The organism is Amorphoplanes digitatis (assembly GCF_014205335.1).
Taxonomy (GTDB): Bacteria; Actinomycetota; Actinomycetes; order Mycobacteriales; family Micromonosporaceae; genus Actinoplanes; species Actinoplanes digitatus.
In genome coordinates this window covers 5,875,414-5,989,235 of the sequence record NZ_JACHNH010000001.1, presented here as the reverse complement: position 1 = coordinate 5,989,235, position 113,822 = coordinate 5,875,414, and the positions used below count along the sequence as shown (strand labels likewise).

103 protein-coding genes and 2 pseudogenes (2 of these 105 only partly in view) are annotated in these 113,822 nt (G+C 72.2%); 62 read left to right on the top strand and 43 right to left on the bottom strand.

Features of this window, described 5'->3' with window-relative positions; translation table 11 throughout:
* From BJ971_RS26325 to BJ971_RS26315, 3 genes are all read right to left on the bottom strand, one after another.
* Positions 1-550, bottom strand: the 5' portion of a protein-coding gene (locus BJ971_RS26325; protein WP_184995881.1) for an ABC-2 transporter permease. Its footprint begins 221 nt before the window's first position; only the first 550 of its 771 coding nucleotides appear in the window; its start codon is at positions 548-550; its stop codon lies off the left edge, out of view.
* Complete coding sequence (locus BJ971_RS26320) at positions 547-1,272, bottom strand: ABC transporter ATP-binding protein (RefSeq protein WP_184995880.1); 726 nt, start codon at positions 1,270-1,272, stop codon at positions 547-549. The genes BJ971_RS26325 and BJ971_RS26320 overlap by 4 nt, the downstream gene beginning before the upstream one ends.
* Before the next feature lie 114 nt (positions 1,273-1,386).
* Positions 1,387-2,907, bottom strand: a complete 1,521-nt coding sequence (locus BJ971_RS26315) for an ArnT family glycosyltransferase (protein ID WP_184995879.1) — start codon at positions 2,905-2,907, stop codon at positions 1,387-1,389.
* Positions 2,908-3,133: 226 nt separating this feature from the next.
* Here BJ971_RS26315 and BJ971_RS26310 point away from each other — a divergent pair, with 226 nt between their 5' ends.
* The 4 genes from BJ971_RS26310 (at position 3,134) to BJ971_RS26295 (ending at position 9,662) form a co-directional block, all read left to right on the top strand.
* Positions 3,134-4,225, top strand: a complete 1,092-nt coding sequence (locus BJ971_RS26310) for a sugar phosphate isomerase/epimerase family protein (protein WP_184995878.1) — start codon at positions 3,134-3,136, stop codon at positions 4,223-4,225.
* 16 nt (positions 4,226-4,241) lie between these two features.
* The gene (locus tag BJ971_RS26305) at positions 4,242-7,412 is read left to right on the top strand and encodes a ThuA domain-containing protein (RefSeq protein ID WP_184995877.1); all 3,171 of its coding nucleotides are present in this window, start codon (positions 4,242-4,244) and stop codon (positions 7,410-7,412) included.
* A gap of 151 nt (positions 7,413-7,563) precedes the next feature.
* Entirely contained in the window at positions 7,564-8,811 is a 1,248-nt protein-coding gene (locus tag BJ971_RS26300; protein WP_184995876.1) for a hypothetical protein, read from the top strand.
* Positions 8,700-9,662, top strand: coding sequence for a hypothetical protein (locus BJ971_RS26295; protein WP_184995875.1), 963 nt, complete (start codon positions 8,700-8,702; stop codon positions 9,660-9,662). The genes BJ971_RS26300 and BJ971_RS26295 overlap by 112 nt, the downstream gene beginning before the upstream one ends.
* A 3-nt stretch (positions 9,663-9,665) precedes the next feature.
* On the opposite strand, the gene BJ971_RS26290 is transcribed toward BJ971_RS26295, so the two are convergent.
* Positions 9,666-10,331, bottom strand: coding sequence for a Type 1 glutamine amidotransferase-like domain-containing protein (locus BJ971_RS26290; protein ID WP_184995874.1), 666 nt, complete (start codon positions 10,329-10,331; stop codon positions 9,666-9,668).
* Between the two features lie 91 nt (positions 10,332-10,422).
* Between BJ971_RS26290 and BJ971_RS26285 the strand changes: the two genes are divergently transcribed.
* From BJ971_RS26285 to BJ971_RS26275, 3 genes are read left to right on the top strand one after another with little or no spacing between them, the layout of a single operon-like run.
* Complete coding sequence (locus tag BJ971_RS26285) at positions 10,423-12,765, top strand: SDR family NAD(P)-dependent oxidoreductase (RefSeq protein ID WP_184995873.1); 2,343 nt, start codon at positions 10,423-10,425, stop codon at positions 12,763-12,765.
* Positions 12,766-12,813: 48 nt separating this feature from the next.
* The gene (locus BJ971_RS26280) at positions 12,814-13,623 is read left to right on the top strand and encodes a ThuA domain-containing protein (protein WP_184995872.1); all 810 of its coding nucleotides are present in this window, start codon (positions 12,814-12,816) and stop codon (positions 13,621-13,623) included.
* A 40-nt stretch (positions 13,624-13,663) separates the two neighbouring features.
* On the top strand, positions 13,664-14,227 hold the full coding sequence (locus BJ971_RS26275; protein ID WP_184995871.1) for a hypothetical protein: 564 nt from the start codon (positions 13,664-13,666) through the stop codon (positions 14,225-14,227).
* Here BJ971_RS26275 and BJ971_RS26270 read toward each other — a convergent pair.
* Positions 14,224-14,439, bottom strand: coding sequence for a hypothetical protein (locus tag BJ971_RS26270; protein WP_184995870.1), 216 nt, complete (start codon positions 14,437-14,439; stop codon positions 14,224-14,226). The two genes, BJ971_RS26275 and BJ971_RS26270, sit on opposite strands and share 4 nt — an antisense overlap.
* A 95-nt stretch (positions 14,440-14,534) precedes the next feature.
* On the opposite strand from BJ971_RS26270, the gene BJ971_RS26265 reads away from it, so the two are divergent.
* On the top strand, positions 14,535-14,978 hold the full coding sequence (locus tag BJ971_RS26265; protein WP_184995869.1) for a MarR family winged helix-turn-helix transcriptional regulator: 444 nt from the start codon (positions 14,535-14,537) through the stop codon (positions 14,976-14,978).
* A gap of 10 nt (positions 14,979-14,988) precedes the next feature.
* Here the strand turns inward: BJ971_RS26265 and BJ971_RS26260 are convergent, their stop codons facing one another.
* Both BJ971_RS26260 and BJ971_RS26255 read right to left on the bottom strand, forming a co-directional pair.
* Positions 14,989-15,903: a methyl-accepting chemotaxis protein gene (locus tag BJ971_RS26260; protein WP_184995868.1), complete on the bottom strand. Its 915-nt coding sequence runs from the start codon at positions 15,901-15,903 to the stop codon at positions 14,989-14,991.
* Complete coding sequence (locus BJ971_RS26255) at positions 15,900-16,442, bottom strand: PAS domain-containing protein (RefSeq protein ID WP_184995867.1); 543 nt, start codon at positions 16,440-16,442, stop codon at positions 15,900-15,902. The genes BJ971_RS26260 and BJ971_RS26255 overlap by 4 nt, the downstream gene beginning before the upstream one ends.
* 163 nt (positions 16,443-16,605) lie before the next feature.
* Between BJ971_RS26255 and BJ971_RS26250 the strand changes: the two genes are divergently transcribed.
* From BJ971_RS26250 to BJ971_RS26240, 3 genes are all read left to right on the top strand, one after another.
* Positions 16,606-17,205 carry an RNA polymerase sigma factor gene (locus tag BJ971_RS26250; RefSeq protein WP_184995866.1) on the top strand — a complete coding sequence of 200 codons (600 nt, stop codon included), beginning with the start codon at positions 16,606-16,608 and terminating at the stop codon, positions 17,203-17,205.
* A complete protein-coding gene (locus tag BJ971_RS26245) occupies positions 17,198-18,397 on the top strand; it encodes a CU044_5270 family protein (protein ID WP_184995865.1) in 1,200 nt (399 codons plus the stop codon). The genes BJ971_RS26250 and BJ971_RS26245 overlap by 8 nt, the downstream gene beginning before the upstream one ends.
* A 168-nt stretch (positions 18,398-18,565) precedes the next feature.
* Positions 18,566-20,050 (top strand): histidine kinase N-terminal 7TM domain-containing diguanylate cyclase, encoded by a 1,485-nt coding sequence (locus BJ971_RS26240; protein WP_184995864.1) that lies wholly within the window; start codon positions 18,566-18,568, stop codon positions 20,048-20,050.
* Between the two features lie 123 nt (positions 20,051-20,173).
* Here BJ971_RS26240 and BJ971_RS26235 read toward each other — a convergent pair whose 3' ends face one another.
* The 3 genes from BJ971_RS26235 to BJ971_RS26225 form a co-directional block, all read right to left on the bottom strand.
* On the bottom strand, positions 20,174-20,755 hold the full coding sequence (locus BJ971_RS26235) for a hypothetical protein (RefSeq protein ID WP_184995863.1): 582 nt from the start codon (positions 20,753-20,755) through the stop codon (positions 20,174-20,176).
* A gap of 365 nt (positions 20,756-21,120) precedes the next feature.
* Positions 21,121-22,752, bottom strand: a complete 1,632-nt coding sequence (locus BJ971_RS26230; protein ID WP_184995862.1) for a methyl-accepting chemotaxis protein — start codon at positions 22,750-22,752, stop codon at positions 21,121-21,123.
* 244 nt (positions 22,753-22,996) lie between these two features.
* Positions 22,997-23,848: an oxidoreductase gene (locus BJ971_RS26225; protein ID WP_184995861.1), complete on the bottom strand. Its 852-nt coding sequence runs from the start codon at positions 23,846-23,848 to the stop codon at positions 22,997-22,999.
* A gap of 187 nt (positions 23,849-24,035) precedes the next feature.
* Here BJ971_RS26225 and BJ971_RS26220 point away from each other — a divergent pair, with 187 nt between their 5' ends.
* Positions 24,036-24,782, top strand: a complete 747-nt coding sequence (locus tag BJ971_RS26220; RefSeq protein ID WP_184995860.1) for a GNAT family N-acetyltransferase — start codon at positions 24,036-24,038, stop codon at positions 24,780-24,782.
* Positions 24,783-24,859: 77 nt separating this feature from the next.
* On the opposite strand, the gene BJ971_RS26215 is transcribed toward BJ971_RS26220, so the two are convergent.
* Positions 24,860-25,114 carry a hypothetical protein gene (locus BJ971_RS26215; protein WP_184995859.1) on the bottom strand — a complete coding sequence of 85 codons (255 nt, stop codon included), beginning with the start codon at positions 25,112-25,114 and terminating at the stop codon, positions 24,860-24,862.
* A gap of 223 nt (positions 25,115-25,337) precedes the next feature.
* On the opposite strand from BJ971_RS26215, the gene BJ971_RS26210 reads away from it, so the two are divergent.
* The 5 genes from BJ971_RS26210 (at position 25,338) to BJ971_RS26190 (ending at position 28,688) form a co-directional block, all read left to right on the top strand.
* Positions 25,338-25,853: a hypothetical protein gene (locus tag BJ971_RS26210; RefSeq protein ID WP_184995858.1), complete on the top strand. Its 516-nt coding sequence runs from the start codon at positions 25,338-25,340 to the stop codon at positions 25,851-25,853.
* Between the two features lie 136 nt (positions 25,854-25,989).
* Positions 25,990-26,367 (top strand): hypothetical protein, encoded by a 378-nt coding sequence (locus BJ971_RS26205; RefSeq protein ID WP_184995857.1) that lies wholly within the window; start codon positions 25,990-25,992, stop codon positions 26,365-26,367.
* Positions 26,364-27,323: a hypothetical protein gene (locus BJ971_RS26200; protein ID WP_184995856.1), complete on the top strand. Its 960-nt coding sequence runs from the start codon at positions 26,364-26,366 to the stop codon at positions 27,321-27,323. Before BJ971_RS26205 ends, BJ971_RS26200 begins: the two co-directional genes overlap by 4 nt.
* A gap of 7 nt (positions 27,324-27,330) precedes the next feature.
* The gene (locus BJ971_RS26195; RefSeq protein ID WP_184995855.1) at positions 27,331-27,843 is read left to right on the top strand and encodes a hypothetical protein; all 513 of its coding nucleotides are present in this window, start codon (positions 27,331-27,333) and stop codon (positions 27,841-27,843) included.
* 17 nt (positions 27,844-27,860) lie between these two features.
* Positions 27,861-28,688, top strand: coding sequence for a hypothetical protein (locus tag BJ971_RS26190; protein ID WP_184995854.1), 828 nt, complete (start codon positions 27,861-27,863; stop codon positions 28,686-28,688).
* Here BJ971_RS26190 and BJ971_RS26185 read toward each other — a convergent pair.
* The 3 genes from BJ971_RS26185 to BJ971_RS26175 form a co-directional block, all read right to left on the bottom strand.
* Entirely contained in the window at positions 28,629-29,891 is a 1,263-nt protein-coding gene (locus BJ971_RS26185) for an MAB_1171c family putative transporter (protein WP_184995853.1), read from the bottom strand. The two genes, BJ971_RS26190 and BJ971_RS26185, sit on opposite strands and share 60 nt — an antisense overlap.
* On the bottom strand, positions 29,884-30,450 hold the full coding sequence (locus BJ971_RS26180) for a hypothetical protein (protein WP_184995852.1): 567 nt from the start codon (positions 30,448-30,450) through the stop codon (positions 29,884-29,886). Before BJ971_RS26180 ends, BJ971_RS26185 begins: the two co-directional genes overlap by 8 nt.
* A gap of 83 nt (positions 30,451-30,533) precedes the next feature.
* Complete coding sequence (locus tag BJ971_RS26175) at positions 30,534-30,971, bottom strand: hypothetical protein (RefSeq protein ID WP_184995851.1); 438 nt, start codon at positions 30,969-30,971, stop codon at positions 30,534-30,536.
* A 157-nt stretch (positions 30,972-31,128) separates the two neighbouring features.
* Here BJ971_RS26175 and BJ971_RS26170 point away from each other — a divergent pair, with 157 nt between their 5' ends.
* A complete protein-coding gene (locus BJ971_RS26170; protein ID WP_184995850.1) occupies positions 31,129-33,150 on the top strand; it encodes a hypothetical protein in 2,022 nt (673 codons plus the stop codon).
* 48 nt (positions 33,151-33,198) lie between these two features.
* On the opposite strand, the gene BJ971_RS26165 is transcribed toward BJ971_RS26170, so the two are convergent.
* The 3 genes from BJ971_RS26165 to BJ971_RS26155 are packed head-to-tail and all read right to left on the bottom strand — an operon-like array spanning position 33,199 to position 36,856.
* A complete protein-coding gene (locus tag BJ971_RS26165) occupies positions 33,199-35,433 on the bottom strand; it encodes a lanthionine synthetase LanC family protein (protein ID WP_184995849.1) in 2,235 nt (744 codons plus the stop codon).
* A complete protein-coding gene (locus BJ971_RS26160) occupies positions 35,430-36,434 on the bottom strand; it encodes a hypothetical protein (RefSeq protein WP_184995848.1) in 1,005 nt (334 codons plus the stop codon). Before BJ971_RS26160 ends, BJ971_RS26165 begins: the two co-directional genes overlap by 4 nt.
* On the bottom strand, positions 36,431-36,856 hold the full coding sequence (locus BJ971_RS26155; protein ID WP_184995847.1) for a hypothetical protein: 426 nt from the start codon (positions 36,854-36,856) through the stop codon (positions 36,431-36,433). The genes BJ971_RS26160 and BJ971_RS26155 overlap by 4 nt, the downstream gene beginning before the upstream one ends.
* 141 nt (positions 36,857-36,997) lie before the next feature.
* Between BJ971_RS26155 and BJ971_RS26150 the strand changes: the two genes are divergently transcribed.
* Positions 36,998-38,131 carry an IS701 family transposase gene (locus BJ971_RS26150; protein WP_438839536.1) on the top strand — a complete coding sequence of 378 codons (1,134 nt, stop codon included), beginning with the start codon at positions 36,998-37,000 and terminating at the stop codon, positions 38,129-38,131.
* On the opposite strand, the gene BJ971_RS26145 is transcribed toward BJ971_RS26150, so the two are convergent.
* The gene (locus tag BJ971_RS26145) at positions 38,128-38,265 is read right to left on the bottom strand and encodes a hypothetical protein (protein WP_184995845.1); all 138 of its coding nucleotides are present in this window, start codon (positions 38,263-38,265) and stop codon (positions 38,128-38,130) included. The two genes, BJ971_RS26150 and BJ971_RS26145, sit on opposite strands and share 4 nt — an antisense overlap.
* Before the next feature lie 250 nt (positions 38,266-38,515).
* Here BJ971_RS26145 and BJ971_RS26140 point away from each other — a divergent pair, with 250 nt between their 5' ends.
* Positions 38,516-40,597, top strand: coding sequence for an AfsR/SARP family transcriptional regulator (locus BJ971_RS26140; RefSeq protein WP_184995844.1), 2,082 nt, complete (start codon positions 38,516-38,518; stop codon positions 40,595-40,597).
* 35 nt (positions 40,598-40,632) lie between these two features.
* Positions 40,633-42,069, top strand: a complete 1,437-nt coding sequence (locus tag BJ971_RS26135) for a glycoside hydrolase family 43 protein (protein ID WP_221478842.1) — start codon at positions 40,633-40,635, stop codon at positions 42,067-42,069.
* 9 nt (positions 42,070-42,078) lie between these two features.
* Here the strand turns inward: BJ971_RS26135 and BJ971_RS26130 are convergent, their stop codons facing one another.
* Positions 42,079-45,222: a WD40 repeat domain-containing serine/threonine protein kinase gene (locus BJ971_RS26130; RefSeq protein ID WP_239087150.1), complete on the bottom strand. Its 3,144-nt coding sequence runs from the start codon at positions 45,220-45,222 to the stop codon at positions 42,079-42,081.
* 786 nt (positions 45,223-46,008) lie between these two features.
* A complete protein-coding gene (locus BJ971_RS26125) occupies positions 46,009-46,488 on the bottom strand; it encodes a hypothetical protein (RefSeq protein ID WP_184995841.1) in 480 nt (159 codons plus the stop codon).
* A 151-nt stretch (positions 46,489-46,639) separates the two neighbouring features.
* Here BJ971_RS26125 and BJ971_RS26120 point away from each other — a divergent pair, with 151 nt between their 5' ends.
* From BJ971_RS26120 to BJ971_RS26065, 12 genes are all read left to right on the top strand, one after another.
* Positions 46,640-47,935: a vanadium-dependent haloperoxidase gene (locus tag BJ971_RS26120; RefSeq protein WP_184995840.1), complete on the top strand. Its 1,296-nt coding sequence runs from the start codon at positions 46,640-46,642 to the stop codon at positions 47,933-47,935.
* Positions 47,936-48,002: 67 nt separating this feature from the next.
* Positions 48,003-50,027 (top strand): ATP-binding protein, encoded by a 2,025-nt coding sequence (locus BJ971_RS26115; RefSeq protein ID WP_239087151.1) that lies wholly within the window; start codon positions 48,003-48,005, stop codon positions 50,025-50,027.
* A 63-nt stretch (positions 50,028-50,090) separates the two neighbouring features.
* On the top strand, positions 50,091-51,500 hold the full coding sequence (locus tag BJ971_RS26110) for an FAD-dependent oxidoreductase (protein WP_184995838.1): 1,410 nt from the start codon (positions 50,091-50,093) through the stop codon (positions 51,498-51,500).
* 1 nt (position 51,501) lies between these two features.
* On the top strand, positions 51,502-52,371 hold the full coding sequence (locus tag BJ971_RS26105; protein ID WP_184995837.1) for an alpha/beta fold hydrolase: 870 nt from the start codon (positions 51,502-51,504) through the stop codon (positions 52,369-52,371).
* Positions 52,372-52,374: 3 nt separating this feature from the next.
* The gene (locus tag BJ971_RS26100; protein WP_184995836.1) at positions 52,375-53,490 is read left to right on the top strand and encodes a WD40/YVTN/BNR-like repeat-containing protein; all 1,116 of its coding nucleotides are present in this window, start codon (positions 52,375-52,377) and stop codon (positions 53,488-53,490) included.
* A complete protein-coding gene (locus BJ971_RS26095; protein ID WP_184995835.1) occupies positions 53,487-53,783 on the top strand; it encodes a MoaD/ThiS family protein in 297 nt (98 codons plus the stop codon). Before BJ971_RS26100 ends, BJ971_RS26095 begins: the two co-directional genes overlap by 4 nt.
* A 94-nt stretch (positions 53,784-53,877) precedes the next feature.
* A complete protein-coding gene (locus BJ971_RS26090) occupies positions 53,878-54,300 on the top strand; it encodes an acyl-CoA thioesterase (protein WP_184995834.1) in 423 nt (140 codons plus the stop codon).
* Positions 54,301-54,374: 74 nt separating this feature from the next.
* Positions 54,375-54,716 carry an ArsR/SmtB family transcription factor gene (locus BJ971_RS26085; RefSeq protein WP_184995833.1) on the top strand — a complete coding sequence of 114 codons (342 nt, stop codon included), beginning with the start codon at positions 54,375-54,377 and terminating at the stop codon, positions 54,714-54,716.
* Positions 54,717-54,719: 3 nt separating this feature from the next.
* The gene (locus tag BJ971_RS26080) at positions 54,720-55,211 is read left to right on the top strand and encodes an SRPBCC family protein (RefSeq protein WP_184995832.1); all 492 of its coding nucleotides are present in this window, start codon (positions 54,720-54,722) and stop codon (positions 55,209-55,211) included.
* The gene (locus BJ971_RS26075; RefSeq protein ID WP_184995831.1) at positions 55,211-55,831 is read left to right on the top strand and encodes a dihydrofolate reductase family protein; all 621 of its coding nucleotides are present in this window, start codon (positions 55,211-55,213) and stop codon (positions 55,829-55,831) included. Before BJ971_RS26080 ends, BJ971_RS26075 begins: the two co-directional genes overlap by 1 nt.
* A 73-nt stretch (positions 55,832-55,904) precedes the next feature.
* Positions 55,905-56,492 carry an RNA polymerase sigma factor gene (locus BJ971_RS26070; protein WP_239087152.1) on the top strand — a complete coding sequence of 196 codons (588 nt, stop codon included), beginning with the start codon at positions 55,905-55,907 and terminating at the stop codon, positions 56,490-56,492.
* Entirely contained in the window at positions 56,492-57,505 is a 1,014-nt protein-coding gene (locus BJ971_RS26065; protein ID WP_184995830.1) for a hypothetical protein, read from the top strand. Before BJ971_RS26070 ends, BJ971_RS26065 begins: the two co-directional genes overlap by 1 nt.
* 64 nt (positions 57,506-57,569) lie before the next feature.
* Here BJ971_RS26065 and BJ971_RS26060 read toward each other — a convergent pair whose 3' ends face one another.
* Positions 57,570-58,979, bottom strand: coding sequence for an FAD-dependent oxidoreductase (locus BJ971_RS26060; protein WP_184995829.1), 1,410 nt, complete (start codon positions 58,977-58,979; stop codon positions 57,570-57,572).
* A 257-nt stretch (positions 58,980-59,236) separates the two neighbouring features.
* On the opposite strand from BJ971_RS26060, the gene BJ971_RS26055 reads away from it, so the two are divergent.
* Complete coding sequence (locus BJ971_RS26055) at positions 59,237-59,542, top strand: copper chaperone PCu(A)C (protein WP_184995828.1); 306 nt, start codon at positions 59,237-59,239, stop codon at positions 59,540-59,542.
* Positions 59,543-59,646: 104 nt separating this feature from the next.
* Here BJ971_RS26055 and BJ971_RS26050 read toward each other — a convergent pair whose 3' ends face one another.
* Both BJ971_RS26050 and BJ971_RS26045 read right to left on the bottom strand, forming a co-directional pair.
* The gene (locus BJ971_RS26050) at positions 59,647-60,126 is read right to left on the bottom strand and encodes an RDD family protein (protein ID WP_184995827.1); all 480 of its coding nucleotides are present in this window, start codon (positions 60,124-60,126) and stop codon (positions 59,647-59,649) included.
* Positions 60,123-60,692, bottom strand: coding sequence for a hypothetical protein (locus BJ971_RS26045; protein WP_184995826.1), 570 nt, complete (start codon positions 60,690-60,692; stop codon positions 60,123-60,125). Before BJ971_RS26045 ends, BJ971_RS26050 begins: the two co-directional genes overlap by 4 nt.
* Positions 60,693-60,802: 110 nt before the next feature.
* On the opposite strand from BJ971_RS26045, the gene tsaA reads away from it, so the two are divergent.
* Positions 60,803-61,204: a tRNA (N6-threonylcarbamoyladenosine(37)-N6)-methyltransferase TrmO gene (gene tsaA / locus BJ971_RS26040; protein WP_184995825.1), complete on the top strand. Its 402-nt coding sequence runs from the start codon at positions 60,803-60,805 to the stop codon at positions 61,202-61,204.
* On the opposite strand, the gene BJ971_RS26035 is transcribed toward tsaA, so the two are convergent.
* The 3 genes from BJ971_RS26035 to BJ971_RS26025 all read right to left on the bottom strand — a co-directional run bounded on the left by BJ971_RS26035 (position 61,191) and on the right by BJ971_RS26025 (position 63,797).
* On the bottom strand, positions 61,191-62,204 hold the full coding sequence (locus BJ971_RS26035; protein ID WP_184995824.1) for an LPXTG cell wall anchor domain-containing protein: 1,014 nt from the start codon (positions 62,202-62,204) through the stop codon (positions 61,191-61,193). The genes tsaA and BJ971_RS26035 overlap by 14 nt on opposite strands.
* Positions 62,205-62,269: 65 nt before the next feature.
* Positions 62,270-62,572: a hypothetical protein gene (locus tag BJ971_RS26030; protein WP_184995823.1), complete on the bottom strand. Its 303-nt coding sequence runs from the start codon at positions 62,570-62,572 to the stop codon at positions 62,270-62,272.
* Positions 62,573-62,636: 64 nt separating this feature from the next.
* Positions 62,637-63,797 (bottom strand): alkaline phosphatase PhoX, encoded by a 1,161-nt coding sequence (locus BJ971_RS26025; RefSeq protein ID WP_184995822.1) that lies wholly within the window; start codon positions 63,795-63,797, stop codon positions 62,637-62,639.
* A gap of 203 nt (positions 63,798-64,000) precedes the next feature.
* Between BJ971_RS26025 and BJ971_RS26020 the strand changes: the two are divergent.
* The 3 genes and pseudogenes from BJ971_RS26020 to BJ971_RS26010 all read left to right on the top strand — a co-directional run.
* Positions 64,001-64,927: pseudogene (locus BJ971_RS26020) on the top strand (Ppx/GppA phosphatase family protein); the annotation flags it as partial.
* 182 nt (positions 64,928-65,109) lie between these two features.
* Positions 65,110-65,589 carry a hypothetical protein gene (locus BJ971_RS26015; protein ID WP_184995820.1) on the top strand — a complete coding sequence of 160 codons (480 nt, stop codon included), beginning with the start codon at positions 65,110-65,112 and terminating at the stop codon, positions 65,587-65,589.
* The gene (locus tag BJ971_RS26010; RefSeq protein ID WP_184995819.1) at positions 65,582-68,527 is read left to right on the top strand and encodes a hypothetical protein; all 2,946 of its coding nucleotides are present in this window, start codon (positions 65,582-65,584) and stop codon (positions 68,525-68,527) included. Before BJ971_RS26015 ends, BJ971_RS26010 begins: the two co-directional genes overlap by 8 nt.
* Before the next feature lie 5 nt (positions 68,528-68,532).
* Here the strand turns inward: BJ971_RS26010 and pflA are convergent, their stop codons facing one another.
* The 3 genes from pflA to adhE all read right to left on the bottom strand — a co-directional run bounded on the left by pflA (position 68,533) and on the right by adhE (position 74,360).
* Positions 68,533-69,354, bottom strand: a complete 822-nt coding sequence (gene pflA / locus BJ971_RS26005; protein WP_239087154.1) for a pyruvate formate-lyase-activating protein — start codon at positions 69,352-69,354, stop codon at positions 68,533-68,535.
* Positions 69,351-71,609 (bottom strand): formate C-acetyltransferase, encoded by a 2,259-nt coding sequence (gene pflB, locus BJ971_RS26000; protein ID WP_184995818.1) that lies wholly within the window; start codon positions 71,607-71,609, stop codon positions 69,351-69,353. The genes pflA and pflB overlap by 4 nt, the downstream gene beginning before the upstream one ends.
* An 81-nt stretch (positions 71,610-71,690) precedes the next feature.
* Positions 71,691-74,360, bottom strand: coding sequence for a bifunctional acetaldehyde-CoA/alcohol dehydrogenase (gene adhE, locus BJ971_RS25995; protein ID WP_184995817.1), 2,670 nt, complete (start codon positions 74,358-74,360; stop codon positions 71,691-71,693).
* A gap of 291 nt (positions 74,361-74,651) precedes the next feature.
* Here adhE and BJ971_RS25990 point away from each other — a divergent pair, with 291 nt between their 5' ends.
* From BJ971_RS25990 to BJ971_RS25975, 4 genes are all read left to right on the top strand, one after another.
* Complete coding sequence (locus tag BJ971_RS25990) at positions 74,652-75,959, top strand: choice-of-anchor B family protein (protein ID WP_184995816.1); 1,308 nt, start codon at positions 74,652-74,654, stop codon at positions 75,957-75,959.
* Positions 75,960-75,997: 38 nt separating this feature from the next.
* Complete coding sequence (locus tag BJ971_RS25985) at positions 75,998-76,813, top strand: DUF8832 domain-containing protein (protein ID WP_239087155.1); 816 nt, start codon at positions 75,998-76,000, stop codon at positions 76,811-76,813.
* A gap of 123 nt (positions 76,814-76,936) precedes the next feature.
* Positions 76,937-77,134: a hypothetical protein gene (locus tag BJ971_RS42680; protein WP_221478841.1), complete on the top strand. Its 198-nt coding sequence runs from the start codon at positions 76,937-76,939 to the stop codon at positions 77,132-77,134.
* Between the two features lie 40 nt (positions 77,135-77,174).
* The gene (locus BJ971_RS25975; RefSeq protein WP_184995815.1) at positions 77,175-78,215 is read left to right on the top strand and encodes a serine hydrolase domain-containing protein; all 1,041 of its coding nucleotides are present in this window, start codon (positions 77,175-77,177) and stop codon (positions 78,213-78,215) included.
* Here the strand turns inward: BJ971_RS25975 and BJ971_RS25970 are convergent.
* Together BJ971_RS25970 and BJ971_RS25965 are read right to left on the bottom strand one after the other, a co-directional pair.
* Positions 78,184-78,804, bottom strand: coding sequence for a vitamin K epoxide reductase family protein (locus BJ971_RS25970; protein WP_184995814.1), 621 nt, complete (start codon positions 78,802-78,804; stop codon positions 78,184-78,186). The two genes, BJ971_RS25975 and BJ971_RS25970, sit on opposite strands and share 32 nt — an antisense overlap.
* Positions 78,804-79,541, bottom strand: a complete 738-nt coding sequence (locus tag BJ971_RS25965) for a DsbA family protein (protein WP_184995813.1) — start codon at positions 79,539-79,541, stop codon at positions 78,804-78,806. Before BJ971_RS25965 ends, BJ971_RS25970 begins: the two co-directional genes overlap by 1 nt.
* A gap of 109 nt (positions 79,542-79,650) precedes the next feature.
* Here BJ971_RS25965 and BJ971_RS25960 point away from each other — a divergent pair, with 109 nt between their 5' ends.
* Genes BJ971_RS25960 through BJ971_RS25950 form a run of 3 tightly spaced genes read left to right on the top strand, consistent with a single transcriptional unit; the run spans position 79,651 to position 81,606 of the window.
* Positions 79,651-80,100, top strand: a complete 450-nt coding sequence (locus tag BJ971_RS25960) for a DUF4396 domain-containing protein (RefSeq protein WP_184995812.1) — start codon at positions 79,651-79,653, stop codon at positions 80,098-80,100.
* A gap of 11 nt (positions 80,101-80,111) precedes the next feature.
* Complete coding sequence (locus BJ971_RS25955; protein WP_184995811.1) at positions 80,112-81,224, top strand: winged helix DNA-binding domain-containing protein; 1,113 nt, start codon at positions 80,112-80,114, stop codon at positions 81,222-81,224.
* Positions 81,225-81,228: 4 nt separating this feature from the next.
* Positions 81,229-81,606 carry a hypothetical protein gene (locus BJ971_RS25950; RefSeq protein WP_203709103.1) on the top strand — a complete coding sequence of 126 codons (378 nt, stop codon included), beginning with the start codon at positions 81,229-81,231 and terminating at the stop codon, positions 81,604-81,606.
* Positions 81,607-81,630: 24 nt separating this feature from the next.
* On the opposite strand, the gene BJ971_RS42295 is transcribed toward BJ971_RS25950, so the two are convergent.
* The gene (locus BJ971_RS42295; protein ID WP_184995810.1) at positions 81,631-82,470 is read right to left on the bottom strand and encodes an AfsR/SARP family transcriptional regulator; all 840 of its coding nucleotides are present in this window, start codon (positions 82,468-82,470) and stop codon (positions 81,631-81,633) included.
* A gap of 345 nt (positions 82,471-82,815) precedes the next feature.
* On the opposite strand from BJ971_RS42295, the gene BJ971_RS25940 reads away from it, so the two are divergent.
* The gene (locus BJ971_RS25940; RefSeq protein WP_239087156.1) at positions 82,816-83,361 is read left to right on the top strand and encodes a GNAT family N-acetyltransferase; all 546 of its coding nucleotides are present in this window, start codon (positions 82,816-82,818) and stop codon (positions 83,359-83,361) included.
* Positions 83,362-83,516: 155 nt separating this feature from the next.
* Positions 83,517-84,224, top strand: coding sequence for a transposase family protein (locus tag BJ971_RS25935; RefSeq protein ID WP_239087157.1), 708 nt, complete (start codon positions 83,517-83,519; stop codon positions 84,222-84,224).
* Here BJ971_RS25935 and BJ971_RS25930 read toward each other — a convergent pair.
* From BJ971_RS25930 to BJ971_RS40715, 3 genes are all read right to left on the bottom strand, one after another.
* On the bottom strand, positions 84,217-85,113 hold the full coding sequence (locus BJ971_RS25930; protein ID WP_184995808.1) for a CPBP family intramembrane glutamic endopeptidase: 897 nt from the start codon (positions 85,111-85,113) through the stop codon (positions 84,217-84,219). The two genes, BJ971_RS25935 and BJ971_RS25930, sit on opposite strands and share 8 nt — an antisense overlap.
* A 179-nt stretch (positions 85,114-85,292) precedes the next feature.
* Complete coding sequence (locus BJ971_RS25925; RefSeq protein ID WP_184995807.1) at positions 85,293-86,321, bottom strand: hypothetical protein; 1,029 nt, start codon at positions 86,319-86,321, stop codon at positions 85,293-85,295.
* Entirely contained in the window at positions 86,318-88,558 is a 2,241-nt protein-coding gene (locus BJ971_RS40715; protein ID WP_203709104.1) for an AfsR/SARP family transcriptional regulator, read from the bottom strand. Before BJ971_RS40715 ends, BJ971_RS25925 begins: the two co-directional genes overlap by 4 nt.
* Positions 88,559-88,816: 258 nt before the next feature.
* On the opposite strand from BJ971_RS40715, the gene BJ971_RS40710 reads away from it, so the two are divergent.
* From BJ971_RS40710 to BJ971_RS25905, 4 genes and pseudogenes are all read left to right on the top strand, one after another.
* Positions 88,817-89,827, top strand: a complete 1,011-nt coding sequence (locus BJ971_RS40710; protein WP_221478840.1) for a DUF8189 domain-containing protein — start codon at positions 88,817-88,819, stop codon at positions 89,825-89,827.
* A 55-nt stretch (positions 89,828-89,882) separates the two neighbouring features.
* Positions 89,883-89,981: pseudogene (locus tag BJ971_RS42675) on the top strand (acyl-CoA dehydrogenase family protein); the annotation flags it as partial.
* 118 nt (positions 89,982-90,099) lie between these two features.
* Positions 90,100-90,879 carry an enoyl-CoA hydratase/isomerase family protein gene (locus BJ971_RS25910; RefSeq protein ID WP_184995806.1) on the top strand — a complete coding sequence of 260 codons (780 nt, stop codon included), beginning with the start codon at positions 90,100-90,102 and terminating at the stop codon, positions 90,877-90,879.
* Between the two features lie 2 nt (positions 90,880-90,881).
* Complete coding sequence (locus BJ971_RS25905) at positions 90,882-91,397, top strand: 2-thiouracil desulfurase family protein (protein WP_184995805.1); 516 nt, start codon at positions 90,882-90,884, stop codon at positions 91,395-91,397.
* On the opposite strand, the gene BJ971_RS25900 is transcribed toward BJ971_RS25905, so the two are convergent.
* On the bottom strand, positions 91,328-91,864 hold the full coding sequence (locus BJ971_RS25900) for a DUF4760 domain-containing protein (protein WP_184995804.1): 537 nt from the start codon (positions 91,862-91,864) through the stop codon (positions 91,328-91,330). The genes BJ971_RS25905 and BJ971_RS25900 overlap by 70 nt on opposite strands.
* A 205-nt stretch (positions 91,865-92,069) precedes the next feature.
* On the opposite strand from BJ971_RS25900, the gene nhaA reads away from it, so the two are divergent.
* From nhaA to BJ971_RS25875, 5 genes are all read left to right on the top strand, one after another.
* Positions 92,070-93,413 (top strand): Na+/H+ antiporter NhaA, encoded by a 1,344-nt coding sequence (gene nhaA, locus BJ971_RS25895; RefSeq protein WP_184999100.1) that lies wholly within the window; start codon positions 92,070-92,072, stop codon positions 93,411-93,413.
* 111 nt (positions 93,414-93,524) lie between these two features.
* Complete coding sequence (locus BJ971_RS25890; RefSeq protein ID WP_184995803.1) at positions 93,525-94,418, top strand: ABC transporter ATP-binding protein; 894 nt, start codon at positions 93,525-93,527, stop codon at positions 94,416-94,418.
* Positions 94,415-96,052, top strand: a complete 1,638-nt coding sequence (locus tag BJ971_RS25885) for an efflux permease Rv1217c-related protein (RefSeq protein WP_184995802.1) — start codon at positions 94,415-94,417, stop codon at positions 96,050-96,052. The genes BJ971_RS25890 and BJ971_RS25885 overlap by 4 nt, the downstream gene beginning before the upstream one ends.
* A gap of 193 nt (positions 96,053-96,245) precedes the next feature.
* The gene (locus tag BJ971_RS25880; protein ID WP_239087160.1) at positions 96,246-96,665 is read left to right on the top strand and encodes a hypothetical protein; all 420 of its coding nucleotides are present in this window, start codon (positions 96,246-96,248) and stop codon (positions 96,663-96,665) included.
* 35 nt (positions 96,666-96,700) lie between these two features.
* Positions 96,701-97,474, top strand: a complete 774-nt coding sequence (locus BJ971_RS25875) for an Mrp/NBP35 family ATP-binding protein (protein ID WP_184995801.1) — start codon at positions 96,701-96,703, stop codon at positions 97,472-97,474.
* Positions 97,475-97,490: 16 nt separating this feature from the next.
* Here BJ971_RS25875 and BJ971_RS25870 read toward each other — a convergent pair whose 3' ends face one another.
* On the bottom strand, positions 97,491-98,798 hold the full coding sequence (locus BJ971_RS25870; protein ID WP_184995800.1) for a hypothetical protein: 1,308 nt from the start codon (positions 98,796-98,798) through the stop codon (positions 97,491-97,493).
* Positions 98,799-98,967: 169 nt separating this feature from the next.
* Between BJ971_RS25870 and BJ971_RS42290 the strand changes: the two genes are divergently transcribed.
* Entirely contained in the window at positions 98,968-99,078 is a 111-nt protein-coding gene (locus BJ971_RS42290) for an excalibur calcium-binding domain-containing protein (protein WP_239087161.1), read from the top strand.
* A gap of 30 nt (positions 99,079-99,108) precedes the next feature.
* On the opposite strand, the gene BJ971_RS25860 is transcribed toward BJ971_RS42290, so the two are convergent.
* Both BJ971_RS25860 and BJ971_RS25855 read right to left on the bottom strand, forming a co-directional pair.
* The gene (locus BJ971_RS25860; RefSeq protein WP_184995799.1) at positions 99,109-100,719 is read right to left on the bottom strand and encodes an acyl-CoA synthetase; all 1,611 of its coding nucleotides are present in this window, start codon (positions 100,717-100,719) and stop codon (positions 99,109-99,111) included.
* A 39-nt stretch (positions 100,720-100,758) separates the two neighbouring features.
* Positions 100,759-103,725, bottom strand: coding sequence for a type II toxin-antitoxin system Rv0910 family toxin (locus BJ971_RS25855; protein WP_184995798.1), 2,967 nt, complete (start codon positions 103,723-103,725; stop codon positions 100,759-100,761).
* Between the two features lie 112 nt (positions 103,726-103,837).
* Here BJ971_RS25855 and BJ971_RS25850 point away from each other — a divergent pair, with 112 nt between their 5' ends.
* The 5 genes from BJ971_RS25850 to BJ971_RS25830 all read left to right on the top strand — a co-directional run bounded on the left by BJ971_RS25850 (position 103,838) and on the right by BJ971_RS25830 (position 108,186).
* Complete coding sequence (locus BJ971_RS25850) at positions 103,838-104,500, top strand: TetR/AcrR family transcriptional regulator (protein WP_184995797.1); 663 nt, start codon at positions 103,838-103,840, stop codon at positions 104,498-104,500.
* Positions 104,501-104,502: 2 nt separating this feature from the next.
* Positions 104,503-105,651, top strand: a complete 1,149-nt coding sequence (locus tag BJ971_RS25845) for an acyl-CoA dehydrogenase family protein (protein ID WP_184995796.1) — start codon at positions 104,503-104,505, stop codon at positions 105,649-105,651.
* Positions 105,652-105,704: 53 nt separating this feature from the next.
* Positions 105,705-107,075 (top strand): B12-binding domain-containing radical SAM protein, encoded by a 1,371-nt coding sequence (locus tag BJ971_RS25840; RefSeq protein WP_184995795.1) that lies wholly within the window; start codon positions 105,705-105,707, stop codon positions 107,073-107,075.
* A 40-nt stretch (positions 107,076-107,115) separates the two neighbouring features.
* Positions 107,116-107,580, top strand: a complete 465-nt coding sequence (locus BJ971_RS25835) for a VOC family protein (RefSeq protein WP_184995794.1) — start codon at positions 107,116-107,118, stop codon at positions 107,578-107,580.
* Between the two features lie 90 nt (positions 107,581-107,670).
* Positions 107,671-108,186, top strand: coding sequence for a hypothetical protein (locus BJ971_RS25830; RefSeq protein ID WP_184995793.1), 516 nt, complete (start codon positions 107,671-107,673; stop codon positions 108,184-108,186).
* A 46-nt stretch (positions 108,187-108,232) separates the two neighbouring features.
* On the opposite strand, the gene BJ971_RS25825 is transcribed toward BJ971_RS25830, so the two are convergent.
* The 4 genes from BJ971_RS25825 to BJ971_RS25810 form a co-directional block, all read right to left on the bottom strand.
* Complete coding sequence (locus BJ971_RS25825; protein ID WP_275411345.1) at positions 108,233-108,766, bottom strand: DUF1707 SHOCT-like domain-containing protein; 534 nt, start codon at positions 108,764-108,766, stop codon at positions 108,233-108,235.
* A gap of 69 nt (positions 108,767-108,835) precedes the next feature.
* Positions 108,836-112,129 (bottom strand): eCIS core domain-containing protein, encoded by a 3,294-nt coding sequence (locus BJ971_RS40700; RefSeq protein WP_203709105.1) that lies wholly within the window; start codon positions 112,127-112,129, stop codon positions 108,836-108,838.
* Positions 112,130-112,153: 24 nt separating this feature from the next.
* Positions 112,154-113,335 (bottom strand): acyl-CoA dehydrogenase family protein, encoded by a 1,182-nt coding sequence (locus BJ971_RS25815; protein WP_184995791.1) that lies wholly within the window; start codon positions 113,333-113,335, stop codon positions 112,154-112,156.
* A gap of 9 nt (positions 113,336-113,344) precedes the next feature.
* Positions 113,345-113,822: the 3' portion of a YeiH family protein gene (locus BJ971_RS25810; protein ID WP_184995790.1), read on the bottom strand. The gene runs 551 nt beyond the window's last position; the window shows 478 of its 1,029 coding nt (coding positions 552-1,029); its start codon lies off the right edge, out of view; its stop codon occupies positions 113,345-113,347.

Sequence of the window (113,822 nt, the reverse complement as noted above, 5' to 3'; positions counted from 1 at the left end):
ACAGCGTGCCGATCGCGGCGCCCGAGTGCCGCACGATCGTCCCGATGCCGACCCCGATCAGCGCGGTGGCGCCCAGATATACGCCGGTCAGCACGACCGCGCGCAGGATGGCCGGATCACCGAGGTGCGCGGCCGGGATGGCGGTGCCGCGGATCGCGAGCTGCCCGCCGAGGTAGGCGGCGAGGCTCGCGACCAGGCCGACGGCGAGTGCCGCGCCGCCGCACACGGCGGCCTTCGCCAGCAGGACGGTCCGGCGCCGCGGTACGGCGGCGAACGTCGAGCGGATCATCCCGCTGCCGTATTCGCCGGTCACCGCGAGGACGCCGAGCGCGCCGAGGAGCAGCTGGGCCAGGATGGCGCCGCCGAGGCTGTTGTTCAGGATCTGGGCGGCGGTGGCGACCGGGGTGTGCGACCGGTAGCCGAGCCCGACCCCGGCCCCGGTCGCGGCCATCGCCGCCACCGCCGCGATCGCCAGCCACCAGGTCGACCGGAGGCTGCCCAGCTTGATCCGTTCCATCCGGGCCGCGTGCCGGAATCCGTACCCGTTCATGACGCTCCCATTCCGCGATAGTCGGTCTCCCGCGAGGTGAGCCGGAAGAACGCGTCCTCCAGGCTGTCGTCGCCGGCGGCGAGTTCGGCGACGGTCGTCTCGGCCAGCAGCCGGCCGCGGCCGATGACCACCAGCCGGTCGGCGGTCAGGGCCATCTCGGCGATCAGGTGGCTGGACACGAACACCGTCCGGCCCTCGGCGGCGAGCCCGCGCAGCAGGTCCCGGATCCACCGGATGCCCTCCGGGTCGAGTCCGTTGACCGGCTCGTCGAGCAGCAGGACGCCGGGGTCGCCGAGCAGGGCGACGGCGACGCCGAGCCGCTGGCGCATGCCGAGCGAATACGTGCCGGCGCGCCGCGTCGCCGCCTCGGACAGGCCGACGACGCGCAGCACCTGCTCGACCCGGGAACCGGGGATGTCGTTGCTCGCGGCCAGCGCGGTCAGGTGCGCGCGGGCGCTGCGGCCGGGATGGAACGCCCCGGCGTCGAGAAGCATGCCGACCGTCCTCAACGGCCAGTGCAGATCCGAATACCGGACGCCGTCGATCAGCGCCTCGCCGTGGTCCGGTGCGTCCAGGCCGAGGATCATCCGCATCGTCGTCGACTTGCCGGATCCGTTCGGGCCGAGGAAGCCGGTCACCGCACCCGGCTGCACCCGGACGCTCAGCCCGTCGACGGCGGCCCGGCCGCCGTAGCGTTTGGTCAGCTCACGTAGTTCGATCACACAGACGACGCTAGGCAGCGCCGCCGTCGCCGGTAAGCCGGGAACCATCCGACTCCGCCTGGGGGTTTTCCACCCCCTCGCGGCGCGGATCGACGGGTAAACCCTGAGCCGGGATCAGCCGAATCTGCGTAGCCGCACCCACTGCTGGGACCACGGTCCGCGGAGATCGCGGCAGAGCCAGATCGGCGTACCCTGCTCCTCGTTGTCGACGCCGTAGGCGTTGTCGACGCGGGCGGCGACGCTCGCCGACCCGCAGTACGGCGCCAGCGACTCGGCGGTCCAGCCGCCGACGAAGATCGCCGGCCCGGTGGCGGTGTCCGGCGGCGGTCCCCACCGCCAGAAGTTCAGGTGCCCGCTGTACGGCGCCGGCAGCTCGAACGCCGGCCCGTACCTGTCGATCGCGCCGGCCTCGCCGTAGTTCTGCGTGATGATCACCGTCGTCGCCCGCTCGGAGAGGGGCAGCGACGAGTAGACCCCGGCGACCGTGTCGACCAGCTCCGGCCAGCCGATGGTCTCCCCGGCGTCGTCGTTGATCGCCGCCTGGATGGTGTCCGGGTACCAGCGGACCGGGTAGACGGGCAGCGCGATCGCGACGGTCGTCACGGCGTTGACGGCGACCAAGGCGACAAGCAGCGCCCGGCGCAGCCCGAAGGACGCTCGCCGCGCCCAGCCGACGGCGGCGATCGCCCCGGCCGCCATCAGCGCCGGGAAGGCGCCGGCCGGGTAGTACTCCCGGCCGCCGGTCACCAGCACCAGGCCGAGCACCAGCAGGAACGCCAGACCGAGGAAGCGGTACGGCCGGGCCTGCGGGTTGCGCAGCAGCCGCCACAGGCCGGGTACCCAGATGAGGGCGAGCGGCGGGCTCATGATCAGGAACTGGGCCGGAACGAGCCCGATCCGCCCGCCGAAGTCCGCGTCCTCCCGGATGACGCCGGCCATCGTGAGCTGCGGCCAATCGTGGGTCGCCTGCCACCAGAGGTTCGGCGCCCAGATCGCGGCGGCCACCGCGGCGGCGATCCACAGCGCCGGCCGGCGCAGCAGCTCGCGCGGGCCGCTGATCAGGATCGCGCCGGCCAGGGCCGCGACGAACAGCAGCGGCAGGTTCTTGGCGAGCAGCCCCAGGCCGACCACCGGCCCGAGGGCCGGCAGCAGCCGGTCGTCGCGGGTACGGACCCAGCGGGTCACCAGCAGCGCGATCGCCGCCCAGCACAGGATGTCGAACGGTGTCGTGCTCAGCAGGTGACCGGAGACGAGGACGACGCCCGAGGTGGCCCAGAGGGTGGCGGCGAGCAGCTGCGCCCACCGGTCGCCGCCCAGTTCCCGGGTGAGCAGCCCGACCAGCAGCACGGTGGCCGCCACGGCCAGCGCGGTCGGCGACCGCAGCGCGACGAGCGAGCCGCCCGACAGGACGTCGGTCAGCCGGGCCAGCGCGGGCACCAGCGGCGGCTGGTCGTCGTAGCCCCAGGCGAGGTGGCGGCCGGCCACGACGTAGTAGAGCTCGTCGCGGTGGTAGCCGTACCGGCCGCTGAAGATCACCAGTAGTACCGCGGTGGCCGACGCGACGGCGCCGAGCGGCAGCCAGGCGATCGGCGGGCGGGCAGGGTCGTCGGTCCACTGCGGACTGCCGCTGCTCACGGGGGCACTGTAACAGCGATTCGTGGACTTTTGTCTTTGCTGAGGAAAGTTAATTCTGATGTGGACTATCTTTCGTTCGGTACCAGCGATACGGTGTGTCATCAGTTCGTAACACGCGTGAATCGGCGCCCTCACGCGCCGGCGCCTTCGGCAACGCCGGCACTTTTCCCTATGACGTAACCCGGCAGCGACCCACCGCGGGCCGCCGTTGGAAGGTGGAGAAGTCATGCCCGAGCCGCATCGAACGACCAGGAACGCACTCACCCGCCGCCGCCTGCTCGCCGCGTCGGCCGGCGCCGCCGCGGCGCTGGGCGCCGCCGGCTTCCCGGTCCTCCAGACCGGATCCCCGGCGATCAGCCGCGGCCGGCTGCGCGCCGAGCCGCTCGTACCCGCCCGGAACCGGGGCATCATCCTGTTCAGCGTCCGCGACCGGATCGGCGCGGCGCCCGACGACTCCGGGGTGCCCTACGGCTTCGAGCGGGTACTCGCCCGGCTCGCCGAGATCGGCTACAAGGAGATCGAGTTCGCCGGCTACAACCAGCACGCCTCCATCCTGGGCCGGCAGATCACGCCCGCCGAGATCCGGAAGATCCTTGACGACAACGGGCTGGTCGCCAACGGCACGCACACCCAGATCAACGCGGCGACCTTCGAGCAGCAGCTCGACATCGCCGAGACGCTGGGGATGAGGCATATCGGCACCGGCTCGGACCCGACCGGCAGCGCGTACCGGCCGGACTGGGACGCCGCGGCCGACCTCTGGAACGAGCTGGGCCGCACGGCCCGCAAGCGGGGTCTCAAGCTCTACACCCACAACCACGACGCCGCGTACGGGTTCCTGCTCGACGCCGGCCCGCTGGACGCCGCCGGCCGGCCCACCCGGTCGACCGGCACCCGGAAGCTCGAGTACTTCTTCACCAAGGCCGACCCCCGGTATGTCTTCTTCGAGATGGACATCTACTGGTCCTATGTGGCGCGGTTCAAGCACCAGACCTATGTGGACCAGTGGGGCAACTCCCGGACCGACCTGTTCGACCCGATCCTCACCGTGGTGCCGCGCACCGAACGGTTCCCGCTGTTCCACGCCAAGGACGGCGACCGGGCCGCCGCGCAGGCCAACGGGTACGTGATGACGCCGCTCGGCGAGGGCGACCTCAACTTCCAGCAGTTCTTCGAGGAGATCGGCGCGCAGAACTATCACCACGCGAACTGGGAGCAGGACACCGCCCCGGGCGGCGCGGCGAACCCGGGCCAGTCCCTGAGCTTCGCCGAGCTGAGCTACCGGAACATGTCCGAGCTGACCATCTACCGCCGCTGAGAGAGGCGGGACAACAATGCACCGACGACTGCTGGCCGTCTTCGCGACCGCCATCATCCTGATAAGTACGGAAAATGCGGCATACGCGCACCCGGGTCATGAACACCACGACGTGCTGGTGTTCACCGAGACCGCCGGCGAGCGCCACGACTCCATCGACAAGGGTGTCCGCACCATCCGCGACCTCGGCCGCCGGCACGGCTTCGGCGTGTCGGTCAGCGCCGACTCGGCGGCCTTCACCGCGGCCAACCTGGCCAGGTACGGCGCGGTCGTCTTCCTCAACACCACCGGCGAGGTCCTCGACGACGCCCAGCAGGCCGCGTTCGAGGCGTACGTGCAGGGCGGCGGCGGCTTCGTCGGCGTGCACGCCGCGGCCGAGACCGAGCCGGGCTGGACCTTCTACCGCGGTCTCCTCGGCGCCGCCGCGACCGGCGCGTCCGCGGTCAGCGCCGGCACCGTCACCATGACCGACCGGGTGCACCCCTCGACCGCCTCGGTGCCGCGCACGATCTCCCTCACCGAGCAGTGGTACACGTTCGACGCCGACGTCCGCGGCGTCTCGCACGTGCTGGCCACCACCGATCACCCGCTCTCCTGGTGCAAGGACTTCCAGGGCGGACGGTCCTGGTACACCGGCCTCGGGCACTCGACCGACACGTACGCGAACGGGTCCTTCAAGAAGCACCTGCTCGGCGGCATCCAATGGGCGTCCGGGCAGGTCGCCGGCGACTGCGGCGCCACCGTGCAGACCAACTACGAGAAGGTCACCCTCAACGACGAGCCGGGCGAGCCCATGACCCTCGCCGTGCTGCCCGACGGGCGGGTGCTGCACAACACCCGCGCCGGTGAGGTGCGGCTCTACGACCCCGCGACCGGCCTGAGCCCGGCCATCGCCGAGGTGCCCGTCTACGCACACGACGAGGACGGCCTGCAATCGGTGACCGTCGACCCGAACTTCGCACGCAACCGGTGGGTCTACCTCTATTACGCCCCCAGGCTGAACACGCCGGTCGACGACCCGGCCACGCCGACGGTCAACGAGGGCGACGCGCCGGTGACCAGCACCGACCCCACCGTCTGGGACAAGTTCAAGGGATACAACCAGCTCTCGCGGGTCAAGCTCGTCGAGACACCCGCGCCGCACCTCGACCTGGGCACCGAGCAGCAGATCCTTCGGGTACCCGTGGACCGCGGCAACTGCTGCCACGTCGGCGGCGAGGTCAAGTTCGACGGCAGGGGCCTGCTGTACCTGGTCACCGGCGACGACACCAACGCCGGCGGTTCGGACGGCTACACGCCCATCAACGAGTCGTCGACGCAGGGGCCGGCCTACGACGCGCAGCGCTCCGCGGCCAACACCAACGACCTGCGCGGCAAGGTGCTGCGCATCAAGGTTCGCGGCGACGGGAAGTACAGCATCCCGTCCGGCAACCTCTTCCGGCCCGGTAGACCCCTGACCCGGCCCGAGATCTTCCTGATGGGTGTGCGCAACCCGTTCCGCTTCGACGTGAGCAGGAGCGGTTTCGTGTACGTGGGTGACTACTCGCCCGACTCGCGGGTGCCCAGCGCGACCCGTGGCCCCGAGGGCACCGGCCGGTGGATCGCCACCGACAGGCCCGGCAACTACGGCTGGCCGTACTGCTACTCGCCGGAGCTTCCCTACGTCGACTTCGACTTCGTCACCCGTACATCCGGGGCGCCGTTCAACTGCGCGGCGCCGGTCAACGAGTCGCCGCGCAACACCGGGCTGCGCGAGCTTCCGGCGGTGCGTGACCCGCAGCTCGCGTACACGTTCAACGCCGTAACCCCGTGCCCGTCGGCGTACCTCGTGACCCCGCCGGTGGCGTGCGGCTTCGACTGGCCGGTGCTCGGCACCGGCGGCGTCGGGCCGATGGGCGGCCCGACGTACGACTACGACGCCCGCCTGCGCAACGAGATGAAATTCCCGGAGTACTACGACGACACCGTGGTCTTCGGCGAGTTCACCCGCAACCGGCTGTTCGCCTTCCGCACAGACGGCCGAGACCGGCTGCTCTCCATCGAGCCGCTGCTCACCGGATTCACCTGGGCCAACCCGATGGACATGGAGTTCGGCCCCGACGGCCAGCTCTACGTGCTCGAGTACGGCAACGGGTTCTTCCGCGCCAACCCGGAGGCGCAGCTGTCGACCGTGCGCTACGTCAAGGACGGCCGCTCGCCGGTGGCCCGGGCCTCGGCGACACCGACCTCCGGGCCGGCGCCGCTGACGGTCCAGTTCGCCAGCACCGGCACGGCCGATCCCGACCCCGGCGACACGATCTCGCTGGCCTGGGACTTCACCGGGGACGGCACCGTCGACTCCACGGCGGCCGACCCGTCGTACACCTACACCTCGAACGGCACGTACAGCGCGCGGCTGACGGTCACCGACAGCACCGGGCGTACGGCCGTGGCCACCCGCACCATCACCGTGGGCAACACCGCGCCGGTGGTCGAGGTCGTCACGCCGGCCAACGGGTCGTTCTTCGACTGGGGCGACACCATCGGCTTCACGGTCCGGGTCACCGACCCCGAGGACGGCACGGTCGACTGCTCCCGGGTCCAGGTGTCGCTGGTCATCGGCCATGACGAGCACGGGCACGGCATCAACTCGACGACCGGCTGCACCGGCACGCTGCCCAGCCCGGCGGACGGGGCCGACCACGCCGGCGGGTACCTGTTCCTGGGCGTCAGCGCCACCTACACCGATCTCGGCGGGCTCTCGGCGACCGGGCAGGCCACCGTGCAGACCTGGCGGCAACAGGTGGAGAACGCCCAGGTCAAGCGGGCCGTGGCGGTCGCGACCACGAACGACGCCGACGGCGGCGAGCACCTGACGGCCGTGGACAACGGCGACTACATCGCGCTCCGGCCGATCGACCTGGGCGGGACCGGTTCGCTGACCCTGCGGACCGCGGGCGGCTCGGCGGCCACGGCCGGTCAGCAGCGGGCGAGCGTCGAGGTCCGGCTCGGCTCGCCGACCGGCGAGCTGGTGACCACCCTGCCGGTGCTCGCGACCGCGGGCAACGCGTACTGGTCGAGCCAGACGTTCCCGGTCAGCGCGGCGGCCGGTCAGCAGGAGCTCTACTTCGTCTTCAGGTCCGTCACCGGTGGTCCCGCCAACAACCTGTTCAACCTGAACTGGGTCGAGTTCGGCGCGACACCCTGAAGCGGCGGGCGGGGCCGGCCGCCGAACCGGCCCCGCCCGTACCCGTCGATGGTCACCCGTACCGGGTAGGCCGAACCTCCGCTGTGCTTCCCCTCCGGCGCCAGCGATGCTGGCTGGGGCGGGCCCGGTGCCTGCCGCCGGAGGGGAGACCATGCCCAGCCTGCGCCTGCTCGCCGTCGTGCCGGTCCTGGCCGCCGGGCTGTCCGTTGGCGGCGACGACGCCGGCTACCGGCTCACGGCGGCCGACGATCCGGTCTTCCGGCTCGGCGCCGAGTCCCGCGCCGGGGACCCGGTCTGCGTCCGGTCGGGACCGGCGAGTGAGCCGGCGACCGACCGCTGGACCTACCGGGCGGTCTCCAGCCGGTCGTCCGGGCTGGTACTGACCGACCTCCGGCTCGGCCCGCGGCGGATGGCCGACGCGGCCGGAGTGGCCTATGTCAGGATCCGCACCGCCGACGGGACGCAGCACATCGCCTTCCTGACCCCGACGCCCCGGCCCCAGCCGGACGGCAGCGTGGCCAGCCGGTTGCGCGGCGCCGTCGACTGTTCCCCGGTCGAGGGCGACGAGGCGGTGACCGCCACCTACGCGGTGACGGTCGGCGGGGATGTCACGGTGCTCTTCGAGCAGCAGTACCGCTTCTCCAACGCGCTGGACGACCGGTGCGAGCCCACACTCAAGTCGAGATGCAAGCGCTTCTGGCCGACCACGCGCTGGGCGGCGTCGCCCGCCGACGGCAAGAAGATCCGGTCGGTGTCGGTGGTGCAGCGGTTCGCCTGGGACCCGGACGACGGCATCCTGCAGGGCAGCGGCGGGGGAGCGGAGCTGATCAGGGACGTCGTCAAGTTCCCCTCGGGGATCAAGGTGAAGTCGCTGAGCGACATCGACCTTGAACCGGACACCCTCAGCGGCGCCGGCGGTCATCTGCTTCGCGGCGGGGCGAGGAAGGTCATCGGCGGTGGTGAGGTGCCCGGTGCGGGCTGGGAGAACTACCACCAGAGCAGCCGGCACGGCGTCGGACTGCCGTCGCCGGTGAACGCCGGGTGCTCCGACTGCGTACACGTGCATTGGTCCTGGTTCTCCGATCCGCGACCGGTCGGGATTCCGCTGCCCAAGAATCCCTTGATCACCGGTACGAGCAAGGCGGCCGCTCGGTGGGTGGCGAACCGGGTCGCGTGCCGGTGCCCGTTCGACGACTTCTCGGACGGCAGGCCGCAGATCCCGGAGGGCTCCCGGCAGACCGCCTGCGTCGGCTGGACGACCGACGAACCGGCCGAGCCCGTCGACTGGTGCCGGCCCGTTTCTTCTTCGTACCGGCCCGGCGCCTGGCGACCCCGGACGAGGAGCCGGCCGGTGCGACGACCGCGACCATCGAACCGGTCTGGCCCGCCACGAAGCTGACCGGGGGTTTCCCGGCGGGCCGGTGGGCGCTGCCGATCCGGATCGCCCTGGATCGCGAGGGCGACCAGGGCCCCTACTACCTGCGCGTCAGGTCCCGCGGGCCGCAGCCGGTGAACGTCGAGACGCGCGACCCCGGCGACCCCGCCTGGGTGACGATCCTGAACGACACCATCGACGACAACGGCCGGTTCAGGCAGAGCCCGGACCGCCGGATCGTCGCACGCTACACCCAGCCGATGGCCGCGACCCTCCTGTTCGACCGCGAGCCGAAACCGGACGAGATGTCCTTCCGGTTGGACGCCGCGCCGGACGGGATTCCCGGCTACGTAGCCTCGGACGGCACCTGGACCGACCCGTCGACGGTCGGTGACGCCGCGGAGACGATCGACTGGCTCGCGATCGTCCGGCGCCATCTGACCGACTGCAGTTCGGACCAGGACACCTCCGAGGTGGCGCTGGCCGAGGACTTCCCGCCGCGCAGCCAGGACATCAACGGCGACGGCCAGGACGACGTCTTCGTCGGGGCGAAATGCCGCAGGTCGGCGTCCGCCGCGCTGCTCTACGCGTTCGACGGTGCCTCGGACAGCCGCGACCCCCGCCTGCTCGACGTGGTCGACGGCCGCGACCATCCGGTCTTCGACCTGGACGGCGCGACCCTCGGCACCACCAGCGACAAGGTCAAGGTCTACGCCACCAACCCGCGCGACGCCGACGGGGCGCTGCCGTACCGCGACATCGAGTTCACCCTGGAGTGGCACGACCGCCTGAGCCTGACCCGGATCGACGCCGAGGACTGCGACTGGCCGGTCTACTACTTCGGCCCCGACCACCCGGAGATCCTCTGCCACTGAGGATCACCCGAACTTCGTCCAGTGCCCTTCGGAGATCACCTCGACGGAGCCGCCGACGACCTTGATGGCCGTCTGCTCGTCGATGGCGTAGGCCGGCCCGCCGATGTCGGCGGCCCACCGTTGCACGTCGGCCAGGGTGTTCGTGGGGAAGGCGTCCAGGTGCGGGAAGATCGAGAAGTCGACGACTCCCAGGGTGCGGTCGTCCGGCGCGGACGGCCACTCGACGAAGTAATCCCCGATCCGGGGCGTCATCACCATGCTTCCGGCGCTCACGCCCACCCAGACCTTGTCGGCCAGCGTCGGCAGCAGGTCGGCCAGCCCGGACTCCCGCATCCAGTGGCACAGGTATGTCGCGTCGCCGCCGTCGACCAGCAGCACATCGGCTTCGCTGACCCAGGGAACCCAGCGCCGCGCGCCGATGGTGGGAAGGGCGGTGAGCTCGAGGACACCGAGCGACGCCCAGCCCAGGCCGGACAGGTACCGCCAGTCGGCTTTGGGCTCGGCGGCGATGAAACCCCGCACCGATGCCGGACCGCACATCGGGTGACCCCACTGTGCCGTCGGGACGCAGAGGGCGTGGCACTCGGCGATCGGCTTGCCGAGCAGCTCCACGAGCGCCGAGTGGATGCTCGGGTTGGTGACGCCGCCTGAGGTGAGCAAGAGCTTCACGATGCCCCCGAGTTCTCGCGGACCGGGCCGGGGACCCATCGTAGAGGTCCAGCGGGTCACGCGGCGGGCGGTCGCACCACACAATGGCGCGGTGGATCACAGGTGGAAGTGGGCGCGGATCGCGGCGGGGATCACCGGGCGCGGGCCGCGGGAGCGGCGGCTGCGTGCGGCCGTGGCCGGGAAGACCGTGCTGGTCACCGGCGCCTCCGAGGGGATCGGCGCGGCGACGGCCCGCCGGCTCGGCGCGGCCGGCGCCACCGTGCTGCTGGTGGCGCGCACCGTCGAACGGCTCGAGCGGGTGCGCGAGGAGATCGTGGCGGCGGGCGGGCGCGCGTTCGTGCACCCGGCGGATCTGTCCTCCCCGGACGCGGCCGCCGCGCTGGCCGCGGACCTGGTGGCGCGGTACCGCCGGATCGACGTGGTGGTGAGCAACGCCGGCCGGTCTATCCGGCGCTCGGTCGCCGACACCGCCGACCGGTTCCACGACATCCAGCGCACGATGAGCGTGAACTACGCGGGGCCGGTCCAGTTGCTGCTGGCGCTGCTGCCGGCGATGCGGGCGGCCGGCGGCGGGCACGTCGTCAACGTCTCCACGGCCGGGCTGTCCATGAGGACGCCGAACTGGTCGGCCTACCTCGCCTCCAAGGCGGCGTTCGACGCGTGGCTGCGCTGCGCCGCCGTCGAGCTGCGCCGCGGCCGCGTGACGGTCAGCACGGTGTACCTCAACCTGGTGCGTACCCGGATGAGCGCGCCGACGCCGCACTATCGGCGGGTTCCGGCGATGTCGGCGGCCGAGGCGGCGGAGATCGTGTGCCGCTCGGTGGCACACCGCCGGTCGTGGTGGCCGTGGTGGGCCCGGGCCGGCGCGGTCGTGGCGGCGGCGCTGCCCCGCACCGTGGAGCGGGCGCTCGCCGCGGGCGTGCGGGCGATCGACGCCGTCGAGCCAGTGCGGGTGCTGGCGGCGGCCGGTCTGCTGCGCCCCGGCCGGCTGGCGCGGCTGCTGCGCGCCGGTCGCCGGGGCGGGCGCAGCCTCGACGTGGCGCTCGCCGCAGGGCCGGCCGACGGGCTCGCCCTGGTGGACGCGGACGGGCCGGTCAGCTACCCGGAGCTGGACGCGATGGCCGACGCCTGCGCGGCGGCCGCGGCCGCCGGGCTCGGCGTGCGGGCCGGCGACCGGGTCGGGCTGGCCTGCGCCGGCCACCGGGGCTTCGTGGCGGCGGCGGTCGGACTGGGCCGGCTGGGCGTCGACGTGGTCCTGCTGCCGCCCGGCCTGCCCGGCGACCGCGCCGCCGAGGTGCTCCGCCGGGAACGGGCCGTCGCCCTGGTGCACGAGCCGGGCGGGGCCCGCGCCGGCCTGCCGTCGGTCTCCTGGCCGGAGCTGCTCGCCGGGGGTCCCGCTGTCGAACGGCGCCGGCCGCCGCGCACCGGGAGCATGTCCGTGCTGACCTCCGGCACCACCGGGATACCGCGCGGCGTGTCCCGCCCGCTGCCGGTGCGCATGCTGCTCGGCCCGGCGACCACCCACCTGCGGCTGACACCGGTGCGCCCCGGCGAGCCCATCGTCCTGGCGACCCCGCCGCACCACGGGTACGGCCTGACCTATCTCTGCGCCGGGCTCGTCCTGGGCGCCCCGGTGGTCCTGGTGCCGGGCGGCGACGCCGCCGGGATCCTGGGCGCGGTCGCCGAGCACCGCGCCGGCCTGCTGTTCGCGCTGCCGATCCAGCTGCGCCGGATCTGCGACCTGCCCGCCTCGCGGTGGCCGGCGGTCGACTCGCTGCGCGGCGTGGTCAGCGGCGCCGCGCCGCTGACCGCCGACCTGTGCGAGCGGCTGCGTGAGCGCTTCGGGGACCGGACCTTCAACATGTACGCGACCTCGGAGGCCGGCTGGGCGGCGATGGCGACACCGGCGGACCTGCGGGCGGCTCCCGGCACGGTCGGCCGCGCACCGCGCGGGGTGCGGGTCCGGGTCGCCGAACCGGACGGTACGCCGCTGCCGCCGGGCCGGATCGGGGAGATCCAGGTCCGGGGCTGGCACCCGGACGGGCGGTGGCTCGGTACCGGGGACCTCGGCCACGTCGATCCGGCCGGCCGGCTGTTCGTCGACGGGCGGCTCGACGACATGATCGTCTCGGGCGGCGAGAACGTGTACCCGGGCCCGGTGGAGGCGACCATCACCGGTCACCCCGATGTGGCCGATGCGCTGGTGGAGCCGGTCGCGGACGCGGAGTTCGGACGGCGGCTGCGTGCCACCGTCGAGGTACACCCCGGTCGTTCGCTGACCGCCGGCCAGTTGCGACGGTGGCTGGAGACGCGGCTGTCCCCGGCCGAGCGGCCACGCGACATCACCGTCGTCGCGGCCCTGCGCCGCACGGCGACCGGAAAGCCGGTCCGAAACGGTTCCGAAACGGGTGACGGTTCCGGCACGAAGTCATAGGCTTCGATTGCAGACCCGGTACACGCGCGCAGACGCCGAGGAGGGGTCATGAAGCTCATTGTCAGGTTCGTGGTGGCGGTGCTCGTGGGGGTGGGGCTCGCCGTGCCGGCCGGGTCGGGCGCATCCGCACATCCCCGGTTCAGCGCGCTGGTCTTCTCGAAGACCGCGGCGTTCCGGCACGACTCGATCCCGGCCGGGGTCGCCGCGATCCGGCAGCTCGGCGCCCGCAACCACTTCACGGTCGACGCGACCGAGGACGCCGCGGCGTTCACCTCCGCGAACCTGGCCCGCTACGACGTCGTGATCTGGCTCAGCACCACCGGTGACGTGCTGAACGACGCGCAGCAGGCCGCCTTCGAGCGCTACATCCGCGCCGGCGGCGGCTACGTGGGCATCCACGCCGCCTCCGACACCGAGTACGACTGGGCCTGGTACGGCGGGCTCGTCGGCGCGTACTTCCGCGACCACCCGGGCTCGGTGAACGCCCAGTTCCAGGTCGCCACGGTGAAGGTCCTCGACCGCTCCACCGCCGCCACCCGGCCGCTGCCGCGGCGCTGGCAGCGGGAGGAGGAGTGGTACAACTTCCGCACCAACCCGCGGGACACCGTCCGGGTCCTCGCCGAGGTGGACGAGCGGACCTACGACCCGCGCGGCTACAGCGAGCCCGGCGGCTCGCCCGGGATGGGCCGGCACCACCCGATCTCCTGGTGCCAGCCGTACGACGGTGGCCGCGCCTTCTACACCGCGATGGGGCACAAGGCCGAGTACTACGCCGAGCCGCTGCTGCTCGCCCATCTCCTCGGCGGCATCCGGATGGCGGCCGGCGTGGCACCGTTCCACTGTGGCCGGGAGGACTGACAGGACGGCGTAGGTGGCCGTCGATGGGTACGCTGCGCCCGTGATCGATCTGGACCAGCCGCCTCAGTACCGGACGCCGCGGAGCGGGATCTCGAAAGGTGGACGGCGCCGGGCGCTGGTCCTGGTCGTGGTGGGGGCGTTTCTGGCCGGCGGGCTACTCGGCGGCGTCGCGACGTACGTCTGGTGGTATCAGCCGATGGCGGCGTCGGTGGAGCAGGCGGATCAGGCCGCGAGGTCCGCGGTCTCGGTGCTGCTCTTCGCGGAGCCCGGCGTGATGACGGTGCACACCGAGCCGCGGCAGGTACGCATCGAAGCACAGGTGACGGTCGTCAACGCCGGGCCGGAACCGGTGAACGTCCTTGCCCTCCGCGTCGACCAGCCGGGCGTCACCTTGCGCAGTCCCGAGAAGGAACGCCAGGTCGCGGCGGGTACGGCGTTTCCCGTCGACGTGGTGGTCGAGTGGAACTGCGTCGCGGACGAGACCGAGGCTCTCGTCGCCTCCGTCAGTGTGGAGACGGTGGACGACCAGGCCCGGAAACTCTCCCAGGTGGCCCTCGACGCCGCGCCGTGGATCGAGAGCGCGCGTGCGGGTTGCGCCGGCTAGTTCGTCCGCGGCCTCTGGCGGGCGCGCTCGCGCTGCTCCCGGGTGAAGCGCTTGCGCTCTGCGAGGTCGCGCTTCCACTGCTCGCGGGCGAAGCGGTCGGCGCCGTGAACCGCGTTGCTGGTCTGCGCGGGGCCGATCAAGGAGCGGAAGAACCAGTCGTGGAAGGTGTCATGCCACAAGCGTCCGAAGCGACCGCGCTTGTTCTCTGCCATGACCGGCTACCTCTCTGCCGCATCCCGGCATAGAATCTTGGCGCACCAATGGTTTGTGCCCCAACTATAGTCCGGTTCGCCGAAGGAAGTACGCGATGAGTGACACGGCCGACACCGCGGACCCGCTCGCGCTGGAGCAGCAGGTCTGCTTCGCGCTGTCCGTAGCGGCGCGAAGCGTCGTGGCGGTCTACCGCCCGCTTCTCGAGCCGATGGGGCTGACCCACCCGCAGTACCTGGTGATGCTGGCCCTGTGGCAGCACGCCCCGCTCTCGGTGCGCCGGATCAGCGAGCTGCTCCAGCTCGATCCCGGAACGCTGTCGCCGCTGCTCAAGCGGCTCGAGGCGGCCGGCTATCTGAGGCGGGAACGCGACCCGGGCGACGAACGCAGCCTCGCCGTCACGCTCACCCCCGCCGGGCAGGCGCTGCGCGAGCGGGCCGAGGCGATCCCACCGGCGGTGGTGGAACGCCTGGGGCTACCCCTCGAGGACCTTCGCGATCTCCACGCGGCCTTGACACGGGTGATCGCGAGCGTCCAGTAGTGCGGTGACGTCAGGACTGCCGAACGGTGACGACGAAGCGGTGCACCTCGGTGCGCAGCATCTCGGCGAGCTGGGACAGCCCGGCGCTGTCGCTGCGGCCACCGCCGTCGACGGCGGCGGTGATGCCGCTTACCAGGTTGTGCATCTCCTGGAGGTTGGCGGTGACCGCCTCGAGGACGTTCACCGCGTCGCCGGCGGCGGACTGCACGGCGGTGACCTGCTCGACGATGTCCTCCGACGCGGTGGCGGTCTCGCCGGCCAGGGTCTTGACCTCGTTGGCCACCACGTTGAAGCCGAGCCCGGCCTCGCCGGCGCGGGCGGCCTCGATGGTGGCGTTCAGCGCCAGCAGCTTGGTCTGCGCCGCGACCCGGGTGATCAGCTGCACCGCGCGGCGGATCTGGTCGGAGGCCTGCTGAAGCGAGCCGACGGTGACGCGTCCGCGTTCGGCGTCGTGGACCGCGCCCATGGCGAACTCCGACAGTCCGTGTGCGGAGGCGCCCATCTCGGTGGCGGCGGTGGCGACCTGTTCGCTGACGGTCAGCACGGCCGATTCGAGCTCGTCGGCGAGCGCGAGGCGGGCGGTGGCGGCGTCGCCGAGGCGCCGCGCGCCGGCGTGCATCCCGTCCACCGCGGTGTTGATGGTGGCGACGCTGTTGGCGTACGCGCCGGGCATGCCGCGGGGCAGGAACCGGCGGTGGAACCGTCCCTCGGCGGAGGCGGTCAGCGCCGCGCCGGACTCACGCACGAAGGCGTCGGTCACGTCCATCAGGCGGTTGATCTCCCGGCGGGCGTCGGCCGCCTGCGGGGTGTCGCCGAGGTGCGGTACCCGCGCCTCGAGGTCACCGTCGGCGGCCCGCGCCGCGATCTCGGCCAGTACGGCCAGCGCCTGCTGTTCCCCGGCTACGCCGGACTTGTCGCGGCTCATGAGCTCGTTCCCTCGTTGGTGAGTTCCCATACGAACTCGTCGTAGGTCTGGCCACGCTCGGCGAGCATGTCCTGGAGCATCCGCCAGGAGGCGGTCAGGCCGGCCTGCCCGCCGACGCGCTGCTCCTCGGCGCGCAGCCGCGCGTAGAGCGCCGCGGCGGCCTCGACCGCGCGTGGCTCCGGCAGCCGCCGCGAGGAGTGGTAGCCCACGATCCGGCCGTCGGCGTCGAAGGAGGGCGTGACGTGCGCGAGGACCCAGTAGGCGACGCCGTCGCTGGCGAGGTTCACCACGTACGCGAAGATCTCCTGGCCCGCCGCGAGGGTGTCCCACAGCAGCTTGAAGATCACCTTCGGCATGTCGGGGTGCCGGATCACGTTGTGCGGCTGGCCGATCACCTCGTGCTCCTCGTAGACCGAGATGCGCAGGAACACGTCGTTGGTGTACGTGAGGCGGCCCTTGAGATCGGTCTTCGTCACGATCAGCTCGTGTTCGCCGAAGGTACGTGTTTCACCGGTCAACCGCGTTGCGACCGTTCTCATTTGCAGCTCCCACATAGTGGTTACGACTTGACAACCTCCAGATCGCGCGTGGCGCTCACGGGCTGAGTTGATCCCGGTGGCACGACGGTTGCTAAGTGCCGGCCGTGAAGATCAACATCGGCGTTCGGCAATCAGGAGGGACACCGGGCTACGAGAGGCAACGATGGGTGGACAAACGATCAGCGAGGACGACGTCGCCGTCCTGCTGCGGTCACGGGCGGATCCGGACTGCTTCGCCGAACTGTTCGAACGCTATTTCGCCGGCCTGCACGGGTACGCGTCCCGCCGGCTCGACGGCGCGGGCGGTGACGACGTGGCGGCCGAGACGTTCCTGATCGCGTTCCGGCAGCGTGACCGGTTCGATCCGGCGCGCGGATCGGTCCGCGCGTGGCTGTACGGCATCGCGACGAACCTCATCCGGGCGCGGCGGCGCGAGGAGGCGCGGGGCTACCTGGCGTACGCACGGGCGGCCGCGCACCCGCCCGCCGACCCGATGCACGAGGAGCAGACGACCGACCGGGTCGCGGCCGCCGCCGCCCGTACCCGCATCGTCGCGGCCCTCGCCGGCCTGCCCGCGCGGGACCGGGACGCGCTGCTGCTGGTGGTGTGGGGCGAGCTGTCGCACGAGGAGACCGCCGCCGCCCTCGGCGTACCGGTCGGGACGGTCGGCTCGCGCCTGCACCGGGCCCGCCGCAAGATCCGCGCCGCGCTGGACGGCATCGACCCGACCCGACCGACCGAGAGGACCGCCCGCCATGGATGAGCTCGACCTGCTGGCCACCGCGCGGCCGGCGACGCCGCCGACCGCCGAGACGACGGCGGCCGCCCGTGACCGGCTGTTCGACCTGATGAACGCCGAGCGGCCGGCCGCGGCCGCGCCGCGGCGGCGCAACCGGCTGCTCGGCTGGGGCCTGATCCCGGCGATGGCCGCGGCCGTCGCCCTGCTCATGGTGCTGACGGTGTCGTGGGGCGGCCCGGGCGCGCCGCCCGGCGGCGACGTCGACATCGCCGACGCGGGGCCGCGCCCGCCGCAGCGGCTACGGAACCTCCTGCTCGCCGCCGCGGACCGCACGTCGGGCGACGGCCCGGCCGCCGGCCGCTACTGGGTCTCCCGGGTCGAGTCGGGGACCCTGCTCCAGGTGGGCGGCGCCGGCAACCGGTACGCGATCATGGGCCGCACCGAGGAGACGACCTGGCACGCGGTCCGCCGCGACGACCGTGCCGTGTATCTCCAGCAGTGGGCCGGCGGCGCGCCCGCCTCGGACACCGACCGGGCCGCGTGGCGGCGGGCCGGCTCGCCGTCGAGCTGGCCGATCGACGAGTCGTGCCCGACCACCTCCGGCCGCTACACCGCCGGCGCCGGGGCGACCCGCACGGTGGTGGGCAAGCCGGGTGCGAGCACGTTCCTGATCGGCGGGGGCTACCTCACCGCGGCGCAGGCGCGGGATCTGCCGGCGGACCCCGTCCGGCTCCAGGCGTGGCTTGTCGGCTCGCTGCGCCGTGGCAGCCCGAACCTGACCGCCGCCGAGCTGTCGAAGGGCGTCTTCGACTCCATGATCAACCTGCTGTACCAGGCGCCCGGCACCCCGGCGGTCCGGGCGGCCGCGTACCGGTTGCTGGCCGACCTGCCCGGCCTGCGCGATCTCGGCACGGTGACCGACCCGAAGGGCCGGCCGGGCACCGCCGTGACGCTCGTCACGAACGAGGAGACGCCGGGCGTGCGGCAGGCCGACACCGGCGGGGCGCGGGAGGTCCGCCTGATCTTCGACCCGGAGTCGGGACGGCCGCTGGCGTGGGAGACCCGGGTGCTCCGCCCGGCCGACTACCTGGCGTGGGTGCCGGCCGGCGCGGTGTTCGACTACGAGGCCGTCCTGGCGACCGGGTGGACCGACGACGCGCCGCCGGCGACCACCAGGGCACTTCCGGAGGACGCGCTGGAGCCCGCCACCTGCTGAGCGGGCCGTTCGCCGGGCGCGGGAGCCGTCGCTCCCGCGCCCGGCGGGGGTGATCTCCCAGGCGACTGCTCAGTTTGCCCACGGCCGCACCGATCCGTGCTGGTGCCAACAGTGGGGAAGGGGTGGAAGATGCGGCTTGCAATGGTCGCTGTTTACACCGTCGCGGGCTTGATCGCTGTGTTCTACGCCGCAATGACGTACCGGCGGCGGTTCGAGACGCCCTTGGCCTTTCCGCTCAGCCTCGTCATGGGCGGCGGGGCCGTCTGGGCGCTGGCCGATGCCTGCGCCCTCGCGGCGCCGACCCCCGGGCTGGCGATCGCCGTCAACTATGCGGTCTTTCCCGGCGTGGCGACGGTCATCGTCGGCTTCTTCCTGCACACCTCGATCTCCTCGGGGCACCGGCCGTCGCGGCCCGCGCTCCTGCTGATCCAGCCGTTGCTGCTCGTGGCCGTCGTCGCCACCGATCCGTGGCATCACCTGTTCTACCGGCACGCCGAATTCGGCAACCTGGGGATCACCGGGCAGCCCGGCCCGGCGTACTGGGCGCACGTCCTGTACAGCTACGCCATGATGATGGCCGGCACGGTGCTGGTGATCCGGGCGATGCGCCGGGCGGTCCGCGGCCAGCGGCGGGTGTACCGGTGGTTCCTGGTCGGCGCGATCGCGCCGACGGCGGGCAACCTGGTGACGGTGTTCCTCCACGTGGACATGCGGGGTCTCGACCTGGCCCCGGTGCTGTTCCTGGTCACCGGCGTCGTCTGGTGGTGGACCGAGCGCTCCGGCGTGAACTCCGAACCGGTACCGGTCAAATACGCGCAGGTCATCTCGGCGCTCAGCGACGCCGTGATGGTGCTGGACCCCCACGGCCGGTTCCTCGACGTCAACCCGGCGGCCGCCAAGCTGCTCGCCGCCGTGAACCCGGCGGGCGGCGCCGTGATCGGCAGGCAGTGGCTGGAGGTCGCCGGCACACACTTCCCCGCCGCGGTCGCCGACGCGGGCCAGACCACCATCTACGGCGCCTCGGGCAACGTGTACGACTTCCGGGTCGTCAAGATGGCGGCCGCCGACGGCAGCAGCACCGGCACCGTCGTGGTGGCGCGGGACATCACGGAGCTGGAGCGGCTCCGCGCCGAGCTGACCGAGCAGGCCGTGCGCGACGGCCTTACCGGGGTGTACAACCGGCGGCACCTGACCACGGTGCTGGAGGCGCAGGCCGCTGTCGCCGCCGACGGCCACCCGCTGTCGGTCGTGATGATCGACGTGGACCACTTCAAGGCCGTCAACGACCGGTACGGGCACGCGGTCGGCGACCAGGTGCTCGTCGACCTGGCCCGGCAGCTGGCCGGCTCGGTCCGGGAGTGCGACATGGTGGCCCGCTACGGCGGCGAGGAGTTCGTCGTCATCCTGCCGGGTGTTCCCGCGCACGCCGCCGCCGAGCGCGCCGACCTGTGGCGCCGGCAGTGCGCCGCCCGGGCGGTCGACACGCCGCTCGGCACGCTGCACGTCACGTTCAGCGCCGGCGTCGCGCAGCTGACCGCCGGCGGCAGCCCCGAGGACCTGCTGAGCCTCGCCGACGAGGCGCTGTACCGGGCCAAGCGGGCGGGCCGCGACCGGGTCCTCACCGCCGAGCACACGCTGTCCGTCACGGGCTGACCCCGGCGGTCAATCGCCGTCCCCCGGTTCCTGCCGCACGCCGGAGTTGGCCGCCGAGCCGGGACCGTGCCCCTCGGCGTCACCCGCGCCAGTACGGCTGGAGGAGCGAATCGGCGGCCCTGATCACGCCGTCGATGTCGCCGCCGCCGAGCAGGGCACCGACCCGGAACTCGGTGCCTTCCTCGTCCCCGGCGGTCCCCACGACGGGCGCCATCCGGTCGGCGGCGGCCGGGTCCGCGAGCATTTCTGCCAGTTCTGCCGATCCCGGTCGTCCCTCACGGTCGCGGCGGCCTCCGATGCTGTCGCGAGGAGCCGCCGGGTCTCCTCGTCCTGACCGGCGGCGATGAGGGCGCCCCCGACCAGGACGAACTCAAAAGCGTGTTCGACCGTCGGCGGTGTCGCCCGGGCCGCGGCGGCCGCCTGGTCGATCGCCCGGCTGCTGGCCTCGACGTGGCCCGCACGGGCCAGGGCCGCGGCCACCGCGGTCCAGGCGGACGCCCGCACCTCCGGCCACGCGATGGTCTCCGCTACCCGCTCGGCCATGGCGAACTCGCGACCGTCGGCGAGTGCCTCAGCGAGCATGGCGGCCAGGAGATCGCCGGTGATCGCCGACAGGGGCACCCGGGTGCACGAGACCAGGACCCACTCGGCCCACTTCTTCGCGAAGTGAGGCGGCAGCTCGACGATCTCCCGGACGAGTCGCATCGCCTCGTCCGCCCGCCCGGCCGTCGCCATCGCCGATGTAGGCGGGCCCGGCCTCGCCCGCCGCGCAGAAGGCCGCCAGCTCGGCGAGCTCGGCGTCGCGCCCGACCAGGTCGGGCGGCGCGATCCGGCCGACCTGCTCGCGGTACGCCGACCGCGCGGACGTACCCAGGTGGACGGTCAGCGCCTCGATGACGCCGCTGTTCGCGATCGCGCCACCGGTCGCGGTCGCCGTGCCGGTGTCCCGGGCGACCGCCTCGCGCCACCGGCGGAACCTCATGGAACGAGCATGGCAGAGCACCCGCCCGGGCCGCGTCCACCGGCCGGTGGCCGGTCCATTGCGGACCGGCCACCGGTGGGTGTGACGCCTACGTCCGGTAGGTGGAGACCAGCTGCTGAAGCTCGGTCGCCATCGCCGCCAGGCTGTTCGCCGTCGCCTGCGTCTCCGACGCGCCCGACGCCGCCGAGTCCGCCGCCGACGCGACGCCCGCGATGTTCCCGGCGATCTCTCCGGTGCCCGACGCCGCCTGCGCCACGTTGCGCACCATCTCGCTCGTCGTCGCGGTCTGCTCCTCCACCGCCGCCGCGATCGTCGACGCGTAGTCGTTGATCCGGCCCGTCACCTCCGCGATCTCCCCGATCGCCGTGATGGCCTGCCCCGTCTCCTCCTGGATCGCCGAGATCCGCGACGCGATGTCGCCGGTGGCCCGGGCCGTCTCCTGCGCCAGGTCCTTCACCTCGGTCGCGACCACCGCGAAGCCCTTGCCGTGCTCGCCGGCGCGCGCCGCCTCGATCGTCGCGTTCAGCGCCAGCAGGTTCGTCTGCTCCGCGATCGAGGTGATCAGCTGCACCACGCCGGAGATCTGCGCCGAGGACTGCCCCAGCTGCGCCACGATCCCGTTCGTCCGGGTGGCGGCCTCCGCCGCCTCGGTGGCCACCTTCGCCGCCTCGCCCGCGTTGCCCGCGATCTCGCCGATGGACGCCGACATCTGCTCAGCACCCGCCGCCACGGTCTGCACGTTGCCCGACACCCGGTCAGCCGCCGCCGAGACCGTCCCGGCCTGCGCCGACGTCTCCTCCGACGCCGCCGACAGCTGCGTCGACACCGCGGACAACTCCTCCGCGGCCGCCGCCACCTGCGTGGCGTTCTCGGTCACCTCGCGCACCATCGTCGCCGTCGACCCCGTCGACGCGTCAAGCGCCGTGGCCAGCTGCGCCACCTCGTCGCGGCCGGTGAGCCCGGTCCGCTGGGTGAGATCCCCGCCCTGTACCCGCTTGAGCACGGACACGCACCGCGACAGCGGGCCGGTGATTCCGCGGGCGATCAGCCAGCTGGCGGCGCCGGCCAGCACGATGCCGAGGACGACGAACAGGATCACCATGATCCGGGCGCTGTCGTAGGTGGCGCGCGACTCGTCGTTGCGGCTGCGCGCGGCGGCGGTCTCGGTCGTGATGAGATCCTCCATCCCGCCGTTGAGGGCGGCGAAGACCGGCTCGGCCTCCTTGTCGCGTACGCGGGCGAACTCCTCCCGGTCGTCGCGCTCGGCGGCCGGGGCGAGCTTGGCGTCGCGCAGCTTCCGGATGGCAGCGACGGCCTGCTCGACCTGGGTGACCGACTTCTCCCGGCCGGTCATGTCCGTGCTGGTGTACGCCGCGAACGACTGGTCGAAGACCGCGTCCTGCGCCTTGCTCTCCTGCAGGAACCCGCGCACCTGTGCGAGGTCGGTCGAGGCCGCCGCGTTGAGCAGGTTGCTCTGCATGAAATCGGCCGCGTGCTGCGCGCGGGCCAGGTCGGTGATCGGCACCAGCGTCTGGCCGTACATGTAGTCGGACTGGCTCTGCATCGCGCTCATGTTGGTCAGCGAGGCGGCGGCCACTCCGACGGCCGCCACCGCCATCGCGCCGACGGCCATCCCGATCTTGGTGCCGACCTTGCGATCGGTCACCAGCCGCATCCACTGATGACTGCGGATCCCGCGTGCCTCGTCCGACTTGCTCATGAACACCCCCGCGTTCGTGTGCCGACCACCGGCCGGATGTGGCGTGCGCCACGTTGTGAGACAGATCGGCCGGGCGTCGGGGGCGCTGAGCCGAAATTTCCGACAGCGCCGGACCGCCGGGCGGAACTCCCGCACGACCACCCCGGCCCGGGCTCGGCGCCGCGCTGAATACGGGTCACGGGGCCCTGAACCGGCGGCGGAAGTGAGGTTCTGCACGCGGCGGACCGGATCCCAGGTACCGGGATCACACCCGTCCGGCGCCCCGGGCGCCGGCGCGGGAGATGGCGGTGAACAGGCCCACCAGCACGCGATCGTAGGCGCGGTCGGGCAGCAGCCATCGCGCGAGCAGGGCCGCCCGCGCGCCGCGGCCGACCGCGTAGCGGGCGCGCGGCCGCCGCACCGTCGCGGCCCGGCCGATCGCCCGGGCGACGACGGAAGGGGGCGAGATGCCCCTGGCGTCCGAATTCAGCGACGCCGCGTACCGGCGTGCGTAGCCGGCGTACGCGCCGTCGCCGGAGCTGGCGAGCAGCCGCTCGCCGGCCACCCGGGGGAACTCGGTGTCGATGCCGCCGGGCTGGATCATGACGACGTCGATGCCCAGCGGCCTGAGCTCGACCCGCAGGCAGTCACTGAGGCCCTCCAGCGCGTACTTCGTCGCGTGGTACCACCCGCCCAGCGGCTGGTACATCCGCGCGCCGACCGAGGAGACGTTGATGATGCGCCCGGAGCCCCGCGCCCGCAGATGCGGCAGCACGAGCTGACACAGCCGTGCCGCGCCGAAGACGTTGACCTCGAACTGCCGCCGGGCCTCGTCCAGCGGCACGTCCTCGAGCGCGCCGAAGGATCCGTATCCGGCGTTGTTCACCAGCACGTCGATGCGGCCCGACTCCGTGACCACCCGATCGACGAGCGCCACCAGGTCGGCCTCGTCGGTGACGTCGGCCCGGACGGTGTCGATGCCGAGCGCGGCGAGGCCGGCCATCCGGTCCAGCCGGCGGGCGACCGCGTAGACGCGGAAGCCGCGCTCGCGCAGCAGGCGACTGGTGGCCGCGCCGATCCCCGCGGACGCACCGGTCACGATCGCGACCCTGCCCATAGGTGCCGAGGGTAGCGGTGTCCACAACGGACCGGCGGCCGTCCGCCTGATAGATTCGCGCATCACGGACGTGATCCCGAGTGCCCGAAAGAGTGAAGCCTGTGATCCCCGCGGCCCCCGGCGGCCTCTGCCGCTGACGCTTGCCTCGCTTCGCCTCTCTTCCGAGCCCTCGAAAGGGTCATTCACCATGGATCTGCGCATTCAGCGCGCCGTCGTCGCCAACCTCCGCACCCGCCCGAACGCCGCCGAGTCCGGCCCGTTCGTGCTCGGCCTGGACCACGGGACCGACAGTCCGCACATCAACTACGCGACGCCGGTTCCCGGCGCCGAGATCACCGCGGCCGACGTCGACGCACTGGTCGCGGCGTTCGGCGCCCGGCCCCCGCGGCTGGAGTACGTCACCAGCTGCGCGCCGGGGCTCGAGAAGCTGCTGCTCGGCGCCGGGCTCGCCGTGGAGGCCCGCAACGAGTACCTCATCTGCACGCCGGAGACGCTCGTCGCGACGTCAGTTCCGGCGGGCTTCGAGCTGTTCGCACCGAAGACCGACGACGAGATCGCCGGGGTGATCGCCGTCCAGAACGAGGCGTTCGGCTCGCCCGGCGACGCCGGCCCCGCGGACCTCGACCGGCAGCGCGGCGTCGCCCGGCGCGGCGCGGTGTTCGTGGGCGCCCGCACGGCCGACGGCCGGTACGCCGGCGGCGGCGGCACGGTCGTGCCCAGCGACGGGATCTGCGAGGTCGGCGGCATCGCGGTCGGCGCGGCCCACCGCAACCGGGGCCTGGCCGGGGCGATCACCGCCGAGATCGCCGGCCGGCTGTTCGAGTCCGGCGTCGAGGTGGCCTGGCTGGAGGCCGGCGGCGACGACTCGTGGCGGGTGTACGAGCGGGTCGGCTTCCGCCCGGCCGGGCAGCGCCTCTACATCGCCAGGTACTGAGTGGCGGCCGTCCCCGCCGATGCCCCGGCGGGGACGAGCACCGCTACCGCCCGTCGGTGCGGGAAATCCCGAGATCATCAAGCACGGAAACGTGCGCGCACAGCTCTGCCGTCATCCGCTCGACGGCCTCGATCGCGGTCGATCTCGTCGTGCAGCTGGAACGACACACCCACGGTGGCGAACGGCTCGACGGCCTGCCCGATCCCGCTCAGGTACCGCCACGAGACCGACTGGTGCGCAAGGAACCGCGCGTAGCCGTAATCGCGGAATGCTTTTCCGGCCCGGTGCATCGCGGCGAGTAGATCGGCCGCTCCCCGGGCCCGATCGTCCATGCCGCCCACCCTAGAACCTCGGGTCGAGGCGCTGCATGATCCACATAGGGTGCGCAGGGTGTCGACGGCGTCGTCGGAGTGGCAGATGTGACCGGCCGCGCCTATTGGGGTCACCGGAGAAAAGTCTGTCGAAGCCTTTGCTAAATCATTTTTGCAACCGCCGGACAGCGGCGGTTATCCGTGGTTGCATGGCACGGACTCAACGCTCCAACAAAGGGGTGACATGAACACGGCAGCACGAATTTCGACCATAGGGGTGGGCCTGCTCGCCGGTGCGACGCTCGGGGTGGGACCCGCTCAAGCTGCGCCTCCCACCGGGCAGGCGGCGCCGAGCAGCACGGCCGGCCCGCAGCAGAACCGCGACCACGACGGCGAGATCGTCGGCTACTACCGCAACTACTGGAAGTGCGATCGGGCCGGCCGCTTCGGCGAGCGCCACGGCGCCTGGGACGACTACTTCTGCGCGCGCACGCGGTGGGGATACCACCGCGGCCACTGGGCGCTGGTCGTCGATGATCGCTACTGGAACGACGACTGGGGTTCGGGCAACTGGCCGAACAACTGGCCGAACCGCCCGCACTGGAACGGCGGCGGCTACTGGCACGGTGGCGGCTACGGGGACGGCGATCACGGGAACGGTGGCGGCTATGGGAACGGCGGCGGCCACGGGGACGGCGGCGGCCACGGCAACGGCGGCGGCTATGGGAACGGCGGCGGTGGGGGCGGTGGTTACAAATAGCGAATGATCTGCTGCGGGTCGCATCTCACGATGCGGCCCGCGTCGTGTCCACTTCGCGGACCTCGCATTCCGTGACGCTGCGATATCGTGTCGCGTGCCACGAGGGTCGATGCGTGGCGATCGGGGGGAGGGCACGATGTCGCACAGCGGGGAAGAGCTCGGCGCCGACCTGGTGGACCTGTGGGAGGCCGGACGATACGAGTTGAAGCCGGTGGCGGGCCAGATCCGTTACGCCGCAGCGCAGCTGCTCCAGGCCGACGCCGGCGGTTACAACTGGTACCGCGACGGCAAGCTCAGCGGCCCGTACGGTCCGGCGAAGCCGGCGTGGGAGAGCCTGCGCGACGACTTCTTCGAGATCCTGCGTACCACCGCCGAGAACCTCGACCTGACCGGTGACGCGCTGGTCCTGGCGGCCGAGCAGTACGCGAACACGGACTCCGTGGCGGCGAAGAAGTTCGAGGAGCTCAAGCCGGCCGTGACCGCCGCGCACCAGCCGGACGGCGGCACCCGGTGAGCTACGAGCAGCTGGCGGATCATGCCGCGAAGCTGGAGACGTCCGCCATCGAGATGGATCTCAAGCAGCGGGGCTTCCAGAAGAATCACGGTAAATGGTCCGGCGGCTCCGGCATCACCGACGAGTACATGCAGGACATCTACGACATCACGGCCGGTCGCTTCGGGGGAGTGGCCGAGATGTTCGCCCCGTTCCTTGGCATGCCGGATCCGGGCGGATTCGTGCCGGCCATCGCCGCCCTGACCAACGCGGCGTCCACGCTGAACAGCGGCACGGCACCGGACGTGGTGAACAGCACGTCCGTGTCGGTCAACGTCGATCTCGGCGGCATGGACCGCGTCGGCACCCTGGTCGCGGACTGGCGCGGCCCGGCCGCGACCGGCTTCCGCAACAACTACCTGGACCGGTTCAAGGGCGTCACCGCCAACCAGTACGCCATGGCGCTGACCCTCAAGGGCGCGCTGGAGGCGGAGCGCGGCCTGTGGAAGGCCGCCCGGGAGAGCGTCGATCAGCTGGCACACGCCGCGCAGGTGTCGCTGGACTCCATGCTCGACTGCAATCCCAAGGAGACCGCCTGCCTGCTCACGGTCGTCGGCTCGATCTTCGCGGTCGCCGCCGCGGTGCCGTCGGCCGGCGCGTCGCTTGCGGTCACCCTCACGGTGGTCGGCGAGGTCGCGTCGTCGGCGGCCTCGGTGCCGGTGGAGGACCCCAAGCCGGTGCGGTTCAGCGGCGAGAACGCGAATGCGATCGTCGAGCAGATCCGCAAGGGCCTCGAGGAGCTGGCCAAGGACATCAACGACAAGGAGCGGGTGATCGCCGACGCGCTGGCGTCCTCGCATGCCGTCCTGACCGGCAGCAGGGACAGGTTCATGTCGAACCGACCGGCCCTGGCCGACGCCACCGCCGCGACCGTCACCGGCAACGGCCCCACCGGGCTGGGCACGGCGGAGGGGTGAGCGCCTGATGGGCGAGTTCGCCGACCGGATCGACACCATGCTGGTGCGTGCCTCAACACCCGACGGCGCCATCGCCGGTGAGCTGCGCGACCGCGACCGGCTCACGCTTACCTTCCGGCAGGGCTGGTACGACCTCTGCGACGATCACGACCTGGAACGCCGGCTCGCCGTCCTGGCGAACCTGCTCTGGGTGTCGCGCACCCGCGAGTACTGGCGCGCCTTCAGCGACGTCACGGGTCAGACCGTCACCGGCGAGGACCGGCCGATCAGCGCCCGCGACGTCGACTGGCGCGCCGAACGCGACGAGCTGGTGGCCCGCGGCTACTCCGCCGACGGGCGGATCTCGGTCAAGGCGGTCGGCATGCGTCAGTGGGAGGTCCACATCGCGCCCGGTACGGTACGCGGGTTGAGCGAGCACGAGTTCGCGGCCGCGGCGGCACAGGCCGCCGGCGAGCTGATCAACCATCAGTTCGCGCAGATCGCCGCACTGTCGAACAAGTACTACGGGTACGACCGGTAACAGAGAGGACCTGACCAGTGCGAGGCAGGATATGGCCGGCCGTCGGCGTGGCGGCGCTGATCGCACTGACAGTCTTCGGCGCCGTGAGCTACTACAACAACCACGCCAACAGGCCCGCGCAGGCCGACTGCCGCCTGGCCACCCCGCCGTCGACAGCACCGGTGAACGACACCACGACGGTCCGCATCGCCGAGCAGGGCTACACCCGAGTCGGCTCGGCGGCGGCGTCGACGGTCACGATCGGTGCCGTCCTGGAGAACCCGGGCGACCGGGTCGCCTACCGCACCCGGGTGACCTTCGACGTCCTCGGCCCCGGCGGCGGCAGCGTCGTGGCCGACGAGTTCCGCCGGTTCCAGGTCCTGGAGGTGCCGATCATCCTGCCCGGCGCGAAGGTGCCGGTCGGCGACGCGCTCGCCGTCACCCGCCTGGCGCAGGTCACCGACGTGTCCATCAAGCCCGTCGTCACGCAGTGGCTGCCCGCCGGCGACGGGAACAACGGCCTCGCGCCGGTGACGGCAACCCTCGTCCCGGCCAAGACCACCCGCAACCCCGCCGGCACCGGCGTCATCTCCTACGACGCGCGCTCGGCCAACTGCACCGACCTCGTCTCGCGCGGCTCGTCCTACGTGCTGCGGGACGGCGCCGGAAAGCTCATCGGCGGCGGGCTGTCGAACGGCCCGCAGCCGTCGGGCTGCGACGTCTCCGAGAACCGCTACACCAATTCGTTCACCACGGCGCTGCGCAGCATTCCCGAGCAGGCGGACCTGCCCAGGACCGAGGTGGCGTCACTGTGCGACCTGGGCCCGCGCCCCGCCGCCGCCGGGTCCGGCGCCCCGATCAACTGAGCGGTCGACCGCGGGCAGGTGCGCGGCGACCGCGATCAGCCAGGCCACCTCGGCGCCGGCGTCACCGGCGTCCGCGGCCCTGGCCGACGGCAGGTCGACGACCTCCGTCCGGACCTCGCCGGGCGCGCTCGACCGGACCGCCGCCACGGCCTCGGTCACGACCCGGGCCTCCACCGCCGCCTCCAGGCGTTCCCCGGTGAGACCGCGCCGGCCGGCCGCGGCGCGCGCCTCGTCGGCGATCCGGCGGTTCGTGCGCGGGCGCAGTTCCGCGTACCCGTCGAGGATCTCCGTGGTCATCCTGATCAGCCGCATCCGGGCGCCCGGCAGGGCGACCGGCCGGCCACCGGGCGCCGGCCCGTCGCCGAGGGTGACCTGCGGTGCGGCCTCGGCCACCAGCGCCCAGAGCGGCCGGAGCCGGCGGCATGCCCGCCGTGCCTGCACATGCTCGGCGAGCTGGTCCAACCGCAGCCACCGGCCCCAGGCCAGGATCATCACGCCGACCACCATCACCAGGACGGCGACCGCGTACGTGAGGAAGGTGAGCCGGTAGAGCATCGACGAGACCGCCGGCTGGTCGCGAACGGCCAGGTTGGTGAGCTTGAGGCCGACGTTGGCGAAGTTGAGGAAGCAGCCGGCGGCGATCATCCGCAGGGCGAGCCGCACCGTGTGGCGCCGGGCCACCCGGGCGTACCGCGCGCACAGCCGGCCCACCTGGGGCAGCAGCCACAGCATGTAGCCCAGGTAGACGACCAGGTACGGCGTCGGCGGCGGATGCACCGAGGCGTAGTACTGCCCGCCGCGCACGAACGGGTCGTCGATCCGGTACGGCGACGGCGCCAGCGCGTACGACCCGATCAGCGCCGCCGCGCACGCCGCCATGATCAGGTACTGGGTGCGGACCCGGCGGCGGGTCGCCGGGCCCGGGTGCAGGGTGTGCAGCAGGAAGGCGTGGCCGGTGGCGACGATGGCAACGGCCAGCACGTTGCCGACCAGCCGGCAGACGTCGAGCAGGCCGAGCAGCCGGTCCACGCGGGCGCTGACCGGTTGCAGCGACACCGCGAAGGCGCCCATGGCCAGGGTCAGCCCGAGCAGCCGGCGCAGCCGGTCCTGGCGGTGGTGTACGAGATCCCACAGCTTGCCGGCGGCCAGGCCGAGGCTGATCAGGGCCGTCGCGGCGCCGGCGGCGAGCAGGATGTCATCCACTCTCGTCCGTGCTCTCCAGCAGCCCGGTCAGCCGTCGCAGCGCCGCCTCGTCGCCGTCGGTGGCCCGTGCGGGCGGCCAGGACCAGTCGGTGATGCGCTGGGCGACCAGGGTTCCGAAGATCTCCGCCCGGCGCTCGGGCAGCTCCTCGTAGGAGCTGCGGGCCCGGCGCGCGGCGGCGGACAGGGCCGCCGGGTCCATGCCCACCGGATCGTCCGGGGCGAGCGCCGGGTGTGCGACGTCGTCGAACAACATGTGGCCGTACTCGTGCCCGACGATCACGTGCCGCCGCACCGGCGAGGCGCCCGCGGGGAAGAAGACGTAGTCCGCGTCGCGGCCGGCGACCCACAACCCGTGCGGGCCGCCCGCGGGCAGGGGCTGTGCGAGCACGTGCACCGGACGGCCCCGGTACGCCTGCATCGCCTCGTGCAGCCGGTCGGCGGTGAACCGGCCGCGCAGTCCCAGCGTGTCCAGGCCCCCGCGGGCCTGCTCGACCAGCTCGGGGAGGTCGCCCGTCCGGCGCCGGCGCCCGATCGCCGGCCACGGGATCCACCTTGGCACTCGCATCACCGGCCCTGCCTCACCGCGTCACCGTAGCCGACCGTCTCTTGTAGATTTGCCGAGGCGGCGGCGTTTCCGGGCGCTCAGCCGTCGGGCGGCTGGTTCCGAAGGCGCGCCGCCTGCTCCAGCAGCACCACCTGCTCGACCATTGCGGCGACCGCGGCCTTCCCGGCGGCGGACATCTCGGACTCGCCCATCCGCATCGCGACGGCCTGGATCGCCGGATCGCCGAGTGCGCGGGCGAGGCGGCGGTCGACCTCGCCCCCGTCGTCGTCCTGGGTGAAGTAGGCCAGGCTGACGCCGAAGAGGGTGGCGAACGCCTGCATCTCGGATCGCCGCGGGTCGGCCTCGCCGCGGCGCAGCTTGCCGACATGGGTGTGTGAGACCGGGCAGCCGAGCTCCGCCAGCGCGGCGGCCGCGGCCCGCGTGCTGTACAGCCGCCCCTCGCCGGTGACGACCGTCCGGAACAGCCTGTCCAGCCGGTCGGCGAAGGTGCCGTGCGCGTGCTTGTCGCCAGTCACCGTACGAATCCTCCCTGCCCATGTCAATGCGAGATTACATCCTACGACCCGTTGGAATCGACTGTTGACACGCATCGATGTGCTGCCCACTATGGAGCCCGGCGTTGGCAGCGTCCTCCATTTTGGAGCTGCTTGTTTACATCGATGAGGAGAATTCATGAGAATCGGCAGGTTGCGCCGTGCGGTCACGGCCGGCACCGCCCTGGTGGTGGGTGCCGCCGGCGGGACGGTGGCGGCCGTCCTCGGCGCCGGGGCCGCCACCGCGGCGTCCAGCGTCGGCGGGCCGATCACCCGCTCGGAGACGTTGCAGCGGTCGCAGTACTGGGTGGACCGGGGCTTCACCTACACGCAGACCGGCACGTGGGCGCCCGACCCGCAGGGCAAGACCTACCGGCGGGACTGCTCCGGCCTGGTCTCGATGGCCTGGCACCTGCCCGACTCGCGCAGCACCAGGACGTTCCTGAGCTGGAGCGGCAAGCAGCAGTTGCCCAGCCTGCACGACCTCAAGGCCGGCGACGCCGTGCTGCGCGACGGGCACATCGAGCTCTTCGCCCGCTGGGTCAACGGGAACCGGCACGAGGACGGCGCCTACGTCTACTCGTTCAACAACCCCGGCGAGACGGTCCAGAACCCGAACGCCGTCAACAACTACGGCAAGATCGGCAAGGACACCTGGGGCGAGCTGAACACGTACATCCCGGTCCGGTACAACAACATCGCCGACGACGGACCGCCGCCCGGCAGCCCGGACAACTCGGTGCTGCGGGAGCCGAACGGCGCGATCAGCCTCGTGGTCGGCGGCGTGCCGTTCCACCTGACCCCCGCCGAGTACGCCGAACTCGGATCACCGCCCTCCACCGCCGTGCCCGAGGGCACCTTCGCGAGCATGCCCGGCATCATCGCGAACGGCACGTACGTGCGGACCGCCGGCGACGGCGCCATCTACGTGATCGCCGGCAGCGCCAAGTACCACCTCAACCCGTCCGAGTACGCGGCGCTGGGCGCACCGCCCGCCCGCAACGTGCCCGCCCGGCTCGTCGCCGGGCTCGGCGCCGTCCCGGCCGACAACACGTTCCTGCGCGACCCCGCCAGCACGGCGATCTACCAGGTCGTCGGCGGCGCCAAATATCACCTCAACCCGTCCGAGTACGCGGGCCTGGGCAGCCCCGCGGCGACGAACGTCCCGGCGGGCTTCATCGCGAGGGTGACCGCCTCCGTGCCGGTCGAATCGGCCTTCATGCGCGACCCCGGCACCACCGCGATCTACCAGATCGTCGGCGGCGCCCGGTACCACCTGTCCCCGGCCGAGTACAGCGCCATGGGCAGCCCGGCCGCCATCAACGTGCCGGCGGGCTTCATCAACCTCACCGCGACCGTGCCCCGCGACGGCAGCTTCATCCGGGACATCACCGACGGCGCCATCTACCAGATCGTCGGCGGCGCCAAGTACCACCTGTCCCCGTCGGAGTACAGCGCCCTGGACAGCGCGCCGTCGACGAACGTGCCGCACGGCCTGATCCTGTCGATCACCGCGACCCTGCCGTCCTCCGGCTACCTGCGTAACCCGGACAGCGGCGCCATCTACCAGGCCGTCAACGGTGCCAAGTACCACCTGAGCGCCGCCGAGTACGCCGCGCTCGGCAGTCCGGGCGCGGCCAACGTGCCGGTCGGCTTCATCGACCGGCTCGGCACCGTGCCCGCCGACAACTCGTTCCTGCGCGACATCAGCGACACCGCGATCTACCAGATCGTGGGCGGGGCCAAGTACCACCTGACCCCGGCCGAGTTCGCCGCGCTCGGCGGCCCGGCCGCGGTCAACGTCCCGCACGGCTTCGCCGCCGCGATCACCGGCACCCGCCCGGCCGGCTCGCTGTTCCTGCGCGACCCGGTGTCGACCGCGATCTACCAGGTCGTCAACGGCGCCAAGTTCCACCTCAACGCCGCCGAGTACGCCCTGCTCGGCGGCCCGGCCGCGATCAACGTGCCGGCGGGCCTGCTGGACCTGCTCGGCACCCAGCCGACGGACGGCACGCTGCTGCGCGACGTGGAAAGCACCGCCATCTACTCCATCACGGCGGCCGGGAAGCACCACCTCACCCCGGCGGAGTACGCGGCCCTGCCCGATCAGCTCACCACCAACGTGACGGCCCGCTTCCTCGCGACCTTTCCCGACGCCTGACCCCGCACGACTTCCGGGACAACGGCCCGGCCGGTTGCCCCGGGCCGGTCACGGCGTCGACCGCGGGAGTGCGTCGATGAGCGGCAGGACGAACCGCTCGTCGTGCTGGCCCTCGGTGACGGCGTGCACGCCCGCACGGCCCTTTGCCAGGCCGTGCGGGCCGAGTCGGTGGAGGTCACCCGCCGCGCGAGCGTGCTCGGCCGCCGCCAGCCCGCGCCACGACGTCTCACCCGTGGCGTGGGCGAGGCGTCCGAGCGCGTAGGCGCGGCCGGGCGCGCCGCAGCACAGGTCGAGGCCGCGCGGTTCGGCGGCGAGCGCGATGCGCATCGCCGCCTCCGCGTCGGCCAGGTACGCGGGCTCGCCGAGTGCGCGGGAGGCGGCCAGGAACAGCAGCGTGAGGCCCGCGGCCCCGTTGCACCACGTTGCCTCCCAGCCCGGCCGGCACCACCGGCGCGGGGCTGCCGAGATCCGGGCGAGGTGCTCGGCCGCAGTCGCGGCGGACGGTTCCGGTGACACGGACTGCCACGCGAGGGCGGCCAGCAGGTGCCCGGGCATGCCGTGGGCCAGGCCCACGCCGCTCGCCGCGTCGCCGATCCGCCCCGCCAGTGCGCCCGCCGCCTCCGCACCGGCGTGCCGCAGGCGCTCGTCCCCGCCGGACAGCGTGACCAGGTGGGCGTCCAGCAGGACCAACGACGCCAGGCCGTGCGTCAGGTCCGCCGGACCGCCGCCGTCGCGGTGGCGGTCGTGTTCGCGCAGGTACGCCTTGATGGCGGTCTCGCGGGCGATGCGGTCGTCCAACGCGCAGGCGGTCATGACCCGGGCGGCGAGCACACCCGGCCGACCGTGCCAGGCCCCTCCGTGTGGATCCAACCGCCCTTCGGCCGGCGGTGCCGCCGCCTCCTCCGACCACAGGTCCGCCCAGGCCAGCAGGAGTGGGTCGGCGGTGACCGCGCTCGCAGCCAGCAGTGCCATGGCCGTACCGGCCCCGCCGGCCGCCGCCGACGGTGGCACCTGCGTAGCCGTACGGGCGGGGGCGAGGTACGCGTCCCACCGGCCGGTTCGCTTCACCCGGTCCGTGCGGTCTTCGCCGGGTGCGTCGGTGACGGATTCGGACGCCGCGGTGAACGCGGCGGAGAACGCCGCGACGTCGGGCCAGCGATCGTCGGGGTCGACGGCCAGGGCGCGCCGGAGGACCGCGAGGATCTCCGAGAGTTCGCAGGACGATCGGCGGGCGAACTCCTCGCTGAGCTCGCCCCGCGCCAGGGCCGCCTCCACCGCCTCGGCGGTGATCGGCCGTTCGTAGTGCTGCTCGCCGGTGATCAGAAAGTAGACCAGCGCCGCCATGCTGTACTGCTCGGCCGCGGCGGAGTTCGGCGGTTGCGGAGATCCGGTCAGCCGGGCCTGTGCCCACTGGGGATCCATGAATCGCGGCACGCCATGCCGCCCGCGCGGCCGGGTAAGCGCGGACGCGTGACGGAAATCGACGGCGACGACCGCGTCGTCATCGGTCAGCAGGTAGTTGCCGCCGTGCACGTCTCCGTGCAGGAGGCCGCGATCGTGGATGAGCGCCAGCGTCCGGACCATCGTCGCGCAGGCCCGTACCAGCCGGGGTAGGGAGGCGCGGCGCAGCCTGGCGGCCCGGTGGTCGATGCGGCGGCCGTCCACGTGCTCCAGCACCAGCAGCGGGTGACCGTCGTCGTCGGCGGCCCGGTCGAGCACGGCGGGAACGGGCACGCCGGCGGCGCCCAGCAGGCGCAGGGCCGCGGCCTCGCGGCGGTACCCGCGACGCGCGGCCGCGTCGCCGGGGCGGCGGGCGAGCTTGACCACCGCCCGCCCGGTCGCGCCGTCCTCGACGACGTAGACGTCGCCGTCCTCGTACGACTGGAGGCAGCGCTGGACGGGCCGGCCGGTCAGGAGTTCACCGGGGCGGTAGAGAGGGCCGGTACCTGCGGCCTCCTCCTCCGTCATCAGGATCCCGATCTCGCGCAGCCGCATCAGGGAGGAGAAGCTGTCGTCGAGGATGCGCTCGGCGGCCTGATCGGTGCCGGCCGCGCGGCGGGCGATCGCCTCGACGACGGTGGCCGGCGTGCGGAACTCTTCGAGCAGCGCGTACAGCGGGCCGGTGACGAAGATCGAGGACCGGCGGCTCGTCCGCCGTCCGAGCGCCACGCCCGTGTCGTCGTACACGTCGCCAAGCGCCTCCCTGTCGGCGGGGGGAAGGTCGCGGGCGCGTACCGCCATGAGGTCCGCCGGGATCGTCAGCCGCTGACCGGCCAGGATCATGCCGCCTCCCGCCACGCCCAGCACCGGGTGTCGATACCCGCGAGCGTCAGCCGTTCGAGGGCGGCGGCGACCCGTTCGATCCGCGGCCGGCCTCGGTTCGCGACGAGCGTCTCGGCGGCCAGCCGGCAGATGTTCAGCCGCCAGCTGGCCCGCTCCCGGGTTGCCGGGCGCCCGGGCGTATCGGCGGGGTCGGTGGCCGTGCGGACCAGGTCGCCGGCGGCCGTGACGGCGGCGAAGGGCAGCGGATGGACCGGGCAGGGCCCGACGGCGTCGGCGACGCGCTCGGCGAGTTCGTCGGCCTGCCCGCGGTCATCCAGGAACAGCACGAACTTGTCCGGGCGTAACAGCGTGGGCAGGTCGTAGCCGAGCTTGAAGCCGGTGACGGCGCGATGCCGCAGGACCGGAAGGCTCGCTCGCAGCACGCCCGGTAGGTCCGCCGGCGCGCAGCACACGTACAGCTTGCCGGCCGCGCCGCGGGCTGCCGGCCGGGTCCAGCGCCGCCACACCCATGTCTCGCGGGTACGGCGGAGCGGGTGGAATCCGTGCAGGGCCTGCTCGGCCTCGGCGACCCCCAGCCAGCGAGCCACCGCGTCCTCATCCGGAAGGCGCCGGATCCAATCGGCCGTAACGGGAAGTCGGCCGAAGAAGTACAGGCGCCGGGTCAGTTCCTCGGCGGTCAACCGGGTGAAGGCCGCGCCCCAGGTGAGCGCGGCGATCTCGGCGGAGTCGTCGCCGGCGGCCGCGATCCATTGCGCGGGGGGTGGCGGCGCGGGGGTGACCCGGACGACTCCGTCGAGTTCGAGCGCCCGCAGCACGGCGGGCGCCAGCCCGGTCGCGGCCGGGGTCGTCCCGTTCCCGTCGGCCAGACGGCGCAGTGGTCCGGCGATCTCCTCGGGGAGTAGCTTCGCGCGTTCGGGCGCGCCGTCGGCCGGGACGAGCCGGGTGGGGGATTGGAACCGCCAAATATCCCGGAGGGTGACCGATTCACCTTGCGTGATCACGCTTTCGGGCGCTTCGGTTGGTTCCTCGCAATCTCGTCCAGATTTTCCAGCGCATTCTTCAGAGATTCCCGGAGAAGGGCGAGCTCGACATTTTCGAATTTGCCGGCGCGGCCACCCCGGCCGGCCGGTCGATGGTGCGGTTGGTCGGGATCCGGTTCGCTGGGGTCCGGCTCGCCGGGGTCCGGTTCGGGGTCCGGTTCGGGGTCCGGTTCCGCCGGCGGGGTGGGTGCTGTGCCGGTACAGGTACAGGTGCACGTACAGGAGCAGGTGCAGCTACAACTACATCCGCAGCCGCCGCCGTCGGCCTCCCCGTCGCCGAGGTCGCCGATCTGTTTGCCGTGCCCGACGAGTACTCCCAAGGGAAGAACTTGATCTTCGATCCGAATGGAGAGATTGCTGATCTTGTATTCCGCCATGGTCATCTCCGCGGATTGTCAGCTGGTTTCGCCCATTACACCCCGGGACCGGGAGAGGGGCAATGATTCGGCAGTGACCCATCCCTGACAGAACGGTCGACGCGTTCTAGCCGCGGTGCGGTCCAGTCGCTGTCCAGTGCCGGTTCAATGCCGATTCAGTCGTGCCCCGCACGCTACCTGGATTCCAGGGGACCGACTGCGGGGGTAATTGTGGACACTTCGTTGTTCGATGTGATTTGTACGTCCTTGTTCGATTCGTTATCGCGGGCCGACCAGCGGAGCAGGGGACATCAGTACCTGCGCGGCCTCCTGCTCGCCGAGGGACGCAAGACCGTACGCAATATCGCGGCCGCGCTGAACGGCGAGGTGGGCGAGCAGAGCCTGCACCATTTCGTGGCGAATTCCCCGTGGGACTGGCAGCCGGTGCGCCGGTCCTTCGCGCAGGCGGTGACGCGGCTGGCGCCGCCGGCCGCCTGGGTGGTGCGCCCGCTGGTGATCCCCAAGATGGGCGACTGCTCGGTGGGTGCCGACCCGCTCGCCGGCGAGTCCGGGCAGCGAAGGCGGGTGCAGCGCGCCGTCGGCGTGTGGGCGGTCAGCGCCGAGGTCGTCTACCCCGTCAACTGGCGGCTGCACCTCTCGTCGCGCTGGACGGACGACACGCGCCGGCGCAGCCGCGCCGCCATCCCCGCCGATGTTCCCGCGGAGAGCTTCGAGGAGTGCGCGGTCGAGGCCGTCCGCACGGTCACGGCCCGGTGGGGCATGCCGCCCCGGCCCGTCGTCGTCGACGTCCCGGACGAGTACCTGCCGGGCACGATCCGCCGGCTGCACGCCGCGGGCCTGCCGTTCCTGGCCAAGGTGCCCCCGGCGTTCCCGATCGGCGCGGAGACGACCGCACAGCACCGGATCGCCGCGCTGCGGGCCGCCCGGCGACCCGCCAGGTGGGACGGCCCGGCACCGCGTACCGACCTGGTGGCGAGCGCGGACGTCCGGTCGGTGAACGGGCGGGCGCCGCTCACCCTGCTCGGCTCGGGGCGCCCCCGGCGGGTCTGGCCCGAGGAACTGCACCTCACCAACCTGGGCGACGTCCATCCGGCGACCCTTCTCGCGCTGAGCCGGCTTCGCCGCACCGCGCACCGGGGCGCGGTCGAGACCGGCCGGCGGGTGGGGCTCGCCGACTTCGTCGGCAGGTCGTTCGGCGGCTGGCACCGGCACGTCACGCTGGCGTCGGCGGCGTACGCGCTGCTCAGCGTGGGGTGCGGACTCCCGCGGGCGGACGGTTAGGTCCCGGCCCGCTCGTCCGGCAGCAGCAGCACCCGCCTGCCGCGCAACCGCCCCGCCTCCATCCGGCGGTGTGCGTCGGCCGCCTGACGCGGGGACAGCAGCCGTGGACGGCTCCGCGCGCCCGCGCCGAGCACGATCGGGATCCACCGCGTGCACCAGCACGGCGTTCTGGCGGCGGTCGGCGCGTTCGTCGGCGCAGATCCGTTCGATCACCGACAGCCCTCGCGGCCCGGCGCCGATCACGCAGATTGCCAGTCGCCCGCCGTTCATACCTTCAGCGTCCGGCACGACCACCGGCGGCGGCCATCCACCCGGAAGCAGTTCGTCAGGTCGGCGCGCCATCCTCGGCGCCCCTCGCAACGAACCAGCTGAGGGGGGATGGGGATGAGTGTCCGGATACAGGTACTCGGCCAGGTGCGCGTGGAGGTGGCCGGTGCGACGGTCTCGCCGGCGTCGACCGGGCAGCGGACGGTGCTGGCGCTGTTGGCGGTGGCGGGCGGGCAGATGCTGACCCGCGCGCAGCTGATCGACACGCTGTGGGTCGGCCGGCCGCCGCCGAGCGCGGTAAACGTGGTGCAGACGCACGTCAAGAACCTGCGCCGGCTGCTGGAGCCGTCCCGCCCGGCGCACGGCCGCAGCGTCGTGCTGCCCGCGGTCGGCGACGGCTACGCGCTGCGGGTACCGCGGGAGGACATCGACCTGTTCCGGTTCCGGGCGCTGGTGGAGCGGGCCCGCGCCGAGCCGGGCCGGGACGGTGGCCGGGCGGCGGGGCTGCTCGGCGAGGCGTTGCGGCTGTGGCGGGGTGCGCCGCTTGCCGATGTTCCGGTGCTGGCCGGGCACCCCAAGGTGCTGGCGCTGGCGCAGGAGCGGCGGCTGGCCCTGCTGCGCTGCGGCGAGGCGCTGACGCGGGCCGGCCGGTTCGCCGAGGCCGTGCGCGTACTGGAGGAGGCGGTCGCCGCCGAGCCGCTGGACGAGGTCGGCCAGGCCCGGTTGATCACCGCGTATCAGGCGGCGGGCCGCCGCGCGCAGGCCTTCGCCGCGTTTCACCGGGTCCGTGGCCTGCTGGCGGACGAGCTGGGCGTCGACCCGGGCCTCGAGCTGATCGCCGCGCACGAGGCACTGCTGCGACAGGACGGTGCCGCGCCGGAGCGGGCGAACGGGGCCGCGCCGCCGGCCCCGCCGCCGCTCGCCCAGCTGCCGGCCGAGGCGTTCGGGTTCACCGGCCGGGAGGCGTGGATGGCGGAGCTGGACCGCCTGGCCGGCCCGTCGGCCGGCCCGCCGCGGGTGCTCCTGATCACCGGTACGGCGGGGGTCGGCAAGACCGCGCTGGCGCTGCGCTGGGCGCACCGGCGCCGCGACCTCTTCCCCGACGGCCAGCTCTATCTCGACCTGCGTGGCTACGGCCCGGAGCAGCCGATGCGCCCGGTCGACGCGCTGCGCCGGATGCTGCGCGCGCTCGGCCTGCCCGGCGAGCAGGTGCCGCTGGAGGTGGAGGAGTGCGCGGCCGGCTTTCGCAGCCTGATCGACGGGCGGCGGATGCTTGTCGTGCTGGACAACGCCGCGTCGGTGGAACAGGTCCGGCACCTGCTTCCCGGCTCGTCGTCGTGCCTGGTGGTGGTGACCAGCCGGGACGCGCAGGCGGGCCTGGTCGCCCGGCACGGCGCCGCGCGGATGGTGCTCGACCTGCTCGACGAGGGCGAGGCCGTGGCGTTGCTGCACGCGCTGATCGGCGCGCGGGTGGCCGCCGAGCCGCAGGCCGCGGCGACGCTGGCCGCGCGGTGTGCCCGGTTGCCGCTGGCCCTGCGCGTGGTCGCCGAGCTTGCCCTGGCCCGCCCCGACACGTCGCTGGCCGAGCTGGCCGGTGACCTGGCCGACCACCGGGACCGCCTGGCGCTGCTCGACGCCGCGGGAGACCGGCACACCGGCGTCGGTTCGGTGCTCCAGTGGTCGTACCGGGACCTGGCGCCGTCGACCGCGGCGGCGTTCGGCCTGCTCGCCCTGCATCCCGGCGCGGACTTCGACCGGCACGTCGCCGCGGCGCTGACCGGCGTCGGTACGCCCGCCGTCGACCAGGTGCTGGATCGGCTCACCCGCGCGCATCTGGTGCAGCGCGACGACTCCGGCCGGTACCGGATGCATGAACTGCTCCGGGCGCACGCGCGCGGGCTCTCGGGCGGGATCGACAGCGCCGCGGGCCGGGCGGCCGGCACCCGGCTGCTCGACCACTACCTCGCGGCCACCGCGGCGGCCATCGACACGCTGCACCCGGCCGGGCGGCCATGCCGGCCCGATTCCGGTACGCACCCGCCGGCCACGCCGGCCTTTCCGGACGCGGCGAGCGCGCGGGGCTGGCTCGACGCCGAGCGGGCCAATCTGCTGGCGGTGGTGCTGCACGCCGCCGAGCACGGCTGGCCCGCGCACGCGGTCCGGCTGCGCCGCACGCTCGATCCAGCATCTTCGATGTAAGGTCGGTGCGACTCCACTTCCCCATGGAGGCACCCATGCACCGCACCGTTCCCCGACGGCGCCGGTGGGCGGCGATCGCCGCCGCCCTAGGCCTGTTCCTCTCGTTCTTCGCGGCCACCTCGGCCACCCCGGCGTTCGCCGCCGCCGGCACGTTCCGCAACCCGGTCGGCACCGGGCCCGACCCCTTCATGACCTACTTCAACGGCAACTACTACCTGCTGATGACCGAGGGCGACGCGATCAGGATCCGCCGCTCCCGGAGCGTGGCGACCCTGCTGAACGCCCCGGCCATCCAGGTGTGGCGCGACACCGACCCGGCGCGCAACCAGCACGTCTGGGCGCCGGAGCTCTACCGGGTGAACAACCGCTGGTACCTCTACTACACCGCGGACAACGGCGTGGACGAGAACCACCGGCTGTTCGTGCTGGAGTCCGCGGGCGACGACCCGGCCGGCCCGTACCAGTTCAAGGCCCGGCTGGTGCCGCCCAACCGCGACGTGTTCGCCATCGACGCCGGGCTCATGCGGCACAACGGCCGGCTGTACCTGATGTGGAGCGGGCTCAACGAGTTCCAGCACAACGGCATCAACATCGCCCCGCTGTCGAACCCGTGGACGGTCTCCGGCAACGCCGTGTCGCTGAACGCGGCCGGGCACTGCCCGGAGGTGCGCGAGGGGCCGGCGTTCCTCTACCGCAACGGCCGCACCTGGATGACGTACTCGGTCTGCGACACCGGCAAGCCCGACTACGGGCTGTGGATGATGAGCGTCGCGTCCGGCGCCGACCCGCTCAACCGCGCGAGCTGGCAGCAGCACAACGGCGCGCTCTTCTCCCGGCAGGACGCCCGCGGCGTGTACGGCCCCGGCCACCACGGCTTCTTCACCAGCCCCGACGGCACCGAGACGTGGATCGTGTACCACGCGAAGACGACGGGTGTCTTCACGTACAGCAACCGGACCACGCGCGTGCAGCGCGTCGGCTTCGACGCCGACGGCAGCCCGAGCCTCGGCCAGCCGCTGGCCATCGGCGCCACCCAGGACCTGCCGGCCGGCGACCCCGGGCCGTCCACCGGCTGGATCAACAACGACGGCCGCTCCTCCGGCGGCGGCTCGCTGGTGTACTCCGGCACCTGGAACTCCGGCACGGGCTGCGCGGCGGCCTGCTTCTGGGGCGACGACCATTGGACGAACCAGGCCGGCGCCACCGCGACGTACACCTTCACCGGCACCCAGCTGGCCCTGCTCTCGGTCCGCGACACCGGCAACGGCATCGCCGCGATCAGCGTCGACAACGGCCCCGAGCAGCGTGCTGACCTCTACGGCGCGATCCGCGTCGGCGAGGCCCTCAACTACCTGAGCCCCCGGCTCACCTACGGCACCCACACCGTCCGGGTCCGCGTGACGGGGGAGCGGAACGCGGCCTCGGCGGCCGCCTACGTCAGCATCGACAGAGCCGAGTTCTGGACCGGCTGACCCCCTGCCTTACCGGCACGCTCGGCGGAACGGCACCTCGGAGACGTATCGACGCCACTCGGACTCACTCAACCCGCCCGACCGCCGGCAGGCGGCCGGCAGCGGATCGCGTGCCGTCGCGAGCATCGACCCGACATCCCACACCACCACGCCCTTGTCGTCGTCGGCGGTCGCCAGCAGGGGACGGCGCGCGCTGAAGGCGATGCCGGAAGTCTCGCTGCCGGGAATGACGCTCATGAGCACCGGCTCTGCCCCGTCCAGGACGCTCCACAGTTCGGTGCCGCCGGCCGTGGCCACGGCCATCATTTCCTCACCGGCGGAGAAAGACAGGCCAACGACGGCGTCGAAGAACGGGCGATGGGCGATCCGGACGCTCTCGTCATCGCCGGTGCGGTTGTTCCAGATCTTGATGCCGTCGCTGCCGTCGAACGCGGTTCGACCGCCGGTCGAGAGATTCCTGATCTCCGTGTCGCTCCTCAAGGTACGGACCACGCGAGGCTTCGCCGGCTCGGTCAGATCCCAGATCGTCACCGCGGCGGAGTCGGCGTTGCCGCCATCCGCGATGACGATCGATTTCGCCGCCGGCACGAAGACCGCGGCGTTGACGTGCGTCGCCGGTATGGACGCCAGGACCACGGGTTGGCGGCCGGCAACGACCCGGCAGATCAGAACCTTGGCCCGGGCGCCGGTCCGGAAGGAGCGGTTGTCGAACACCGCGGCCAGGTCGCGCCGGCTGTCCAGGTCGAGCACCCACCGGAGTTCGCCGTCCTTGGCGGGGATCAGCCGGCGTGCGCGGCCGCCGGTGATGTCGAAGAGCGACCCACCGGCGAGGACGGTCCGCAGGTCCGATCTCAGCCGCAGCGGCGACACTCCCGAGTCGTCGGGCAACGACACCGGTTTTCCGATCGGCCGCGGGCGGGAGACGTCCCGCAGGTTCCACGATGAGAGCTTGCCGTCCGAACGGACGACGGCGACGTCGTCGTCGGGGGAGAGAGCCACCTCCGGCGAATAGTCGTAGGTGCCGCGGCCCGTGAGAACGGCCCGCCGCTGCGCCTGGAACGGGTTCAGCCGCCACAACATCGCGGTGTGTGCCACGCCGTCACCTACGGTGAGAACGCGGGAACCGTCGGGCGAGAAGTCGGCGTCGCGAACGGCGCCGCCGACGCCGCGCAGGGTCCTGACGAGCACGGCGTACTCGGGTGTCCGGACGTCCCACAACGACACCGCTCCACCGCTGCCGCCGATCGCCAACCGCGTTCCCGTGGGATCGAAGGTGATGGTGGAGACGAACTCCGCGGGCTCGGCGAGATCAGCGATGCGACGAGGGCGGGTCGGGTGGGACACGTCATAGAGCCGGATTCCTTCTCTGACGCGCGCCACGGCCATGACGTCGGCGCCGGGGCTGAACGCTATGTCCGCCACCTGGCCGATGCCGCGGACGGTAGCGACCTTGCGGGGCCTTGTCCGGGACGTCATGGTCCAGATCGAGAGCGAGCCGTGGCGCTCGACACCGGCCATGATCTTGTCGTCACGGCTGAGGGCCGTGGCGCCGGTCTGCTCGTCCTCGATCGGTGTCGTCGACCAGATCGCTTCCGGATGCCGACGGTCCCGCACGTCCCAGACGGCCGTACGCTTCTCGTCCTGGACGACGAGCCGCCGGCCGTCACGGGTGAACTCGACCGTCAGGTCGCCGTCGAGGGTCTCGACCGCCCGGGCGTACAGCAGTCGCGGGGTCGCCGGGTCGCTGACGTCCCACAGCCTTGCCTGCCGTCCTATCGTCGCCAGAGTCTTTCCGTCGGGGGTGAACGCGGCGTCCTCGGTGACCTCGTCGGCGACCGGCAGCGACCCGGCTCTGGTGAACCTGTCCCCGTCGACGGCCCAGATGTCGAGTTCGCCGTCGCGGCCACCCAGCACGACGGCGGCTCCGTCCGGCCGGAACTCGACGGTGTGCAGCGGCCTGCCGGAGCCCACCTCGCCGGCGTATCCCGCCGCGAGGAGCGCGTTCAGGGCTCCCCGGCCGCGCGGCGACGGGCCCAGCGACTGCGCGCTGACCGCCAGGCGCAGCGCGAGTCCCGGATCGGTGGATGAGACCTGCGCCGAGCGGTTCAGCAGGTCCTGGACGGTGCGGTCCCGGCTCTGCCGCGCGGCGACGGCCGCCTGGGCGCCGGCGACCTCGTGGAAGTGGGCGACGGCGGTGCCGGCCGCGGCGAGCACGGCGCAGACCGCCGCCGCGACCGCGGCACGCCAGAGCCGGCGGCGGCCCGATCCGCTGCCGCGCGCGGCGAGCGCGGCCGCCCGCAGCTCCGGGGCGACGCCGCGGACCGGTTCACCGCGCTCACCGCGGAGCAGCGCGTCCAGCAGATCACGGGCGGCCGGGCGGGTGGCCGGGTCCTTGCTGAGCGCGGCGGACACCAGGTCACGGAGCCGCCCGGTCAGCCCGTCGAGGTCAGGTGGCTGCGTCAGGATCCGGCCGACCGTCGCCAATGGCGAGTCGGCCGCGAAGGGTGTGCGGCCCGTCGCGGCATATCCGACCAGAACACCCCAGGCGAACACGTCGGCCGCCGGGGACACCCTGGTGGGTGCCGCGGTGTCGAAGCATTCCGGCGCCAGGTAGGCGATCGTGCCGACGACCTGGCCGGGTCGGGTGAGCCCCTCACTCATCTCCACGCTGCGCGAGATGCCGAAGTCGATCACCTTCGGCAGGCCGACGCCGAGCAGCACGTTGGCCGGCTTGAGATCGCGGTGCACCACGCCGGCGCCGTGAATGGCGGCGAGCGCGGTGGCGACTCCCACCGCGAGGCTGTACAGCTCGCCCGCTTCCAGCGGTCCCCGGTCGCGCACCACCTCGGCCAGGCTCGGACCGTCCACGTACTCGACGACCACGAACGGCGGAACGTGTTCGAGATCGGCGTGCAGCACGGCGGCGGTGCAGAACGGGGGCACCTGGCGCGCCCGGCGCACCTCACTGCGGAACCGCGCCAGAAACTCCGGATCGGCCGACCACTCCCGCCGGACCACCTTGACGGCGACCCGCCGCCCGTCCGTGGCCCGGGCGAGATACACCGCACCCATTCCGCCCGCGCCGAGGCGGCCGACGAGTGCGAAGTCGCCGAGGCGGCGGGGATCGTCCGGGTGAAGGGGAATCAGAGTCACGGTGTGCCGTCCATTGACCAGACATCGATTTTCGTCTTGCCCGGCAATGTAGCGACCGCGTGCCATGCGTACAAAGCGTGGCCCGTCATGATCGCCTTACGAAGATTCGATCAAATTCTTTCAACGCTATGAAACTGCGCCTATACGTTGCGTTGCGGCCTGACTCCGAAAGGGGTATTGGCTGTGTTGTGGCGGCGGAGTAGCCTGCGTAAGTCACGAGGTTCCGGTCGTCGACCCGGAGCGTCGCAGCTTTGTTCGCCGCGCGTTGTCCAATTGTTGATCTTGGTGCCGTTTCGCGGTGCGTAGCGCGCACGCGCCGTATTCGGTGGCAATTTCGACCCCGGAAAACATAGGAGTCGCCTATGGAAAAGAAGCAGGGGCGCTAGTTAAGGATGGGAGTTGCGGTCGCCTGGATGGCCGCCACGACTCCCCTGCTGATGTACTCGTTGCGTTGTCTTCTCATGTGGAAACTCGGGAAAGAGGCACTTGAGAAGCACGCGTCGGTGAAAATCGGTGGACTAAATCCTCTGGCGCCCAGCGTCGAGATCAATTCACACACAGCGCTGAGCGTTGACGGTCCGGCGGGACTCGCCGAGATCGATTCAACCGCGGCCCAGCATCGACCCGACGGCGTGGCTTAGTTATCCACGCCGGCATGGATTAGCTACCCACGCCGGCGCGCACTGGCTACCCAGGCCGGCCGAGGTGTTTCACAGGACCGAGCCGACATATTCGGCCGACTCGCCCAGTGAGAACTGTGAGTGCCGGAGTTCCATTCTCAGCTTCTCAGCAGCGGCCCCTCTCCTCCTTTCGCGGAGGAGGGGGGCCGCTGTCGTGCGTGCCGCGCGGGGCTGTGGCCGGCATCGGTGAGAGCGGGCAGGCACCGACCCGTTCGACGGAGCCGATGACGTCCCACAGAACACGTGGCGCGGCGGCGCCCTGGACGGTTGTGACCGTCTTGTGGCCGCCGCCGCGGTAGACGACGGTGAGGCGGTAGGAGTACAGGTCGCAGCAGGGATCCCTCGGTGGATACGAGCCGCGCAGCTTCCTGAACGCGGGGCTGCCGGCCAGCCGCAGCGGCCGTTGACCGCCGGGGGTCGAGCGGTCGACCGCGAACGACTCCTGTGCTCCGGTGAGGCCGCCCGAGCGTTCCAGCACGATCGCGGTGGCCGGCACCGGCGCGGCGGCGGCCGGCGCGGCCGGCGCGGCCGGCGCGAGTGCCGCGACGACCGCGACGACGCCTGCCCGGGTGATGACGCGTTTCACCTGCTCAGAACAGCACGCGGCAAGGCGGGCCGGGCGCGGATCCCACAAACCGAACCGGCCTCGGCCGTCGAGTTCCTGACGCACCCGACCGACTTCGACGGCCGCGGAGGAGAGTCGGCCCCGGTACCGGCGAGAGACTGGGAGGCGAGCCATGCGGAAGGCCGTTTTCGTGGTGATGATCGGGATGGTCGGCGCGGGGTTGAGCACGCCGGCGGTCGCTGACGGCCCGGCGGTCGGCTTCGACGGGGTACGGACCTGGAACGAGTCGGCCCTCGGCGCGGTACGCGCGCTGCGGGCCGGCGACGCCGACGCGGCCCGGTGGTACGCGATGCTGAACGTGGCGATGTACGACGCGGTGAACGGCATCGTCGGCGGGCGCGGCGAACCGGCCCGGGAGCCCGCGCTGGTGGCCGGGCCGGGCCCGCGCGACGGCGACCCGTTCGCGGCGACGGTCGCCGCGGCGCACGCGGTGCTCGTCGCGGTCGACCCGGCCCGGGCCGCGACCTATGACGCACAGCGCGACGCCGACCTCGCCAAGGTGCGCCCGGGGCAACGGCGCACCGCCGGCGCGCGGTGGGGCGACGAGGTGGGCCGGCGGGTCGTGCGGGCGAGGGCCGACGACGGCTCGACGCCGGTGCAGAGCCAGCCCGCGGGTACCGGACCCGGCGTGTTCCGGGCCGACTGGTCCGGCGTGCAGTACCGCGACGTGCGCCCGTTCGCCGTCCGGGACCCGGCGGCGTTCCTGCCCGGTCCGCCGCCCGCGCTGACCGACATCGGGTACGCGGCGGCGTTCGCCGAGGTGGCGGTGCTGGGCGACGCCGGCCTGCCCGCGCCGGACCTGCTCGCCACGTACCAGTTCTGGTCGCTGCCGGCCGGCTCCGATCAGCCGCCCGGCGAGTGGCTGCGCATCGCGCTGACCGTCGGCGGCGACCGCCACCTGTCGCTGGCACAGGGCACCCGGATGACGGCGCTGCTCAGCATGGCGCTGGCGGACACCACGGTGACGACCATGCGTACGAAGTACACCTACCGGCACTGGCGGCCCACCACCGCGATCCGCGAGGCGGACACCGACGACAACCCGGTGACGCAGGCGAACCCGGCCTGGTCGGCGCGCGGCGGCACGGTGGGCGGCACCCCGGAGTGGGTGTCCGGGCACAGCTCGTACAGCGGCGCCGGCGCCGCGGTGCTGGCCGGCTTCTTCTGCGCGGACGACGTCCCCTTCGCACACGCGACCGACACCGCGCCCGGCGGGCAGGCGCGCACCTACCCGAGCTTCTCGGCGGCGGCGACGGAGGCGGGCCGCTCGCGGGTGTACGGCGGCCTGCACTTCGCGTTCAGCGACCGGGCCGGCCAGGGTATCGGGCGGGGCGTCGGCGACGAGGTCCTGGCCACGCGGCTGCTCCGGGTGGACGGCACCACCCACTTCGGCCACTGCCCCCGCTGAGGCCGCCGACTGTCGTCCCGGCGACCGGGTGCTGGCACACACGGTCCGGGGGGTCGAGACTGGGCCGGTGGCGGCTTCCGTCCTCAATGACGTCATCGAGCGGGCGCGGCGGCGCAGCTTCGTCGGCCGCCGCGATGAGCTGCGCGCCTTCGACGACGCGCTGGACGGGCGGTCGCCGCGGCGGGTGCTCTTCGTGCACGGCCCGGGCGGGATCGGCAAGACGACGCTGCTCCTGGAGATGTTCGCCCGGGCCCGGGCCGCGGGGCGGGCTCCCGTGCTGCTGGACGGAAGAGAGATCGACCCGTCGCCGGAGGGCTTTCACCGGGCGGTCCCGCGGTCCGGCGATGACCGCGGCGCGGTGCTGCTCGTCGACTCGTTCGAGCACCTGGGCGCCCTCGACAGCTGGCTGCGCCGCGAGTTCATCCCGGCGCTGCCGGCGAACGGTCTCGTGGTCCTCGCCGGGCGCGAGCCGCCGTCGCCGACCTGGCGGGTGGACGCCGGCTGGCGGCAGGTGGTCGCCGTTCAGCGCATCGACCATCTCGGCGAGAGCGACAGCGCGGACCTGCTGGCCCGGGCCGGTGTCGCGGAGCCGGGGCGGCAGCGGTTGCAGGCCCTGGGCCGCGGCCACCCGCTGACGCTCGCGCTGCTGGCCGACGTGGCCCGGAGCGGTACCGTCCCGGCGACCCTCGCCGAGGTACCCGATCTCATCTCGGCCCTGCTCGAGTCGCTGCTGCGGGACGCGCCCTCGGAGGCTCACATGATCGGCCTGGCGACCTGTGCGCAGGCCTGGCTGACGACGGAGGACCTGCTTCGCAAGACGGTCGGCGCCGACGCGGCCGACGTGTGGGGGTGGCTGCGGCGCCGGCCGTTCGTGCACTGCCGGCCCGGCGGACTGACCCCGCACGATCTCACCCGGGAGGTCCTCGAGGCGGAGTTCGAGCGCCGTTCACCGGACCGGTACCGGTCGCTGCACCGGATCATCCACGATCATGTGGTCGCCGGTATCCGGGCCACGATCGGCCTGGATCGGCAGCTGCTCGCCCAGCAACTGGCGTACCTGCACCGGCGCAGCCCGCTCACCGAGTCCTACCTCGACCTGCGCAGGCAGGGCTCGGCCGCCGTCGTGCCGGCCAGGCCCGAGGAGTACGGACCGGTCGTGTCGCTGATCGAGCAGGGCGAGGGCCGGGTGAGCGCGGCGCTGGCCGAACGGTGGTTCGCCGACGAGCCCGACGGCCTGAACGTGGTGCGCACCGAGGAGGGTGTCGTCGCGTTCGCGTACCGGATCTTCTTGCCGTGCGGTTCGCCGATGGAGGAGCAGGACCCGGTCGTCCGTGCGATCCTGCGGTACATCGACCTCACCGCGCCGACGCGCCCGGGCGAGCGCGTCGACATCGGCCGGTTCTGGGCGGGCGTCCGCGACTTCCAGCGGGACAAGTACGCGTTGCTGGCCGGCACGGTCACCTCGATCATGACCTGGTGCACCGAGCCGGTCGCCTGGTCGTTCGTGGTCACCGTCGACCCGGAGTACTGGGGGCCGTTCTTCGACTATCTCGGCTTCCGGCCGCTGGTCGAGGTCGCCGTCGCCGGCCGGTCGCACACCGCGTACGGGATGGACTGGCGCCGTTTCCCGGTCGAGGTCTGGCTTGATCTGATGAACGAACGCGAGCATCAGGGCGGAACCGGGCCGCCACCGGACTCGGCGCTGCGCCCCCAGCCGCTGTCCCGGGCGGCGTTCGGCGACGCCGTGCGGTCCGCGCTGCCGCACCTCAACCGCCCTGACCGGCTCGCCGGCAGCCCGCTGGTCGGCAGCGCGCTCGGCGCCGACGCCACCGAGATACGCGGGAACGTGCTGACGGCGATCGCCCGGCTCGCCGGCGAGCCGAAGGGCGACCGGCTCCGGGCCGTGTTGAACCGTACGTTCGTCCACGCCGCGCCCAACCAGGAAGCCGCGGCCGAGGTGCTCGGCCTGCCGTTCAGCACCTACCGCCGGCACCTGGGCCGCGCGGTGGAGCAGGTGACCGAGCTGCTGTGGGCGATGGAGATCGGCACCGCCGGCACCGGCGGGAATGAGCAGGACCTGAGCGCGGACTGACCTGGAGAACGGGCAGGCACCGAGGGCACGCTGCCGTCATCGGCTATTCGATGGAGGTGCGATGTGGCACGGATATTGATCCTCGGTGCGGGCCTCGGTGGTCTTGCCACGGCGATGCTGCTGGCGCGCGACCGGCACGAGGTGATCGTCGTCGAACGCGACCCGGCCGGGCCGCCGCCACCGGCGGACACCGACACCGCCTGGAACGACTGGCAGCGGCGCGGTGTCAACCAGTTCCGGCTGCCGCATTTCATGCTGCCGCGGTGGTGGCAGCAGGTGCGGGAGCTGCTTCCGGAGGCCGGGGACGCGCTGCGGGCGGCGGGCGCGCGGCAGGTGAACCTGATCGAGGCGCTGCCGGTGGAACGGCGTGGTCCGATCCGCCCCGGCGACGAGCGGTTCGACACCGTGACCGCCCGCCGGCCGGTGCTCGAGGCGGTGCTGTCGGCCGCGGCCGAGGCCGCCGGGGTGACGATCCGGCGGGGCGTCACGGTCACCGGCCTCGCCACGGACGGGCACTCGCGGGTGCCGCGGGTGACCGGTGTCCTCACCGCGGACGGCATCGCGATATCCGCGGACCTGACGGTGGACTGCGGCGGCCGGCGGTCGGCGCTGCGCTCCTGGCTACAGGCGATCGGCGCCCGCGCGCCGATCGAGGAGCGGTCGGACTCCGGCTTCGTCTATCACTGCCGGCACTTCCGCTCCCGTACGGGCGGACAACCGGCGATGCTCACCAACCTGTTGCAGCACTACGACTCGCTGTCGGCGATCACGCTGCCCGGGGACAACGGCACCTGGAGCGTGGTGCTGGCCACCGCGAGCCGGGACAAGGCGCTGCGGTGCCTGCGCGAACCGGCCCGGTGGCACGCGGCGGTCGCCCGATATCCGCTTGTCGAACACTGGGCGGACGGCGAACCGATCTCCGGCGTCGACGTGCTGGCCGGCATCGAGGACCGGTACCGGCGCCTGGTCGCCGACGGTGACCCGGTCGCCACGGGGGTGGTCGCGGTCGGCGACGCCTGGGCGTGCACCAACCCCTCGGTCGGCCGGGGCGCCTCGATGGCGCTGATCCAGGCCCGCCTGCTGCGGGACCTGCTGCGGGAGACCGACCCGGCCGACCACGACAAGCTCGCCCGCCGGTTCGACGAGGCGAGCACGCAGGTCGTCGAGCCGCTGTACCGGGCGACCGTCTGGAACGACCGGCATCGGCTCGCGGAGATGGCGGCCGACGCCGCCGGCGCGCCGTATCGCACCGATGATCCGCAGTGGCCGGTGAGCAAGGCGCTGCTCGCGGCCGGCCTTGTCGATCCGGACCTCGCCCGCGGCTACACGTCCGTCGCCGCCTTCATCGCCACACCCGACGAGGTGCTCGGCGCGCCCGGGGTCGTCGACCGCGTCGTCGCGCTCGGCATGGGCGCCGCGCAGTATCCGCAACCCGGTCCGGCGCGTGGCGAACTACTCGCGGCGATCGCCTGAGATGGACATCGACCTCGGCGACATCACCATCCACGTACGCGACACCGGCTCGGGCACGCCCGTGGTCCTGCTGCACGGCTGGCCGGACACCGGTGACCTGTGGCGGCACCAGGTGCCAGCACTGAACGCGGCCGGATACCGGACGGTCGCGCCGGACCTGCGCGGCTTCGGCGGATCGAGCAAGCCGGCCGACCTGGCCGCCTACGCGCCGGCCGCCCTGGTCGGTGACGTTCTCGGCCTGCTCGACGCGCTGGACATCGAGCGCGCACACCTCGTCGGCCATGACTGGGGCGCGGCTGTCGCCTGGATGACGGCCGCGCTGGCACCCGGCCGGATCGCCTCGATCACCGCGCTGTCCGTCGGCCATCCGGCGGCGATTCGCTCGGCAGGCCTGCGGCAACGCGAGAAGTCCTGGTACATGCTGCTGTTCCAGTTCAGGGGCGTCGCCGAGCGGTGGCTGTCGGACGACGGGTTCCGCAACATGCGCGAGTGGTCAGCGCATCCCGACATCGAGTCGGTCGTCGAGCGGCTCGCCGACCCGGCGGCGCTGACCGCCGGCCTGGCGCTGTACCGGGCGATCCTGCCGCCGGAGTCGCTCGTCGAGCCGGCGGCACCGGTGCCGCCGGTGAGCGTGCCGGCGATGGGCGTCTGGAGCAGTGGCGACTTCGCCCTGATCGAGGACGGGATGACCGGCTCGGCCGGACACGTGACCGGACCGTGGCGCTACGAGCGCGTCGAGGGCGCCGGCCACTGGCTGCAACTCGACGCCCCCGGCGAGGTCAACGCCCTGCTGATTGACTTCCTCGGCGGGCAGGGCACTTTTGTCGGTGGGGTGCGCGAGGATGCCGTCATGACACTACGAGAGGAGTAGGACATGAGCCGGGTTCGACTGCTGGTGGGAACACGCAAAGGCGCGTTCGTCCTGACGGCGGACGGCACACGCCGGGATTGGACGGTGAGCGGGCCGCACTTCGGCGGCTGGGAGATCTACCACGTCAACGGGTCGCCCGCCGATCCCGACCGGTTGTGGGCGTCGCAGTCCTCGAGCTGGTTCGGGCAGATCATCCAGCGCTCCGACGACGGCGGGGCGTCCTGGCAGCCGGTCGGCAACGACTTCGCCTACCAGGGGCCGATCGGCGACCACCTCTGGTATGACGGCACACCCCGCCCCTGGGAGTTCAAGCGCATCTGGCACCTCGAGCCGTCGCGCACCGATCCCGACGTCGTCTACGCCGGCGCCGAGGACGCCGCGCTCTACCGCTCGGACGACGGCGGCCAGAAATGGCAGGAGCTGACCGGCCTGCGCACGCACGAGTCGGGGCCGCGGTGGCAGCCCGGCGCCGGCGGCATGTGCCTGCACACGATCATCCTCGACCCGGTGAACCCCGACCGGATCTTCGTCGCGATCTCCGCGGCCGGCGCCTTCCGCACCGACGACGGCGGCGTCACCTGGCAGCCGATCAACCGGGGCCTGCGCTCCGGCCAGATCCCCGACGAGGACGCCGAGGTCGGCCACTGCGTGCACCGGCTGGCCATGCACCCGTCCCGGCCGGACGTGCTGTTCATGCAGAAGCACTGGGACGTGCTGCGCACCGACGACGCCGGCGGATCGTGGCGGGAGATCAGCGGCAACCTGCCGACGGACTTCGGATTCCCGATCGCCGTGCACGCGCACGAGCCCGACACCGTCTACGTCGTGCCGATCAAGAGCGACTCGGAGCACTACGTGCCGGACGGCAAGCTGCGGGTCTACCGCAGCCGCACCGGCGGCGACGAGTGGCAGCCGCTGACCAAGGGGCTGCCGCAGGCCGACTGCTACGTAAACGTGCTGCGCGACGCGATGGCCGTCGACACGCTCGACGACTGCGGCGTCTACTTCGGCACGAGCGGCGGTCAGGTCTACGGCTCCGCGGACGGGGGTGAGACCTGGAACGCGATCGTGCGCGACCTGCCCGCCGTGCTCTCGGTCGAGGCGCAGGTGCTGCCGTGATCCGGGTCGTGCTGCCGCCGCACCTGCGCAACCTCGCCCAGATCAGCGGCGAGCTGCACCTCGAGATCGGCGGCGCGGTGACGCAGCGCCGGGTGCTGGACGCGGTCGAGGAGAGATATCCGATGCTGCTGGGCACGATGCGGGACCGCCGGACCGGCGAGCGCCGGGCCCTGGTGCGCTTCTTCGCCTGCGAGGAGGACCTGTCCAACGAGTCTCCCGACACGCCGCTGCCCGGCCGGGTCGCCGCCGGCGAGGAGCCGTTCCTCGTCGTCGGCGCGATGGCCGGCGGCTGACCTGCGGCGCCGGGCACGGGCGCGGGGTCCGCGGTGGGTGACGTCACCGCGGACCGGCACCCGGGCGCCCGGCGCATGCGGCAGAATCGCCGGCATGGCTGACGTCTTCCAGGTTCGCATCGGTGTCCGCGGCTACGAGCTGGACGTCCAGGGCCACGTGAACCAGGCCGTCTACATCCAGTACGGCGAGCACGCCCGCTGGAGGTGCTTCCACGCCGCCGGGATCAACACCGCGGTGCTGATGGCGGCCGGGTTCGGTCCGGTGGTGCTGGAGACCAACGTGCGTTACCTCAAGGAGCTGCGCGACGGCGACGAGGTCGACGTGACCTGCCAGTTCCACTGGGGCGACGGCAAGACGTTCCGGGTGGAGCAGGACTACACCCGCGCCGACGGTGCGCCGGTCGCCCGGCTGACCAGCGTCTGCGGGCTGCTCGACCGGGAGACCCGGCGCCTGCTCGCCGACCCGCCCGCACGGCTGCGCGAGATCGTCGCCGACCCGGCGATGCTCGGGCTCTGACACCGGCTACGCACCACCCTCGCCGAACGGTCGCGGCTTGACGTTTTCCCATATGGGAAAATATGGTGGCTGCCATGGCACGAGCAGCGACGACGTCGGACGCGTTCAACGCGATCGCCGAGCCGCAGCGCCGGGACATCCTGGCCCTGCTGCGCTCGGGTGAGTGGCCGGTGACCGACCTGGCCCAGGAGCTGGGGATGAGCCTGCCGGGTGCGTCCAAGCACCTGCGGGTGCTCCGCGAGGTGGGGCTGGTGCGGGTCCGCGGCGCGGGCAAGCAGCGCCTCTACGGCCTGGACGCCGGCGGGCTGCGGCCGATCCACGAGTGGACCGGCGGGTTCGAGCGGTTCTGGAGCGAGAGCTTCGACCGGCTGGACGCCTACGTGCAGGACCTCAAGCAGACACGTCAGGAGGAATGACAGATGACGGGCGCAGGGCAGGATCTGGAAACGGCCGACCGGGAGATCGTGATCTCCCGGGTCATCGCCGCGCCACGGGAGCTGGTGTTCGAGGCGTTCACCGAGGTCCGGCACCTGTCGCGGTGGTGGGGCCCGGAGGGGTTCAGCACCACCACGCGGGCCTTCGAGTTCCGCGTCGGCGGAGTCTGGGACTTCGTGATGCATGGGCCGGACGGGACCGACTACCCCGAGTGGATCACCTGGACCGAGATCGTCCCCTCGGAGCGGATCGCGCTGCTGCACGGCGAGCACCGCGATGACCCGAACGCCTTCGCATCGACACTGGCGTTCGAGCCGGACGGCACCGCGACCCGGATCGTGATGCGCACGGTCTTCCCCACCCGGCAGCTGCGCGACGAGGCCGTGGAGAAGTACCACGCGATCGAGGGCGGCGAGCAGACGCTGGGCAACCTGGCGGCCTACGTCGCCGAGCTGACCCAGAAGGAGCGCCCCTGATGGCCGGGAAGGTGTTCTTCAGCGTGTCGATGTCGCTGGACGGCTTCATCGCGCCCGAGTCCCCCGAGGAGTTGATGGGGCGGCAATGGGTGGAGCTGCAGGCGTGGGTCTTCCCGCAGCGGTTCTTCCGGGAGAACCTCAAGCTCGGCGGGGGCGGCGAGGAGGGGCGCGACAACGACATCCTGCGGGAGACGTTCGAGCGCACCGGCGCGAGTGTCATGGGCAGGCGCATGTTCGACGCCGGCGAGCACGCGTGGCCGGAGGAGGCGCCGTTCCACACGTCGGTCTTCGTCGTGACGCACGAGAAGCGTGACCCCTGGGAGAGGAAGGGCGGGACCACCTTCCACTTCGTCGACGACGGCATCGGGCCCGCGCTCGACCGGGCCCGCGAGGCCGCCGGTGACCGCGACGTCCGCATCGCGGGCGGCGCCGCGACGATCCTCCAGTACGTGAACGCCGGCCTGGTCGACGAGTTCTCGATCGCGCTGTCGCCGGTGCTCTTCGGCGCCGGCATCCGCCTGTTCGACGGCGTGGACGCGTCCAGGGTGGCGCTGGAGCCGGTCCGTGCGGAGCCGTCGTCCCGGGTGACGCACCTGACCTACGCCGTGCACCCGCGCTGACCGCGAACACTTTCCGCCGTTGCGGCGAACTACGGGTGTGAATCATCTGGAGGACACGAGACAGGTTCGGCGGGTGACGGATACCGATGCCGATGTCATCGAGGAGGCGAAACGGGTACCCGAGCGGTTCACGGCGATCTTCGACCGGCACCATCGGGCCATCTACGCGTACGTGGCCCGGCGGCTCGGGCCCGACCTCGCCGAGGACGTGGCGTCGGAGACCTTCCTGACCGCGTTCGACCGGCGGCACAGCTACGACCCGGACCACGGCGACGCGCGGCCGTGGTTGTTCGGAATCGCCTCGAACCTCGTCGCGCGGCACGTCCGCGCCGAGTCGCGGCGCTACCGGGCCATCGCCCGGGCCGGCGGGCAGGAGCTCGCCGGTGAACGCGGCACCGAACACGGGTTGATCGACGGCCACGCCGGCGCGGTCGCCGGACGCCTCGACGCGGCCGCCGTGCGGGGCCGCCTCGCCGAGGCACTGCGACGGCTGCCGGAGCCGGTACGCGCGGTGTTGCTGCTGGTGGCCTGGGCCGGCCTCAACCAGCAGGAGGCCGCCGCGGCCCTCGGCATTCCCGCAGGCACGGCCCGGTCCCGGCTGCACCGGGCACGACAGGCGATGCGACAGGCGCTGGGCGCCGATATCGAGACGGAGCAGTGATGGACGAGATCACCGTGTTGCGCGAGAGTTTCGACCCGGACGCGGCGCCGTCTCCGGCGGCGCGGGAGCGGGCCCGGACGGCGTTGCAACACCGGATGAACGCCCCCGGCGGCGCCGGACGCAGCCGGCACTGGCGCCTGCGCGTACCGATCGCGATCAGCGTCGCCACCGCGACGGCCGTCGTGGCGGCCATCGCGGTCACCGACCGCGGCGGCACGGCGCCGGCGGGGCCCGCCGGGCGGCAGGAAAGCACGCAGGCGGGAAGCCCGACGGGCGGCCGCACCGCGGCGATGCCCTATCTGCGCCCGGTCAGCGCCGCGCAGTACCTGGAGAACGCGGCCTGGTCGGCGGAGCGGCAGATCTGGACCGACCCGGACCCGGAACAGTTCATGTACGTCGAGACCCGCGAATTGCGGAACCCGCGCGGATACGAGAACAAATACCCGAACGGCACGCTCGTACCCGGAAAGGCGAAGTACCGGAAAATCCAGGTGTGGACGCGCGTCGACGGCCAGGTCCAGGGCACGATGCGCAACGGCAGAATCGAGGTGATCCGGCAGAACCAGGACGGCGTGACCTTCGCACACCTCGACTGGTCCCGGGTCGCCGCGCTGACGACGCCGGAGAAGGTCCGGGAGTACGCCGAACGCCCCACGGGCCCGGTCTGGGTGGATCCCGACGCGCTGATCGGCCAGTACGTGGTGCCCCCCGCGGTGCAGGCGGCCGTCTTCCGCTACCTGGCGCGGGAGCCGGGCATGAAGGTCAACCTTTCCGCGGTGAACATCGACGGCCGCCCGGCGATCGGCATGGGGCGGATCCTGGAGGGCTACCTCTCCCAGGAGCTGCTGTTCGACAAGGAGACCTACCGACTGATCGGCGAACGCCTGATCGCCGTGAGCGGCAAGGTCAGGACCGCCGACGACGGCACCGTCGTCACGCGCGAGGGCGACCTGCTGCGGCAGGTGATCTACCAGCGGATGACCATCGTGGACAGGCTCGGCGACACGGCGTAGCCGCCGCGCGGCATCGGCCCGGGGAAGTGTGCACCCACGGGCCGATGCCGTTGCCGCGGGTCTGTCAGGCGGCGATGGACGGCAGGAGCACCTCGGCCGCGTCCCAGATCCGGGTCGAGTTGTGCGAGTTGAAGGACGCGCCCGAGTAGAAGGTGCGGTTGCGGCCCTGCAGCGCGTTCAGCCGGCGGTAGAAGCCGCCCGCGATGGCCTGCGGAGTGACGTGCAGTTCGAAGGGGGTGTGGCTCTTGAACACCTCGAGGTCATCGAGGACCAGGGGGTAGGTCCCGGCCTTCGCCACCCGCTCGATGTCGGCCCGGATGCCGCGCCGGACCTGGCCCTCCGGCAGCGGCGCCGTGCTGCCGTACTTGACGTTGTACAGGCCCGGGACGCCGGTCGGGCCGATGCCGTAGATGCCGGGCAACGGCGGCAACTGGTACGCCGTGTCCGCCGCCGCGTTCGCCAGGTCGACGCCCGCGGGCAGGCCGGACATGCGGACCACGCCGGTGTAGTAGGCGCCGCTGATGAACTGGCCGAACACGTTGCGCTCGGTCGCGTCGAGGTCGAAACCGGCGAAGTTGCGCAGCAGGGGCGGGATGGTGACGACGAGCTTGCGGGCCACGATCAGGCGCGGGCCGTCCGGGGTGGCGACCAGCACCTGCACACCGGACGCGGACCGCTCCACCCGCAGCACCTGCGAGTCGAGCAGCACGTCGTCGCCGAGGTGTGCGGTGGCCCGCTCGTACAGCAGGCTGTTGTTGTGCGCGGCGGTGGTGAGGAAGCTGCCGCCGAGGATGTTCTTGACGACGCCCTGGCCGAAGGTGTTGATCGAGTAGAGCGCGGGCAGGTCGAGGATGTCGCCGATGCCCTGGCCGTACTGGAAGACGAGCGGAACGACCGAGCCGACGTTGTGTTTCGCGACGAACTCGCGGAACGGGGCGACCAGGTCCTGCGGCACGGGGTCGGGCAGGTCGAAGAACGTGTCGATCGGGCCGTACTGGCTGATCACCCGGTAGTACTCGGGCAGGGCGGCGGGCGGCGGCTGGGTGTAGTCGACCCGGCGCCCGGTACGGAAGTCGATGTAGGTGGTGTTGCCGCGAAAGCCGGCGAGCGTGGTGAGTTCGATGCCGAACCGGTCGAAGTAGCTGCGGACCAGCGGCTGATCCTCGAAGACGACGACGCCGATGTCGACGGTGCCTCCGGTCGCCGGGTCGTGGTGCGTCTCGCAGTGCCCGCCGAGGCGGTTCCTGGCCTCGACCACCGCGACGCTCCGGCCGAGGTCGCCGAGGCGCACCGCGAGGTAGGTGCCGGCCGAGCCGCCGCCGATGACGCACACGTCGCGGCGGATCACGTGCTTCGCATCGAGGCCGTCGGCGGCCTCCAGGGCGGCCGCCTCGGCCGCGGACCCGGTGAGCGTGCTCGCAACGGTTCCGGCGGCCGTCGCACCCATCAGGCCGAGCATTTGTTTGCGTGTCATTCCCACGAGCGGGTCCCCTTATCCACAGGAGCAGATAGTCGAGGTACACCCTAAGCGTGATCAGTCGACATTGGAGGGTCGAATGCATGAATGGCCGTTGGTACGGCCCGAACGCTCTGGTGGTACAGGCATGTACCGCAACCGTCGGATGGGCTCGGCGCCGGCCCGCGAGACCGCCGTGCCTGACCGAATTGCCCGTACATCGATGATCGGCCAGCGTTCCCGGGACATTTTTTGAAACGGGGAATCGCCTGTCCATGTTGCTCCGGCGTACGCGCCGGTCACTGTCCGCTGTCCTGCTCGGCGCCCTCGCCACGATGCCGCTCGCCGCCACCGCCCATGCCGCACCGGACCGCCCGGTCACCGCCGGCGACATGTCCGTGACCCTGGTCGGTGACCGGCCGGCGATCGCGAGCATGACGATTCGCAACAACGGCGACGAACCGGTGCAGGGCTTCAGCGTTCGCCTGCCGCAGCCGCCCGTACCGATCACGGTGGACGGCGACTTCGTGAACTGCTACAACGCCCGCGAGGACCGCCCGCTCGCCCGGCCGGCTTCCTGACCGCAGGCCTGACCGTCCTGGTCACCGGCGTCGCTCTGCTCGTCGCGACGCGGCGCCGCGCGGCACGCGCCGAGAGCTGACGGCCCGGGCCCGCCGCCTTTCGGTCACCCGAAGGGCGGCGTACCCCGAGCCGTCGATCCGGCCGGGGTCGGCACCGGCACCCGGATCACCAGAGTACGGGCCAGCTTGTCGTGTATCGCCTGGTGGCGGGCGTCCACCAGGGCCCAGGCCGCGCCGAGCGGGAAGTACGCCAGCACCAGCGCGCGGATCAGGGCCGACAGCCAGGACAGCGGCCGTTCCCGGGAGGCGACCACCCGCAGCCCGAGTACCGCCATGCCGGGTGTCCGGCCGGCCAGCGCCCAGAAGAGCGCGCAGTAGATCGCGAGCAGGGCCGGCAGGATCAGCAGGTACGACACGGCGACCGCGTGTGCCAGCTCCCGGGTCCGGCTGCCGATGAACGCCGCGATCAGCATCGCGATCAGGACGCCCCCGCTGTAGACCAGCGTGACGATGACGGCGTCCAGCGCGTACGCGATCGATCTGCTCACCGCGCCGGCGTATTCGCGGGCGGCGGGAGCGGTCATGTGCCGTCGAGGGACGGCGGGACGGGTGACGGCCGGGTGCCGCGATGGAACATCCGGAAGGTCAGGCGGTCGACCGCCGAGTCGCCGGTGGCCGCGCCGGTGCGGATGCGGCCGATCAGCTCGTCCACCATGGTCTCGCGCTGGCCCTGTATCAGTGCCTGAATCCGGTCCGGCTCCTTCTCCAGAAGCTGGAGTACGTCGTCCAGGATGCCCCGGACCAGCGGGCGCAGCACCCGATCGAGCTGGGCGTCGACGAACCAGTTCACCACCGGCAGGGTGGCGGCGGCGGTGACCGCGGTGTGTGCCGCCTCGGCCGCCCGCTTGCGGCGCACGGCGCGTTCGGCGGCTCCGCGCGCGGCGAGCTCGCCCATCCAGCGCTCGCGCTGGGCCGCGACCCGGCGCAGGTCGGCGAGGAGCCCCGCGGTGGACTCCTCGGCCCGGTAGACCGCGCCCGCCGCGACGTCGCGCCACCGCAGGCCCGGGGTGGGCGGGGTGGGCGGTGTGGGTGGGTCCGTGGCCGGTAGGGGTGTCACTACGGTTAGCTGCTCGGACTCAGTGGCCGTCATTCGTCCACGGTGCCCGGCGGCGCGCTCGCGCGGGCCATCCCGTACGGGTGAGTGTGCGGCGACGATTCGGACACCGCGCGTGAAAGCCGACCTCGCGTACCGTTTTCGCCATGGCAGGTTTCGAGCTCAACCCGGTCGGCCGGGTCGAATCTCCGCTGAACGACCCGGCGACCGCGCCCAAGCAGGGCGACGAGGGGTCGCCGCCCGCCTGGCTGGTCTTCGATCCCCGGTACGCGGACGCCCTGAGCGACATCCGGCCGGGTGACCCGCTGCTGCTGCTCACGTGGCTGGACCGGGCCGACCGCGGCGTCCTGCGGGTGCACCCGCGTGACGACCGGTCCCGCCCGCTGACCGGGGTGTTCAGCACCCGTTCGCCGGACCGGCCCAACCCGATCGGCCTGCACCAGGTCACCGTGCTGGAGGTCGGCGACCTGCGCCTGCGGGTCGCCGACCTGGAGGCGCTCGACGGCACCCCCGTCCTCGACGTCAAGCCGGTTCTCAGGCCTTCCTGACGCGGCGGCGGGTCAGCAGGATCGCGGCCGCGCCCGCGAGGAGCAGGACCAGGCCGGCGAGGGCCAGCGGCGTCGTGGCGGTGCCGGTGATCGGCAGGGTGGGCCCGCCGCCGCCGGTGCCGCCGGTCGGCGTCGGCGACGCGGACGGCTTGATGATCTCGGCCCGGTAGGCCGCCTCGTTGTTGGTCAGGTCCGCGTCCGGCGCGACCAGGTTGAGCTGCGGGTTGAGCCGCGCGCCGTTCTTGTCGTACTCGCCGACCTCGAAGTGCACCGTGAACGAGAAGGTCTTGCCCGCATCGATCACGATGAAGTCGTAGCACCACATCTGGCCGTGCTCGGCGGTGCAGCCCTTGGGCCAGCCGTCGGAACGCAGGCCGCGCAGCAGGCCCGAGTGGAACCGGACCGGGGTGCGGTACGGGCCGGCGTTGTGGATGCTGAACGTGGCGTCGAACTTCGATCCGACCTGCCAGGGACCCTTCGGCGCCTGCACGGCGACCGACACCTCGCCGCCGGCGGTGATGAAGACCTTCAGGGCGGCGACGTTGTTCGCCGGCTGGGGGTCCGGTATCTCGGTGGTCAGGGTGGCCTTGGTGGTGATGTAGTCGCCCTGCGGCACGCCGGCGGCGACGTCGGTCTCGACCCGCCAGGAAGCGAACGCCAGCGCCTCCTTGGTCTTGCAGGTCACCGTCCGCTTGGCGGCGTCCGCCACGCAGGGCACGCCGTTCGTCGGGTAGCTCTCGGAGGTGCGGTACGTGACGCCGTCGGGCAGTTCCAGCACGACCGTCCGGTTCTGTGCCACGCCGCCGGTGCGCTTGCCCGTCTCGATCACGTAGGCGATGTAACCGCCGGGCGCCGCCGTCCTGATCGAGGTCTCCTCGTGGAGGCTCACGGTCTCGTCGGAACTGGTGGGTGGTGCGGCGGTCGCCGGCCCGGCGAAGAACATGGCACCGAGTACGGAGACGGCGACCGCCGCTACACCGCGTCGAATCAACGTGACCACTTGCGCTCCCTCGTGTTGAGTCGGCGGAGGTTAGCGCAAATATGAAGTTTTCTCTGCCCCGTCGCCTACGGCAGGCAGGTGACGGTGACCTGGGCGCGGAAGAGGTGCCCGAAATAGGGATCGTTGAACGTTTCGAAGATCTGCGGCTCCCCGGCGAGCGTGCAGGCGCCGTAGAGGCCCTCGGACTGTGCGGAATTCTGCGCGTCCTCGAACGCGCCCTGCACGGCGTTCTGCGCGGTCAGGCCGCGCCCCGCGCCGCAGAACAGCGGGCTGGCCGCCGCCGGCCCGGCGACCAGCATGACCAGTGCCGTAGCGCCCGCCGTCGCGGCGAGCCCCGCGCCGGCGCGGTGGCCCCAGCGAAGATTCATCGACATGCTCCTCTCTTAAGGATGTCGATGGGTAGTACACCGCGCCGGCCCGAACCGTTCAGGCCTATCGGCGGAAGGGCCCGGTGACGCAGTACGTGATGCCGCCGGAGGAGGAGCCCGAGGTGCCGCGTTGCGAGGAGAAGTACAGCCGGTCGCCGGCCGGGGTGAAGGCCGGTCCGGTGATCTCGGAACCGCTCTGACCAGTGATCCGCAGGAACACCGACACCGTGTCGTCGGGGGTGATCACGCAGATCTCCATGTTCCCGCCGTCCTCCGCGACGTACAGGTCCCCGGCGGTGGTGCCGGTGACGTTGTCGACGCCGGTCAGCGGCGCGGTGCCGGGGCTGACCAGGCTGTCGTCGTAGGCCAGCTCGTAGGTGCCGCTGAGCAGGTTGACCTGCCAGACCCGGTTGTCGCCCTTGGTGGTGAACCAGACGGTGTCATCGGCGTAGTGGCAGCCCTCGCCGCCGTTGAACGCCTTCGACCCCGACACCTGGCGGCGGGTCGCCGTCGGCGAACCGTCCGGATCCGGTACGGCCGCCCAGGTGAACGACCCGGAGGTCGCGCTGCCCGCGCGGAGCACCTGGAGCGTTCCCGAGGACAGGTCGCCCCACGCGGTGGGTATGAACCGGTAGAACCGCCCGTCCGTCTCGTCCTCGGTCAGGTAGATCACCTGTCGTACGGGGTCGGCGGCGGCGGCCTCGTGCTTGAACCGGCCCATCGCCGGGCGCGCCACGGCCGTACCGCCCAGCGGGTACGTCTCGTACACCCGGCCCAGCGTGACCTCCTCGCACGACAGCCAGGTGTTCCATGGTGTCTTGCCGCCGGCGCAGTTGGTGTTGGTGCCGGACAGGATCCGGGAGGCGCCCACCACGGCTCCGGTGGAGGAGAAGAGGATCCGGGAGGCGCCGCCGCCGGCCGCCGCGCTCACCTCGGAGTTCGACACGTAGATCCAGCCGGTGCCGTTCGGGATCACCGCGCCGCCGTCGGGCGCGTCGTGCCATACATACGACGTCCCGGGCACCGCCTGCCGGGAGCGGGCGATTATCGAACTGGTGAAGCCGGCGGGCAGCGCGATGCCGTTGGCGTCGGCCGCTTGCAGCGGGCCGTACGGCCCCGCCGCGTTCTGCGCCGGTGCACCGTACGCCGCCGACCAGGCGGTGAACGGCAGGGCCAGCGTTCCCGCGCCGACGACGGTAGCCCGCAACATCGTTCGCCGATCCATAGAACCTCCTTGATGGGTTCCACGGATCTGAACGTGTGCGGTTTGACGGTTCCGGTGCATGGGATGAACGCCGATGGATGGTTCCACGGGCATCCGGTGTCGTCGCCCGGATCATGTTCCGCGGGGGAACGGTCGCTGAACGTCGGATGAAACCTAACGCTCGTTCATGGATCTGGGTGGACCCCGCGGTTACCGTCTGTGTCATGCGGCTCGGTGTGCTGGACGTCGGTTCGAACACCGTGCATCTGCTCGTCGTCGACGCGCACCGTGGCGGTCACCCCACCCCGATGCATTCCGAGAAGACCCAGCTCCGGCTCGCCGAGCACGTCGAGGCCGGACGGCTGACCGCGGCCGGAGCCGACGGCCTGGTGCGCGCCGTGGCGCGGGCGAAGGTGTCCGCGATGAACGCGGGCTGCGAGGAGCTGCTGGCGTTCGCGACCTCGGCGCTGCGCGACGCGGACAACTCCGCCGCCGTCCTGGCCCGGGTCCGGGCGGAGACCGGCATCGTCCTGCAACTGCTGTCCGGCGAGGACGAGGCCCGCTACACCTTCCTCGCCGTCCGCCGCTGGTACGGCTGGTCGGCCGGGCGGCTGCTGGTGCTCGACATCGGCGGCGGATCGCTCGAGCTCGCCGCCGGCCTCGACGAGGACCCCGAGGTGGCGCTCTCGCTGCCGCTCGGCGCCGGCCGGCTCACCCGGCAGCGGCTGACCGAGGACCCGCCCGCCCGCGGCGACCTCGACCTGCTCGCGGCGGACCTGGACGCGGCGCTCACGCCGGTCGCGCGGCAGCTACGCCGCGGCGGGCAGTACGACCTCGCCGTCGGCACGTCGAAGACGTTCCGCTCGCTGGCCCAGCTCGCCGGTGCGGCCCCGCCCGGCGCCGGGCTGCGGGCGCCGCGCACGCTGACCGACAGCGGGCTGCACCAGCTGTTCGGATTCATCAGCCGGATGGCCTCGGCCGACCTGGCGGGCCTGGACGGGGTCAGCCCGGGCCGCGCACACCAACTCGTCGCCGGCGCGCTGGTAGCCCGCGCCGCGATGCGCGCGCTGAAGGTCAGCGAGCTGCACATCTGCCCCTGGGCGCTGCGCGAGGGTGCGATCCTGCACCGGCTGGACACCCTCGGCGTGCCCACCCCGGCGCAGCGGCCGTGGCCGCTCACCGACCGGTACCCCGGTACCCGCAATCAACCTCGTACGGCGACGGTGCTGGGCACGCCCGCGGCGAGACGACGCTGACCCGCACAGGCCCTCGCCGCGGTGTCAGGTCCGTCTATCCTGTACGCACTGATCTCGATCCGTCACGAGGAGTTCATGTGCCTGAACGCACCACCGCCAAGACGGTGACCGTCGAGTTGGGACAGTTGGCGCGCGCGGCGGTGCTCACCGCCGCGCCGGACCAGATCGACCTGTTCACGGCGGCCACGGCGCGGTGGGACGCCGGTGCCGGGCGCCGCGGCGGTACCGGGGGATCGGTCGGATCCGGGATCGAGCCGGTGCTGCTCGCCGAGGTGATCGGCCAGGTGCTGCTCGGCGCCGTGGCGGAGGTGCTGGGTGCCGCGACGGTCGCCGCGTGGGGCCGCCGGCGCCGGTGGTTCCGGCGCCGCCGGGATGCCCGACCCGGGCCGGCCACGCGCGTGACGCTCGACGCGGACCAGGCCGAGGCGGTGCGGGCGGCGTGCGTGCGGCACGCGACGACGCTCGGGCTCGGCCCGGCCGAGGCGACGATGCTCGCCGACGCCGTGCACGGGGCGCTGTGCCAGGCGCTGGCGGAGGCCGACCCCGTCGATGAGTAGCCCGGCCGCGGACCCGCGGCCGTCGCCCGCCGTCGCCGGTTCGCCGACGGTCGCGCCGCCGCGCCGCCTCGCGGGAACGTACGTCCTGGTGGCGGTGGCGCTGATGCTGCTCGGTGGCGGCGCCGCGGCGGCGGCGCGCGACTCGTACGGCGCGCCGCAGGTGACGGCCGCGATCCGCTGCCTGGGCGAGCAGGGCATCGACTGGCGGGCCCTGCTACGGGTCGATTCGCCGAGGCAGCGGAGCCCCGAGATCCGGGAGCGGATCCAGACGTGCGCCACGCCGACGACGCGCGACCAGAGCCTGGTCATGCTGGCCGGCGCCGTCCTGCTGCCGGCGGCCGCCGTGCTGCTGATGATCGGCGGGGCGGTGCTGGTGCGGAGGCGGCTGTCGCGCGCCGCGGTGCCCGCGGCGCACACCGTCGCGGCCGGGCTCGCGGCGGAACGCTTCGAGGCCTGGTGCGACCTGCTCGGGCTCACCGGCCGGCGGCGTCCCCGGCTCGTCCTCACCGCGCCGTACGCGTCCGGGCGGCAGGCGTTCACCACCGGCCTGCCGTTCGCCGCCCCGCGGGTCGTGCTGCCGCTGGGCCACGCCTACCTGGAGCCGGCCCGGTTCGACGTGCTGGTGCTGCACGAACTCGCCCACGTGCGGTCCCGCGACGTGTCCTGGGCCGCGGCGGTGTGGTGGACGGGCTGGCTGAGCGTTCCGGTGCTGCTCCTGGCGCTGAGTCCGCTGGCGCGGTGGCCCCGGCAGCGATCGGTGCTTCTCGACCAGTACCTGCCCTCGCTCGCGCTGGCGGTCGCGCTCACGGTGATCGTGCTCGGCCTGCGGGCGGCGTTGCTGCGCCGGCGTGAGCTGGCGGCGGACCGCTACGCGCGGGAGGTCCTCGGCGACCCGCACGCGCTGCACAGCGTGCTCGGTCCGCTCGGCGACGGAGCCCGGCGGCCGGCGGGGTGGTTCCGGCGGGTGCTCGAGGTGCACCCGCCGCCGGCGGTGCGGGCGGGCCTCGACCCGGCCGCGGCGGACCGGTGGGAGGGCGGGTTCGCCGTCAGCGCGGTCGCCGGAATGCTGGCGATGTTGACGGTGCAGTCCGTCTACGTCGCCCTGGGCGGCCTCGGCCTGGGGTGGGACGCCCGGCTGCCGCTGAACCTCGCGGCCGCCGCCGGGAGTCTGCTGTGGGCGGGCGTGCTCGTCCCGGCGTGGTGCCGCCGGGCACGACAGGCGACCGCGGACGGCGCGCCGACCTGGCTGGGCCCCGTGGCCGGCGCGGTGTTCGGCACGCTCGCGGGGTTCCTGGTACAGGCTCCTGGACAGGCGACGAGGATGAACCCCGGGGTCTGGCAGGCCCAGTTCGCCGGCCACCTCACCCTCGGCGCCGGGACAATGGCCGTGGTCACCGCCGGCGTGGCGGTCCTGACCGCCGGGCTCGCCGTGTCGGCGGACCGGCCCGGCCGGGCCGTCGGCGCGGTCCTCGCCGGCGCGGCCGCGTGGACCGTCGCGTTCACCACCTCCATCTGGGTCCTGATCGGATACCTACAGGCCCCGGACCCCGGCCAGGTCCGGACCATGCTGATGGGCGCCGGGCTGTGGGAGTGGCGGTGGGCGCCGCCGCTCGTCCTGGCCGGCTGCGTGCTCGCCGCGCGGGGCCGCCGTGCGGTGCCCGCGCCGGTCGCGGTGTGGGTGATCGGTGTCGCGGCGCTCGCCGGCGGCGTCGCCGCCGGACTGACCTGGCGGCTCCGGATCGACTCCGCCGGGTCCGACGACCAGCTGTTCGTACTTGTCAGCCAGCGATCCATGATCTGTGCCGCCGCCGGGTGGGTGGTCCTGGCGGTGCTGCTGCTGAACGGCCGCCGGGGCGGTGCGGCGGTGCCCGCGATCCCCGGCGCGCTGGCCGGCGGGTTCGTCGCCGCGGCGCTGGCCGGCGCGGTGACGTTCGGCGTCGCCGCCGCCGGCGGCCGCGGGCGCAGCCTGGGCGTGCTGCTCGCCGCGGTCCGCTGGCCGATGTGGCAGCTCTTCCTCGCGGCCGTGCTGACCCTGCCGGTACTGCTGGCCGGCGCGCTGCTCGCGGACCGGTACCGGCGGCGCGAGCAGCGGCGGGCCACCGGCCGCGTCGCCGCGATCACCGCGGGCGTGCTCGTCGGGGTGCTCAGCGTGGCGCTGGCCGGGGGCGCCCTGCCACCGCTGGCGGTCGGCCCGCACGACTGGTCGGACTACCTGGCCTCCCTCGAGACGGCGCCCGGCCGCGAACCGGTCCCCGTCCTCGCGGTACCGGCGGTGCCGTCCCTGCCCGCCGCCGTCGGCGGCGGCGACCCGGGTCGTCCCCTCGACGCCGCCGCGGCCGCCGCGGCGCTGGTCGTCGCCGACCGGCTGCTGCCGGCCGGGCATCGGCGCGTCGAGACGGCCTCCGCGGACGACGGCACGGTCCCGGACGTCCGGCCCGAGACCTGCCGCGCGGCACTAATCCGCCACCGGGAATCGGAGCGGGCGCGGCCCCGCACCGCGAACGTCACGCGGCAGTACAAGATGCCCGTCGGCCCCCACCCGGAGGTGACCGTCACCGTCGGCATCACGTCGTACGTGACGCCGGTCCGCGACTTCCGGATCGATCAGGAGCTGACCGACCGGTGCGGGCACCTCACGCTGCCGGCGGCGGCGAGCGACAACGGCCTGATGGAGGGCGGATACGCGAGCGCGACGGCACCGGCCGTGCCGTACCCGGCGTACCGCACCGACTTCACGCTCACCGGCCCGGTGCGCACGCTGCCCGTGGTGACGACGATGTCGTCGCAGCGGGTACTCGTCGGGCACAACCTCGTGTCCGTCGAGATCCTGCTCAGCGGTTTCGGCGGGCCGCCGTCGGCGGAGGTGCTCGGCTACCGCGAGCGGCTCGGCGAGGCGCTCCTGATCGCGATCGTCGACGGCCTCCGGCTCGACAGATGACCGGTTCAGGACGTGGTGACGCGCAGGCTGCGGCGGGCGAAGTGTTCGGCGGCCGCGGTGATCTGCTCGTTCGTCGCCGCCGGGGTGTCCGCCAGCGGATACGCCTGACCGAGCTCGCGGTACTTGGCGACGCCGAGCCGGTGGTAGCCGAGGATGTCGACCTGCTCGACGATGCCGCCCGCCTCGGCCGGGCCCCAGCCGGCGGCGATGTCGGCGACGCCGGCGACGTTGTCCGGGTCGTCGGTCAGGCCGGGCACGAGGACGAACCGGATGCGGATGCGGTTTCCCCGGGCGGCGAGACGGTCGCCGAACGCGAGGGTCGGCTCAAGGCCGACGCCGGTCACCTTCCGGTACGTCTCCGGGTCGCTGGACTTGATGTCGAGCAGGACCAGGTCGGTGTCGTCGAGCAGCCGGTCGCTCGCCCGGACGCCGAGGAACCCGGCGGTGTCCAGGGCGGTGTGCATACCCTCCTGCTTGCAGCGGTGCAGGTACGCCTCGATGAAGGTGCTCTGCAGCAGCGGCTCGCCGCCGGAGACGGTCACGCCGCCGCCGGACGCCTGGATGAACGCCTTGAAGCCGAGCATCTTGCCGACCAGGTCGTCGAGGGTGACGCGCTGGCCGTTTCGGCCCTCCCAGGTGTCCGGGTTCTGGCAGTACAGGCAGCGCAGGGGGCAGCCGGCGAAGAACGTGACGAACCGGGTGCCGGGCCCGTCGGCGGCGGTCACGACGTCCCACGAGTGCACCATCGCGACGAGTTCACCGTGCGGCGTGCGGGTCTCGGCCGGGGTGATTCCCAGGTCGGGGCGCTGGACCGCGGTGGCGTTCACAGCGAGCCGTGGAAGGTGCGGGAGACGACGTCGCGCTGCTGCTCCGGCGTCAGGCGCACGAAGTTGACCGCGTACCCCGAGACCCGGATGGTCAGCTGCGGATAGTTCTCCGGGTGCGCCATCGCGTCCTCGAGGGTGGCCCGGTTGAGCACGTTGACGTTCATGTGGAACCCGTAGGTCGAGGTGTAGCCGTCGAGGACGCCGACGAGGTTGCGTACCTGCTCGTCGCGGGTGCTGCCGAGGCCGTTCGGGGTGACCGTGGTGGTCAGGGAGATCCCGTCCAGGGCGTGCTCGTACGGCAGCTTCGCCACCGACAGCGCCGCGGCGACCATGCCGTGCTTGTCGCGGCCGTTCATCGGGTTGGCGCCCGGCGCGAACGGCTGCCCGGCCCGGCGGCCGTCCGGGGTGTTGCCGGTGTGCTTGCCGTAGACCACGTTCGAGGTGATCGTGAGCACCGACTGGGTGTGCACCGCCTGCCGGTATGTCGGGTGCTTGCGGATCTTGGCCATGAACGTCTCGACCAGACCGGCGGCGATGGAGTCGACGCGGTCGTCGTTGTTGCCGTACGCCGGGAAGTAGCCGTCGACGACGTAGTCGACGATCAGGCCGTCCTCGCGGACCGGGTGGACGGTGGCGTGCTTGATCGCCGACAGCGAGTCGGCGGCGACCGACAGGCCGGCGATGCCGCACGCCAGGGTGCGCAGGATGTCGGTGTCGTGCAGGGCCATCTCGATGCGCTCGTAGGCGTACTTGTCGTGCATGTAGTGGATGATGTTGAGTGCGTTGACGTAGGTGGCGGCCAGCCACTCCATCATCGTGTCGAACCGCGCGACGACCTGCTCGTAGTCGAGCACGTCGCCCTCCAGCGGCGGCAGGGCCGGGCCGACCTGTGCGCCGCTGTTCTCGTCGCGGCCGCCGTTTATCGCGTACAGCAGGGTCTTGGCGAGGTTGACCCGGGCGCCGAAGAACTGCATCTGCTTGCCGACGGCCATCGCGGACACGCAGCAGGCGATCGCGGTGTCGTCGCCGAAGCGCGGGCGCATCAGGTCGTCGGACTCGTACTGGATGGCGCTGGTGTCGATCGACACCTGCGCGCAGAAGTCCTTGAATCCGCGCGGCAGCGCGGGCGACCAGAGCACTGTCAGGTTCGGCTCCGGCGCCGGGCCTAGGTTGTAGAGGGTTTGCAGGTACCGGAAGCTGCTGCGGGTGACCAGCGGGCGGCCGTCGGCGCCCATCCCGCCGATCGCCTCGGTGACCCAGGTCGGGTCGCCGGAGAACAGCTCGTCGTACTCCGGGGTGCGCAGGAACCGCACGATCCGCAGCTTGATCACGAAGTCGTCGACCAGCTCCTGCGCCTGCGACTCGGTGAGCCGGTGCTCGGCGATGTCGCGCTGGAGGAAGATGTCGATGAACGTGGACGTGCGGCCCAGCGACATCGCGGCGCCGTTCTGCTCCTTCACCGCGGCCAGGTAGGCGAAGTACAGCCACTGGATGGCCTGCCGGCCGGTGCGGGCCGGTCCCGCGATGTCGTACCCGTAGGAGGACGCCATCCGCTTGAGCTCGGCAAGGGCGCGTATCTGCTCGGACAGCTCCTCGCGGCGGCGCACGGTGTCCTCGGTCATCGGCTGCGCCGCGCAGGCGTCCTTGTCGGCCTGCTTCGCGGTGATCAGCGCGTCGACGCCGTACAGGGCGACGCGCCGGTAGTCGCCGATGATCCGGCCGCGGCCGTACGCGTCGGGCAGTCCGGTGATGATGTGCGACCGGCGGGCGGCGAGGATGTCCGGGGTGTACGCGTCGAAGACGCCGTCGTTGTGGGTCTTGCGGTACTTGGTGAAGATCTCCGCGACGGCCGGGTCGGGCTCGTACCCGTACGCCCTGAGCCCGCCCTCGACCATCCGCCAGCCGCCGTTCGGGATGATCGCGCGGCGCAGCGGCGCGTCGGTCTGCAGCCCGACGATCAGCTCGTTCCTGTTGTCGATGTAGCCGGGCTGGTGGCTGGTGATCGTCGACGGGGTGACCGCGTCGACGTCGTAGACGCCGCGTTCCCGCTCGGCCGGGAACATCGCCGACAGCTTGTCCCAGATGCCGCGGGTCCGGTCGGTCGGTCCGGCCAGGAACGACGCGTCGCCGGTGTACGGCTCGTAGTTGGCCTGGATGAAGTCGCGTACCGCGATGCCGGTCCGCCAGTCGTCACCGGCGAACCCGCGCCACGGGTCGAGACCGGTGGCGGTCGTGTCGATAACGGTCGCGCTCATGTCGATCCCCCCGGGTGGTGTCCCACCTCCCATGGTGGTCCAGCCACCGCGGGATGTCCGTTGAACGCCATCGGTCTGACGTCAGCGCGCGGCGGCGGGCGACTCCGCGCGGATCTTCACCCTGGTACGCGCATCGGGCCGGCGCCCCGGCAGCTCCGGCCGGGTCCCGTGGTAGGCCGCGACCATGAGCTTCTGCATGTCGTCGAGCATCGGCGCGCGCGGGTTGGCCGGCGCGCACTGGTCCTCGTACGCGTTGAGGGCCTGCTGCGGCAGCGCGGCGAGGAACGTCTGCTCGTCGATGCCGAGCTCCGCGAACGACGACTCGATGCCGACCGCGGTCCGCAGCCGCTCGACCGCGGCGGCGAGCGCCTCCACCGCCTCGTCCGGGCTGTCGGCCGGCAGGCCGAGCATGCCGGCGATCTCGGCGAAGCGCCGCGGCGCGGTGTAGCTCTCGTACTTCGGCCAGCCGGACAGCTTCGAGGGCGCGCTGCCGTTGTAGCGGATCACGTGCGGCAGCAGCACCGCGTTGGTGCGGCCGTGCGCGATGTGGTACGTGCCGCCGAGCGTGTGTGACATGGCGTGCACGATGCCGAGGAAGGCGCTGCCGAACGCCATCCCGGCGATCGTGCCGGCGTTGTGCATCCGCTCCCGGGCGTCGGCGTCGCCGTTCATCACCGAGTCCTCGAGGTTGGCGAAGATCAGCCGGATGGCGTGCAGGGCGAGGCCGTCGGTGAAGTCGTTGGCGTAGACCGACACGTACGCCTCGATCGCGTGGGTGAGCGCGTCGAACCCGCTGTCGGCGGCGATCGCCCGCGGCATGCTCGCGGTCAGCGCCGAATCGACGATCGCGACCGTCGGGGTCAGCGCGTAGTCGGCGAGCGGGTACTTCTTGCCGGTGCGGTGGTCGGTGATGACCGCGAACGGCGTCACCTCCGCGCCGGTGCCCGACGTCGTCGGCACGCAGACCAGCCGGGCCCGCTCGCCGAGGGCCGGGAACGCGAACGCCCGCTTGCGGATGTCGAAGAACTTCTGCCGCATGTCCTCGAAGTCGACCTCCGGGTGCTCGTACTTGAGCCACATCACCTTGGCCGCGTCCATCGCCGAGCCGCCGCCGAGCGCGATGATCGTGTCCGGGCGGAACGCGCGCATCAGCTCGGCGCCGCGGTCGACGGTGGTCATCCGCGGTTCCGGTTCGATGTCGTCGATGATCTGGAGCACCACCCGGTTCGGGTGACGCTGGAGTACCCGGCTGATCCGGTCGACGAAGCCGAGCCGGGTCATCGTCGCGTCGGTGACGACGGTGACCCGCCGCACGTCGGGCATGTCGCTCAGGTAGCGGATGGCGTGCGGCTCGAAGTAGATCTTCGACGGCACCTTGAACCACTGCATGTTGTTGGTGCGCCGCCCGATCCGCTTGATGTTGATGAGGTTGACCGCCGACACGTTGTCCGAGACCGAGTTGCCGCCGTAGCTGCCGCAGCCCAGCGTCAGCGACGGCAGGAACGCGTTGTACATGTCGCCGATGCCGCCCTGCGACGCCGGCGAGTTCCAGATCACCCGGACCGCCCTGACCCGCTTACCGAACTCCACGACGAGGTCCGGGTCCTCGGTGTGGATCACCGCGCTGTGGCCGAGCCCGTGGAACTCCACCATCTCGGTGGCGGCCCGCATGCCCTCCTCGCGCGAGCCGACCCGCAGCACGGCCAGGACCGGGCACAGCTTCTCCCGCGTCAGCGGCTCGTTCACGCCGACCTCGCCGACCTCGGCCAGCAGCACCGAGGTCTCCGGCGGGACGCTGAACCCGGCGTTCTCGGCGATCCAGGCCGGTGACATGCCCACCACGTCGTGGTTGAGCCGCGCGCCGCTGCACGAGGTGCCGAAGGCGGCGGTGCCGAAGATGAACTCCTCCAGCTTCTGCTTCTCCTCGGCGGAGACCAGGTACGCGCCCAGCCCGCGGAACTCCTCCAGCGCGGCGTCGTAAATCGTGTCGTCGATGATCGCCGCCTGCTCGGAGGCGCAGACCATGCCGTTGTCGAACGACTTCGACAACACGATGTCGTTGACGGCCCGCGGCAGTTTCGCGCTCGCCTCGATCCAGGCCGGCACGTTGCCGGCACCGACGCCCAGCGCCGGCTTGCCCGCCGAGTACGCCGCCTTGACCATGTTGTTGCCGCCGGTGGCCAGGATCGTGGCGATGCCGCTGTGGTGCATGAGGGCGGTGGTGGCCTCGACGGACGGGTGCTCGATCCACTGGATGCAGTTCTCCGGCGCCCCGGCCGCGATCGCGGCGTCCCGGACGACCCGTGCCGCGGCGACGCTGCACCGCTGCGCGGCCGGGTGGAACGCGAACACGATCGGGTTGCGGGTCTTGAGCGCCAGCAGGGCCTTGAAGATCGCCGTCGAGGTCGGGTTGGTGGTCGGGGTGATCCCGGCGATCACGCCGACCGGATCGGCGATCTCCGTGATCCCGGTGACGTCGTCCTCGCTGATCACGCCGACGGTGCGCAGGCTCGCCATGCTGTGCGTGACGTGCTCGCACGCGAAGATGTTCTTGACGGCCTTGTCCTCGAAGATGCCCCGGCCGGTCTCCTCGACGGCGAGTCGCGCCAGCTCGGCGTGCTGGTCGAGGGCCGCGACCGAGGCCTTCTTCACGATGTGGTCGATCTGCTCCTGGTCGAAGGCCTCGTAGTCGGCGAGGGCCTTCAACCCGGCGGACGCCAGGCCATCGATCATGATCGAGACATCGGTCATGGTTCCGTCACCCCATCGGTATCCGGCGGCAGGCGTTCCGTTCGAGGATGACCCCCGCCCGTCGCCGTGGCGCACCGAATCGACGAATACCAACGTCTGACCATCCGGATACGTTCATAACGTCTGGCCTATCTGCCGTGCGATATGACGGTACGCTTCCGTATGAATATGGCGCCCAAACCATCCCATCTATATTGACGTGCATCGAATGGATGCCTAGCGTTCAGGCACGCACCCGGCGCGTGCCACACCCTGCCCGCGCCGACTCCTCCGCGCGAAAGGGCGTTGACCATGCTCCGAGGAGTACGTCGCACGACGCTTGCCGCCACCACGCTCCTGCTGTTGCTGGCCTTCGCGGGTCCGCCGGCCACCGCGCACGACCCGGACACCCCGGAGGGCAAGACCGAGCAGGCGGAGCTGCTCCGCATCTACGAGCCCACCTGGCGCAGCGGCGAGCGACTCGCCGGCGCGCCGGTGACCTGCGTCAACGGCCTCGCCGACAAGTACCCGTGCAAGAACGTCGACCTGCTCAGCTTCCTGCCGCAGTCCGCGCTGGGCGGCGGCGGCTCGTCGAGCATGTGGTACTGGTCCGACACCACCGACAGCAACGAATACATTCTGTACTGCCGCTCCAACGGCGTGTCCTTCGTCAACGTCACCGACCCGGGCAACCCGAGATACCTCGGGAATCTGCCGTCCGCGAATGGCGTCAGCTCGTCCTGGTGCGACATCCGCACCTACCGGAACTACGCCTACATCGGCAAGGATTCGGTATCGCACGGCATCCAGATCTTCAACCTCAACAAATTGCGCGGCGTGACCACACCGCAGACGTTCACCGCCGACGCCCGCTTCACCGGCCTGACGAACAGCCACACCCTGTGGATCAACCAGACCACCGGCTTCCTGTACGTCTCCGGGGCGAGCACCTGTAGCAAGGGCCTCACCATCTACGACATCAAGACGGCGCTCACGCTCCGGCAGGTCGGGTGCTACAACCGTGAGGTCTATTCGCACGAATCCGTCGTGGTGAACTACGCCGGCCCGGACACCCGGTACACCGGCCGGGAGATCGCGTTCAACTTCACCGGCCAGGGCAAGCGGTTCCAGATCCTCGACGTCACCGACAAGGCGAACATCAAGGTCCTGTCCAGCGTCACCCACCCGGGCGCCAGCTTCATCCACCAGGGCTTCGCGACCGCCGACTACAAGCACATGATCGTCAACGACGAGACGATCAGCACGCGCGGCGGCAGCCCCGAGTTCGTCTACAACATCGAGAAGCTCGACGCCGCCCGCTACGTCGGCAAGGACGTCGCCGTCCGCGGCGAGTTCGTCAACCACAACGGCTACACGGTCGGCAATCGGCACTACCAGGCGGCCTACCGCGGCGGCCTGCGGATCCTCGACACCTCGTCCGCCGCCTCGGCACAGCTGCCCGAGGTCGGCTACTTCGACGTCGACCCGGCCTCCAACGCCAGCGGCTACAGCGGCAGCTGGATGGCCCTGCCGTACCTGAAGAACGGAGTGGTCGCCGTGCAGAGCATCGGCGTCGGGCTGTTCCTCGTGCGGCCCACCGGCGCGGCGGCCGTACGCTGACCGGCCGCGCCTCGCGTCACCGCCGCCTGACGGCGGCGGTGACGCTCGCCGGTTTCGCCGGGGCCGCCTACCTGTTCGCCGACAGCCGGGCGCCGTCGGCGGCCCCGGCGCCGGCGCCCTCCCGGGTCGCCTACCACAGCGACGGGCTCTCCGACGCCTACGACGGCTTCCGCGCGGAGCCGCTGGCCCTGCCCACCGGCCGCGGCCCGGGCCGGGTGTCGCTGCGCGTCACCGGCCCGGCCGGCCCGGCCACCGACTTCCAGCAGGTGCACACCAGGCCGATGCACATGTACGTGCTGCGCGACGACCTGTCCGGCTACCAGCACCTGCACCCCGAGGTCGTCGACGGCGCGTGGACGGCGCCGGTGACCATCACCGACGGCGGCGCCTACCGGGTGTACGTCGAGTTCACGCCGCACGGCCGTCCCGCGGGCGCCGATCCCACCGTCCTCGGCGTGCCTTTCGTCATCGCCGGCGACACCGCCATGGTGCCGGTGCCCGCGCCGCGCGCGGAGATCAGGTCGGGCCCGTACACCGTGCGCCGCCTCGACGGCGTCGCCGACCTGGCCTCGGGCACGCAGACCGCGCTGCGGTTCCAGGTGCTCCGCGACGGCCGGCCGGCGGCGCTGGAGCCGTACCTCGGCGCGTACGCGCACCTGTCCAACTTCGAGGTGCGCACGCAGGGCCTCAAGCACCTGCACCCGCTGCCGGCCAACGCCACCGGCGCCGCGCCGGCGGACGGCGTGCTCGCCTTCCACGCCGCCTTCGCCGAACGCGGCGACAAGCGGCTGTTCCTTCAGTTCCGCGCCGGCGGCGCGGTCCGTCAGGTGGCCTTCACCATCTTCACGACCTGACCTCTCGCAGTCCGTCCAGGACGGTGAGCTGGGCGGGGGAGAGGCGAAGCCCTCGGCGGCCAGGTTCTCCTCGAGATGCTCCACCCGGGCGGTATCCGGAATCGGCAGCATCAACGGCGAACGGTGCAGCAGCCAGGCGAGCGAGACCTGGGTCACGGTGGCGCCGACCTCGGCCGCCACGGCGGCGACACCCGCCGCCGTCCCGATCCGCCCGATCTTGCCCTCGGCCCGCAGCTCGCGCAGCGTCCCGAGCTGATCGGCGAGCGGCGTCTCCGGGTCGATCCGGTGCAGCTGGAGCAGAGGGCCGACGCTAGCGGTTAATTCGGTGTGCGGCCCGCGGCTGTCGGCATAGCGTCGCGGGATGGGTGACGCTGACGAATGGATGCGCGGCTTCCGGGCGATCGCGGCACCGGAGTCCGAACAGGAGCGATTCGCCGGAGCCGTGCTGGTCTGTCGGCGCGACGAGAGGATCCTGGCCGAGGCGTACGGCATGGCGGACCGGGAGCGGAAGATCCCGAACGAGGTGTCGACCCGCTTCCGCAACGGTTCGCTCACCAAGATGTTCACCGCGGTGGCGGTGGTGCGGCTGATCCAGGCCGGCCTGGTGGATCCCGACGCGCCGGTGGGCACCTACCTGAGCGACTACCCCAACTCCGAGGTCGCCAGCAAGGTCACCGTCCATCACCTGCTGACCCACACCGGCGGCACCGGGGACTTCTTCTCGCCGGAGTACGAGGAACATCGCACCGAGCTCCGCACCGTCGCGGACTACCTGCGGCTGTTCGGCGAGCGGGCACGGCGCTTCGAGCCCGGCGCCTGGTTCGACTACAGCAACTACGGGTTCATCCTGCTGGGCGCCGTGATCGAGCGGGTCAGCGGGCAGAGCTACTACGACTACGTCGACGACCACGTGTTCGCGCCGGCGGGGATGCGGCGCAGCGGCGCGCTGCCGTTCGACACGCCGGTGGCCGATCTGGCCGTCGGATACACGGCCGAGGACGGGCAGGTCTTCCGCGACACCGACACCCTGCCGTACCGGGGCTCGCCCGCGGGCGGCGGCTACACCACTGTCGAGGACCTGTGGCGGTTCGCCACCGCGCTGACCGGCAACCGGCTGCTCGACGCGCGGCACACCGCCCTGATGACCACGGCGAAGCTGAACGCCGGCTGGAGCGGCAGGTGCGTCGCCTACGGCTTCGTCGATCGCACGGTCTACGGCATCCGTACGCTCGGCCACACCGGCGGATCGCCGGGCGCGAGCGCCGAGCTGACGATTTTTCCCGACTCCGGCCATGTCGTCGCCGTGCTGGCCAACCTCGACCCGCCCATCGCCTCGCAGGTCTCCGAGTTCATCTGCCACCGCCTGCCCGTCAGCCGAACAGCGCGGTGCCGTACTTGCTGACGACGATCAGGGCGAGGGTGAGCAGCCAGATCGTGATCACGAGGACGTCGTAGTCCGCGTCGATGAAGCGGGCCGCGGCCCGCTGCGCCCGCTCGGGCAGATACAGGTTGTCGTCCCGGATGTTCACGTGGGTGAGCGTGCCGAAGACCAGCGTGGTGGAGACGGTGACCAGCAGGCACCACGGGCACAGCGCGCCGATGTTGACCATCGCCTGGTACAGCAGCCAGTACGCGAAGACGACGCCGACGGTGTAGACCACCTGGGCGGCGAACATGAACCCGCGGGGGAACCGGACCCCCGCCAGGCTCGCGACGGCGATGGTGATCACGACGGGCTCCGCGACCAGCCCGAGGAACGCGTTCGGGAAGCCGAACAGCTGCGCCTGCCAGCTCTCCGCGACCGTGCCGCAGCTGATCACGTCGTTGATGTCGCAGGAGAGGTTGAGGTGCGGGTCCGCGGCCAGGCGCACCGCGTCGACCGACAGGACGAACGAGGCAAGCAGGCTCAGGCACGCCGAGAACAGCATCGTGCCGTAGATCCAGGCGTCGGCGTGGCGCAGCTGACGGAACCAGGTCAGCGGGTCCCGCATCAGCCGGCCGCCTGGGTGATCGCCTGGGTCAGCGGGCCGACCGTGTACAGGTCGCCCTCGAACACCTTGCCGTCGATCTTCACGAACGGCGTGCCCTGGAGGCCCGCGGCGAACGCCGCGTCGGTTCCGGCGGCGACCCACGGCTCGAAGGTCCCCCGGTCGAACGTGGCGACGACCGGCTCCGGCACGCCGGCCTGGCGGGCCAGCCCGGCGATCTGCTCGTCGGACAGGCCCTTGCTGCCCTCGGCGGGCTGGTCGGCGTAGAGCGCCGCGTTGAACGCGAGCAGCTTGTCCGGCGCCTGGTCCTGCACGGTCGCGGCGGCGTTGGCGGCCCGGCTGGAGTAGCGGGTCCCCTCCGACTGCTCGTCGAGGAAGGCCAGCGGGTGCAGGTACTGGCGCACGGTGCCGGCGCCGATCAGCCGGGCGATCTCGGCGCCGTTGGCGCGTTCGAACCGGCCGCAGTACGGGCACATGTAGTCCGCGTACACCTCCAGCCGGACCGGTGCCTCGGCGCGGCCGGTGACCAGCGCGCCGTCCTCGCTGCCCTGCGGCGGCACGACCGGACCGGACACGGCGGGCCGGACCGTGGAATCGGTGTCGCCGCTCTTCACGATCGTGACCACGATCGCGACGACCAGCCCGACGATGACGACCGCGCCGACGATCAGCGGCCACCGCGGCCCGCCGTCGGCCTTCACGGCGACCGTCCTTGCGCCCTTGCCCGGTTGCTTGGCCACTGTTTCCCCCGTGCTCGCCCTTCTTCAGGCTAGGAGGGATCGGCCGACCGCATGGCCAGATCGGCGGACGCCGTTGCGGGATATACCCCTGGGGGGTATATTGGCCCGCATGACTCAGGCGACATGGAGGACTGCGGCGGCGGCGACGCTGCACTGCCTCACCGGCTGCGCGATCGGCGAGGTGCTCGGCATGGTGATCGGCACCGCGGCCGGGCTGCACAACGCCGCCACCGTGGCGCTCTCGATCGCCCTGGCGTTCGTGTTCGGCTACGCGCTGACCATGCGGGGCGTGCTGCGCGCCGGCGTCGGCCTCCGGGCCGCGCTGAAGATCGCGCTGGCGGCCGACACCGTCTCGATCGCCGTGATGGAGCTGATCGACAACGCGGTCATCGTCGCGGTGCCCGGCGCGATGGACGCCGGGCTGACCAGTGCGCTGTTCTGGGGCGCCCTGGCGTTCTCGCTGGTGGTGGCGTTCGTGCTGACCACCCCGGTGAACCGGTGGATGATCTCGCGGGGCCGGGGCCACGCGGTGGTGCACCATTACCATCACGCACACTGAGGGGCATCGGGATGCTGACCTGGGATCGGGTGCTGTCGTGGCGGATGCGCCGGCAGCTCCTCGACCGGCCGTCGGGAACCGACGCCGAGCGCGTCGTCGAGCGGCTGTGCGGCGTGCAGGCGCAGGTCGCCTCCGCCGCCGACCAGGCCATCGCGGCGCGCCTTCCGGCGCCGGCCCGCGGCGGGGCACGCCGGGCCCTCGACGACCGTCGGCTGATCAAGGTCTGGGCGATGCGGGGCACGCTGCACCTGCTGAGCGCGAGGGACGCGCCCGCCTTCCTGAGCCTGATGGCGGCCGCCCGCACCTGGGAGAAGCCGTCCTGGCAGAAGACGTTCGCCACCGCGGCCCAGATCGCCGCCATCGCCGACGCCACCCGCGCCGCCCTGCACGGCCGGACCCTCACCCGGGAGCAGCTCGCCGCGGAGATCATGCGGCGCACCGGCGACGACTCGCTCGCCGGGCCGCTCGGCTCGGGCTGGTCCACGGTCCTCAAGCCGCTGGCCTGGCAGGGCCTGCTGTGCAACGGGCCGAACGACGGCAACAAGGTCACTTTCACCGCGCCGGAGACGTGGCTCGCGGACTGGCCGGGCCTGCCGGAGCCCGACGAGGCGGCGCGGCGCGTCATCCCGGCATATCTGGGCGCCTACGGTCCGGCCACCATGGACGCCTTCGACCAGTGGCTCATCCGCGGCGGTTCGAGGAAGGCCTCGCTGAGGGGCTGGTTCGCCGCGCTGACCCGGTCGGGCGAGATCACCGAGGTGACGGTGGACGGGGTGGCGGCGTACGCCCGCACCGAGGATGTGGATGACATCGCCGGCGCCGGGCCGATGACCGGTGTCCGGCTGCTGCCCGCGTTCGACCAGTTCGTGCTCGGTCCGGGGACCACGGACGAGCACATCATCGCGCCGCACCGGCGGGCGCTGGTCAGCAGGGCGGCCGGCTGGATCTCGCCCGTCGTGGTGGCCGGCGGGCGGGTCGCCGGCGTCTGGGAGCAGGGCGACACCTTCGAGGTCACGCTCTTCCCGGAGGCGGGCGACGTCTCCGAGGCGGAGCTGGCCGCGGAGGCGACCAGGATCGCCGGCACCGACGTAGGACTGGTGGTGAAGCGTCGTCACCTAGAGTGAGGAAATGGCGATGACCGAAGAGGGCACGTTCCACCCGGCGCCGATAAAGCCCACGATGTCCTACGAAACGCTGGCGCAGATCGATGTAAGGGTGGGCACCATCGTGAAGGTGGAAGAGGTCGAGAAGTCCGACAAACTGGTGCGCCTCATAGTGGATTTCGGCGACCACCGGAGAAACGTCCTCGTCGGAATGAAGAAGGAACGCGACAACCCGGCGGAGATCGAGGGCCGGCAGGCACTCTTCGTCGTCAACCTTGAGCCCCGGAAGATGATGGGCGAGCTCTCCGAGGCGATGATGTTCGACATCGGGTACGCCGACAAGGTCGTCCCGGTGCTCGCGATGCCGGAACGACCCGTGCCGAACGGCACTCGCGCCGGCTGACGCGGGCCGGCCGCTCGTCCTGAATCAGGCCATCGACAGCGGGTCGGGTGGGAAGAGCTGGTGCCCGTCCCAAGGATCGACCGGCGCGGGGTAGGCGGGCTCCGCCGTGACCGGTCCCGCAGGGGCAGGTTCCGCTGTGATCGGCGTGGTGGGGGCGGGTTCCGCCGTTACCGGCCGGGTGGGGGCGGGTTGCGCCGTTACCGGCCGGGTGGGCGCGGGTTCCGCCGCCGGCCCTGCGGGCGTCGGTTCCGCCGTTACCGGCCGGGTGAAGGCGGGATCCGCCGCCGGTCCGGCGGGGGTTGGTTCCGCCGTTGCCGGCCGGGTGGGGATGGGGTCGGCCGTTACCGGACGGGTGGGGGCGGGTTCGGCGAGGAGGTCCGTTGCGGTGGCGCGTTCGTCGTTGAGCTGGGCGCGGGCGGCCTCGAAGACCGGCCCGGTGAGGCCGGCCAGCGGCTCGTCCCGCCAGCCGTCGAGCGCCCGGCGTATCTCGTCGGTCGCGTGTTCGGCGCGCGCCCGGGCCAGCGCGGCGCGGAAGACCTCGGCGTCGACGGCGTTCTCGTCGGCGCGGAGCACGTAACCGCCGTCGGTCAGCGCGATGAGCGACGTCCGCTGCGGGTCGAGGGCACGGCGCAGCGCGCCGACATACCGCTGCACCACGTCGACGCCGTTCTCCGGCGGATCGCCGCTCCAGAGCGCGGCGACGATGCGGTGCACCGGCACGGGCCGGCCGGCGTGCAGCAGCAGGATGGCGAGGACCGCCTGCTGCCGGGGCGGCCCGAGGTCCACCGGTTCGGAGCCCCGGTAGGCGCGGACCGAGCCGAGGATCTCGAACCGCAGCGGCACGGCGGACGAGCCGTCGGTCATCTCGATATCCCCACAGAGCAGCGGTCCTCGAACTGCGGCGGTGCGGCAGCCAGCAGCAGCATATCGGGCGGCGCGACGGCGGAAACTCGACGAAAGTGCCGTCCTCACGGGCCCATGCCGAACCAAACAGCTAGGTTCCTAGGATGCCGTGCGAGGTGTGACGGCCAGGACCGCAGGCCCGGCCGATGCGAGTGCGGCGGCCAGGACCGCCGGCCCGGCTGATCGAGGTGTGACGGCCGGGACCACCGGCTCGGCTGAGCGGAGTCAGGCGGGCCGGCGGCGATGGGCCGGGCGAGAGGGCTCGCCTGCGCACCCGACGGCGGGCTGGTCTGGAAGGCTTGGGGCGTGGGTGATCCGCATTCCGGCACCGGCTCGGTCTCGGCCGAGACGCCGGCCGTTCGCATCGTGCAGCTGAACGGCGCGGTGTTCCACGCCCTGGCCCGGGGCGACCTGGCCGCCGCGGAGGCCGCAAGCCCGGTGCCGCTCTCGGACTACCTGGCCGGCCCGCAGTGCCACGGCCTGTGGCAGAGGCGCGCCGAGCAGTGCGACCGGGACCCGGCCAGCGCGGCCTGGGTGACCGGCATCGTCTGGGACCAGCGGCTGTCCCTCGCGGTCGGCGCGGCCGGCTTCCACGGGCCACCGGACGGCAGCGGCATGGTGGAGATCGGCTACCGCATCGACCCGGTCCACCGACGTCGCGGCTACGCGCGCGCCGCCCTCGAGGCGCTGCTGGCCCGCGCCGCGGGGGAGCCCGAGGTCCGCCGGGTCCGGGTCAGCATCCGGCCCGACAACCTGCCCTCGTCACGCCTGGCGCTCCAGTACGGCTTCCGCCAGATCGGCGAGCAATGGGACGACGAGGACGGGCCGGAGCTGGTCTACGAGATCCCGTGATCACGGTGGAGTGGTCGGGTCCCGGCCGAGGCGTCGTGGCCGCTGCCGCCGCCCGGCGGGGTGCGGTCGCGCGACAGGGCCCGGCATAGTCGTGATGGTGTCCGGCTTGAGTAGTTCGGAGTAGAAGCGCCGCTGTTGGTGGCAGCAAGACGGGCATGACCAGTTCAGAAGATCATCAAGGTTCTCTACGCCACGATGATCTATCCGAAGTGAGTCATGCCCGCCCTGCCATCATCGCTGATCTCATCCCTGTCCTGTGCACCGGCTCTGACCGTCCCCGAACCGCTCGTGGCCTGCCCGCAGCGCTCGCCGAGCTGCCTGACCCGCGGTCCAAGCGAGGCGTCCGGCACCGGCTGACGGTCGTGGTGACCGCCGCGGTGTGCGCCGTAGTGGCCGGCTACCGCTCGTATACCGCGATCGCCGAATGGGTCGCCGACGCTCCGGACACGACCGCGCCGGCGTTGGGCATCGCTCCCGACCGTCGGCCGTCCGAAGCGATGATCCGCCGGCTGTTGCAGGCCATGGATCCGCAGCTGCTGACCACGGCGATCGGTGTCTGGATCGGCGGGCGGGCCACGGCCGGCACCTCGCCTTCAGGCCGGCGGGCGATCGCGGTCGACGGCAAGTCGCTGCGCGGATCCCGTACCACCGACACCGCCGCCAGACACGTGATGGCCGCCTGCGACCAGGCCAGCAGTGTGATCCTGGCCAGCACCGATGTAGACGGCAAGACCAACGAGATCACCCGGTTCGGTCCGCTGCTCGACCAGATCGGCGACCTCCGCGACACCGACATCGCCGCCGGGACCCGACATTACGCCCGCGACAGCGACCGCCCACTGGCTCTGCTCGGCATCACCTGACGAATTTGCCGGGGCCCTGGGTAACCTCCCGCGATGTTCGGGTACGCGCGGCGAGCACCGCGACCGGAATCAGCATGATCAGCCAGCCCTGCCAGCCGCTGAGTCCGGTCAACCAGCCGTCGATTCTCGGTTCGGCCGCCTTGTCCGCGACCACGACCTGCACGAACCCGAAGACGACGGTGTTGTTGACCGCGTGTCCTACCACCGCGGGCCAGATCGACCCGGCGGCCAGCCGCAGCCACCCGAGCACCATTCCGAAGAACACACAGAAGATCGTGAACGGCAGCAGGGACCGCAGCGCGTCCCCGCTCATCGAGAACCACGGCCCGACATAGAACGGCAGATGCCACACTCCGCAGATCACGCCGATCAGGACCAGTGCCGGCCACGTGCCCATCCGCTCGCGCAGCCGGTTCAGCAGATAGCCGCGCCAGCCCCACTCCTCGCAGAACGCCAGCGGCAGGATCAACGCGAACTGCGCCAGGTTGGCGGCGAAAGCCTGCCCGATCAGCTCCCACGGGACACCGGCCTGGCCGGCGGTCGCTGGGCCGTAGACGTCGCGCAGCGCGGAGAATCCGTCCAGGTCGGCCGGATAGAGCCCGGTCACGGCATTGAATCCGACGGCCAGCGCTGACATCGCGATGAACAGCACGAAGGCGAGCAGGCAGTACCCGGCCGTCCGCCGGATCGGGTGGACCGGAACCAGTGCGGTCGCCTCGGCGATGTTCGCCGGCCGCCACACATAGCGGGCCGCTACCCAGGTCGCGATCGCGACCGACAGCATCGCCGCGAAGAAGAGAATCCGCACACCGGTGACCTGCTCGAACACCCACAGCACCCACGGCAGCCCGAACACGATCCCCAGGAACACCCGGACGTCGGCACTCATCTTGTCGTCCCCACCGGGCAATCATGCCCTCTGCACCGAGTCCTGGATCAAGAGTCGCCGCCAGGCGCCCGGCATCACACCCGCGACCGCGGCCGATGGCACTCCTCGGATTCTCTGACGACTTTGCCGGGACCCTGGGTCGCGCGATGGTTCGACGAGGATCGCGAATGGTGATCGCGCTAGCTGAGGCAGAACCGGTATTTGATCTCCTTGCCCGGCTTCTGCGGCAGGTCGCTGATGATTCCGTAGCAGCCCGGCAGATCGTCGGACTTGGTGTCGATTACCGCGTGTGCCTCGCCGACCGCGTCGACGGCGACGGTGAACGACGTGTGGTAGAGGCGTGACTGGGCATCGTAGAGGTGGAAACGGGCCGGGCGGTTCGCCGGAAAGCCGCCGAGATACAGGTCGAAGTCGGTGCCGAGAGGCTGGGATTCGCTTTGCGGTGCATCGAGCCAGAAGTGCGGTGAGCTCCTGCGCGTCAGCTCGAACCCGAGGAAGGCCTCGAGTTTCTCCTGTTTGGCCGTTACCTGATACTTGCCGAGCGGCTCGCCCGGCAAGGCCGGGAACCTTGTCGAATAGTAGGTCCCGGTCGGCAGGAGCGTCATCGTGGTGACCGCGCCGGAAGGAGCCGTAATGGTCACGGCCAGCGACTTGAGCTGGTAATCGAAGCCGTAGAAACAGAGGACGATTCGCGTCGGAATCTCTACTGTCTCAGCCGCACCCACGATGTCTGGCGACCCGAACACCTGCTCGAGGCAATCCGTGTCGCCGCCGCCCATGAAGAACGACACCTGTTCGGGAACGCCCTCCGGAAGGGGGTCGCGCCGCTTGAGCAGGTCTTCCGGCTCCTCCGCGCCCGGCGAAGTGGTGGCAGGCGACGTGGCGGTAGGCGTCGGGGTTCCTGAGGTGGTGCCGCTCGTGGGCCGGGGAGTTCGAGGTGGCGTCACGACGAGCGGATTCTGCGTGCCCGGTACGGGTTGCCGGGTCGCGGTGGGTTGCGGTGTGGTGCTTTCGGTGGGTGCCACCTGGACGGGGCCGGTGCGGGTGGACGGGGCGGCCGCGGGAGGCTGTGGCACCCCGCGTACGGATCGATGCCCGGAGTCGGCCGTCAGCGAGACGGCGGTCGCCGAGGCCGCCACGACGAATCCCGCGAGGAAGGCGAGGTAGCGGTACCGGTTGGCCGGGAACCAGCGGGCGATGCCGGTCATCGTGAGCCCGCCATCGCCGCGAGGCGCTCCTCGGCGGCGGAGATCCGCTCGTCGACGTTCCCCAGCTTCGACACGGCGTCCATCGCGCGGTAGACCGATCGCAGGTTGCGCAGGTAGACCAGTTCCCGCTCCACCGTGGTCTGCCGCTCGACGTCGATGCCGCCCAGCAGCCGCAGCGCGTCCTCGTACGCCGCGGCGGCGGCCGGGTAGCCGCCGTACCGGTCGGCGTCGGGTCCGTCCGCGGTGAGGAACGCGATGAGCGCCTGGCCGGCCCGGGCCTCCGCCGCCAGCAGCAGGGAGTGCCGGTTGTTGCCGTCGAACAGCCGGCCGAGGGCGTGCAGGCGCAGCACCTCCCGGAACTCGGCGTCGGCGTCGGCCCAGCGGTCGCCCAGCCCGGCGGCGGTAAGGCACTGGTAGGTCAGGCCGAGGCCGAGCCGGGCCTTCATCTGCAGGAGTACCCGGGCCGTCCCGTCGGCGCTGGTGAGCGCGGCGCTGTAGTCGTCGATCGCGCGGTCGAGGGGCGCCGCCCGGGTCCGGCCCGGCTGGCAGCCGGCGGCCGCCCGGGTGGCCTCGGCCAGCCCGATCCGGGCCCGGGTGTACGCGGGGTTCTGCGACAGGGCCAGCCGGTAGTAGTCGGCGGCCTGGCCGAGCCGCGCCTTGTCGTCGCGGCCGATGGCGTTGCCGATCATGAGGTAGAGCGCGTCGCGCCGGACCGTCTGGTGGCCGGCGGCGTCGTCGACCACGTTGAACTCGGCGTTGGCGGTCAGGAGGCTGCCCTCGGCGCCGGCGAAGTCGTCGAGCGCGTAGTCGCCGAGGCCGCGGACGAACGCCACGACGGCCTTCAGGTAGTGCAGCGTCGCCTCGGTGAGCTCCTCGTTGATCTCGACGTTGCGCGCGAGCACGTCGGCCGGCTCGGTGATGCTGATGTCGTGCAGGCCGACGAACTCCGGCGTCTCGCCGAAGGTGCGGTCGGTGAGGAGCAGTTCGATCGCGACGGTCAGCTTGCCGTCCGCGGCGTGCAGGCGCGCGGTGACCACGACGTCGGCGCCGTGCTCGCGCGCCACCCGGCCCAGCGCCTCGCCGCGATCCGAACCCGGCCCCGGGTCGACGGCCCCGACCTGGTCGGGTCCGCGCAGCTGGATCGTCGCGATCTCGTTTGACCAGGCCTTCAGCTCCCGGTGCAGGACGGTCTCCAGGCGGCTCGCCACCGGCTCCTGCGCCGGCCCCGACCACGCGAACGGTGCCAGCACGATGTTGAACAGACCGGTCATCCGCGGCCTGGCCGCCGGCATGCTGGCGCCGAGCAGGCCCAGGGTGAGCGCGGTGACGACCGCGGCCGTCATCGCCCGCGCCGGCAGCGAGCGGCGTCCGGCGGGTCCGTCCGATGCCGGCGGCGGCGCCGCACCGGCCTGCGGCGAGGCCGCGGCGGTCACGACGGAGGGCTGGTGCGGCGGCGCGGTGATTCCGTCGAGGTCGTTCGCGCCGAGCTGTCCGAGCCTGCTGTCGTTGCGCAGGATCGCCCGTTGCAGCCCGGACATCGCGGGGCCGGGCTCGATGCCCAGCTCGTCGGCGAGCTGATCACGGGTGCGCCGGTACAGGTCCAGCGCCTCGCTCTGGCGGTCGCTGCGGTACAGCGCGAGCATCAGGTAGGAGACCAGGCGCTCGTGGTACGGGTGCGCGGGCAGCAGGCCGACGAGGTCGGCGACCACCTCGTGGTGGCGGCGCAGATCGAGGCGGGCGGCGGCGCGCAGTTCGTGTGCGGCCAGCCACTGCTCGTCGAGGAGGCGGATCTCCTCGGCCACCACGCCGGCGCCGTCGAGGTCGGCGAACGGGGTGCCCCGCCACAGCCCCAGCGCCTCGGTGAACGTGCCGTCGGCGGTGGCGGGCTCGCCGCGCCGGTGTGCGTCGCGGGCGATGTCGACGAGCGCGCGGAACCGGGTGGTGTCCAGCTCGCCTGGGGTGACGACGATCGTGTAGCCGCCGGGGCCGTGGCGGATGCGCTCGTCGTCGGCGAGGGCCTTGCGGAGCCGGCCGACATAGACCTGGACGGTCTTGCGCGCGGTCGCCGGCGGCCGGCCGCCGGGCCACAGCGTCTCCACGATGGTGTCCACCGAGACCGGCTGTCCGGGCCGGTGCAGCAGCAGGGCCAGCAGTCCGCGCAGCATCGCGGCGTTGACGGCTACCGGCTCATTGTCGCGGCGCACGGTCAGCGGACCCAACACCCCGAACTCGATCATTACGGCCCCCCGACCGCCGGGCTCGGCAACACTGCTGCCCGCTGGCTAGCAGCGTGCACCCGGGCGGTCACCGTGTCGACCCCTTGTCAGCATCGAGACTTGTCGACATCGACCCGCGAATTCGCTGACCCCGTGACGTCTGTCGATGCGTTTACCGCCGCGCTGCCGCCGCGCTACCGGTCATCTCCACACTGGCCGCGCACGACGAACTGCCGGACGGCCGAGCGGCCGCCGCGGCGATCACGGAGGAGGTAGCCGGTGTCAGCAGAACGGCCGCAGGCCACGCACGCGCTCAAGCGACTCCTGGGCGTAGTGCTGAGTGGAATCATGGTGATCGGGGGGACCGTTCTCATCACCCCGGCACCCGCCTATGCGTGGGGTGCCTGGGCCGAGGTGCCCGGCGGTGGCCTCACCGTCGACGCGCCGGCGGTGGTCGGAGACACCGCCGAGGTGTTCGTCCGGGGCACGGACAATAGGATCTATCGAAACCGCAGAACCGGCGCCGGCTCGTGGGCGGGTTGGTGCGAGGTTCCCGGAAACGGCTACACCCTCTCGGCGCCGGCCGCGGTGCTGGTTCCCGGCGGGCTGTTCCTGTTCGTGCGTGGCACCGACAACCGGGTCTATTTCACCCAGCGAACCGGCATCGGCTGCACGCCGTCGGATTATGTGAAGTGGACTCCCTGGAAGCCGATCATCAACAACTTCAGCCATGCTTACAGCGGTCTCACCTACAGCGCCCCGAGCGCGGTCTTCGAATCCGCCGGGGGGCAGGACCGTATTCATCTGTTCATCAGGGGACTCGACGATCGCGTCTACCAACGTCACTATGTCGGCGCGGGCTGGCAGGGTGAGTGGGAAGCCAGTCCGAGCGACGGGGCCACGTTGGACTCGCCGGCAGCGGCGCTCATGGCGGACGGGCGCACGATCGCCCTGACGGTCCGCGGCACCGACAACCGGATCCACCGCAATATGAGTGATCCCGGTGGCTTCACCTGGCAGGGCTGGGGGGAAATGGCCGGGGGCGGCACCACCTATCAGGCACCCGGCGTGGCGTACGACTCCATCGGGAACTTCCGGACGTTCGTGAACGGAACCGACGCCTACATCTATCGGCACTACGGCTACTACTGGTACCAGGAGCCCGCCGGCCGGCAGAGCTTCTCCGCTCCAGCGGCCGCCTTCACCCGGTTCGGGTTGTGCGTGTTCATCCACAGCCCCAAGAGCGGCGTCACGATCCCGGTGGGCGGCATCTTCTACAGCTGCCAGTAACGGTCTGCAAAGGGGCGAGGTGAGGGGGACCTCGCCCCTTTGTCCGGGACGGCGGGGCCGGCAGCAGGGCGGTAGCCCGATCGCCTCCTACCAGCTCATCCAGGCCAAGCTCGCCGACATGGCGGTCGAGCTCGCCAAGGGCACGCTGCTGGCGCGAGGGTGCCGGCGAGATGCACACCCTGATGATCGGCAATGCCCTGACCGGCCACGCGTCATTCCGGCACTGTGAAAAGGTGAGCTGACAGTCAGTCGCTACCGCACGGAGGCACGCAGTGGGCTCGGAAACCAGCACGGACCTGTCGGTCAGCGTCGCGGACGGCGTGGCCCTGCTGGAGATGCGCCGGCCGCCCGCGAACCATGTCGACGAGTCGCTGCTGACCCGCGTCATCGACGCCGCGTGCGCCCTGGACGACGACTCCGCCTGCCGGGTGATCATCCTGGCGTCGGAGGGCAAGCACTTCTGCGCCGGCGCCGACCTCGGCGAGGGCGACTTCGTCCGCGATCGGCCGGCCGCGGCGCAGGCCCTGTACCGGTGCGCGGCCCGGCTGTTCGAGGTACGCACCCCGATCATCGCCGCGGTGCAGGGCAGCGCCGTCGGCGGCGGGCTCGGCCTGGCCTGCGCCGCCGACTTCCGGGTCGCGGAGGCCTCGACGCGGTTCGTGGCCAACTTCGCGCGGCTCGGCTTCCACCAGGGCTTCGGCCTGAGCGTGACGCTGCCGGAGCTGGTCGGCCGGCAGGCGGCGGCGGACCTGCTGCTGACCGCGCGCCGGGTCGGCGGCGAGGAGGCCGTACACATCGGCCTCGCCGACCGGCTCGCGGCGCCGGGACAGCTGCGGGAGACCGCCCGCGAGCTGGCCCTCCAGATCGCCGGGTCCGCACCGCTGGCGGTACGGTCCATCCGGCGCACCCTGCGCGGCGACCTGGCGTCCCGGGTCCGGCAGGCGCTGGAACACGAACTGGCCGAGCAGATCGAGCTGTGGGCGACCCACGACAGCGCCGAGGGCATCGAGGCGAGCCTGCAACGCCGTGCCCCGGTGTTCCGGGGCGAGTAGCCATGCTGAGGGTTCTGGTCAGCGGGTGTCTGGGCGGGGCGCCGCTGCGCTTCAACGAGACCGGGGTGCCGGTCAGCTCGCCGATCTGGGACCGGTGGGCCGCCGAGGGGCGCCTCGTGTCGCTGTGCCCGGAGGTGGCCGTCGGGTTCCCGGTGCCGCGCGAACCGGCAGAGATCGTCGGCGGCGGCGCGGCCGACGTCCTCGACGGCCGCGCCCGGGTCCTCGAGGTATCGGGCCGTGACGTCACGGACCTGTTCAGGGCGGCGGCGCAGCGGGCGGTCGACCGGGCCGTGCAGGCCGGCGTCGGAATCGCCGTCCTGGTCGACGGCAGCCCCACCTGCGGCAGCACCTACGTCCACGACGGAACCTTCACCGGCGTGACCGTCGCCGGGAGCGGCGTCGCGGCCGAGGCGCTACGCCGGCGGGGCATCCCCGTGTTCCCGCACCATCAGCTGGACCGGGCGGCGGCCGCGCTGGCGGAGCTGGAACGTGTCTCCTTGAGGCCGAGAGACCGGTAGATGTCGCCGGGCGAGGTCGCGCAGGCCTCGACGTAGGCATTCTCGAAGAAGTTCATGAAGGGTGCGTCCCGCAGGCTTCGCTCGGCCCGGATGAACGGTTCGAGCGCCTCCCAGCTGCGCTGGATCCGATAGTTGCCGATGCTGAGGACGATCCGCCGGTCGACCAGGCCGAAGACCAGCATCAGCCCCAGGTTCTCGTACATGAACGCCACGTTCCACGCGGCCGCGGCGGCCGGCTCCGGAAGGCCGCCGATCCCGAGGGCCGGATCGTGGTCCTGCCCCAGCCGTTCGAGCACGTACCGCTGATCGACCTGGAACTCCTTGCTGCCGAAGCGGCCGACCAGTATCTCGGCCGTCAGCTTCAGATCACTGGATCCGCGCACCAGTCGCAGCTGCCGCGCGGCGGCCCAGCCCGAGATCGCCAGCGCGGCGACCGAAACGATCAGGGTGGCGACGTTGAAGATCAATCTCTTTCCTCTCGCGCGCGAACGCGAAGACCGGCAACGTCCGCAAGACCTTCCGTGAGCCCCCGTGGCTCCATGGTTCAAGCCGCTGTCAAGACGCCGGCATTGACCACCGATGGTGACGGCGGGGAGGTGTATCGCTGCGGCTGCCGCTGGCGCTGCGGCAGGGTAGGTTCTCGCACAGGTGTGCCGGGAAGCCTGGTCGGCGATGTATTGCCGTGCCCTGCGAAGGAGTCCCGTGACCGAGGAACCGCCCCGTCCGCACCGTTTCCTGTTCGGCCGTGGTAGCTGGCCTGAGGTCAGCCGGATCGGTGAGGTGTTGCGTACCGAGACCGTCGGCGGCGCGTTGCTGCTGGGCGCCGCGATGCTCGCCCTGGTGTTGGCGAACTCGCCTTGGTCCTCGATCTACCAGGATCTGGGCGCGCTGCGGGTCGGCCCGCACTCGCTGCGCCTGGACCTGACGTTGGCGCAGTGGGCAGGCGACGGTCTGCTGGCGATCTTCTTCTTCGTCGCCGGTTTGGAGCTCAAACGCGAGTTCGTCGCCGGTGACCTTCGGGATCCGCGCCGGGCGATCATGCCGGTGGCCGCGGCGGTCGGTGGCATGGCGGCCCCGGCGCTGGTCTATACGGCGATCAACGCCGGCATGGCCGAAGGAGCGCTGTCGGGGTGGGCGGTGCCGACGGCGACGGACATTGCGTTCGCGCTCGCGGTCCTCGGTGTCATCTCCACGCACCTGCCGGCGGCGTTACGCACGTTTCTGCTGACGCTCGCTGTCGTCGATGACCTGCTCGCGATCGTCATCATCGCGGTGTTCTACACCAGTTCCCTGCACCTGCTGCCGCTGCTGGCCGCACTGCTGCCGCTGGGCCTGTTCGCGGCGTTGGTGCAACGGCGGGTGCGCTCGTGGTGGTTGCTGCTGCCGCTGGCGGCGGCGACCTGGGCGCTGGTGCACGCCTCCGGCGTCCATGCCACGGTCGCTGGTGTGTTGCTGGGTTTCATGGTGCCGGTGCGACGCCGCTCCGAGGGGCCGGGTCCTGGCCTGGCGGAGTATTTCGAGCAGCGCTGGCGGCCGGTGTCGGCCGGGGCGGCGGTGCCGGTGTTCGCGTTCTTCGCCGCCGGGGTGTCGGTTTCCGGGGCCGGCGGGATCGGCGCGACGTTGCGGGATCCGGTGACGATCGGCGTCGTCGCGGGTCTGGTGCTCGGCAAGTGCGCCGGGGTGCTGGCCGCGACGTGGCTGGTGCGGAGGGCCACCCGCGCCTCATTGGGCGAGGGGGTGAGCTGGTGGGACGTCTTCGGGCTGTCGCTGCTGGCCGGTGTCGGTTTCACCGTGGCGCTGCTGATCGGGGAGCTCGCGTTCGGGGCGGGCAGTGAGAGGGACGAGCACGCCCGGATCGGCATCCTGGCCGGCTCGCTGATCGCCGCCCTGCTGGCCACCGTGGTCCTACGGGTCCGCAACCGTCACTATCGGCAGCTGTGCGCGGCTGAGGAGCTCGACGTGGACGGCGATGGTGTGCCGGATGTGTACCAGCGGGATCCGGCCCCGCCGCGCTGACCGTGGGCGGGGCTTCCTGCCGGGTGCGGGCGGGAGTACGGTGAGCGGCAGGTGTGCCGGGAAGTCTGGTCGGCGGTCATTGATCCACGCCGATCGAAAGGCTTTCCTGCGATGACTGATCCAGCGCTGCGCGCCGTCGACCTCACGAAGCGGTACGGCCGTCTTACCGCACTCGACGCCTTGAATCTGGACGTCGTGCCGGGCGAGGTATTCGGGTTCCTCGGCCCCAACGGCGCCGGCAAGTCCACCACGATCCGCCTGCTTCTCGGTCTGGCCCGGGCGACCGCCGGGCGTGCGGAGGTCTTCGGTGTGGATGCCGCCGACGTGGCCCGGGCCCACCGATCCCTGGCCTATGTGCCCGCCGATGTGGCGCTGTGGCCACACCTGACCGGCGCGGAGATCCTGCATCTGCAGGCCCGGACCGGGCCCGGCACCGACCTGACCTACCGCGACGAACTCATCGAACGGTTCGCCCTCGACCCGTCGAAGCCGGCGCACACCTACTCGACCGGCAATCGGCAGAAGGTCGCGCTGATCGCGGCGTTCGCCACCCGGGCACCGCTACTGATCCTCGACGAACCGACCAGCGGCCTGGACCCGCTGATGGAACGCGAGTTCCGCACCGCTGTCCGGCATGCCCGCGACCGCGGGCAGACCGTCTTCCTCAGCTCCCACCAGCTCGCCGAGGTCGAAGCCGTCTGCGACCGGGTCGGCATCCTGCGCGCGGGCCGGCTCGTCGAGGTGTCCACGATCGGAGATCTTCGCGGCCTGCACCGCGCGGAGGTGACGATCTCCTACACCGGTGCCGCCCCCGATCTGGGCGCTGCCGAGGGTGTCGAGGCGGTTCAGCCCGCCGGCGACGGACGGCTGAGGTTCACCCTTACCGGAGCTCCCGCCCCGGCCTTGAGGGCGCTCGCTGCGGCGGACGTCAGCGCGCTGGCCGTGCGTGAACCGAGCCTGGAGGAGATCTTCCTCGATTACTACGGGACCGAGGTCACCCGATGAGCATCGGTACCCTTCCCGCTTCCCGCGCACTCGGCCCCGCCGCGGAGTCTGCCCCGGGCCGGACTGTCACCTGGCTGGCGATCCGGCAGATCCGCCGCGGCGGCGTCATCGTGACCGCGCTCGCCGGGGGAATGACCACGTTGGTCGCCGCCACCTACGACGAGGTGATGGCCGACCCGGCCGCCGCCGGAAGCCTGCGGGCGCTGGCCGGGAACCCTGCCATCCGCACGCTGTTCGGTACACCGGTCGGCCTCGACACCGCGGGTGGGTTCGTCGTGTGGCGAGTCGGCACCGTCATCGCCGTGCTGCTGGCTGCCTGGTCGATCCTGGCGACCACCCGGATCACCCGCGGCGAGGAGGACAGCGGCCGGTGGGATCTGCTGCTGGCCGGCCGCGTGCCCCTGCGGGTCACGTTGATCCGCCACCTGACCGCCGTGATGGCGGTGCCGGCCGCCACCGGCGCCGCCATCACGGCCACCCTGTTGTCGGCAGGCACCGCACCGGCCGGTGCGCTCGTGCACGGGGCCGGCATCGGCCTGCTCGGCATGTTCTTCGTCGCGGTGGCCGCGCTGACCGCGCAGATCTTTCCCGCCCGGTCGCCGGCGACCGGCGCGGCCGTGGCGGTGCTGGGCATCGGCCTGCTGGCTCGCATGGTCGGCGACGGTGTCACCGCTCTCGGCTGGCTGCACTGGCCGTCGCCGTTCGGGCTGCTCGCTCTGAGCGGGCCCTACGTCCACGACAGTGCCCTGCCGTTGCTGCTGTTGGCCGCCGCGACCGTACTCGTCGCTGCCGTAGCGCTTGTCGCGGCCGGCCACCGCGACGTGCGCGGTGGCCTGGTCCCGGCGGCGGCCGGTCGGCGGCCGCGGGTGCGCCTGCTGGGGAGCGTGGAGATGTTCGCGGTACGCCGGGTGCTGCGCCCGCTGAACGGTTGGATGATCGGGATCGGCGCCTATTACCTGCTGATCGGGCTGACCGCGGTGTCGGTCACCGACTTCCTGCACGACAACCCGGCACTGGCCGGCGAAGCTGCCTCCGCCGGATTCGACGGGCTGGGCAGCATCGCCGGATTCGCCGCGACCCTGTTCGCTCTCCTCGCCCTGCCGGTCGGTGGCTTCACCGCCGTTCGAATGAGCGCGTTCATCACCGCCGAGACCAACGGCAGCCTGACCATGCTGGCGAGCCGGCCGGTCAGCCGGACCCGCCTGATCGGCGCGGAGATCGCCGCGACTGCCGCAGCCGCAGGAGTGCTCGTCTGCGGCGCGAGCCTGGTCACCTGGGCCGGTGTCACGATGACGGGTGGCCGGCTTGCCATGGACGCGGCACTGCGCGGTACCTGGAACGTCTTCCCGATCGTGCTCCTCAGCCTGGGTGCGGCGGTGCTCGCGGTGGGCTGGGCGCCCCGCTGGGCCGGGCTTGCCGGCAGTCTCCCGGCGACCGGTGGATTCCTGCTGCTGGTCATCGCCGAGAGTGTCGGCGCACCGGACGTGGTACGGGGCATATCACCGTTCGCTCATCTGGCACCCGTACCCCTGGCTGCGGCCGAGGCGAGGGCATCGGTCGCGATGCTGGGCATGGCCGTGGCTCTGACCGTCGTGGGCGTCGTCGGCTACCGTCGCCGAGACTGGCGGGGATGAGGCTGGTCAGCGCCGGCCGGCGGGTCCCAAATGCGGATGGGTGCGGGTGTCGACGTCAACGGTGACCGCGAACCAACTGGAGATGATCGATGATGGCGACCCGTCTCGATCGCGCCGGCGTTGACCACCGATGGTTTGATCAACGGAGCCGATCTTGCCGACGCGGTCAGCGGCACCGCCATTGTGGACGCGCGTGCTTGCATCGGCAGCTCCGACACCGCACCCCAGGGAGACGACGATCTTCTTCTTCGAAGGCGAGCGTGCCGGGCTGACCAAGCGCCGGTCTCCGCTGGCGGGCTACTGGGCGCTGCTGGTCGGCGGCGCCCTGATCGCCGTGCTGACGGTGGCGCTCCGGCCGATCACCGACGTGCGCGACTGCCCGAACTACGGCGGCAGCGGCAACGCCAGCGCCTTCCCCGACGAGATCTGGGACCTGGGCTACCCGCTGCTGCTGCTCGGCTGGCTGCTGTCGGTCGTCGTGGAGCAGCTGCTCCCGGTCACCTGGAACGGCCGCGAGGCGGGCCTGATCGTCGTCCGCGCCCTCTCGGCCTTCATGATCGCCGTGATCGTCTCCTGTGGCGCGGCCTTCAAGCTCCTTCTGCTCTGCCACTAGGCCCCGGTGCGCGCGCCGGTAAGTACCGTTGCCGCATGGGCGCACTCGGATCCTCCCGGCCTTCGCCGGAGCAGTTGCCGGTCATCGCCGTGGCCAGCGGCAAGGGCGGTGTTGGCAAGTCGAGCGTCGCGGTCGCGCTCGGACGCGAGCTGGTCCGGAGCGGCGTGCGGGCCGGCCTGGTCGACGCCGACATCGCCGGACCCGACGTGCCGCGCATGCTCGGGCTGCGCCGCGACGTGCCGGCCAGGACGGTCACCCTCGCGCGGTGGGCGCACGACGGGCGGGGCGGCTCGGGGCTGGAGGCGATGGAGGTCGACGGCCTCAAGGTCGCGTCCGCGGGCTTCCTCATGGCCGGCAACCAGGGGCTCGCCCTCGGGTCGGACCTGAGTGACCTCATGCTCGGCCGCCTGATCAAGGAGACGAACTGGGGCGACGTCGAGGTCCTCGTCGTGGATCTCCCGCCCGGCATCAGCTTCACCCAGCAGGGCGTCCTCTCCGGCGCCGGGCGGGTGGGAACGATCCTGGTGGTGACGCCGGCCGAGGTGTCACACCTGGACACCGGCCGCGCGCTGAGCACGCTGCGCGAGGTGCGGACACCGGTGTTGGGCGGGGTGGAGAACATGGCCTACTTCGAGTGCCCGTGCTGCGGCGAGCGGACCGACCTGCACACGCCGGCACCGGACGAGCGCACCATCTGGGCCGGTGGCGTCGAACGACTCGCGCGACTTCCGTTCCGGCCCGACGCGGCGATCGCCTCCGGTGATCTCGCCCCGGTTCTCGACGCGGTGGCGGCGCACATCGCGGCGTGACCGATGCGGACCGGCGTCAGAAGCGGTCGCGTAGCCATATTCGGATCCGGTCGGCGAAGGACTGCGGGGGTAGTTGCGGGAGCACGCGGTCCAGTTCCTCGTCGGTGGTCCGGCGGGCGTCCCGGGCCGCCTGCCGCAGGGTCGCGGCGTCGACCCGGAGCCCGCCGAGCACCTCGACGGTCTCGTCGCCGTGGCGGATCGCGTACCCGTGTTGATCTTCCCGGCGTACGTAGTAGAGGTCCGGTCCCTCGGGCCGGCATTGTGCGGCATTGACGCAGGCCGACCGTTCGTCGCCGTTGGACACGGCGAGGGTGATCGCCACGCTCGACGCGCCCCGGTCGGCGGGCTCGGCGGGCTGGTACTGCATGCCGGGTGGGATGCCCATGACCTGCCCCACGTAGCCGGGAATCCTCGCCGCGAAGTACTCGCCGTCCTGGTCCCGGCCGCCGCCCAGTTCGGCGGCGGTTGCCGGGTGCAGGCTCAGCGCCGCCGCCCGCAAGGAGGCGTGGTCGACCGCCGCGTTTCCGGCGATCGTCACGTACAGGCGACCGACCGTGACCTGGTAGCCGTGCTCGATCTCGTTGTGCCGGTAGATCAGACCACCCGGCTCGGAGGTGCAGAGACCCCAGTCAAGGCGCGCGTCCAAGGCGGTCGGCTGGCCGCACATCCCGCCGTCCTGCCGCAGGACCCGGCGGGCGACGATCGTGATGTACAGGTCCGGCGGGGTCGCGTCCGGGTCGGCGGGCCGGAACCCGCCGCCGCCGAGCCCACGGCCGTAGTCATGGTCGGTGGGCAGATAGCCCGGGATGGTCACGGCGTACGAGGTCTCCCGCTGGACGCCGGCGAGCGCCAAGCGCTGCTCGAACTCCTGCGGCCACTGCCGGTGCAGCGCCACCGCGCCGGCGAGAAGTATCGCCACGGTCAGCCCCAGGGCCGTGCCGCTGCGTCGCAGGCCGCGCAGCAGCAGGCCGGCGACCAACGCGTACGGGATGCCGCCGAGCACCGACGCCCACAGCGGCCACCGGCCGACCTGCAGCCCGACGGTGTCGGTGGCCGACCAGCCCAGCGCCCAGCCGGCGGTTCCCAGCCCGGTCACCAGCACCGCCCACAGCACCCGCCCGCCACCGGTCGCGCCGAGGAACGTGACGTCCCGGGTCGCCGAGACCACGGCGAGCAGGCCGATCACCACGGCCAGCGCGCCGAAGAACCCCACGGCCCAGAACGCGCCGGATCCGCCACCGAACGCCGCGATCAGCATCACCCGTGACATCACCGGCACGACGAGGGCACCGACCGCCCAGGCGGCGCCGAGCTGTGAACACACCGCTACCAACTTGGAATCCCGCACCACCGGCAGAATGCCAGAGCTGATCAAACGGTACCCGTGCGCATCGAGTTGACCAGCGGAGTGGCTGACTTCCTCGGGTGAAACGGCCGATGGTCATCTCGGCTACCCGGTCGCTACCGTCCGGTCTCGACCTTCCACGGACAAGGTGCGCGGCACCACGAAGAAGGTCACGAACTTCAAGGTGTCGAACGCCCTGTACAAGGCGAACAAGAAGTCGGACCGCGACAAGGACGGCATCGCCTGCGAAAAGCGCTGACCCGCCCGCAGCGGGATGAGGGCCCGCCCCTCATCCCGCTTCCGGTAGTGGGCCGGTGGGCAGCAGGCGGCGCACCACCTTGCCGGTGGGGTTGCGGGGGAGCTCGTCGAGGAAGACCACGTCGCGGGGGACCTTGTAGCGGGCCAGGTTCGCGCGGACGAAGTCCTTGATCTGCTGGGGGTCCCGGGTCGCGTCGTCGGTGAGGACGACGAAGGCGCGCAGGCGGGTGCCGAACTCGGCGTCGTCGACGCCGATCACGGCGGCCTCGACCACGTCCTCGCGCTGGGCGAGGAGGTTCTCGACCTCCAGGGGGTACACGTTCTCGCCGCCGGAGATGATCATGTCGTCGTCGCGGCCGTCGATGAAGAGCAGGCCCTCGGCGTCGAGGTGGCCGAGGTCGCCGGTGGCCATGTGGCCGTCGATGACCTGTTTGCGCTGGCCGTCGGTGTAGCCCTCGAAGGGTATGCCGGTGCGGACGAAGACCCGGCCGATCTCGCCGGGCTCGGTGATGCGGCGGTCCTCGGCGTCGAAGAGTGCCACGTGGACGGTGACCGGCGGGCGGCCGACGGTGCCGGGCGCGCGCCGCGACTCGTCGGGCGTGGCGACCGAGGCGACGGCGACCTCCGTCGAGCCGTACACGTTGTGCACGACGTCGCCGAAGATGTCCTGGAAACGGGTGGTCAGCTCGGGGGCGAGTGGTGACCCGGCGACGAAGACCGTCCGCAGCGACGTGGTGTCGTACTTGCCGATCACCTCGGGGCCCAGCGACAGGATCCGGGTGAGCATGGTGGGCACGGCGACCAGCATCTCGGCGCGGTGTTCGGCGATGAGTTGCAGGATGCGTTCGGCGTCGAAGCGGCGCATCAGCACGGCGTGGTTGGCCAGCGAGAGCCCGACGGTCCAGGCGCCGAATCCGGTGCTGTGGAACAGCGGCGACGCGATCACCGCGGCGCCCTGGCGGGGGAACGGGATCCGGTCCGCGATCAGCGCGCTGGCCAGCGGCGACACCTTGGTGCGCGGTGCGCCCTTGGGCAGCCCCGTGGTGCCGCTGGTGAGGATGATGAAACCGCCGGGCTGTGACGGCAGGGGCAGCGGCGTGGCGGGGTGCGCGGCGATCAGTTCGTCGATCGGCGTACCGGAGGCAGAACCCCAGGTGACGTACCGGGTGATGGTGTCCGGCAGGCCGTCGACGACGTCGGCGAACTCCTCGTCGTAGAGCACGACCTGGACCTTCTCCCGGGCCGAGACCTCGATCAGCTGCTGCTTGGCGAGCCCGGTGTTCATCAGCGCGAGGCGCAGCCGGGCCCGGGCGGTGGCGCTGATCGCGAGCAGCAGGCCGCGATGGTCGCGGGCCAGCACGCCGACGACCGAGCGTTCCGGCAGGCCGAGCCCGTTCAGGGCGTGCGCGAGGGCGTTGGACTGCTCGTCGAGCTGCCGGTAGGTCAGGGTGCCGCGTTCGTCGGTGACGGCCGGGGCGTCGGGGTGTTCGGCGGCGGCCTTCATGATCAGGGCGGCCTGCGGGCCGAGGCGGGCGTTGTTCACGGCGGCGCGCAGCAGCCGGTCGGGGCGCAGCAGGTTGATGATGCCGATCTGGTGCATACGGCCGACGGCGTGCAGGTGTTCGAGCGTGTTCCTGATCATGGACGACACCTTCGTTCGGGTTGGCAGGAGTGCGAGCGGCTAGCGGCCGGTCCAGACGGGAGCGCGTTTCTCGGCGTACGCGCGGACGCCCTCGGCGGCGTCCGCCGAGGCGATCACCTCGCCGGCGATGCCGGAGAGCCGGTCGAACGCCTCCGCGGTGCTCCAGTCGCCGTGCTCGTCGACGATGCGTTTGGACAGGAGCACGGCCAGCGGTGCGTTGGCGGCGATGTGGTGTGCCAGTTCGAGCGCGGTCGCCAGGGCCTCGCCGGGAGCGGTGACGCGGTTGACGAGGCCGAGTTCGTGCAGCCGGCGGGCGGGCATCGGCTCGCCGGTGAGCGCGAGTTCCAGGGCGGTGGCGCGGGGCAGGCTGCGCGCGAACCGCAGCACCCCGCCGGCCGCGGCGACCAGGCCGCGCTGGACCTCGGGGAGGCCGAAGGCGGCGTTCTCGCCGGCCACGATCAGGTCGGCGGCGAGCGCGAGTTCGCAGCCGCCGGCGACGGCCGCGCCCTCGACGGCGGCGATCAGCGGCTTGCGGGGCGGCCGGGCGGTGAGGCCGAGCAGGCCGCGGCCCTCGGTGACCGGGTACTCGCCGCGCGCCGCGGCCTTGAGGTCCATGCCCGCGCAGAACACGGTGTCGCCGCCGGTCAGTACGGCGACCCGGGCGTCCGGGTCGGCCTCGAACGCGTCGACGGCGCGTTCCAGGGCCCGGGCGGTGGCCAGGTCGACGGCGTTGCGGACGGCGGGCCGGTTCAGCCGGATGACGGTGACCGGGCCCTGCCACTCGACGAGCACGGGCGGCTCGCCGGCCGGTGGCAGCGGCGCGGGCGTGGTGTCGGCGACGGTGAAGCCGTCACCGGTGACCTCGATGCGCCAGCCGAGCGGGTCCTCGGCGAGCAGCCGGTCGATCAGCGCGCGGTCGCGGGTGCGGCGCACCACCCGCGCGCCGTCCGGGGTGAGCGCGGTGACGATGCCGGCCTCCGGTTCGCCGTCGCGGCCGTACGGGACCGTGTACGCCTCGACGACGGCGGTGCCGGTGCGGATCGTGCTGACCTTGCGGGCGGCGGGGCGGGGCAGTCGCAGGTCGGCGGCGATGTCGCGGTACCCGCGCGCCGGCGGGCGGGCGGAGAACACGCCGATCGCGTGCTTGGTGAGATACCAGCCGACGGCGGTGGCCAGGCCGTACCCGTCCGGGTCGGCGCGCAGCAGCGGCACCAGGTTGGCGACGGCGTGGCTGGCGTAGTTGTTGCCGGGCCCGCCGGCGAACGTGAGCCCACCGGTGACGGTGAGCGGGCGGGCCGGGTCGTCGACCGGCAGCCCGAGTTCGGCGGCGGCGATCTGCACCGCCGAGGGGAAGCAGGCGTACAGGTCGATGTGGCGGATGTCGTCGATGGACATCCCGGTGTGGTCGAGCACGGCTCTGCCACAGGCGGCGACAGCGGGTGAGCAGGCCAGGTCGGCGCGCTCGGTGACGTACCACTGCTCGGTGGCGTGCGCGCCGGCGTGCGCGAACACCCACCGGTCCTGTGCGATGCCGGCGCGGCGCGCGGCCTCGGCGCTGCACACGATGATGCCGCTGGCCTGGTTGACCTGGAGGTGTGCGGTGAGCAGCTTCGGGTACGGCGCGGCGATCGGGCGGTTGACACCGTCGAGTGCGGCCAGTTCGGCGGCGGAGCGGCGGCCGGGCAGCCAGGCGTACGGATTGCTCGCGGCCACGTCGGCGAACCGGGACCAGAGCTTGGTGATCCGGGCGCGGTGCCGGTCCGGTGACAGCCCGAGGCGGCCGCGGATCGCGGACTCGATGAGCGCGTACAGGTGGATGGGCGCGACGAGGCCGGCCGCGGTCTCGGCGTCGTTGTTCGGCACGGTGTCGGCGCCAATGGTGCGTGCCGGGGCCGTACCCTCCGGCTGTGCGGGCCAGGCCAGGTCGCGGCCCGCGCGTTCCGCGGCGGCGGCGGTCGCGGCGGCCTCGGCGCCGCCGAGCAGGGCGACCGAGACCTCGCCGGCGGCGATCGCGGCGGCCGCGTCGTTCAGCAGCCGCAGCGAGCCGTCCCCGCCGAGGAGGCTGGTCTGCACGGTACCCGCCGGCCGGGCGTCGACCGCCTCGGCGATCAGGGCGGCGCCGTCCGGGTACTGCCACGAGACGCTGGCGACGTAGCCGACCGAGTCGGCGCCGGCGAGCAGTTCGGCGCCCGCGCCGGCGTCCTGCGCGGCCAGCCGCAGCGCGCGCACGGCGAGCGACACCGGGTCCGCGCCCCGCGGTTCGGTGGAGCGGTCGGAGACCTGCCCGACGCCGACGATGACCGGCGTCCACGGGTCGATGTCCCGGCCGGTGCGCTCGTGGCGGATCGGGGCACCCCTGGTGCGCGCCGGTCGCGCGGCGGCGGCTGGCGCGGTGGCGGCCGGCGCGGCGGGGCGTTCGGCCGGCGGCGCCTGCGCGGAGACCGCGGTGGCCAGCTTCTCCAGGGATTTCTGCATGGCCTCGGCGAGGTTGCGGGCCAGCATCGCGCCGAGCGGTCCGTCCGCCGTGCCACCCTCGACGCCGCCGTCGCAGCGGACCAGGGCGCCGCCGGCGGCGGGCGCGACGGACAGGTAGAACCCGACGGTGATGCCCATCGGGCCGGTGCCGTCCAGCCAGACGGTCCGCGGGGGCGCGATGCCGGTAACCGTCCAGCGCACGTCGCTGGGCACGCCCATCAGCTTGACGCGCTGCGTCATGCGCGCGCCGGGCGTGAGCTCGGCCGGCGGCCGCGCCGGCCAGCCGGCGTGCGGCACCAGCCAGTCGCCCATCCGGGCGGGGTCGGCGAGGACCGCGAAGATCCGGTCCGGGTCCGCGGCGATCTCGGTCGCGGCGACATAGGGGTACGCGAAGACGCGCGGCAGTTCGACCGGAGTCAGCGAGCCGGGCGCCGCCGGTCGCCGGATCAGCCGGCTCACCGTGGTGGCGGCGACGGCCCGGCCAACGGCGAGGCCGGCACGGAGCCGCGCGTACGGGCGCGGAGCAGGCATCGATGATCCCCTAACAGTCTGGCGTGACGGTATGTCAGTGACCTGAGTCACGGCAACCCGTAGGAGATCTTGGTGTGGACCCAACTAACCGTCAAGGCGTACGGTAAGTGCCGTGACGGTGGAACCGAGCCGGCGTACCCAGGCGCAGCGCCGCGAGGCGACCCGGTCGAAGATTCTCGACGCCACGGTGCAGTCCCTGGTCGAACGCGGATACGCGGAGACCACCACCGCCGAGGTCCTGGCCCTGGCCGACGTGCCCCGTGGCACGCTGCTGCATCACTTCCCGACCAAGGTCGACCTGCTCGTCGGGGCCGTGCAGCACCTCGCCCGGCGGCGGCTGGAGGTGCTGTCCGCCGAGATCGCCACCGTCCGGACCACCGCGCCCGGCGGCACCGACCAGTTCGACGCCCTCATCGACATCATGTGGCGGCACTTCTCCTCGCCGCTGTTCTGGGCCGCGCTCGAACTGTGGACCGCCGCCCGCACCGACGCCGAGCTGCGCGCGGCGCTGATGCCGGTGGAGAAGGAGGTGTTCGGGGTGCTGCACGAGCGCGCCCGGCACCTGTTGCAAGGCCCCGCGCCCGGCGACCCGCGGCTGGCCACCGTGGTGCAGCTCAGCTTCGAGGTACTCACCGGCCTGTCCATGACCGGCATCGTCAGCGGCGACCTGGCCCAGCGGGAGGTGCTCATCCGGCGCTGGAAGCGCGCCGGCGCCGTCCTGCTCGGCCGGCGCGACCCCGACACTCTCGTCGAACGCGGTTCAAAGGAGATCTGATCATGGACGACCCCTTCGAGACCACCGAGCGGACGGCGCTGCGCCAGTCCACCGCGCAGTTCGTCCGCCGTGAGATCACCCCGCACCTCGACGACTGGGAGCGTGCCGGCGAGATCCCGCGCGACCTGCACCGCCGCGCCGCCAAGGCCGGGCTGTACGGCGTCGGCTTCGCCGAGGAGCACGGCGGCGACGGCGGCGACACCATCGACACGGTCGTCGCCACCGAGGCCTTCCTCGAGGCGGGCGGATCGTCCGGCTGCCACGCCGCGCTGTTCACCCACGGCATCGCCCTGCCGCACATGATCGCGACCGGCGACCCCGCGCTGATCGACCGGTTCGTCCGGCCCGCACTGGCCGGCGACGTGGTCTGCTCGCTCGGCGTCACCGAGCCGGACGCCGGCTCGGACGTCGCCGCGCTGCGCACCACCGCGGTCCGCGACGGCGACGACTACGTCGTCAACGGCGCCAAGATGTTCATCACCTCCGGCACCCGCGCCGACTTCGTGACCACCGCGGTGCGTACCGGCGGCCCCGGCGCGTCCGGCATCAGCCTGATCGTCATCGAGAAGGGCACGCCCGGCTTCTCGGTGTCGCGCAAGCTCGACAAGATGGGCTGGCTCTGCTCGGACACCGCGGAGCTGTCGTTCACCGACTGCCGGGTGCCCGCCCGCAACCTGGTCGGCGCCGAGAACGGCGGGTTCATGCTGATCGCCCAGGTGTTCGTGCCCGAACGGATCATCGCGGCGGTGCACGCGTACTCGGTGGCGCAGCGGTGCCTCGACCTGACCCTCGGCTACGCGCGCTCCCGCGAGACGTTCGGCAAGCCGCTGGTGGCCCGGCAGGTGGTGCGCCACAAGCTGGTGCAGATGCGGCAGCGCATCGAGCTGGCCCGCGCGTACACCCGGACGGTGGCGGCCCGGCACGCGGCCGGCGACCAGGTCGCCGGTGAGGCGTGCCTGGCGAAGAACGCAGCGGTGGAGGCCTGCAAGTACGTGGTCGACGAGGCGGTGCAGCTGCACGGCGGGATGGGGTACATGCGCGAGACGGAGGTGGAGCGGCACTACCGCGACACCCGGATCCTCGGCATCGGCGCGGGCGCCAGCGAGGTGATGGCCGACCTGGCCGCGAAGCTCTTCGGCTACGACCACTAACCCTTCACCGCTGCCGCGCCGATTCTCCACATCGGCTGCCTAGCGTTTCCGGCATGCGTGTGACGATGATCCTGCCCGCGTTGACCGAGGCGACCAGCCCGCTGTTCCGCCCGGTCAAGTACTCGTTGTTCCCGCCGCTCGGGCTGGCGACGCTGGCCGGCTACCTGCGCGACGACGACGAGGTGCGGATCCTCGACGAGCACGTGGAGCGGATCGACACGCGGGTCGCGGACGACCGGCCCGACCTGGTGGTGATCCAGGTGTACATCACCTCGGCGCGGCGCGGCTACGAGCTGGCCGACCGGTACCGCGAGCGCGGCGTCTTCGTGGCGCTCGGCGGGCTGCACGTGACCTCGCTGCCCGACGAGGCCGCCGCGCACGCCGACGCGATCTTCCTCGGGCCGGGCGAGGACACCTGGCCGCGCTTCCTGGACGACTTCCGGGCCGGCGAGCCGGCGAGCCGGTACGTGTCCACCGAGCGCACCCTGAAGGGGCTACCGCCGATCCGGCGCGACCTGATCAAGCGGGAGCGCTATCTCGTGCCCAACTCGATCGTCGTGTCCCGGGGCTGCCCGCACCACTGCGACTTCTGCTACAAGGACGCGTTCTTCACCGGCGGCAGGTCCTTCTACACCCAGCTGGTGGACGACGCCCTCGCCGAGATCGAGCGGCTGCCCGGGCGGCACCTGTACTTCCTCGACGACCACCTGTTCGGCAACCGGCGCTTCGCCGAGGCGCTCTTCGACGGCATGGCCGGCATGGGCCGGGTCTGGCAGGCCGCGAGCACGGTCGACGCGATCCTCGCGCCCGGCCTGCTGGAGAAGGCCGTCGCGGCCGGGATGCGCAGCGTGTTCGTCGGCTTCGAGACGATCAACGAGGCCAACCTGACCGAGCAGCGCAAGCGGCAGAACGTCGGCCGCAGCTACGAGGCCGTGACGCGGCGGGTGCACGACGCGGGCGCGATGATCAACGCCAGCTTCGTCTTCGGGATGGACGGAGACGGCCCCGACGTCTTCGACCGTACGGTCGACTGGGCGGTCGCCACCGGGCTGGAGACCGCGACGTTCCACATCATGACGCCGTACCCGGGCACCGCCCTGTTCCGCCGGATGGACGCGGCCGACCGGATCGTGCACCGCGACTGGGACCTGTACGACACCCGGCACGTCGTGCACCGGCCGCGCGGGATGAGCGCCGAGCAGCTCGAGGCGGGCTACTGGCGTGCGTACCGGAACTTCTACACCTGGCCCGCCATCTGGCGCGGCGCCGCCGGCAAGCCGGGCGGCGACCGCCTGCGCCATCTCGCGTACGCGGGCGGCTGGAAGAAGTTCGAGCCGGTCTGGGACGCGCTCATCCGCTCCGGTCAGGTGCTGCGCGCCCTGCCGCTGCTGGAGGCGGCGCTGAACAGGTTCCACCGCCGATAACGGTCCTGTTCTGTCCGCAATCGGTGGCAGGGTGGATGCCATGAACACAAAAGACATCCAGGTCACCTTCGACGCACTCGACCCGCGCGCGCTGTCCTCGTTCTGGCGCGACGCGCTGGGCTACGTGCACCCCGGGCCGCCCGGGGTCGAGCTGCCCGAGGGCGCCGATCCGCTGGCCGCGTGGGAGGACTTCCTCGTACGGGTCGGCGTGCCCAAGGAGCAGCACAACACGCGATCGGCCATCGAGGACCCGACCGGCAGAGGCCCACGGATCTTCTTCCAGCAGGTGCCCGAGGAGAAGGTCGCGAAAAACCGGGTGCATCTCGACGTCCGTGCGGCTCCCGGGCTACAGGGCGAGGAGCGGATGGCGGCGCTGGAGGCCGAGTGCGACCGGCTCGTCGCGCTGGGCGCGAAGCGGGTACGCCGTGACGAGCCCGCACCCCCGCTGAGCGCCGGTTTCATCGTGATGACCGACCCCGAGGGCAACGAGTTCTGCCTCGACTGACGAGGCGTCCAGTCGACTTCCAGCCGAGGTCCAGTCGTCGCCGAAAACATCACCGGTAACCACAGTCGCCTCCATCCATCAAGGAGAGCCATGAAACCGCGACGGTTACCGCCTCTTCGTCGTCTCCTCGCCGTCCTGGCCGCCGCGACGGCCGGACTCGCCCTCGTCGTCGCGCCGGCCGGCGCGCAGGCGGCCAGCCCGCGCGCCGTGTTCAGCGCCGCCGCCGCCAAGCCGGCGCCGATCAGCGTGAATGTCGCCGGTGCCCCGATCCGCTGCGACGTCAGCTACGGCAACGACGTCACCGTTTCCGGCGGCTTCCTCAACGTGACCTGGGCGGTCGCCTGCCGGTGGACCGATGACGGCCAGCTGGCGTCCGAGACCGACGCCATCTTCATGACCGTCGGCATCGCCCAGCGCGGCGTCATCCTCGCACCGGTGCTGCCCTGCCCGGTGATCATCGGCGCGGCCGGGACCTGCAATCACCGGGTGCCCTTCGACGGCACCTCGGGGCGCGTACAGAGCATCATGGATGCCGTCGTGACCTGGAACGACGGCTACCCGCCGATCAGGGGAAGGTTCCTCTCGCCCGGTTCCATCATCACCTGAACCATCCGCTTCCGAGCCGACGAGCCCTCCCCGGCGGGAGGGCTCGTCACCATCGCCACCGCAGGAAGCGGCGCTGATGGCGGACGATCAGGCGGCCGGCGCGCTGCTTGCCGTGCACCACGAAGTGCCGGCCGGCACCCGCCGCGTGCGCGGGAACGCCCTGCACGCTGGCGGAGCCCGCGATGAACTCCACGCCGTCGATGTCCGCCGAGGCGCCGGCCGGCAGGACCAGCGTCGTCGTCCCGGCCGAGACGTTGAGCTCGATCTCGACGACGCTGTGGCCGATGACGGCGTCGGTGAAGTCGAGCTTCACCGAGCCGGCCCGGGCCGTGGCCAGCAGCCGCCGGGGAACGACCCACGTGCCCTGGCGCTTCAGGGTCGCGGCCGTGGTGCGCAGCTCCGTGAACTCCGGCGCCGGCGCGGCGACCACCGTGCCGCCCGGTATGTCGGCGACGTACGGCGCGACCTCGCCGAACGTGCGCGCCGCCAGCACCGCCGACAGCCGCTGCTCGAACTCCTCCAGCGAGAGACGCCCCTCGCCGAGCGCCTGCTGCAACCGCTCGGCGACTCGGGTTGCGATCGGCGTCGGACATGCGCCATTCGGGAGGGCGCGGCACCAGCTCCTCGCTCATTTCGCCACTGTAAGGGATTACGGGATGACGGCGCCGCCGCGAATGCGCAGCAGCTGCATCGTGCGCGCGTTCCAGATCTCGATGGTGACCAGCGGCAACTGCCGGCTCCACTGTTGCAGGGTTCCGGCGTGCGCCTCCGCGTCGACCATGCCCGCCATGCAGAACGCGCACGGCTCCTGTTCGACGATCACCCGGATGGTGCGGCCGCGCAGCGTCTCGGGCGGCAGGCCCTGCAGGTCGCGGATCATCTGGTTGGCCAGCATCTCCTCGGCGTGCCCGTGCGCCTGCGGCGTGTTGAACGGCGACTGCACCACCTGCGGCGGCGGGTCGCGCAGCACCACCCGGGTGTTCGTCGATCCGCCGACCCAGCGCTGGTTCTCGAAGCCGGGGATGTCGGTGCGGGCCACCGCCGCGGTGCCGCCCTGCACCGCCTCCGCGCTGGCCGGCAGGTCCACCCGGACGACGCCGGTGGTGCGGCGCAGGAACGCCCGGAACTGCTCGAGGTCGCCGCGCAGCGTGACGAAGGTGCCCTGCAACGGGGTGACGGTGACCTCGGTGACCGCCATGCCCGTCTCGGTCATCCGCAGCCCGAGCGCCAGCGCCCGCTCGTACGTCTCCAGCCGGCCCGCCTGGCCCATGCCGTACCCGCGCGACCAGGGCGGGTGGAACACCCGGCTGCCCTGGTTGATCCACACCGGGGTCTGCGCGTCCAGCGGCCGGATGATCTGCACGGTGCCGGTGAACGCGCCCTCCGGCCCGCCCGCCGTCAGGGGCAGCACCTGCGGCTGCACCGGCGTGAGGGTTGGCGTGGGCGCGCTCGTGGAGGCCGGGACGGGGTCGCCGGCGGTGAGCAGCGGCCGCGCCGGCACCGGACGGCCGCCGGCGATCGGCACGGTGGTGCCGCTCGCCACGTGGGTGAGCGTGCCGTCGCCGGTGGCGGGGTTCACCCGCAGATGGAAGATCTCGCCGCTGCTCAGGTGCTTGGCGAACACCCGCGCCTCGCCGGTCAGCGGGTCGAACACCACGTCGGCGAACTCCCACTCCAGGGTCCGCCCGGCGGCCCGCGGCAGCGAGACCAGGCCGGTCGGCCCGGCGCGGACCAGCGCGGTGCTCTCGACGGTGCGGCTCGCCCGCAGCGCCACCGACATCTCACCGGCCGCCGCCCGTACGCCGCCGATCAGCACCGGTGCGACCGTCAGCACCGCCGATGCGGCGTCGATCCAGGCCACGAAGTTCGCCACCGCCGCCGCGTCGAAGCCACCGAGGCCGGACAGGGCCATCGCCTGTAGCTCGTCGGCCCGGCCGCGGGAGCGCACCGCGCCGCCCACCGTTGCGCCGACGCCGACCGCCAGCCCGCCGACCGCGAGCCCGCCGGTGAGCACCGCGGCCAGCCCGAAGCCGATCAGCGCGGCGGCGCCCAGCAGCACCGAGACGATCTCGCGCCACCGGTCGTTGCTCTTGATGACGGCGCGGATCCACTCGCCGTACTTCGGGTCGACCTGCGCGTACAGGTCGATGATCGGGGCGAGCGCCGGCATGATGCCGGAGTCGTACAGGTAGTCGTCGTCGCCGGCCACCTTGGCGCGGGTGCTCGCCAGCGCGGCCAGGATCTCGTTCAGCTTGGCGATCACGTTGTTCGCGTCGACCTCGTCCGGGTCGACGATGGGGCGGTAGCCGCGTCCCTTGAGGAACTCGTTGAGGAACACCATCCAGCCGGAGACGTAGCCGCGCAGCGGCGGCACGCTGTCCAGGTGCCGGTCCAGGGCGCCCATGTCGTCGGCCAGCCGCACCCGCGCGTCGGCCAGGAACCGTTCCAGCACGAACCGCAGGGCAACGTAGTTGTACGCCGGATGGACGGCGCCGATGTCCAGGACGCCGATCTCGTCCTCGGGTGCGGGCCGGTGCACCGACTGCAGGATGGTGCGTTCGGCCTCGCGGCGCTGCGGGTCGGCGATCGCCGCGGCCACCCCGGCCGCCCGGATCTCGTCGTCGGACGGCTTGGCGCCCTGCCACTCGTACCGTTCCCCGACGACGTTCGGTCCCCAGTCGGCGACCCGGCCCTGCCGCTCCATCACCTCCATGCCCAGGTCCCACGCGTCCATCGGATGCAGGTACTCGCGGATGCTCGCGGTGACCTCGTCCTCGGTCACCGCCGGCGGTAGCCCGAGCCGGTCCAGGGCGGCGAGCACGTCGGGCAGCTCCGGCGGATAGCCCCGGGACAGCATGGTGCCGTGCGCGTAGAACTGGCTGATGTACTGGTGACTGCCGATCGTCTGCACGCGGGCGAGCTGCGGCGCCGGGCTGCCCGGCGGCGGCTCGTTGGCCAGCAGGAACTCGATCGAGTCGACAAGCCGCTTGGAGATCCACACCCGCTCGCCGAGCCGGTTCGCCTCGACCGCCGCGGTGCGCAGCATCGCCACGGTCTCCTCGCTGACCGCGCCCTGCGGGTTGGTCAGCTTCTGCCGCGCCACCGTGTCCAGGAACTGCGCGGTGGCGTCCATCCGGAACAGCAGCATGGCGCGGGTCTGCCGGACGTAATCGGCGAGCAGTTGGTCGCGCACGAGCCCGGCCGCGGCGATCGGCCCGGCCGCCACCGACTGCGGCGCCGCGACGGACATGCCGATCGAGGCCTCCAGCGCGTCCGGGCCCAGCTCCACCACGCTCGGCGCGTACGCCCGGGAGAAGTCGGCGTCGGCGGCGGCCTCCTGCTCCAGCACCGCCAGGTTGCCCTCGGCCGCCATCCGGTCGGCCGGGTCGGTGAGCCCGGGCAGCCGCCCCCGCAGGTCGGCGATCGCGCTCTGCAGGGAATCACCGCCGAGCGCGTGCGCGTAGTCGGCGCCGATCGACATCTGGGTCAGGTCGTCGCGGGCGAAGTAGGGCGCGCCGCCGGCCTGCTGCCGGACGTGCGCGAGCTCGTGCGCCAGCAGCCCCGCGGACGGCGACTGCCCGGCGCCGAGGTAGACGTCCCCGCCGTACGTGACGGCCCTGGCCTGCAACAATGCGGCGACCGAGGCCGCCTCGTCGCCGGTGTGCAGCCGCGCCCCGACCGCCGGGCCGTCCCCGGTGGCCTCCCGGGCGGCCCGCTCGACGCCGTCGCCGGGCGAGGTCATCGGTGTGCGGCCGGACAGCAGCGGCGCCAGCAGGTGATTCGGCAGCGTGGCGCGGGCGACGACCGAGGCCGGGATCTGCGCCCCGCCCAGCCGGAGCCCGAGCAGCGCGGCGGCCACGGGGTCGGGCCCGTCCGTGCTCCGGGCGGGTGCCGCGGACGCGCGCTCGGGTACGGGTGCGTCCTCGCGCTGCCGATCGGGCATTCCCTCAGTGTCGGGCGGTGACCCTTACCGGGGGAGGGCCGTCGGGGCAACCAGAGGGGCACGCCCCTGTGCCAGCAGCTGGCGTGCCATCACGATCCGCTGGATCTGGTTGGTGCCCTCGTAGATCTGGGTGATCTTCGCGTCGCGCATCATGCGCTCGGCCGGGAAGTCCTGCGTGTAGCCGTACCCGCCGAGCAGCTGGACCGCGTCGGTGGTGACCCGCATGGCGACGTCCGAGGCGTAGCATTTCGCGGCCGCGCCGAAGAACGGCAGGTCGGGGTCGTCGCGTTCGGACTTCGCCGCGGCGGCGTACACCAGCTGCCGCGCGGCCTCCAGGGTCATGGCCATTTCGGCGAGCATGAACTGGATGCCCTGGAACTCGGCGATCCGCTTGCCGAACTGGGTGCGCTCCTTCACGTAGTCGAGCGCGCAGTCCAGCGCGCCCTGCGCGATGCCGACCGCCTGGGCGCCGATCGTCACGCGGGTGTGGTCCAGCGTCCGCAGGGCGATCTTCAGGCCCTCGCCGGGCGCGCCGATCATGCGGTCGGCCGGCAGGCGTACGTTGTCGAAGTGCAGCTCCCGGGTCGGTGAGCCCTTGATGCCGAGCTTGCGCTCCTTGGCGCCGAAGGAGAACCCGGCGTCGGACTTCTCCACCACGAACGCGCTGACGTTGGCGCCGCGCCTGCCGTCCGGGTCCGTCACGGCCAGCACGGTGTAGTACTCGGAGAAGCCGGCGTTGGTGATCCACGACTTCTGGCCGTTGAGGATCCACCCGTCGCCGTCCGGCGTGGCCCGGGTGGTCATCGAGGCGGTGTCGCTGCCCGCCTCCCGCTCCGACAGGCCGTACGAGAACGCGGCGGTGCCCCGGGCCAGAGGCGTGAGGTAACGCCGCTTGAGCTCCTCGGAGCCGCCGAGCATCAGCGGCAGGCTGCCCAGCTTGTTGCAGCCGGGTATGAGCGACGACGTGGCGCAGACCCGGGCCACCTCCTCGATCACGATGCAGGTTGCCAGCGCGTCCGCGCCGGCCCCGCCGTACTGCTCCGGCACGTGCGGCGCGTGGAAGTCCGTCGCGACCAGGGCGTCGTACGCCTCCTGCGGGAAGCGTGCCGCCTGGTCGACCTCCGCCGCGTACGGGGCGATCTTGTCCCGGGCGACGGCCCGGACCGCCTCGCGCAGGGCCTCGTGGTCCTCCGAGATCCGGAACATGTCTTCTCCTTATCCGTGTACGAACAGCACTGTCGCGCCGAGCGCGACGCCGGTGACGAACACCGTGGACACCGCCGCGAGCGCGATCGCGCCCGGGCTGCGGCGCACCAGCGAGGCCAGGTGCACGCTCGCGCCCATCCCGAACAGGGCCGCGCCGAGCGCGGTCACCTGGAGGGTGCCGATCCCGCCGAGCGCGGCCTGCGGGACGACGCCGGTGCTGCGCAGCGCCGCGCAGGCCAGGAAGCCGAGGACGAACAGCGGCACCAGCGGCGGGCGGGCCGCGGCGCCGCCCTCGGCGGGCGTGCGGAGGCGGCGCAGCACGCTCACGCCCGCGACCACCGGCGCCAGCAGCAGCACCCGGGTGAGCTTGACGACGACCGCGACCGTGACGACGGCCGCGCCGGCGGGGCTGGCGGCCGCGACGACCTGGCCGACCTCGTGCACGCCCGCGCCGGTCCAGACGCCGTACTGCACGTCGCCGAGGCCG

What these genes read in the sequence shown, in the direction of transcription:
- BJ971_RS26310 (WP_184995878.1), top strand. Translation starts at nt 3,134, where the DNA reads ATGCCCGAGCCGCATCGAACGACCAGGAACGCACTCACCCGCCGCCGC.
- BJ971_RS26305 (WP_184995877.1), top strand. Translation starts at nt 4,242, where the DNA reads ATGCACCGACGACTGCTGGCCGTCTTCGCGACCGCCATCATCCTGATA.
- BJ971_RS26300 (WP_184995876.1), top strand. Translation starts at nt 7,564, where the DNA reads ATGCCCAGCCTGCGCCTGCTCGCCGTCGTGCCGGTCCTGGCCGCCGGG.
- BJ971_RS26280 (WP_184995872.1), top strand. Translation starts at nt 12,814, where the DNA reads ATGAAGCTCATTGTCAGGTTCGTGGTGGCGGTGCTCGTGGGGGTGGGG.
- BJ971_RS26270 (WP_184995870.1), bottom strand. Translation starts at nt 14,439, where the DNA reads ATGGCAGAGAACAAGCGCGGTCGCTTCGGACGCTTGTGGCATGACACC.
- BJ971_RS26265 (WP_184995869.1), top strand. Translation starts at nt 14,535, where the DNA reads ATGAGTGACACGGCCGACACCGCGGACCCGCTCGCGCTGGAGCAGCAG.
- BJ971_RS26260 (WP_184995868.1), bottom strand. Translation starts at nt 15,903, where the DNA reads ATGAGCCGCGACAAGTCCGGCGTAGCCGGGGAACAGCAGGCGCTGGCC.
- BJ971_RS26255 (WP_184995867.1), bottom strand. Translation starts at nt 16,442, where the DNA reads ATGAGAACGGTCGCAACGCGGTTGACCGGTGAAACACGTACCTTCGGC.
- BJ971_RS26250 (WP_184995866.1), top strand. Translation starts at nt 16,606, where the DNA reads ATGGGTGGACAAACGATCAGCGAGGACGACGTCGCCGTCCTGCTGCGG.
- BJ971_RS26245 (WP_184995865.1), top strand. Translation starts at nt 17,198, where the DNA reads ATGGATGAGCTCGACCTGCTGGCCACCGCGCGGCCGGCGACGCCGCCG.
- BJ971_RS26235 (WP_184995863.1), bottom strand. Translation starts at nt 20,755, where the DNA reads ATGCGACTCGTCCGGGAGATCGTCGAGCTGCCGCCTCACTTCGCGAAG.
- BJ971_RS26230 (WP_184995862.1), bottom strand. Translation starts at nt 22,752, where the DNA reads ATGAGCAAGTCGGACGAGGCACGCGGGATCCGCAGTCATCAGTGGATG.
- BJ971_RS26225 (WP_184995861.1), bottom strand. Translation starts at nt 23,848, where the DNA reads ATGGGCAGGGTCGCGATCGTGACCGGTGCGTCCGCGGGGATCGGCGCG.
- BJ971_RS26220 (WP_184995860.1), top strand. Translation starts at nt 24,036, where the DNA reads ATGGATCTGCGCATTCAGCGCGCCGTCGTCGCCAACCTCCGCACCCGC.
- BJ971_RS26215 (WP_184995859.1), bottom strand. Translation starts at nt 25,114, where the DNA reads ATGGACGATCGGGCCCGGGGAGCGGCCGATCTACTCGCCGCGATGCAC.
- BJ971_RS26210 (WP_184995858.1), top strand. Translation starts at nt 25,338, where the DNA reads ATGAACACGGCAGCACGAATTTCGACCATAGGGGTGGGCCTGCTCGCC.
- BJ971_RS26205 (WP_184995857.1), top strand. Translation starts at nt 25,990, where the DNA reads ATGTCGCACAGCGGGGAAGAGCTCGGCGCCGACCTGGTGGACCTGTGG.
- BJ971_RS26195 (WP_184995855.1), top strand. Translation starts at nt 27,331, where the DNA reads ATGGGCGAGTTCGCCGACCGGATCGACACCATGCTGGTGCGTGCCTCA.
- BJ971_RS26170 (WP_184995850.1), top strand. Translation starts at nt 31,129, where the DNA reads ATGAGAATCGGCAGGTTGCGCCGTGCGGTCACGGCCGGCACCGCCCTG.
- BJ971_RS26165 (WP_184995849.1), bottom strand. Translation starts at nt 35,433, where the DNA reads ATGATCCTGGCCGGTCAGCGGCTGACGATCCCGGCGGACCTCATGGCG.
- BJ971_RS26155 (WP_184995847.1), bottom strand. Translation starts at nt 36,856, where the DNA reads ATGACCATGGCGGAATACAAGATCAGCAATCTCTCCATTCGGATCGAA.
- BJ971_RS26150 (WP_438839536.1), top strand. Translation starts at nt 36,998, where the DNA reads ATGCCGATTCAGTCGTGCCCCGCACGCTACCTGGATTCCAGGGGACCG.
- BJ971_RS26140 (WP_184995844.1), top strand. Translation starts at nt 38,516, where the DNA reads ATGAGTGTCCGGATACAGGTACTCGGCCAGGTGCGCGTGGAGGTGGCC.
- BJ971_RS26135 (WP_221478842.1), top strand. Translation starts at nt 40,633, where the DNA reads ATGCACCGCACCGTTCCCCGACGGCGCCGGTGGGCGGCGATCGCCGCC.
- BJ971_RS26120 (WP_184995840.1), top strand. Translation starts at nt 46,640, where the DNA reads ATGCGGAAGGCCGTTTTCGTGGTGATGATCGGGATGGTCGGCGCGGGG.
- BJ971_RS26105 (WP_184995837.1), top strand. Translation starts at nt 51,502, where the DNA reads ATGGACATCGACCTCGGCGACATCACCATCCACGTACGCGACACCGGC.
- BJ971_RS26100 (WP_184995836.1), top strand. Translation starts at nt 52,375, where the DNA reads ATGAGCCGGGTTCGACTGCTGGTGGGAACACGCAAAGGCGCGTTCGTC.
- BJ971_RS26090 (WP_184995834.1), top strand. Translation starts at nt 53,878, where the DNA reads ATGGCTGACGTCTTCCAGGTTCGCATCGGTGTCCGCGGCTACGAGCTG.
- BJ971_RS26085 (WP_184995833.1), top strand. Translation starts at nt 54,375, where the DNA reads ATGGCACGAGCAGCGACGACGTCGGACGCGTTCAACGCGATCGCCGAG.
- BJ971_RS26080 (WP_184995832.1), top strand. Translation starts at nt 54,720, where the DNA reads ATGACGGGCGCAGGGCAGGATCTGGAAACGGCCGACCGGGAGATCGTG.
- BJ971_RS26075 (WP_184995831.1), top strand. Translation starts at nt 55,211, where the DNA reads ATGGCCGGGAAGGTGTTCTTCAGCGTGTCGATGTCGCTGGACGGCTTC.
- BJ971_RS26065 (WP_184995830.1), top strand. Translation starts at nt 56,492, where the DNA reads ATGGACGAGATCACCGTGTTGCGCGAGAGTTTCGACCCGGACGCGGCG.
- BJ971_RS26060 (WP_184995829.1), bottom strand. Translation starts at nt 58,979, where the DNA reads ATGACACGCAAACAAATGCTCGGCCTGATGGGTGCGACGGCCGCCGGA.
- BJ971_RS26055 (WP_184995828.1), top strand. Translation starts at nt 59,237, where the DNA reads ATGTTGCTCCGGCGTACGCGCCGGTCACTGTCCGCTGTCCTGCTCGGC.
- BJ971_RS26050 (WP_184995827.1), bottom strand. Translation starts at nt 60,126, where the DNA reads ATGACCGCTCCCGCCGCCCGCGAATACGCCGGCGCGGTGAGCAGATCG.
- BJ971_RS26045 (WP_184995826.1), bottom strand. Translation starts at nt 60,692, where the DNA reads ATGACGGCCACTGAGTCCGAGCAGCTAACCGTAGTGACACCCCTACCG.
- tsaA (WP_184995825.1), top strand. Translation starts at nt 60,803, where the DNA reads ATGGCAGGTTTCGAGCTCAACCCGGTCGGCCGGGTCGAATCTCCGCTG.
- BJ971_RS26030 (WP_184995823.1), bottom strand. Translation starts at nt 62,572, where the DNA reads ATGAATCTTCGCTGGGGCCACCGCGCCGGCGCGGGGCTCGCCGCGACG.
- BJ971_RS26025 (WP_184995822.1), bottom strand. Translation starts at nt 63,797, where the DNA reads ATGGATCGGCGAACGATGTTGCGGGCTACCGTCGTCGGCGCGGGAACG.
- BJ971_RS26010 (WP_184995819.1), top strand. Translation starts at nt 65,582, where the DNA reads ATGAGTAGCCCGGCCGCGGACCCGCGGCCGTCGCCCGCCGTCGCCGGT.
- pflB (WP_184995818.1), bottom strand. Translation starts at nt 71,609, where the DNA reads ATGAGCGCGACCGTTATCGACACGACCGCCACCGGTCTCGACCCGTGG.
- adhE (WP_184995817.1), bottom strand. Translation starts at nt 74,360, where the DNA reads ATGACCGATGTCTCGATCATGATCGATGGCCTGGCGTCCGCCGGGTTG.
- BJ971_RS25990 (WP_184995816.1), top strand. Translation starts at nt 74,652, where the DNA reads ATGCTCCGAGGAGTACGTCGCACGACGCTTGCCGCCACCACGCTCCTG.
- BJ971_RS25975 (WP_184995815.1), top strand. Translation starts at nt 77,175, where the DNA reads ATGGGTGACGCTGACGAATGGATGCGCGGCTTCCGGGCGATCGCGGCA.
- BJ971_RS25970 (WP_184995814.1), bottom strand. Translation starts at nt 78,804, where the DNA reads ATGCGGGACCCGCTGACCTGGTTCCGTCAGCTGCGCCACGCCGACGCC.
- BJ971_RS25960 (WP_184995812.1), top strand. Translation starts at nt 79,651, where the DNA reads ATGACTCAGGCGACATGGAGGACTGCGGCGGCGGCGACGCTGCACTGC.
- BJ971_RS25955 (WP_184995811.1), top strand. Translation starts at nt 80,112, where the DNA reads ATGCTGACCTGGGATCGGGTGCTGTCGTGGCGGATGCGCCGGCAGCTC.
- BJ971_RS25950 (WP_203709103.1), top strand. Translation starts at nt 81,229, where the DNA reads ATGGCGATGACCGAAGAGGGCACGTTCCACCCGGCGCCGATAAAGCCC.
- BJ971_RS42295 (WP_184995810.1), bottom strand. Translation starts at nt 82,470, where the DNA reads ATGACCGACGGCTCGTCCGCCGTGCCGCTGCGGTTCGAGATCCTCGGC.
- BJ971_RS25935 (WP_239087157.1), top strand. Translation starts at nt 83,517, where the DNA reads ATGACCAGTTCAGAAGATCATCAAGGTTCTCTACGCCACGATGATCTA.
- BJ971_RS25930 (WP_184995808.1), bottom strand. Translation starts at nt 85,113, where the DNA reads ATGAGTGCCGACGTCCGGGTGTTCCTGGGGATCGTGTTCGGGCTGCCG.
- BJ971_RS25925 (WP_184995807.1), bottom strand. Translation starts at nt 86,321, where the DNA reads ATGACCGGCATCGCCCGCTGGTTCCCGGCCAACCGGTACCGCTACCTC.
- BJ971_RS40715 (WP_203709104.1), bottom strand. Translation starts at nt 88,558, where the DNA reads ATGATCGAGTTCGGGGTGTTGGGTCCGCTGACCGTGCGCCGCGACAAT.
- BJ971_RS25905 (WP_184995805.1), top strand. Translation starts at nt 90,882, where the DNA reads ATGCTGAGGGTTCTGGTCAGCGGGTGTCTGGGCGGGGCGCCGCTGCGC.
- nhaA (WP_184999100.1), top strand. Translation starts at nt 92,070, where the DNA reads ATGTATTGCCGTGCCCTGCGAAGGAGTCCCGTGACCGAGGAACCGCCC.
- BJ971_RS25890 (WP_184995803.1), top strand. Translation starts at nt 93,525, where the DNA reads ATGACTGATCCAGCGCTGCGCGCCGTCGACCTCACGAAGCGGTACGGC.
- BJ971_RS25885 (WP_184995802.1), top strand. Translation starts at nt 94,415, where the DNA reads ATGAGCATCGGTACCCTTCCCGCTTCCCGCGCACTCGGCCCCGCCGCG.
- BJ971_RS25875 (WP_184995801.1), top strand. Translation starts at nt 96,701, where the DNA reads ATGGGCGCACTCGGATCCTCCCGGCCTTCGCCGGAGCAGTTGCCGGTC.
- BJ971_RS25860 (WP_184995799.1), bottom strand. Translation starts at nt 100,719, where the DNA reads ATGATCAGGAACACGCTCGAACACCTGCACGCCGTCGGCCGTATGCAC.
- BJ971_RS25855 (WP_184995798.1), bottom strand. Translation starts at nt 103,725, where the DNA reads ATGCCTGCTCCGCGCCCGTACGCGCGGCTCCGTGCCGGCCTCGCCGTT.
- BJ971_RS25845 (WP_184995796.1), top strand. Translation starts at nt 104,503, where the DNA reads ATGGACGACCCCTTCGAGACCACCGAGCGGACGGCGCTGCGCCAGTCC.
- BJ971_RS25840 (WP_184995795.1), top strand. Translation starts at nt 105,705, where the DNA reads ATGCGTGTGACGATGATCCTGCCCGCGTTGACCGAGGCGACCAGCCCG.
- BJ971_RS25835 (WP_184995794.1), top strand. Translation starts at nt 107,116, where the DNA reads ATGAACACAAAAGACATCCAGGTCACCTTCGACGCACTCGACCCGCGC.
- BJ971_RS25830 (WP_184995793.1), top strand. Translation starts at nt 107,671, where the DNA reads ATGAAACCGCGACGGTTACCGCCTCTTCGTCGTCTCCTCGCCGTCCTG.
- BJ971_RS40700 (WP_203709105.1), bottom strand. Translation starts at nt 112,129, where the DNA reads ATGCCCGATCGGCAGCGCGAGGACGCACCCGTACCCGAGCGCGCGTCC.
- BJ971_RS25815 (WP_184995791.1), bottom strand. Translation starts at nt 113,335, where the DNA reads ATGTTCCGGATCTCGGAGGACCACGAGGCCCTGCGCGAGGCGGTCCGG.